General features: G+C 61.3%; 94 protein-coding genes, 1 pseudogene and 1 riboswitch (2 of these 96 cut by a window edge). Of the genes and pseudogenes, 41 read left to right on the top strand and 54 right to left on the bottom strand.

Annotated elements, in window-relative coordinates; translation table 11 throughout:
* From metE to GO014_RS01545, 6 genes are all read right to left on the bottom strand, one after another.
* On the bottom strand, window positions 1-1936 hold the 5' portion of the coding sequence (metE, locus tag GO014_RS01570; protein ID WP_157288854.1) for a 5-methyltetrahydropteroyltriglutamate--homocysteine S-methyltransferase. The gene continues 329 nt to the left of window position 1, outside the view; only the first 1936 of its 2265 coding nucleotides appear in the window; it begins with the start codon at window positions 1934-1936; its stop codon lies off the left edge, out of view.
* A gap of 218 nt (window positions 1937-2154) precedes the next feature.
* Window positions 2155-2353: riboswitch (cobalamin riboswitch) on the bottom strand.
* Window positions 2354-2610: 257 nt separating this feature from the next.
* Window positions 2611-3585: a class 1b ribonucleoside-diphosphate reductase subunit beta gene (gene nrdF, locus GO014_RS01565; protein WP_157288853.1), complete on the bottom strand. Its 975-nt coding sequence runs from the start codon at window positions 3583-3585 to the stop codon at window positions 2611-2613.
* Window positions 3586-3604: 19 nt separating this feature from the next.
* On the bottom strand, window positions 3605-5785 hold the full coding sequence (nrdE, locus tag GO014_RS01560; RefSeq protein ID WP_157288852.1) for a class 1b ribonucleoside-diphosphate reductase subunit alpha: 2181 nt from the start codon (window positions 5783-5785) through the stop codon (window positions 3605-3607).
* The gene (gene nrdI / locus GO014_RS01555) at window positions 5767-6171 is read right to left on the bottom strand and encodes a class Ib ribonucleoside-diphosphate reductase assembly flavoprotein NrdI (RefSeq protein WP_116589849.1); all 405 of its coding nucleotides are present in this window, start codon (window positions 6169-6171) and stop codon (window positions 5767-5769) included. The genes nrdE and nrdI overlap by 19 nt, the downstream gene beginning before the upstream one ends.
* A 22-nt stretch (window positions 6172-6193) precedes the next feature.
* Window positions 6194-6415 (bottom strand): glutaredoxin-like protein NrdH, encoded by a 222-nt coding sequence (gene nrdH, locus GO014_RS01550; protein WP_104891457.1) that lies wholly within the window; start codon window positions 6413-6415, stop codon window positions 6194-6196.
* A gap of 792 nt (window positions 6416-7207) precedes the next feature.
* Window positions 7208-7525, bottom strand: a complete 318-nt coding sequence (locus tag GO014_RS01545; protein WP_157288851.1) for a PilZ domain-containing protein — start codon at window positions 7523-7525, stop codon at window positions 7208-7210.
* Window positions 7526-7695: 170 nt separating this feature from the next.
* Here GO014_RS01545 and GO014_RS01540 point away from each other — a divergent pair, with 170 nt between their 5' ends.
* From GO014_RS01540 to GO014_RS18925, 4 genes are all read left to right on the top strand, one after another.
* Window positions 7696-7887, top strand: a complete 192-nt coding sequence (locus GO014_RS01540; RefSeq protein ID WP_157288850.1) for a hypothetical protein — start codon at window positions 7696-7698, stop codon at window positions 7885-7887.
* A 74-nt stretch (window positions 7888-7961) separates the two neighbouring features.
* Window positions 7962-8633, top strand: coding sequence for a response regulator transcription factor (locus GO014_RS01535; protein WP_157288849.1), 672 nt, complete (start codon window positions 7962-7964; stop codon window positions 8631-8633).
* The gene (locus GO014_RS01530) at window positions 8626-11100 is read left to right on the top strand and encodes an extracellular solute-binding protein (RefSeq protein ID WP_157288848.1); all 2475 of its coding nucleotides are present in this window, start codon (window positions 8626-8628) and stop codon (window positions 11098-11100) included. The genes GO014_RS01535 and GO014_RS01530 overlap by 8 nt, the downstream gene beginning before the upstream one ends.
* Before the next feature lie 155 nt (window positions 11101-11255).
* Window positions 11256-11429, top strand: coding sequence for a hypothetical protein (locus GO014_RS18925; protein ID WP_165836894.1), 174 nt, complete (start codon window positions 11256-11258; stop codon window positions 11427-11429).
* Between the two features lie 154 nt (window positions 11430-11583).
* Here GO014_RS18925 and GO014_RS01525 read toward each other — a convergent pair whose 3' ends face one another.
* From GO014_RS01525 to GO014_RS01475, 11 genes are all read right to left on the bottom strand, one after another.
* Complete coding sequence (locus GO014_RS01525) at window positions 11584-13131, bottom strand: tripartite tricarboxylate transporter permease (protein WP_157288847.1); 1548 nt, start codon at window positions 13129-13131, stop codon at window positions 11584-11586.
* The gene (locus GO014_RS01520) at window positions 13131-13631 is read right to left on the bottom strand and encodes a tripartite tricarboxylate transporter TctB family protein (RefSeq protein WP_157288846.1); all 501 of its coding nucleotides are present in this window, start codon (window positions 13629-13631) and stop codon (window positions 13131-13133) included. Before GO014_RS01520 ends, GO014_RS01525 begins: the two co-directional genes overlap by 1 nt.
* Window positions 13628-14572 (bottom strand): Bug family tripartite tricarboxylate transporter substrate binding protein, encoded by a 945-nt coding sequence (locus tag GO014_RS01515; protein ID WP_157288845.1) that lies wholly within the window; start codon window positions 14570-14572, stop codon window positions 13628-13630. Before GO014_RS01515 ends, GO014_RS01520 begins: the two co-directional genes overlap by 4 nt.
* Window positions 14573-14666: 94 nt before the next feature.
* Complete coding sequence (locus tag GO014_RS01510; RefSeq protein ID WP_210252403.1) at window positions 14667-16313, bottom strand: MGH1-like glycoside hydrolase domain-containing protein; 1647 nt, start codon at window positions 16311-16313, stop codon at window positions 14667-14669.
* Complete coding sequence (locus GO014_RS01505; protein WP_157288844.1) at window positions 16310-17371, bottom strand: ABC transporter ATP-binding protein; 1062 nt, start codon at window positions 17369-17371, stop codon at window positions 16310-16312. The genes GO014_RS01510 and GO014_RS01505 overlap by 4 nt, the downstream gene beginning before the upstream one ends.
* A 12-nt stretch (window positions 17372-17383) precedes the next feature.
* Entirely contained in the window at window positions 17384-18268 is an 885-nt protein-coding gene (locus tag GO014_RS01500) for a carbohydrate ABC transporter permease (RefSeq protein ID WP_425482060.1), read from the bottom strand.
* Between the two features lie 18 nt (window positions 18269-18286).
* Window positions 18287-19180 (bottom strand): ABC transporter permease subunit, encoded by an 894-nt coding sequence (locus tag GO014_RS01495; protein WP_116589812.1) that lies wholly within the window; start codon window positions 19178-19180, stop codon window positions 18287-18289.
* 141 nt (window positions 19181-19321) lie between these two features.
* Window positions 19322-20611, bottom strand: a complete 1290-nt coding sequence (locus GO014_RS01490; protein WP_157288842.1) for an ABC transporter substrate-binding protein — start codon at window positions 20609-20611, stop codon at window positions 19322-19324.
* A gap of 128 nt (window positions 20612-20739) precedes the next feature.
* Entirely contained in the window at window positions 20740-21594 is an 855-nt protein-coding gene (locus GO014_RS01485) for a phytanoyl-CoA dioxygenase family protein (protein WP_157288841.1), read from the bottom strand.
* A 392-nt stretch (window positions 21595-21986) separates the two neighbouring features.
* Entirely contained in the window at window positions 21987-22979 is a 993-nt protein-coding gene (locus GO014_RS01480; protein WP_157288840.1) for an oxidoreductase, read from the bottom strand.
* Between the two features lie 342 nt (window positions 22980-23321).
* Window positions 23322-25589 carry an NADP-dependent malic enzyme gene (locus tag GO014_RS01475; RefSeq protein WP_157288839.1) on the bottom strand — a complete coding sequence of 756 codons (2268 nt, stop codon included), beginning with the start codon at window positions 25587-25589 and terminating at the stop codon, window positions 23322-23324.
* Between the two features lie 226 nt (window positions 25590-25815).
* On the opposite strand from GO014_RS01475, the gene GO014_RS01470 reads away from it, so the two are divergent.
* From GO014_RS01470 to GO014_RS01435, 8 genes are all read left to right on the top strand, one after another.
* The gene (locus GO014_RS01470; protein ID WP_157288838.1) at window positions 25816-26745 is read left to right on the top strand and encodes an ArsR/SmtB family transcription factor; all 930 of its coding nucleotides are present in this window, start codon (window positions 25816-25818) and stop codon (window positions 26743-26745) included.
* Between the two features lie 173 nt (window positions 26746-26918).
* Entirely contained in the window at window positions 26919-28430 is a 1512-nt protein-coding gene (arfA, locus tag GO014_RS01465) for an arabinosylfuranosidase ArfA (RefSeq protein WP_343030703.1), read from the top strand.
* A 273-nt stretch (window positions 28431-28703) separates the two neighbouring features.
* Window positions 28704-30584: an ABC transporter substrate-binding protein gene (locus GO014_RS01460; protein WP_157289767.1), complete on the top strand. Its 1881-nt coding sequence runs from the start codon at window positions 28704-28706 to the stop codon at window positions 30582-30584.
* Between the two features lie 209 nt (window positions 30585-30793).
* Entirely contained in the window at window positions 30794-31798 is a 1005-nt protein-coding gene (locus GO014_RS01455; RefSeq protein ID WP_157288837.1) for an ABC transporter permease, read from the top strand.
* Between the two features lie 4 nt (window positions 31799-31802).
* The gene (locus GO014_RS01450) at window positions 31803-32660 is read left to right on the top strand and encodes an ABC transporter permease (protein ID WP_116589804.1); all 858 of its coding nucleotides are present in this window, start codon (window positions 31803-31805) and stop codon (window positions 32658-32660) included.
* 3 nt (window positions 32661-32663) lie between these two features.
* Window positions 32664-33701, top strand: coding sequence for an ABC transporter ATP-binding protein (locus GO014_RS01445; RefSeq protein WP_157288836.1), 1038 nt, complete (start codon window positions 32664-32666; stop codon window positions 33699-33701).
* A complete protein-coding gene (locus GO014_RS01440; protein WP_116589802.1) occupies window positions 33698-34612 on the top strand; it encodes an ABC transporter ATP-binding protein in 915 nt (304 codons plus the stop codon). Before GO014_RS01445 ends, GO014_RS01440 begins: the two co-directional genes overlap by 4 nt.
* Entirely contained in the window at window positions 34609-35550 is a 942-nt protein-coding gene (locus GO014_RS01435) for a family 43 glycosylhydrolase (protein WP_157288835.1), read from the top strand. The genes GO014_RS01440 and GO014_RS01435 overlap by 4 nt, the downstream gene beginning before the upstream one ends.
* 7 nt (window positions 35551-35557) lie before the next feature.
* Here GO014_RS01435 and GO014_RS19045 read toward each other — a convergent pair.
* The 4 genes and pseudogenes from GO014_RS19045 to GO014_RS01410 form a co-directional block, all read right to left on the bottom strand.
* Window positions 35558-36180 (bottom strand): annotated as a pseudogene (locus tag GO014_RS19045) (GGDEF domain-containing protein).
* 44 nt (window positions 36181-36224) lie between these two features.
* Complete coding sequence (locus GO014_RS01420; protein WP_157288832.1) at window positions 36225-36728, bottom strand: hypothetical protein; 504 nt, start codon at window positions 36726-36728, stop codon at window positions 36225-36227.
* 97 nt (window positions 36729-36825) lie between these two features.
* On the bottom strand, window positions 36826-37320 hold the full coding sequence (locus GO014_RS01415; RefSeq protein ID WP_157288831.1) for a group III truncated hemoglobin: 495 nt from the start codon (window positions 37318-37320) through the stop codon (window positions 36826-36828).
* Window positions 37307-37918, bottom strand: coding sequence for a helix-turn-helix transcriptional regulator (locus tag GO014_RS01410; RefSeq protein WP_246204346.1), 612 nt, complete (start codon window positions 37916-37918; stop codon window positions 37307-37309). The genes GO014_RS01415 and GO014_RS01410 overlap by 14 nt, the downstream gene beginning before the upstream one ends.
* A gap of 150 nt (window positions 37919-38068) precedes the next feature.
* Here GO014_RS01410 and GO014_RS01405 point away from each other — a divergent pair, with 150 nt between their 5' ends.
* The 12 genes from GO014_RS01405 to GO014_RS01350 all read left to right on the top strand — a co-directional run bounded on the left by GO014_RS01405 (window position 38069) and on the right by GO014_RS01350 (window position 55265).
* Entirely contained in the window at window positions 38069-38671 is a 603-nt protein-coding gene (locus tag GO014_RS01405; RefSeq protein WP_157288829.1) for a superoxide dismutase, read from the top strand.
* A gap of 123 nt (window positions 38672-38794) precedes the next feature.
* A complete protein-coding gene (locus tag GO014_RS01400) occupies window positions 38795-39346 on the top strand; it encodes a flavin reductase family protein (protein ID WP_246204345.1) in 552 nt (183 codons plus the stop codon).
* Between the two features lie 21 nt (window positions 39347-39367).
* Window positions 39368-39712 (top strand): DUF6894 family protein, encoded by a 345-nt coding sequence (locus tag GO014_RS01395; protein ID WP_116589796.1) that lies wholly within the window; start codon window positions 39368-39370, stop codon window positions 39710-39712.
* Window positions 39713-40134: 422 nt separating this feature from the next.
* Window positions 40135-44808 carry an NAD-glutamate dehydrogenase gene (locus GO014_RS01390; RefSeq protein ID WP_157288828.1) on the top strand — a complete coding sequence of 1558 codons (4674 nt, stop codon included), beginning with the start codon at window positions 40135-40137 and terminating at the stop codon, window positions 44806-44808.
* A gap of 87 nt (window positions 44809-44895) precedes the next feature.
* Window positions 44896-45843, top strand: coding sequence for a class 1 fructose-bisphosphatase (locus GO014_RS01385; RefSeq protein ID WP_157288827.1), 948 nt, complete (start codon window positions 44896-44898; stop codon window positions 45841-45843).
* 142 nt (window positions 45844-45985) lie between these two features.
* Window positions 45986-47251 carry an AGE family epimerase/isomerase gene (locus tag GO014_RS01380; protein WP_157288826.1) on the top strand — a complete coding sequence of 422 codons (1266 nt, stop codon included), beginning with the start codon at window positions 45986-45988 and terminating at the stop codon, window positions 47249-47251.
* A 74-nt stretch (window positions 47252-47325) separates the two neighbouring features.
* Complete coding sequence (locus GO014_RS01375; RefSeq protein ID WP_157288825.1) at window positions 47326-48111, top strand: SDR family oxidoreductase; 786 nt, start codon at window positions 47326-47328, stop codon at window positions 48109-48111.
* A 95-nt stretch (window positions 48112-48206) separates the two neighbouring features.
* Complete coding sequence (gene nadC, locus GO014_RS01370) at window positions 48207-49082, top strand: carboxylating nicotinate-nucleotide diphosphorylase (RefSeq protein WP_157288824.1); 876 nt, start codon at window positions 48207-48209, stop codon at window positions 49080-49082.
* The gene (cysQ, locus tag GO014_RS01365) at window positions 49082-49903 is read left to right on the top strand and encodes a 3'(2'),5'-bisphosphate nucleotidase CysQ (RefSeq protein WP_157288823.1); all 822 of its coding nucleotides are present in this window, start codon (window positions 49082-49084) and stop codon (window positions 49901-49903) included. Before nadC ends, cysQ begins: the two co-directional genes overlap by 1 nt.
* Window positions 49904-50086: 183 nt before the next feature.
* The gene (locus tag GO014_RS01360; RefSeq protein WP_157288822.1) at window positions 50087-50635 is read left to right on the top strand and encodes a PadR family transcriptional regulator; all 549 of its coding nucleotides are present in this window, start codon (window positions 50087-50089) and stop codon (window positions 50633-50635) included.
* A gap of 17 nt (window positions 50636-50652) precedes the next feature.
* Window positions 50653-51918 (top strand): efflux RND transporter periplasmic adaptor subunit, encoded by a 1266-nt coding sequence (locus GO014_RS01355; RefSeq protein WP_157288821.1) that lies wholly within the window; start codon window positions 50653-50655, stop codon window positions 51916-51918.
* Between the two features lie 11 nt (window positions 51919-51929).
* Complete coding sequence (locus tag GO014_RS01350) at window positions 51930-55265, top strand: efflux RND transporter permease subunit (protein ID WP_116589788.1); 3336 nt, start codon at window positions 51930-51932, stop codon at window positions 55263-55265.
* Between the two features lie 57 nt (window positions 55266-55322).
* Here the strand turns inward: GO014_RS01350 and GO014_RS01345 are convergent, their stop codons facing one another.
* From GO014_RS01345 to cysS, 9 genes are all read right to left on the bottom strand, one after another.
* Window positions 55323-55796 (bottom strand): GNAT family N-acetyltransferase, encoded by a 474-nt coding sequence (locus GO014_RS01345; protein ID WP_157288820.1) that lies wholly within the window; start codon window positions 55794-55796, stop codon window positions 55323-55325.
* A 204-nt stretch (window positions 55797-56000) separates the two neighbouring features.
* Window positions 56001-57896: an ABCB family ABC transporter ATP-binding protein/permease gene (locus tag GO014_RS01340; RefSeq protein WP_157288819.1), complete on the bottom strand. Its 1896-nt coding sequence runs from the start codon at window positions 57894-57896 to the stop codon at window positions 56001-56003.
* Window positions 57896-58216: an ArsR/SmtB family transcription factor gene (locus GO014_RS01335; protein ID WP_116589785.1), complete on the bottom strand. Its 321-nt coding sequence runs from the start codon at window positions 58214-58216 to the stop codon at window positions 57896-57898. The genes GO014_RS01340 and GO014_RS01335 overlap by 1 nt, the downstream gene beginning before the upstream one ends.
* Window positions 58217-58361: 145 nt before the next feature.
* A complete protein-coding gene (locus GO014_RS01330; RefSeq protein ID WP_157288818.1) occupies window positions 58362-60491 on the bottom strand; it encodes a LysM peptidoglycan-binding domain-containing protein in 2130 nt (709 codons plus the stop codon).
* Entirely contained in the window at window positions 60492-62135 is a 1644-nt protein-coding gene (cimA, locus tag GO014_RS01325; RefSeq protein ID WP_157288817.1) for a citramalate synthase, read from the bottom strand.
* Between the two features lie 17 nt (window positions 62136-62152).
* On the bottom strand, window positions 62153-62647 hold the full coding sequence (locus GO014_RS01320) for a GFA family protein (RefSeq protein ID WP_157288816.1): 495 nt from the start codon (window positions 62645-62647) through the stop codon (window positions 62153-62155).
* On the bottom strand, window positions 62647-63120 hold the full coding sequence (locus GO014_RS01315) for a GFA family protein (RefSeq protein WP_157288815.1): 474 nt from the start codon (window positions 63118-63120) through the stop codon (window positions 62647-62649). The genes GO014_RS01320 and GO014_RS01315 overlap by 1 nt, the downstream gene beginning before the upstream one ends.
* Window positions 63107-63490, bottom strand: coding sequence for a VOC family protein (locus GO014_RS01310; RefSeq protein WP_157288814.1), 384 nt, complete (start codon window positions 63488-63490; stop codon window positions 63107-63109). Before GO014_RS01310 ends, GO014_RS01315 begins: the two co-directional genes overlap by 14 nt.
* Before the next feature lie 66 nt (window positions 63491-63556).
* The gene (cysS, locus tag GO014_RS01305; protein WP_157289765.1) at window positions 63557-64975 is read right to left on the bottom strand and encodes a cysteine--tRNA ligase; all 1419 of its coding nucleotides are present in this window, start codon (window positions 64973-64975) and stop codon (window positions 63557-63559) included.
* 26 nt (window positions 64976-65001) lie between these two features.
* Here cysS and GO014_RS18920 point away from each other — a divergent pair, with 26 nt between their 5' ends.
* Complete coding sequence (locus GO014_RS18920; protein WP_179952905.1) at window positions 65002-65274, top strand: hypothetical protein; 273 nt, start codon at window positions 65002-65004, stop codon at window positions 65272-65274.
* A gap of 8 nt (window positions 65275-65282) precedes the next feature.
* Here GO014_RS18920 and GO014_RS01300 read toward each other — a convergent pair whose 3' ends face one another.
* Entirely contained in the window at window positions 65283-65732 is a 450-nt protein-coding gene (locus tag GO014_RS01300; RefSeq protein WP_116589778.1) for a c-type cytochrome, read from the bottom strand.
* 110 nt (window positions 65733-65842) lie between these two features.
* On the bottom strand, window positions 65843-66850 hold the full coding sequence (locus GO014_RS01295) for a fumarylacetoacetate hydrolase family protein (protein ID WP_116589777.1): 1008 nt from the start codon (window positions 66848-66850) through the stop codon (window positions 65843-65845).
* A 198-nt stretch (window positions 66851-67048) separates the two neighbouring features.
* Here GO014_RS01295 and GO014_RS01290 point away from each other — a divergent pair, with 198 nt between their 5' ends.
* Complete coding sequence (locus GO014_RS01290; RefSeq protein ID WP_157288813.1) at window positions 67049-68188, top strand: DUF2865 domain-containing protein; 1140 nt, start codon at window positions 67049-67051, stop codon at window positions 68186-68188.
* Here GO014_RS01290 and gltX read toward each other — a convergent pair.
* The 6 genes from gltX to rpiA all read right to left on the bottom strand — a co-directional run bounded on the left by gltX (window position 68133) and on the right by rpiA (window position 75462).
* A complete protein-coding gene (gltX, locus tag GO014_RS01285; protein ID WP_157288812.1) occupies window positions 68133-69461 on the bottom strand; it encodes a glutamate--tRNA ligase in 1329 nt (442 codons plus the stop codon). The genes GO014_RS01290 and gltX overlap by 56 nt on opposite strands.
* The gene (locus GO014_RS01280) at window positions 69458-71125 is read right to left on the bottom strand and encodes an NAD+ synthase (protein ID WP_343030700.1); all 1668 of its coding nucleotides are present in this window, start codon (window positions 71123-71125) and stop codon (window positions 69458-69460) included. Before GO014_RS01280 ends, gltX begins: the two co-directional genes overlap by 4 nt.
* Window positions 71126-71252: 127 nt before the next feature.
* The gene (locus GO014_RS01275; protein WP_157288810.1) at window positions 71253-72629 is read right to left on the bottom strand and encodes a class II 3-deoxy-7-phosphoheptulonate synthase; all 1377 of its coding nucleotides are present in this window, start codon (window positions 72627-72629) and stop codon (window positions 71253-71255) included.
* 78 nt (window positions 72630-72707) lie between these two features.
* Window positions 72708-74081: a glutathione-disulfide reductase gene (gor, locus tag GO014_RS01270; RefSeq protein ID WP_157288809.1), complete on the bottom strand. Its 1374-nt coding sequence runs from the start codon at window positions 74079-74081 to the stop codon at window positions 72708-72710.
* A 134-nt stretch (window positions 74082-74215) separates the two neighbouring features.
* The gene (locus GO014_RS01265; protein ID WP_179952904.1) at window positions 74216-74743 is read right to left on the bottom strand and encodes a DUF2059 domain-containing protein; all 528 of its coding nucleotides are present in this window, start codon (window positions 74741-74743) and stop codon (window positions 74216-74218) included.
* Window positions 74744-74763: 20 nt separating this feature from the next.
* Window positions 74764-75462, bottom strand: coding sequence for a ribose-5-phosphate isomerase RpiA (gene rpiA, locus GO014_RS01260; RefSeq protein WP_157288807.1), 699 nt, complete (start codon window positions 75460-75462; stop codon window positions 74764-74766).
* 255 nt (window positions 75463-75717) lie between these two features.
* Here rpiA and GO014_RS01255 point away from each other — a divergent pair, with 255 nt between their 5' ends.
* The 3 genes from GO014_RS01255 to GO014_RS01245 all read left to right on the top strand — a co-directional run bounded on the left by GO014_RS01255 (window position 75718) and on the right by GO014_RS01245 (window position 78285).
* A complete protein-coding gene (locus GO014_RS01255; protein WP_425482059.1) occupies window positions 75718-76299 on the top strand; it encodes a L,D-transpeptidase in 582 nt (193 codons plus the stop codon).
* A gap of 92 nt (window positions 76300-76391) precedes the next feature.
* On the top strand, window positions 76392-77405 hold the full coding sequence (gene moaA / locus GO014_RS01250; RefSeq protein WP_157288806.1) for a GTP 3',8-cyclase MoaA: 1014 nt from the start codon (window positions 76392-76394) through the stop codon (window positions 77403-77405).
* Complete coding sequence (locus GO014_RS01245) at window positions 77398-78285, top strand: phosphotransferase (protein WP_179952903.1); 888 nt, start codon at window positions 77398-77400, stop codon at window positions 78283-78285. Before moaA ends, GO014_RS01245 begins: the two co-directional genes overlap by 8 nt.
* On the opposite strand, the gene GO014_RS01240 is transcribed toward GO014_RS01245, so the two are convergent.
* Together GO014_RS01240 and GO014_RS01235 are read right to left on the bottom strand one after the other, a co-directional pair.
* Entirely contained in the window at window positions 78282-78683 is a 402-nt protein-coding gene (locus GO014_RS01240; RefSeq protein WP_157288804.1) for a VOC family protein, read from the bottom strand. The two genes, GO014_RS01245 and GO014_RS01240, sit on opposite strands and share 4 nt — an antisense overlap.
* Window positions 78684-78693: 10 nt before the next feature.
* Window positions 78694-79173 carry an Lrp/AsnC family transcriptional regulator gene (locus GO014_RS01235; RefSeq protein WP_104894700.1) on the bottom strand — a complete coding sequence of 160 codons (480 nt, stop codon included), beginning with the start codon at window positions 79171-79173 and terminating at the stop codon, window positions 78694-78696.
* A 316-nt stretch (window positions 79174-79489) separates the two neighbouring features.
* Here GO014_RS01235 and GO014_RS01230 point away from each other — a divergent pair, with 316 nt between their 5' ends.
* Both GO014_RS01230 and GO014_RS01225 read left to right on the top strand, forming a co-directional pair.
* A complete protein-coding gene (locus GO014_RS01230) occupies window positions 79490-81007 on the top strand; it encodes a sensor histidine kinase (RefSeq protein ID WP_157288803.1) in 1518 nt (505 codons plus the stop codon).
* Window positions 81008-81080: 73 nt separating this feature from the next.
* A complete protein-coding gene (locus tag GO014_RS01225) occupies window positions 81081-81734 on the top strand; it encodes a DUF6683 family protein (RefSeq protein WP_157288802.1) in 654 nt (217 codons plus the stop codon).
* Here GO014_RS01225 and cobT read toward each other — a convergent pair.
* The gene (cobT, locus tag GO014_RS01220) at window positions 81731-82750 is read right to left on the bottom strand and encodes a nicotinate-nucleotide--dimethylbenzimidazole phosphoribosyltransferase (protein ID WP_157288801.1); all 1020 of its coding nucleotides are present in this window, start codon (window positions 82748-82750) and stop codon (window positions 81731-81733) included. The genes GO014_RS01225 and cobT overlap by 4 nt on opposite strands.
* A 65-nt stretch (window positions 82751-82815) precedes the next feature.
* Here cobT and GO014_RS01215 point away from each other — a divergent pair, with 65 nt between their 5' ends.
* Both GO014_RS01215 and GO014_RS01210 read left to right on the top strand, forming a co-directional pair.
* On the top strand, window positions 82816-83667 hold the full coding sequence (locus tag GO014_RS01215) for an adenosylcobinamide-GDP ribazoletransferase (protein ID WP_157288800.1): 852 nt from the start codon (window positions 82816-82818) through the stop codon (window positions 83665-83667).
* 61 nt (window positions 83668-83728) lie between these two features.
* Entirely contained in the window at window positions 83729-84415 is a 687-nt protein-coding gene (locus tag GO014_RS01210) for a retropepsin-like aspartic protease family protein (RefSeq protein WP_157288799.1), read from the top strand.
* Window positions 84416-84449: 34 nt separating this feature from the next.
* On the opposite strand, the gene GO014_RS01205 is transcribed toward GO014_RS01210, so the two are convergent.
* A complete protein-coding gene (locus GO014_RS01205) occupies window positions 84450-86156 on the bottom strand; it encodes an alpha/beta hydrolase family protein (RefSeq protein WP_157288798.1) in 1707 nt (568 codons plus the stop codon).
* 113 nt (window positions 86157-86269) lie between these two features.
* On the bottom strand, window positions 86270-87304 hold the full coding sequence (gene dusA, locus GO014_RS01200; protein ID WP_157289764.1) for a tRNA dihydrouridine(20/20a) synthase DusA: 1035 nt from the start codon (window positions 87302-87304) through the stop codon (window positions 86270-86272).
* A 157-nt stretch (window positions 87305-87461) separates the two neighbouring features.
* On the opposite strand from dusA, the gene GO014_RS01195 reads away from it, so the two are divergent.
* From GO014_RS01195 to GO014_RS01185, 3 genes are all read left to right on the top strand, one after another.
* Window positions 87462-87911 (top strand): universal stress protein, encoded by a 450-nt coding sequence (locus GO014_RS01195; protein WP_157288797.1) that lies wholly within the window; start codon window positions 87462-87464, stop codon window positions 87909-87911.
* Window positions 87912-87986: 75 nt separating this feature from the next.
* The gene (locus GO014_RS01190; RefSeq protein WP_157288796.1) at window positions 87987-89360 is read left to right on the top strand and encodes an FGGY-family carbohydrate kinase; all 1374 of its coding nucleotides are present in this window, start codon (window positions 87987-87989) and stop codon (window positions 89358-89360) included.
* 30 nt (window positions 89361-89390) lie between these two features.
* Window positions 89391-90680 (top strand): NAD(P)/FAD-dependent oxidoreductase, encoded by a 1290-nt coding sequence (locus GO014_RS01185; RefSeq protein ID WP_157288795.1) that lies wholly within the window; start codon window positions 89391-89393, stop codon window positions 90678-90680.
* Here GO014_RS01185 and GO014_RS01180 read toward each other — a convergent pair.
* Both GO014_RS01180 and GO014_RS01175 read right to left on the bottom strand, forming a co-directional pair.
* A complete protein-coding gene (locus GO014_RS01180) occupies window positions 90677-91591 on the bottom strand; it encodes a DMT family transporter (protein ID WP_157288794.1) in 915 nt (304 codons plus the stop codon). The two genes, GO014_RS01185 and GO014_RS01180, sit on opposite strands and share 4 nt — an antisense overlap.
* Window positions 91592-91697: 106 nt before the next feature.
* The gene (locus tag GO014_RS01175; RefSeq protein ID WP_157288793.1) at window positions 91698-94217 is read right to left on the bottom strand and encodes a beta-mannosidase; all 2520 of its coding nucleotides are present in this window, start codon (window positions 94215-94217) and stop codon (window positions 91698-91700) included.
* 243 nt (window positions 94218-94460) lie between these two features.
* Here GO014_RS01175 and GO014_RS01170 point away from each other — a divergent pair, with 243 nt between their 5' ends.
* Both GO014_RS01170 and GO014_RS01165 read left to right on the top strand, forming a co-directional pair.
* Window positions 94461-94772, top strand: a complete 312-nt coding sequence (locus GO014_RS01170; RefSeq protein ID WP_116589755.1) for a YciI family protein — start codon at window positions 94461-94463, stop codon at window positions 94770-94772.
* 202 nt (window positions 94773-94974) lie between these two features.
* Window positions 94975-96945 (top strand): putative bifunctional diguanylate cyclase/phosphodiesterase, encoded by a 1971-nt coding sequence (locus GO014_RS01165; RefSeq protein ID WP_157288792.1) that lies wholly within the window; start codon window positions 94975-94977, stop codon window positions 96943-96945.
* 36 nt (window positions 96946-96981) lie between these two features.
* Here the strand turns inward: GO014_RS01165 and GO014_RS01160 are convergent, their stop codons facing one another.
* On the bottom strand, window positions 96982-98832 hold the full coding sequence (locus tag GO014_RS01160) for an ABC transporter ATP-binding protein (protein WP_116589753.1): 1851 nt from the start codon (window positions 98830-98832) through the stop codon (window positions 96982-96984).
* Between the two features lie 326 nt (window positions 98833-99158).
* Between GO014_RS01160 and pepN the strand changes: the two genes are divergently transcribed.
* Both pepN and GO014_RS01150 read left to right on the top strand, forming a co-directional pair.
* Entirely contained in the window at window positions 99159-101795 is a 2637-nt protein-coding gene (gene pepN, locus GO014_RS01155) for an aminopeptidase N (protein WP_157288791.1), read from the top strand.
* Between the two features lie 237 nt (window positions 101796-102032).
* Complete coding sequence (locus tag GO014_RS01150; protein WP_179952902.1) at window positions 102033-103658, top strand: sensor histidine kinase; 1626 nt, start codon at window positions 102033-102035, stop codon at window positions 103656-103658.
* Here the strand turns inward: GO014_RS01150 and GO014_RS01145 are convergent.
* From GO014_RS01145 to ccmI, 8 genes are all read right to left on the bottom strand, one after another.
* Entirely contained in the window at window positions 103655-106534 is a 2880-nt protein-coding gene (locus tag GO014_RS01145; protein ID WP_157288789.1) for a bifunctional [glutamine synthetase] adenylyltransferase/[glutamine synthetase]-adenylyl-L-tyrosine phosphorylase, read from the bottom strand. The genes GO014_RS01150 and GO014_RS01145 overlap by 4 nt on opposite strands.
* Before the next feature lie 44 nt (window positions 106535-106578).
* Window positions 106579-107994, bottom strand: coding sequence for an ATP-binding protein (locus tag GO014_RS19465; protein WP_157288788.1), 1416 nt, complete (start codon window positions 107992-107994; stop codon window positions 106579-106581).
* Window positions 107995-107997: 3 nt separating this feature from the next.
* Complete coding sequence (locus GO014_RS01135; protein ID WP_343030699.1) at window positions 107998-108669, bottom strand: response regulator transcription factor; 672 nt, start codon at window positions 108667-108669, stop codon at window positions 107998-108000.
* A gap of 60 nt (window positions 108670-108729) precedes the next feature.
* Complete coding sequence (locus GO014_RS01130; RefSeq protein WP_116589747.1) at window positions 108730-110268, bottom strand: Do family serine endopeptidase; 1539 nt, start codon at window positions 110266-110268, stop codon at window positions 108730-108732.
* Window positions 110269-110386: 118 nt separating this feature from the next.
* Window positions 110387-110854, bottom strand: a complete 468-nt coding sequence (locus GO014_RS01125; RefSeq protein WP_157288786.1) for a cytochrome c-type biogenesis protein — start codon at window positions 110852-110854, stop codon at window positions 110387-110389.
* Window positions 110854-112827, bottom strand: coding sequence for a heme lyase CcmF/NrfE family subunit (locus tag GO014_RS01120; RefSeq protein WP_343030698.1), 1974 nt, complete (start codon window positions 112825-112827; stop codon window positions 110854-110856). The genes GO014_RS01125 and GO014_RS01120 overlap by 1 nt, the downstream gene beginning before the upstream one ends.
* Entirely contained in the window at window positions 112824-113297 is a 474-nt protein-coding gene (gene ccmE, locus GO014_RS01115) for a cytochrome c maturation protein CcmE (protein WP_246204342.1), read from the bottom strand. The genes GO014_RS01120 and ccmE overlap by 4 nt, the downstream gene beginning before the upstream one ends.
* Window positions 113294-114406, bottom strand: a complete 1113-nt coding sequence (ccmI, locus tag GO014_RS01110; RefSeq protein ID WP_157288785.1) for a c-type cytochrome biogenesis protein CcmI — start codon at window positions 114404-114406, stop codon at window positions 113294-113296. Before ccmI ends, ccmE begins: the two co-directional genes overlap by 4 nt.
* 105 nt (window positions 114407-114511) lie before the next feature.
* On the opposite strand from ccmI, the gene GO014_RS01105 reads away from it, so the two are divergent.
* Window positions 114512-115343: the 5' portion of an FAD-binding oxidoreductase/lyase gene (locus tag GO014_RS01105; RefSeq protein WP_157288784.1), read on the top strand. It continues 245 nt past the right edge of the window; the window shows 832 of its 1077 coding nt (coding positions 1-832); its start codon is at window positions 114512-114514; its stop codon lies off the right edge, out of view.

The following is a 115343-nucleotide window of genomic DNA, read 5'->3' as shown; positions in this document are numbered from 1 at the left end:
TGAATTCGGCATAGCACATATGGGTGTGGATCTGCGTGTCGTCGGCCACGCCCGAGGCCGAGAGGCGGAAGCAATCCACCGCCCAGCGCAGATAGGCGTCCCAATCGGACCGGCGCAGCGGCAGGCCCTCGCGCAGGGCTGGTTCATCGATCTGGATGATGCCGATACCGGCCTGCTCGAGGTCGAGCACTTCCTGGCGAATGGCCAGGCCAATCTGGCGGCAAGTCTCGGCGCGCGGCTGGTCGACCCGCACGAAACTCCATTGCAGGATGGTGACCGGGCCAGTCAGCATCCCCTTCATGTGCCGGTCCGTGAGCGAGGCCGCAAAAGCCGACCACCGCACTGTCATCGGCGCAGGACGCGAGACATCGCCATAGATCACCGGCGGCTTGACGCAGCGCGAGCCATAGGACTGCACCCAGCCATTTCTGGTGAAAGCGAAGCCATCGAGCTGTTCGCCGAAATATTCCACCATGTCATTGCGCTCGAATTCACCATGCACCAGCACATCGAGCCCCAGCTCTTCCTGGATGCGGATGGCGCGCTCGGTTTGCTGTTCGAGAAAGGCATCATAACCAGCCCGATCGAGCTGACCTTTCTTGAACGCCGCGCGGGCCTGCCGCACCTCCTTGGTCTGCGGGAACGAACCGATGGTGGTGGTCGGATAGTCTGGCAGGTTGAAACGGGCGCGCTGCTTCTCGCGGCGGGAGGCGAAGGACGAATTGCGATCCAGGGCAATGGCCTGCGCAGCGCGGGCTTTGACCTCGGGCCGATGAATGCGCGCCGAGGCCTTGTGCGCCGCGATGGCGGCGGCGCTGGCCTCGAAAGCGGTCCGGGCAGCGCCCCTGCCCCGCTGCTGCGCCGTGGTCAGCGCCGCCACCTCCTCCAGCTTCTGCCGGGCAAAGGCCAGCCAGGATTTCAGTTCAGCGTCGAGCGCGGTTTCAGCATCGAGATCGACCGGGCTGTGCAGCAGCGAGCAGGATGGGGCAATTTCCAGGCAATCCGGGCCAATATGGTCCCATACCCTGCTGACAAGACCAAAGGCAGCGTCGAGATCGGTGCGCCAGATATTGCGACCATCGACCACGCCGACCGAGAGCGTCTTGCCGGCGGGCAAGGCCGCCAGCACGGCGTCGAGCTGACCGGGCGCGCGCACCAGATCGATATGCAGCCCCGCCACCGGGAGCCTCGCCGCCAGTTCGGTATTGTCCCGCAGGTCGCCAAAATAGGTGGTGAGCAGGATATCGGGACCGGCCTTGCCCAGCACTGCATAGGCCTTTTCGAGCGCCGCCTGCTGCCTGCTGGAAAGGTCGAGCACCAGCACCGGTTCATCGATCTGCACCCAGTCTGCGCCCTCGGCCTTGAGCTGGGCCAGCAGCTCGGCATAGACCGGCAGCAAAGCGTCGAGCAGATCGAGCGGCTCGAAACCGTCATCCTTCGCCTTGGCAAGGCTGAGGAAGGTGACCGGCCCCAGGATCACCGGCCTAGTGACAAGGCCGAGCGCCTGCGCCTCACGGAAATGGTTGAGCGGTTTGCCGGCATTGAGCGCGAACGCCTGGTCGCGGTGCAGCTCGGGTACGATGAAATGGTAATTGGTGTCGAACCACTTGGTCATCTCCATGGCCGGGGCAGCATCGGTGCCGCGGGCCATGGCGAAATAGCGTGCGTCGGGGTCGGCAATTCCAGCAAAGCGCGGCGGGATGGCGCCGACCAGCACCGAAGTGTCCAGCACATGGTCGTAGAGCGAAAAATCATTCGAGGGGATTACCGCGATGCCGGCTTCGCGCTGCAGGCTCCAGTGACGGGCCCGGAGCCCGGCGGCGGTGGCGTGCAGGGCGGCGGTGTCGCTTTCGCCCTTCCAGTAGGATTCTAGGGCCTTTTTCAGTTCGCGATTGAGGCCGATGCGGGAAAAGCCGAGATTGGCTGAGCGGGTCATGGAAAATTCCGTTTGTGACAGGCGCGCAGGTGCGCCCGTGCAAAACACGGTGCGTCCAGACGCGCGAATATGTTGGATTGCGCCCAGCACTGGCGTGAGTGCGGGCGGATCAGGGCTGGGTTGGGGTCAGAATTGACCGCTTAGCAGCGTCGCATTCGGAAATGGTGACGGATCGTCATGGTCGTGTCCTCCGGCCGATCCACCCGATCGGCTGACAATGGATAATCACGCCCATGGTAGGTCTCCTGGCTCGCGGATCGAACCGGATGCTCCCCTTCCCGGCCAGAAAGGACCAGTGGGACAACGAACACCCGTCTCCGCCAACAGTTGCGGGGGCAGCTCCGGACTTGGGGCTTTGCGCCCCGCACCGGCATTCCCTGTTATCCCCTCGCGGGGACCATGGACGAGGATCAAGATGGCGGAGGGGGACCGGGGTGTCAACAGGGATATAAAGGTTTCTTTATATCCCTGTTGCATTCAAGGACACGGCGACCCGTCGCCCCTTGTGGGAGAGGGGTGCTCTCCGCGCGCCGGATGCTGGCTGTAGGATCGCGAGCCCCCTAATCCGCTCTTCGGGCACCTACTCCCACAGGGGGAGAAGGGGGAATCTTGCGCTCTCAGACCAACAAAAAGGGGCGCCTTACGGCGCCCCCTCCAACTCAATCGCTTCGAGATCAAAAATCCCAGTCTTCGTCCTCGGTGGAGATCGCCTTGCCGATGACGTAGCTGGAGCCAGACCCCGAGAAGAAGTCGTGGTTCTCGTCGGCGTTGGGCGAGAGGGCCGAGAGGATCGCGGCGTTGACCTTGCAGGCTTCGGGCGGGAACAGGGCTTCGTAGCCCAAATTCATCAGCGCCTTGTTGGCGTTGTAGTGGAGGAATTTCTTGACGTCCTCGGAGAGCCCGACGCTGTCGTATAGGTCCTCGGTGTAGCGCGCTTCGTTGTCGTAGAGCTCGAGCAGGAAGTCGAAGGCGAAATCCTTGATCTCCTGCTTCTCGGCCTCGTTGAGACGCTCGACTTCGCGCTGGAACTTGTAGCCGATATAATAGCCGTGGACGGCCTCGTCCTTGATGATCAGGCGGATCAGATCGGCCGTATTGGTCAGCTTGGCACGGCTGGACCAATACATGGGCAGGTAGAAGCCGGAATAGAACAGGAAGCTTTCGAGGAAAACCGAAGCCACCTTCTTCTTGAGCGAGTCGCCGCTGTCATACTGCTGCATGATCAGCATGGCCTTGCGCTGCAGGAACTCGTTTTCCTCACTCCAGCGATAGGCGTCGTCGACATCCGGCGTCAGGCACAGGGTCGAGAAGATCGAGGAATAGGAGCGCGCATGCACCGCTTCCATGAAGGAGATGTTGGACAGCACCGCTTCTTCATGCGGGGTCTGCGCGTCGGCCATCAGCCGCACCGCGCCAACACCATTCTGGATGGTGTCGAGCAGGGTAAGTCCCGTGAACACGCGGATGGTCAGCTGCTGCTCTTCCGGCTTGAGGGTCCCCCAGGACGGGATGTCGTTGGACAGAGGCACCTTTTCGGGCAGCCAGAAATTGGAGGTCAGGCGGTTCCAGACCTCAAGATCCTTGTCGTCCTGGACGCGGTTCCAGTTGATGGCGCGGACCCGGGCGATCGGCTTGGCGTGCATATTCATGGGTTTGGGGGCCTTTTTCTCAGAGCGCGCAGGAGACACAGCCCTGGACCTCGGTTCCTTCAAGGGCAAGCTGGCGAAGACGGATGTAGTAGATGGTCTTGATGCCCTTCTTCCAGGCGTAGATCTGCGCCTTGTTGATATCGCGGGTGGTCGCGGTATCGCGGAAGAAGAGGGTCAGCGACAGGCCCTGGTCGACGTGCTGGGTGGCCGCCGCATAGGTGTCGATGATCTTTTCAGGACCGATCTCATAGGCATCCTGGTAATATTCCAGGTTGTCATTATCCATGAAGGCGGCCGGGTAATAGACGCGGCCGATCTTGCCTTCCTTGCGGATCTCGATCTTGGAGACGATCGGGTGGATCGAGGAGGTGGAGTGGTTGATGTAGGAGATCGAGCCGGTTGGCGGCACGGCCTGCAGGTTCTGGTTGTAAAGGCCGGTCATCATGACCTTGGCCTTCAGATCCTTCCAGTCTTCCTGGGTCGGCAGGTGAATGCCGGCCTTTTCGAACAGCTCGGCCACTTTGGGTGTCGCCGGGGTCCATTCCTTGTCGGTATATTTGTCGAAGTAGCTGCCATCTGCATATTTCGACTTGCCGAAGCCCTTGAAGGTCTCGCCGCGCTCGGTGGCGATCAGGTTCGAGGCACGAATGGCGTGATAGGTCACCGCGTAGAAGTACATATTGGTGAAGTCGACGCCTTCTTCCGAGCCGTAGAAGATGCGTTCGCGGGCCAGGAAGCCGTGCAGGTTCATCTGTCCCAGGCCGATGGCGTGGCTATCGGCATTACCCTTGGCGATGGAAGGCACCGAGCTGATATTGCTCATGTCCGACACGGCGGTCAGCGCGCGGATCGAGGTCTCGATGGTCTTGCCGAAATCCTCGGAGTCCATCGCCTTGGCGATGTTGAGCGAGCCGAGATTACAGGAAATATCCTTGCCCATGTGCTCGTAGCTCAGATCCTCATTGTAGATCGAGGCGTCGCTGACCTGCAGGATTTCCGAGCAGAGATTGGACATGGTGATGCGGCCGTCGATCGGGTTGGCCCGGTTCACCGTGTCCTCGAACATGATGTAGGGATAGCCGCTCTCGAACTGGATCTCGGCGATGATCTGGAAGAATTCGCGCGCCTTGATCTTCTTCTTCTTGATCCGCTTGTCCTCGACCATCTCGCGGTATTTCTCGGTGACCGAAATCTCGGTCATCGGCACGCCATAGACGCGCTCCACGTCATAGGGCGAGAACAGGTACATATCCTCGTTGTCGCGGGCGAGTTCGAAGGTGATGTCGGGGATCACGACGCCGAGCGAGAGCGTCTTGATGCGGATCTTTTCGTCGGCATTTTCGCGCTTGGTGTCGAGGAAGCGCATGATGTCAGGGTGGTGAGCGTGCAGATAGACCGCACCCGCGCCCTGGCGCGCGCCGAGCTGGTTGGCATAGGAGAAGCTGTCTTCAAGCAGCTTCATCACCGGCAGCACGCCCGAGGACTGGTTTTCGATCTGCTTTATGGGGGCGCCCATCTCGCGGATATTGGTCAGGCTCAGCGCCACGCCGCCGCCGCGCTTGGACAGCTGCAGCGCCGAATTGATGGCGCGGCCGATGGATTCCATATTGTCTTCGACACGCAGCAGGAAGCACGAAACCAGCTCGCCACGCTGCTTCTTGCCGGCATTGAGGAAGGTCGGGGTCGCCGGCTGGAAGCGGCCGGAGATGATCTCGTCGACCAGGCTCCTGGCCAACACTTCGTCGCCGCGCGCCAGAGCCAGCGCGACCATGCAAACGCGGTCTTCATAGCGCTCGAGATAGCGCTTACCGTCAAAGGTCTTGAGCGTGTAGCTGGTGTAATACTTGAACGCGCCCAGGAAGGTGGGGAAGCGGAATTTCTTGTCGTAGGCGTAATCGTAAAGGTCACGCACGAAGTTGAAGGAATAATGATCGAGCACGTCCTGCTCGTAATAGCCTTCCTCGACCAGATAGGTCAGCTTCTCGCGCAGATTGTGAAAGAACACCGTGTTCTGGTTCACATGCTGCAAGAAGTACTGGTGGGCAGCCTGCCGGTCCTTGTCGAACTGGATCTTGCCCTGCTCATCATAGAGATTGAGCATGGCATTGAGCGCATGATAATCCAGCGCCTGCTCGTTCTTATCCTGAGAAGGCTTACCGGCCGGCCGTTCTTCGGTGCGGTCTAATGTGAGCGTGTCCAAAACCGTTCCAGTCCCTGTCTGACGTTGGTGACATCCTCATCGGTTCCGAGCAATTCGAAGCGATAGAGGAGCGGCACGGCGCATTTTTGCGAGACGATGTTGCCCGCAAGGCAGTAGCCGGTGCCGAAATTCGTGTTTCCCGCGGCGATGACGCCGCGGATGAGATCGCGATTATTCGCGACATTGAGGAAACGGATCACCGGCTTGGGCACCGCGCCCTTGCCATCCCCGCTTCCATAGGTGGGCAGCACCAGCACGAAAGGCTCGTCCATCACCGGCGGTTCGCTTGCTGCGTCCACTGGTAACCGCACCCCGCCTACCCCCAGCCGCTCCACGAAGCGGTGGGTGTTTCCCGAGGTGCTGGAGTAATAGACGAGGCCGCTCATGTCCGGGCCCTGCTCCATGAAATCAGGCCAGATTGCCGATCATGTCGGGACGGAAGCCGGCCCAGTGCATGTCACCAGCCACGACCACGGGAACCTGGCGGTAGCCCATCTCTTCAACGCGCGCATAAGCGTCGGCGTCGGCGGAGATGTCGACCAGGGTGTAGTCGAGACCCTTGCGGTCGAGCGCACGGGTGGTGGCGGTGCACTGAACGCAGGCGGGCTTGCTATAGACGGTGATGCTCATCGTAATCCTCACAGGACTGATATTGCACGGAGGGCTTGCGCCATCCGCGGGTGGACGTTTGGGTGCAAGGCAGGCCTTCTGGCATGGACACGACCTGGCCCCTCGCAGGACTGCTCCGGCATCGCTTCAGAGATAAACGCGCGAACCATCGCTTCAGTCATTCCCAAGTCACGAGCGCGCACACGCCCGCCTGCCGTAATCCGGCTTCGTCCGGTCTGTCGTTGACGCTGTTACCAACCCCGGGCCCGCGGGAGGGCGGACCCAAGAACTTGCCCCGTGCCCCGGCCCTGCATCAGTCGTATCGCCGATGCTTGTTCCGAGGGCTTGTCCGTAGCTTGAAACCAAGCGCCGGACCGAGGATCAGGTTCGTGCGATTCACGGCCGTCGTCAACGTCAGAAAATCACAACACCTAGTGCCCCACCCCCGGTTTCAAACAAGGGATGGTATGGGTAATATGTGGATTATGGGGACAAATATCAAGCGAAACAGTGCTGTTGTGGCCTGGATTTGATCGGCGCATTACCGAGCTCAACCAGCCTCTGAAGCGCGCTAGAGTCTGGCGCTAAAGCCACGGAAAATCTCACTGTTCGGCAGGTGTGATCAGCGCTTAACCGCGCATTCACCATAGGAGAAGATCCCGATTCTCCCCGGCGCCGAAACTGTCAAGCGCAGAATTTTTGGCGCCTTGACGACAGCGTGGAGGAAATCCCCGACTATCCACAGGTGGTGATGCACCGCGCGCCCATGACCACCATATCTTGTGTGCATGTTGCCGCCTGGCGACGCCGCGGTCAGCGCGCGTTCAGGTTATCCGCCGGCTCGTGTCGCGCGGCCTGATATTCAACACCGATTTCCTTGAGCGAGCGCCAAACCACGCGGCAGGGCTGCGGCCGGTGGCCCGGCACGATCAGATCGAAGCGATCGGGAATACCGGCGACGCGAGACACTTCGAGCTTGGCGCCGGTATCGGACACATTGCGCACGATGCAGGGCAGATTGGTGAAGCCCATGGCGATGCTGGCCTGGATGTAGGTGTTCCGGCGCGGGGCAATCCGGCGTTCAAGCAATAGGGGCGAAGCCGCAGAACCGCGGAACTTGTCGAAAGGCATGGCCGAACGCTAGCCGCGCTCCGTTGCCGCCCTCTTAACGGGGCCCACGCAAGTCGATGCATCGCCCGCTTGTCCACAAGCGCCCTGCCCGGCGTAAACCATTCGAGTGCAAGTTTGCGGACAGCACGGCGGTCTCCTGTTAAGGTTTCATCAACCATAGGAGACCGGGTATGCGCGTTCCCAATGCCGGACAGGATCTGATCGAGCGCCGGATCGTGCGCGAGGGCAAGGCGATCGCCGAAACCATGTTGGCCGACTATGCCGACCCGCCCAGCTTTCAGCTCTCCGGCCTTTGGCGCCAGCTCCGCACATTAGGTGCTCGCTTCTCGGCGTTCTTGCGCGGCGCGCCGATCCGCTCCTGACCGGCGGGTATCCGCCGTAATTCCAATTTCCACCATCCCCGCCAATGCACTAGTGTCCAGCATCAGGAGGACCGATGCGCATATTGCTGGTGGAGGATAATGAGGATCTGGGCGAGGCCATTGAAAAGCGGCTGCGCTCGGCCGGGCATTCGGTCGAATGGGTGCGCGATGGCGACGATGTGCTGCCCACCGCCGAGGCGGAACCCTTCGATGCGGTCGCCCTTGATCTGATGCTGCCCAACCGCGATGGCATCAGCCTGATCGCCGAATTGCGCCGGCACAAATTCAATGCGCCCATCCTGGTTATCACCGCCCGCTCCGAAATCGACGACAAGGTCAGCCTGCTCGATCTAGGGGCCGATGATTATCTGGTCAAACCGTTCGACCTGCGCGAACTTGAAGCGCGGTTGCGCGCCCTGTTACGGCGGAGCGGTGGGCAGGCATCGAGCACGGTCTCCGTGGGCAATCTCGAACTCGACCTGGCGGGTCTTAATGCCTCGGTCGCCGGCAAGGCTCTGGAGCTGGGGCGGCGCGAGTTCCGGCTGCTGGAAATACTGGTTGCCCATGCCGGCAAGGTGGTCGCCAAGGAGCGGCTGATGAACCAGCTGTTCAATTTCGACGAGAATGTCTCGATCAATGCGCTGGAACTGCATATCTCGCGGCTGCGCAAAAAGCTGGAGGCGGCCAATATCGAGATCGGCACAGTGCGCGGCGTGGGCTACGTGGTGCGGGTGAGCGATGGATAGGACGGCGACTGCCACAAGGCAGAGACCCTTCTCGATCCGCCGCCGCATCTTCGCTCTGGCACTAGTCTTGTTGCTGGCAGCGTCGGTGGTGCTGATCGTCTTTATCCGGGACTATGCCGAGCGCGCTTCGGACCGCGCCTTCGACCGGCTGCTGGCCGCCTCGGCGCTGACCATTGCCGGCGCAGTGCAAGTCGAAAACGAGGCGGTGGTGGTGGAAATCCCCTTCGCCGCCTTTGCCATGTTCTCGGGGCAGGATCGGGTGTTCTACGCCGTAGAAGATCCCGATGCCCTTACGGTGACCGGCTATGAGGACCTGGCGGCACAGATGGGCGAGACGGTGTCTTCTGAGCCCACCTTCACTGACATCCTCTATCGCGGCGAGATCGCGCGCGTGGCCAGCGTCGGGCGCCTGATCTCCACCCCGAGTGATACCGGCTGGGTGACCATCCACGTCGCCGAAACGCAGAACCAGCGCGAGGCGCTGTCCAATGAAATCCTCTCCAATGCCGTGCTGCCGGTGCTGGCGCTGACCCTGCTGGCCATTGGCCTGGTCTGGTTCGGCATTTCCCGCATGTTCGCGCCCCTGACCGAGCTGGAGCATGAATTGCGCGCCCGTTCGCCAGACGATCTCTCTCCCATAACCGTGCCGGTACCGAGCGAAGTGGAGCATCTTGTCTCCGCGCTCAATGGCTTCATGGCCCGGTTGCAGAAGGCCATGGAGCGGGTGAGCGGGCTGGTGGCAGAAGCTGCCCATGAGGTGCGCACGCCCCTGGCCTCCCTGCGCGCCCAGGCGGAAATCGCTATGGACGAGCAGGACCCCGAGGCGCTTCGCCGGCGCGTCGGGCGCATCCACACAGGGGCCGTGCAGGCCAGCCAGTTGGTCAGCCAGCTTCTGATGGAGGCGACGATCTCCCATCGCATGGAAAACAGCGAAATCGAAACCACCACGCTCGCGTCAGTGATCGGGGATGTGCGCCAGCGCCTTGATCCCGATCAGGCACAGCGGTTGCAGATCGCATTGGGTCAGGCCGCAGAAGCCCCGTTGCGCGGTGATCGCGTGGCCTTGCGCGAAATGATGCGCAATGTGGTGGACAATGCGCTGGTCTATTCCGACGGCCCGATCGACATTGTCGGGCACATCGACAAGGGCGCGCTCAGTGTCGAGGTCAATGATCGCGGCCCTGGCATTGAGGCAGGGGAGAAATCGGAAGTGCTGGAGCGCTTCAAGCGCGGCAAGGCCAGCAATGGCAAGGTCGGGTCCGGCCTTGGCCTTTCCATCGTCGCCCGCGTGGCCCAGGCACATGGCGGCAGTCTGCGCCTGCTGGACCGGACGGGCGGCGGGTTGAGCGTGGCCATCACTCTGCCCTTGCCCCGGCGCGCCAGTAGCAGCAAAGCACTCGGCCTGGCCGCCGCGCTTTTGCTTGCGCCAGCTCTGGCACTGTCCCCGGTCCCGGCGGACGCGGCGACCACAATCTATCCCGCGCCGGACGGCAGCTCGGCCCAGACGCTCAATATTCTGGGGGTCACCGATACCCCGCTTTTCGCCCATTTCATTGCGGCCTATCAGGCCCAGCGCCGCGACGTCACGGTGGTCTACGAGGAAACCGATTCCCTGCCGCTGTTCCGGCGTTATCTGGACGGGGAAATGGAAACCGCGCCGGACCTGCTGATCAGCTCGGCCTCTGACCTGCAGCTCAAACTGGCCAATGACGGCCACGCCCTGGCCTATGATAGCCCCTATCTTGGCTCCCTGCCCGAATGGGCCCATTGGCGCAATGAAGTCTTCGGCTTTACCTTTGAGCCCGCCGTTATCATCTACAATCCCGATCTGATCGACGACGATGAGGTGCCCCGCACCCATTTGACGCTAGCCGAACTGATTGAGACGCAAACAGACCGGTTTCGCGGCAAAATCGCCACCTATGACATAGCCCTGTCAGGCGTCGGCTACCTGCTGGCCGCACAGGACCAGACCATTTCTTCGACCTTCTGGCGCCTTGCCAACGCCTTTGGCCGGGTCAATGCGCGCTTTTCGGGGTCGAGCCCAGCCATTCTCAACGGCGTTGCCGATGGGTCGCTGGCGCTCGGCTACAATGTGCTGGGCTCCTATGCCTTCGCTCGGCAAGCGGAGGGCGCGCCCATCGAAATCGTCGTGCCCGATGACTATGTCCTGGTGCTGACGCGCTCCATGCTGATCCCGAGGGATGCACCCAATGCAGAGCTGGCCAAGGGCTTTGTTGACTTCGCCCTGTCCCCGGCGGGTCAGGCCGTGGCGGCCGGACCAACGGCCCTTGGCGCCGTCGTGCCCGGCAGTGCTGGCGAGTGGACCAGCGAGACGATTGCCGCCCGTGGCCGGGGCGTTATCCAGCCCATCCCCTTGGGTCCGGGCCTGTTGGTGGCGCTCGATACGCTGCGGCGGCAACGCTTCCTCGATACCTGGCAGGAGATCGTCTCGCCCAAGCCATGACCTGCCGGCAAGACCGGGTGACGGGTTGAGAAGATGTTCCCTCAATGCATGGCTGGGGTGACCAATCGACCCCTACCGATCCGGAGGGGCAAGGTCCATCTAAAGCTCATGGAAACGACCCGGGCCGTTCCGGGTTGAACAGGAAGGATTGGAAAATGAGCACCCCGCGCAAGAACAAGTTCTTTGCGACCCTCGACACTTTTGCCACCGTGTTCGGCAGCGCTGCTGCTGTGTCGGCGGCGGTCGAAGCAGGACGGGTGCCCAAGGCCAAGCACCTGGACAATCTGGGCATTGACCCGGTCGCGTTCCGCAACATCGGCAAGGTCTAAGCTCCGCTTCTCTAGCGTCGCAGCTTGGTCAGGCGCGGGGCCCAGGCCCCTCCCTCCCGAGGCCCCAGCGCCATAGCTGCCGATATGACAAGCCCGGCTGCCAGGTCCCTCCCTGGCAGCCGGGCTTTTTCTTGCCTGCGTTTTGCAGGCAGGGTCAGTCTTCGTCGGTCGCCAGCTGTCGCAGTACACCGCCCTGACCGCGCAGGCGCAGGATCAGCGGCACGCCCACGGCGATAATGGCAGCGACATACAGCGTGATCGAGATCGGCGAGGAAATCAGCACGCCGATCTCGCCCTGGCTGATGGCCAGCGCCCGGCGCAATTGCTGTTCGGCCATTGGCCCCAGGATCAGGCCCACAACGACAGGCGCGATTGGATAGCCGAAGCGGCGCAGTAGATAGCCCAGAATGCCGAAGGCCAGCAGCAGCACCAGTTCAAACGAAATCCGCACCGGACCAAAGCCCATGGACATGGCACCATTGGCTCCGAGCGTGCCCAGCGTGGCGAAGGTCAGAATGCCCGCATAGAGCCAGTGCTTGGGAATGGTCAGCAGTTTCACCCAGAGCCCGATCAGCGGCAGGTTGAGCACCAGCAGCATGAAGTTGGCCACCAGGAGGCTCGCAATCAGCGCCCAGACCAGCGGGGCATTGTTGGCGAACAGCAAGGGGCCGGGCTGCAGCCCGAATTGCTGGAAGCCAGCGAGCATGATGGCGGCGGTGGCCGTGGTTGGCAGGCCCAGCGTCAGCAGGGGCACCAATGTACCGGCCGCCGAGGCGTTATTTGCCGCTTCCGGCCCGGCCACCCCTTCAATGGCGCCATTGCCGAATTCCTCGGGCTTCTTCGAGAATGTCTTCTCGGTGCTGTAGGAGAGGAAACTGGCCACATCGGCCCCACCCGCCGGCATGGCGCCAATGGGGAAGCCGATAAAGGTGCCGCGCAACCAGGAGGCCCAGCTGCGTTTCCAGTCCTCCAGTGTCATCCAGACCGAACCCTTGACTGCCGTCACCTCGGTATTGGCCTGGTCGCGGTCAGACGCCGTCTTGAGCGTCTCGCCAATGGCGAACAGCGCCACGGCGAGCGTTGTCACCTCGATGCCATCGAGCAGGTCCATGACATTGAAGGCAAGGCGCGTCTGGCCGGTCTGCAAATCGATGCCGATCAGGCCCAGGCCCAACCCGATGAACAGCGCCGTCAGCCCACGCAGGGCCGAGTCACCGAACGCTGCCGAAACGGTCACGAAGGCCAGGACCATCAGGGCGAAATAGTCCCAGGGCCCAAAGGACAGGGCAAATTTGACCACAAAGGGGGCGATAAATGCCAGACCAAGGGTCGCCAACAGACCAGCCACGAAGGAACCGATGGCGGCAGTGGCCAGCGCCGGGCCGCCCCTACCCTGACGGGCCATCTTGTTGCCCTCGAGCGCGGTAACGATGGAGGCGCTTTCGCCAGGCGTATTGAGCAGGATCGAGGTGGTCGAGCCACCGTACATGCCACCATAATAGATGCCGGCGAACATGATGAGCGAGCCGGCCGGGTCCAGCTTGTAGGTCACCGGCAGCAAGAGCGCCACGGTCAGCGCCGGGCCGATGCCGGGCAGCACGCCAACGGCGGTGCCCAGGGTCACGCCGATCAGCGCATAGATCAGATTGTGCACCTGCAGGGCCGAGAGCAGCCCTTGGGCGAGAAGGTCGAAAGTTTCCATCAGAAGGGGGTTCCCGTCGTCAACAGGCGCTCAAGCACGCCGGCGGGCAGCGACAATTGCAGGCCTTTGGCGAAGACGAACCAGACGGCAAAGGAGAAAGCCGTCCCGATCGCGAAGGTCTGCCAAAGCGGCCCGCGCCCGAACGCTCGGGCCGTACAGGCAAACAGGACGCCCGTGCCGATGGAGAACCCTGCCGTCGACAGCAGCAGAATCTGCCCGATCAGACCGCCGACAATCCAGAAGATCGGCGCATAGTTGTCCTTGCTGCGTTCAGGAAAGCTGCCGCGCATGGCCGAAATCACCGTGCCGATGGCCAACAGGATCAGGCCGGAGGCAATGACATAGGGAAAGACCGTGGGGCCAACGCGCTGCTGCAGAGGTGGCAGGCGCATCTGGCTGGTTTGCCAGAAGATGATGACCGCCAGGCCGGCGAGAATGGCTGCGATAATAAGCGCCGCCCCATCGGGGCGACGCTCACGGCTGGAAGAGCCAGTTGTCATTGGACCAGGCCAATGTCTTTCAGGATGGCCTCGGTGGCCGACTTGTCGGCTTCGAGCTGGGCGGCGAAGGCATCGCCGTCGAGATAGGTGTCGACCCAGCCGCGGGTTGCGAGCGCAGACTGCCAGGTGGCGGACTCCGCCATGGCCTTCACGTCTGCGGTGATAGCGGCCTTCTGCTCATCGCTGAGGCCGGGGGCGGCGGCAACCATGCGCCAGTTCTGCACGGCCACATCGACGCCCTCTTCCATCAGGGTCGGAGCATCGAAGCCGGGCACGCGGGTGTCGGTCGACACGGCCAGCAGACGCAGTTCACCGGCTTCAATCTGCGAAGCGAATTCGCTGACGCCGGAGAGGCCCACAGTGACCTGACCGCCCAGAATGGCGGCAAGGGCTTCACCACCGCCCGAATAGGCGATGTAGTTGACCTGGGTGGGGTCAACGTCGACAGCCTTGGCGATCAGGCCTGCGGTGATGTGATCGACACCACCGGCCGAACCACCAGCCCAGGCGACGGCGCCCGGATTTTCCTTGAGCTTGGCGACCAGATCGTCAACCGACTGAATGTCGGATGCGGCGGGCACCACCAGGGCCACGGCTTCACCGGTGAGGCGCGCGATGGGGGTCACGTCTTCGAGGGTCACGGGCGACATGTTGGTCAGGATGGCGCCGACCATCACATAGCCGCCCACGATCAGGGCATTGGGATTGCCATTTTCCTGGGTAGCGAACTGCGCCAGGCCAATGGTGCCGCCGGCGCCGGGAACGTTGGTGACCTGCACATTGCCCGAAATGCCTTCGGCCTGCATGGCCTCCTGCATGGTGCGTGCGGTCTGATCCCAGCCGCCACCTGGGCCAGCCGGCGCCATGATGGTGTAATCGGCAGCAAAAGCGGGTGCGGAAAGGGCGCCGGTTACCAGCGCCGCGAGAAGCAGCTTGTTCATAGTTCCTCCCTAGAACAATAGCGAACGTCGTTACGTCCGTGGGAACAGCTTATGCCTGCTCCCTGTCATCGTCCTGTCAGGAAGGCTACGCCTGCTAAGTATAGCTGGGCAAGACCATCTTGGGCCCCGTACTGCGTTCAAATCCCTGTCCTGCGGGCGTCTGGCGCTCATTGGGTTCAATCTCGAACCGACGCGACACGCCCTCCCATTCGATCTCACCGGAGACAGTTCCACTGGTGAGCCCGACAATTCCAAGCAAGGACCCGGACCGATCGGTCACGACTCGGATACCGGACGGGAAGCGTCCCAGTCGGTTGCCGTCACGATAGACCTCGCTGCTCTCTGTCGTATTGACCAATTCAAACTCAACACCATCGACGCTGCGTGCATAGGCCGTTTCCCATTGTTCGTAACGATGGGTTGCGGGCTTGGGCAGCAGGCTGGTGAACCACAGATCACCCTCCGGACGCGGGAGAATGCCAGAGAGGCGCTCGACGTAATCGAGCAGGCACAAGATCGAGGGGGAATATTTCTCGGTGAACCCGGCCGCACCGGTAAAGGGATTGAGGGTCTGCGGGAAGCGGTCAGCGGCAAACAGCGCTGACAGCGTGGGCTGCATGATCCAGCTCAACTCGACATGGTGACCGTGATGTTCAAACGCATGTGGCGTGCGGATCAGTGTAAGGAAATTGGTGGGGCCATCCCAACTATTCTGGCCGAAATTCGGATCAAAGCGCGGATCGTCCAGCGCGATCGAGGTCAGCGGAAACTTGGCAAAGAACTTGCGGCTGTTGAGCAGGTAGCGCTCCAGCGCATTGGCAAAGCCATCGGCATCGCCAATCTCGCACGCCAATACTCGCAGCAGATTGTCGGACTGGATGCGGACCATGCGCCCGTGGCGGTCGCGGTCGTAAAAATAGGCGTCGTCCGGGTCATGACATTGCGCGAACAAGGCGGTTCGGCTCGCCTCTGCCTTTTGCCGCCACTCATTGCCATCGCCGCCGAGGTGATCGGCAATCGCGCCCAGATATTCGCGCTGACAGGCGACATTGGCCGTCAGGTCGGGAGCGATGAAGGGCAGTATGGGATTGTCCGGATCGTAGCGGGTCGGGTCATTGGCAAAGGGGCTGTCCGGTACATGCCAGAAGCGAGAGGACAGGTCGTGCCCGGTATCGTAGGTCGAGAACGCCTCGACGGCGCCGGTACCCAAGGTGTCTCTGTGCCGGGCCAACCACGCATCGTAGCGCGACATGGCCCCGAACATCTCGGTCAGCCAGTCCGTATCGAGCCGGTTGAGCCGAAAATGGTTCCATACCGAGCGCGCCAATGGCGTCACGAGCTGGATCTGGTTGAAGGCAGGCCCTTGTGGGGTAACCTTATAAGGGAACAGCCCATCGTCCCGCTGGTAGCGGGCAAATGCGGAATAGGTTGCCGTCGTCACCGAGGGCAGGAAGCGGCACAGCAGTTCGGCATTTATCGTGCCGGTGCTCTCGAGCCAGCAGCCGTGATAGATGCCGCCTTCATGCAGGATCGGCGTTTCGTCTGCCGCCGGGGAGATGCAATCGAACAGTTCACGGACGGCATCGTAATAGCGATTGGTCAGCTGGTCGGCGCTCGAGACGAAACGGACTCCGGAGCGTTGCCATTCTTCGAGCAGCGCAGCATTGGCGGGTTTGGCCAGCGGGCCGGCCTTTTCGGCGACGTCCACTGCCCGCAGGCGGTCAAGAAGCTGGTGGCTCACGCAGACGCCTCAATCCGCAGGCCTTCGGCATCAAAGAAATGCGCATCGCTTGCCTTGAAGCCGAGCGAAACCTTGTCTCCGCGCTTGAACTGGGCGTTGCCGGGCGCCTGGGCGAGCAGGCTCTGGCCATCGGCCAGTGCCACATAGACGAACAGCTCGCTGCCCAGATATTCGACCAGGGTGATGGTGCCATCCACCGCGATATCGCCAGGCTGGTTGAGCCCTAGATGCTCGGGCCGGATGCCGACCGTCACTGGCCCGCTGGTTCCCAATTGCGCGGGCAAGGTCCCCAATCCGCTCAGATTGACCCCCTGCCCCGCTGCATCGCCCTTGAGCAAGTTCATCTTGGGCGAGCCGATAAAGCTGGCTACGAACAGATTGCGCGGATTGTTGTAGAGCTCGAATGGCGTGCCAACCTGCTCGAGATTGCCCTTGTTGAGCACGGCTATGCGCGTGGCCATGGTCATGGCCTCGGTCTGGTCGTGCGTCACATAGATCATGGTGGTACCCAGCCGGTTGTAGAGCCCGGCCAGTTCGACACGCATCTGCACCCGCAGTTCTGCGTCGAGGTTCGACAAGGGCTCATCGAACAGGAAAAGCTGCGGTTCGCGCACGATGGCCCGGCCAATGGCCACGCGCTGCTTCTGCCCGCCCGAGAGCTGGCGCGGCTTGCGCTCCATCAGCTCCCCGATCTGCAATATGCGGGCCGCATCGGCTACGCGGCGCTCGATTTCGTCCTTGGGCATGCGCAGATTGGACAGGCCGAAGGCCAGGTTCTTGCGCACGCTCATATGCGGATAAAGCGCATAGGACTGGAACACCATGGAGAGATTGCGCTGGCTGGCCGGCAGGTCGTTGACCACGCGATCGCCGATGGAGATCGTGCCGTCTGTGATCTCTTCGAGCCCGGCGATCATGCGCAGCAACGTGGACTTGCCGCAGCCCGAGGGGCCGACCAGCACGAGAAACTCGCCCGACTGCACTTCCAGATCGATGCCGTGGATGACCTCCATGCTGGAATAGGCCTTGCGGACTTCGGAAAGGGTAACAGATGCCATGGTGATCGCTTCTTACTTGAGGCCGCTCATCGCAATCCCTCGGATGATGAGCCGCTGGAAGATGATGAAGAACAGGAGAATGGGCAGGATGGAGAGGATCGACATGGCGAACATCGGTCCGTACTGGCTGACGCCGTCGGTGCTGATGAAGCTGCGCAGCGCCAGGGGCACCGTGTAATCCTTCATGTCGTTGAGATAGACCAGCGGCCCCAGGAAATCCTCCCAGGTCCAGATGAACGAGAAGATCGCCGCCGTCGCCATGGCCGGCAGGCTCAGGGGCATGATGATGGCCCAATAGATCTTGAAGGGCGAGCACCCGTCGATCATCGCCGCCTCGTCCAGCTCACGCGGCAACTGGCGGAAAAACTGGATCATCAGGAAGATGAAGAAGGCTTCACCAGCCAGGAATTTCGGCACGATCAGCGGCAGATAGCTGTCTACCCAGCCCAGGTTGAGGAACAGTATATATTGGGGGATGAGCACGACGTGATAGGGGATCATCAGCGTCGTCATCATCAGTGCGAACCAGATGGTCTTGCCCGAGAATTCGAGCCGCGCAAACGCATAGGCGGCAAACGAGCAGGAGATGACATTGCCCACCACCGAGAGCACGGTGACCACGGTCGAGTTCCAGAAAAAGGTCGTGAAGCTCACCGGCAGGGCGTTCCAGCCCTCGGAATAATTCTCCCACTGAAATTCGCTCGGCCATAGACCCAGATCGCCGAAGATCTGATTGTCAGGCTTGAGCGAAGCGGCAAACATCCAGATCAGCGGGTAGATCATCACCAGCGAGGTGAGGATCAGGAAGATGTGCTTGAGCACGGCGGAGCGCTTGGCGCGCTTGGCCCTTTCCTGACGATAGGCATGGGCAATGTCAGCGGTGGTCTGGGCGGGCATGGTGGATGCGCTCATGGCTCAGCCCCTCTCGTTCTCGTAGTGGACCCAGTATTTGGAGGTCCAGAAGGCAATGGCGGTGAACAGCGCGATAATCAGCAACAGCACCCAGGCCAGCGCCGAGGCATAGCCCATGCGCAGGAAGCTGAAAGCCTCGTTGTAGAGATAGACGGTGAAGAACAGCAGGCTATCGAGCGGCGCGCCCGAGCCGCCGGAAATGATGAAGGCGCCCGAGAAACTCTTGAAGGCCTCGATCATCTGCAGCACCAGATTGAAGAAGATTACTGGCGCCAGTAGCGGCACGGTGATGGCGAAGAACTTCTTCACCGGTCCGGCCGCATCGATTTCCGCCGCCTCGTAGAGCTCCTGCGGAATGGCCCGAAGCCCGGCAAGGAAGATCAGCATGGGCGATCCGAACTGCCAGATGGCCAGCACGATCAGCGTCCAGAGCGAATATTTCGGATCGGCCAGCCAATAGGGTCCCTCGGCGCCGAACAGGCGCAGGATCGAATTGATCACCCCGTCATAGTTGAACAGCTGGCGCCAGAGGATGGCCACGGCAATCGAGCCGCCCAAAATCGAGGGCAGATAAAACAGTGCTCGGTACCAGCCGATGGCGCGGATGCCCTTGTCGAGCGCCATCGCCACCCCGAGAGCAAAGATCAGCTTGAGCGGCACCGAGATGACCACGAACTGGAACGTGACCTGTAGTGCCTTCCAGAAGCGCTGGTCGTATTGAAACATATAGACATAGTGGTCGAGCCCGAGCCATTGCGGTGGGCGCACCACGTTATACTTAGTGAAGCTGAGATAGAGCGAGGCCAGGATTGGCCCGATCGCCAGCAGGAAGAAGCCCACCAGCCACGGGGACAGAAAGGCGTATCCGGCAAAGTTGCGGCGGAAGAATTTTTGCACGCGCGGCTCCAGTCTCAACTGTTCCCGTTGATCCAATATAGCGGGAGGCAACGCCTGCCGCGATAAGGACAGGCGCCGCCTCTTCCCGAGGAGATATCCGCCGCCCCACGGGAGAAAGGGCGGCGGACCGGGTATTCTGACCTATGCGCGGGCCAGGATGGCGCGGGCCTGGTTGAGGAAGTCCGATGCCACTTCGGGGATGGGACGTTCGCCAAGCAGAACGTTGACAGCCAAACGCTCGAAAGTCTGCTCGACCTCGTTCGAACCGCTGGGCGGTGGTGGCGGCAGCACGGCCGTCTTGCCCTGGATCTTGTCGAAGAACTCGACCGAGCGGGCCTCGACATCGGTCAGGTCGGGCTGCAGGGCCGCGCGCACATCGCTCTGGCTCGGAATGCCGCGTTCCAGACCCAGCACCTTGGTCATGTCGAGATCGTTGACGAAGGCGCTCATATAGGTGGTGGCGGCTTCGGGGTTGGCGCTGTCGCGCGTCAGGCAGACGAACTGGCTGGGCTGCACGATCGAGCCCGGCACCATGTCCGGCGTATTGGGATACATCGCCGCGCCCAAGGTGTCCTGCATCAGGCTCTGCACGCCCACCAACTGGTTGGACCAGAGATAGGTCATGGCCGTCTTGCCGGTGACCACGCCCATCTGGCTCAGCTCCGACACACCGGCGAGACCGGCGCTTTCCGGGCCCGGCGGGGTGCCGCCGGCACTGCGGATCTTTTCCCAGGTTGCCCAGTATTCCTCGACGATTTCCTGAGTCGGGCCATAGGAGCCGTCCTCGTTGAACAGCATGGCGCCCTTCTGCACCACGAAGTCGGAGAAATTCTGATAGTCCGCCGTGTTGTCGTCGGTACCAGCAACGCCCGTGGCCTCCTTGACGGCGGCGGCGAATTCGGCCAGCTCGTCATAGGTATAGCCATAGGGGTCGAAGTCCTCGCCCGGGACGATCCCGGCTTCCTCGAACAGCCGCGAGTTGTACATCGCCATATGGCTGTTGGCGCCGATGGAGAGCGCATAGAACTTGCCGTCCACGGTGCCGGCATCGATGGCACTCTGGTCCATCTTGGAGATATCGAGGGTCTTGCCCACATAATCGTCCAGCGGCACGACGGCGCCATTGGCGATATATTCGAACAGCACGCCATAACCCTGCTGGATCACGTCGGGCATGTTGCCGCCCGCGATCTGGGTGGTCAGCTTGGTGAAATAGTCGCCAAAACCAAGGGTTTCACCAGTGACGTTGATGTCGGGGTGCTTGCCATTGAAGATGTCGATCACTTCGAAGGTGCGGCGGTCGCGCTCCGGATTGCCCCACCAGAAGTGGCGGATCTCCGCCGTCTGCGCGAAGGCCGGGCGCCCCATGGCTGCCAGTGCCAGCACAGAGCCCGATGCCCCCAGAAAAGTTCTTCTCGATAGTTTGCTCATTGTATTTCCTCCCTTGAGCCTTCCAGTTTCAGCCAGCGCCGAGTCCTCAACCGGCCCTCGCCATTTGCATTGCTGACTTACGTACCTCCGGGTGCGGGTCAACAAACTTCGTGCCCTTCTGGCCCCACCTAAGCGTTGGCGGCCACAGGCAATTTGTGTGGCATGACGATCCGGCGCTGCTCGGGCGTCAGCCGCGCCAGCAACTCCTGGCTGGGCACCATGTCATGCCGGAAATAGCCCCAGCTCGGGCCGTAGCGATAAACTGTCATGCGGCGCTGACCCGGATTGGTGCGCCGGGCCGAGCCATGCATGATGGCGTCGACGAACATCAGCGCATCGCCAGCCTTGAGATGCACTTCCACCGCTCCGGCAATGCCATCCACCGAGGTCTGCTCATCGCGCTTGTCGAGGGCGACGGTCTGGGGATGGCGGAGATTGGATTTGTGGCTGCCTGGAATGACCATGGTCGCACCATCGCCAGGACCGATATCGTTCAGCGCAATCAACACATTGACCTGGCCGCAGTGAAACCGTCCGGCGTGAAAGCGATACTGGGTACGAATGGTGCCAACATGACCGCCCGAATGCAGGCGTAGCGCCTGCCCCGGCCCACGCACCGAAGCAAAGCATTCATCGATAAAGGCAGGGCCGTGGTGACCGTCGAAATTTTCCGGATCGTCGGCACCGATGAAGTGGACAGCCTTGGCAAACCAGGACGGATGATCGATCAATCGCTCCCAGGCAGGACCGGCCTCATAGACCTGCTGCAGGATCAGGCCCTCCTGGCGGTGAGGCCGATTGAAGAGCCGCACATGGCCGTCCCAGCCATCGCCGACAAAATCCTGATGCTGATCAAGCGTGGCGTTACAAGCCGCTAGCTCTTCGGCCGACAGCGCGGCGGGAATGACCAGATATCCGTTGAGATCGAACAGATAGCGTTCGAGTTCGGTGCATGCAGCACCAGGTGCCAACCCTGCGTCCATCCCTTGCTCCCGCCATGCCCCATCTTGGGGTCAATTCTGCGCGGTGCTGCTGGGAGGGTTCGTCCCGCCAACCGCGACCGCACGGTTGAAATCATTAGCGGGCAACTCAGAAGGTCGATACGAGCAGCTGTCCGTGGGTTAACATCGGTCAGACAGCAGACGTACCGCGTAGCTCACGCTTTACCACATACCCTGGCTGGACCCGCAGGCCCATGACGTGTCTCCGGCCGTTCCTGAGAGGTTATCCCCGCTCAGATTGCGGTCAAAATCACAATATCTTCCATACAAGTCAACCAATTTCGTCCGAGGATGAACCGAAAACGTTTACTGGCGGGAAGGCTTGTGACTTCGCCAAGCGCCGGCATGGACGATCTGGCCCGTATCGCCTGACTCTAGTCTTTGGGATTGACCAGTACCCGGCCCTTCACCTCGCCGCTCAGGATCTGCGCCGCCTTTTCTGGAAGCGCGTCGAGCCCCACCTCCTCGACATTGCCGGCATAGGCGGGAAAATCGAACAGGCCGGCCAGCCGCGCCCAGGCGTCGGTGCGCGCATCAAAAGGCTGCATGACGCTATCGATGCCCAGCAGGTTCACGCCGCGCAGCAAAAAGGGCAGCACATTGGTGTCGAGCTTGATTCCCGCCGCATTGCCCAGGCTTGCCACCGCGCCGCCATAGGCGATCTGGCGCAGGAGCTTGCCCAGCACCGCACCACCGACGCAGTCAATGGCCGCAGCGAACCGTGCCGTTTCCAGCGGCTTGTCGGGCTGCGCCATGAATTCATTGCGGTCGATGATATTGGCTGCGCCGAGATCGCGCAGCATATCGGCATGTTGCGGGCGTCCGGACAGTGCTGTCACCGAATAGCCCAGGCGCCGCAGCAGAGCCACGGCAATCGAGCCGACGCCACCAGCGGCGCCGGTGACCAGCACCTCGCCACTCGATGGAGTGAGGCCTGCCCATTCAAGCCGGTTGATGGCCAGCATCGCGGTCAATCCAGCCGTTCCCATGATCATGGCATCGCGCGCGGTCAGACTGGCCGGCAGCGGTACCAGCCAATCAGCTTTGACCCGCGCCCGTTCGGCATAGCCACCCCAATGGGCTTCTCCGACCCGCCAGCCAGTCAGCACCACCTGGTCACCGACGCGATAGCGGAAGTCGTCGCTTTCGCGCACGGTGCCGGCAAAGTCGATGCCAGCGACATGAGGATAGGTACGCACCAGACCGCCCTGCCCTGTCAGGCACAGCCCGTCCTTGTAGTTCAGCCCGGCCCATTCGATATCCACCGTGACATCGCCCTCGGGCAGGCGCGCGTCCTCGAGAGTCTGTACCGCTGACGAGACGGTCCCATCTTCAGCTTTCTCTGTCAGCAGGGCACGGAAACTCATGGGCCTTCTCCTCTACTTCTGCTCTTGGGCATGTGGCCAGAATGACGACTTATCCACGCCCCGGCAATCTCGTCTATCCTGTGCCCATCCCTGTCACACACGCGGCCCCGACGCAGGGCCGGGCGGGGAGGCCGGGAAGAGGGGCGCCTCTTTACGCGGGTAGAAGCTCGGCAGCCGGACCTGCAATAACGGTACCGCCTGAATCCGGACCCGTGGAAAATCCGTGTTTCCGTGACGAACGGCCAATGGCTCTTGCACTTGAACGTTCACCTTTCTGGGCCGCTGGCCGTTCGTTACCGTGTATCCGCAAGCCGAGAGGCCGGGCGGCGCCTTTGCTCGCCCCTACCCCGCCGCTTCCGTTGCCGCAATCGCCGTCATGTCGACAATGCCACGGCTGGTTACCGTCGGCGCCAGAATATGAGCAGGCTGGGCCGTGCCCATCAGGATGGGACCGATATGCAGCCCATTATTCATCTCCTTGAGCAGCGTCATGGAGAGGTTTGCCGCCTCAAGATTCGGGAAAATCAGGAGGTTGGCTTCGCCCTTGAGCACCGAGTCCGGAATATAGCGATCGCGCAGGCTCTCATTGATCGCCAGATCGCCCTGCATTTCACCCTCGACCATCAGCTCCGGCGCTTCCGCCTTGAGCCGGTCATAGACCGCCCGCATCTTCTCGCTGGTTTCGCCATCACGCGAGCCGAAGTTGGAATAGCTCAGCAGCGCCGCCTTGGCCTCGATGTTGAAGCGCTTGAGGTGGTCGCGGGCCTGCAGGGCAATCGACACCAGTTCGTCCTCGGTGGGGTCGATATTGGCGTAGGTATCGGCCAGGAAGAATACACCGCGATTGAGGATCAGCATGGACAGGGCCGAAAGTTGTTGCGCTCCCGGTGCCACGCCGATCACCGAATGGATGTCGCGGGCATGTTTGATGAACCGCCCCTGTAATCCGCAGATCAGCGCATCGGCCTCGCCGCGCCGAACAGCCAGCGCGCCAATGACTGTGGTGTTGGTGCGCACGATAGTCTTGGCGGTATCGGGGGTGACGCCCTTGCGCCCAACCAGGGCATGGAAGTCAGCGACATAGTCGCGATAGCGCGGATCGTCTTCGGGGTTGATGACCTCAAAATCCGTGCCGGGCCGTATCGTTAGCCCGAAACGCTCCAATCGCGATTCGATCACCGAGGGGCGGCCGATCAGGATTGGCTTGCCGATACCGTCTTCGAGGATGACCTGGGCGGCGCGCAGCACGCGTTCGTCCTCGCCATCGGCAAAGGCGATCCGCTTGCCCGAGGCCTGGGCCCGCTCGATCATCGGCTTCATCACCATGCCGGAGCGGAAGACGAAGCGGCGCAACTGATCGCGATAGGCGTCAAAATCGGCAATCGGCCTTGCCGCGACGCCAGACTCCATCGCCGCTTTCGCCACCGCCGGCGCGATGCGCAGGATCAGCCGCTGGTCGAAGGGATTGGGGATCAGATAGTCCGCGCCGAAAATGGCCGGCACACCATGGCTGGTGGATTCAAGACCCGGCTCATGGGCGAGTTTGGCGATGGCATGGGCTGCCGCAGCCTTCATCTCTTCGTTGATGATGGTGGCGCCACAATCCAGCGCCCCACGGAACAGGAACGGGAAGCAGAGGACGTTGTTGACCTGGTTGGGATAGTCCGAGCGCCCCGTGCAGACCAGCGCATCGGGCCGCGCTTCCTTTGCCAGTTCCGGCATGATCTCGGGGATGGGATTGGAGAGCGCCAGGATCAGCGGATTTGGCGCCATGCCCTTCATCATTTCGGGCTTGAGAGCCCCAGCCTTGGAGAGCCCGACAAAGATATCCGCCCCCGCCATAACGGCGCTAAGCTCGGTCTCGTCGGTGTCCTGGGCAAAGGCACCACGCCAGCGGTCAACGGAGTTGTCCCGCTTCTTGGTCACGAGGCCCTTGGAGTCGGCAATCCAGATGTTTTCCCTCTTTGCCCCGACGGCAATCAGCATGTTCATGCAGGCAATGGCAGCTGCCCCTGCCCCGGAGGTAACGATTTTTGCCTTGGCGATGTCCTTCTTGACCAGCCGCATGGCGTTAATGACGGCAGCGGCAACGATAATCGCTGTGCCGTGCTGGTCGTCATGGAACACCGGGATATTCATCCGCTCGCGCAGGGCTTCCTCGATCTCGAAGCATTCGGGGGCTTTGATGTCTTCGAGATTGATGCCACCAAAGCTGGGCTCCAATGGCGCAACAATCTCGATGAAGCGTTTGGGGTCCTGTTCATTGACCTCGATATCGATCGAGTCGATACCGGCGAACTTCTTGAACAGGACCGCCTTGCCTTCCATCACCGGCTTGGACGCAAGCGCACCGATATTGCCAAGTCCAAGCACGGCCGTGCCGTTGGAGATCACGGCAACCAGATTGCCCTTGGAGGTGTATTTGTAAGCATCGGCTGGATTGGCCGCAATTTCCTCGCAGGGGATGGCTACCCCGGGCGAATAGGCCAGCGAGAGGTCTCGTGTGTTCGCAAGCGGCTTGGTGGCCACGATTTCCAGTTTCCCTGGCTTGGGAAACTCATGAAAATACAGCGCGGCTTCGCGCAGGTTGGTGGCCTTGTCGTCGGACATCAATCTCTCCCATCTGCGGCGCGGCATGGTCGCGCACCGGGCCGCGTCCCCACGCGGCGAAACTTTTCAAGAACAGGTCTGCTGTCCCAAGGGAAGTTATGCGTTAGTCGTAGGCAAAGGCACCTGATTTTCAGGATCACATCTGGTTTTGGCGCCCATCGGGTTGATTGGTTCAGATTTCCTGATACACAATCGGGTTTTATCCATTGGGCAGCACCGTATTCGCATGAGCCGTAATTTTCTTGTCATTGACCCAGAAGAAGGCATCGACGTGCTGAAGGGCCTCGCCTCGCCTATTCGCGTCAAGATGCTGAAATTACTGCATCTCGAAGGCGCGATGAATGGCAATGAAATTGCCGAAAAGCTCGGGCTGCCGCAGTCGACCGTGTCGACAAACCTGCAAATCCTTGAGGGCGCGGGACTGATCCGCACGGAGACGCAGAAGGCGCGCAAGGGCAATCAGAAGATCTGCCATTCGACATTCGACGAAGTGCTGGTGATGTTCAAGGATGACATCGAGCCACTCCGTGCCAACACGATCGAAGTGTCCATGCCGCTGGGGCTCTACACCAGTTGCGAGGTCTCTGCGCCATGCGGGCTATGCTCCAGTGAAGGCATTATCGGGCTGCTCGACGTGCCCGATACTTTCCTCGACCCCGACCGCATGAAGGCGGGGCTGATCTGGTTTACGCGCGGCTATCTCGAATATCAGTTCCCCAACAATGCCAAGCTGGCTCAGAACACCATTGAATCGATGGAGTTCATGCTGGAATTGAGCTCGGAAGTCCCCGGCACCTCGGCGGACTGGCCAAGCGACATCACCTTGTCGGTGAACGGCACCGAGATCGGCACCTGGCTCTCAACCGGCGATTTCGGAGACAAGCGCGGCGTCTATACGCCAGATTGGTGGAAGCTCAAGGGCAGCCAGTATGGCAAGCTCAAGAGCTGGCGCGTCACCATGGACGGCACCTATGTGGACGGAATGAAGATTTCGCCGGTCTCATTGCACGACCTCGACCTGGGGAACCATCATTCGATCCGTCTGCGCATCGCGGTCAAGCCCGACGCCAAACATCCCGGTGGGATCAATATTTTTGGTCGCGGATTTGGCAATTACGATCAGGACATCACGTTGCGCCTGCAAACGGCGCCCTGATTTATCCTCGCATTCCCGGTTGCTGTTACGATCCATGCCGCGGCGCCATCCAGCCGGGGCCCGAACATGCACGCCTCAAAAATCATATTTTTGAACTTGCGCGCCCGCTACGCCATCGCTACAAACGTCTTTACTGATACAAATCAGAAAAACGGAATTAGTGGGAGGAGCCGGTGAAGGCGTCCGTCATTGCCAACAAGGACTACACGATCGCCAAAATCGATGATCGTGTCTATGGGGCTTTTCTCGAGCATCTGGGCCGCGCGGTCTATGAGGGCATCTATGAACCAGATCACCCGAGCGCCGACAAGAACGGCATGCGCGGCGATGTGATCGACCTGGTCAAGAAGCTCAACGTGCCCGTCGTGCGATACCCCGGCGGCAACTTCGTTTCCGCCTATAACTGGGAAGATGGCATCGGCCCGCGTGAGGAGCGCCCGGTCCGGCTCGATCTGGCCTGGCACACGTCGGAAAGCAATGCCGTGGGCGTGCACGAATTCGCCGATTGGTGCGACAGTGTCGGCACCGAAATGATGCTGGCCGTCAATTTGGGTTCACGGGGCGTCGACGATGCCCGCAACTTCCTGGAATATGTCAATCATCCAGGTGGCTCCTACTGGTCCGATCTGCGCATCAAGAACGGGCGCAAGGAGCCGTGGAACGTCAAGATGTGGTGCCTGGGCAACGAGATGGACGGCCCCTGGCAGGTCGGCCACAAGGATGCTGACGAGTATGGCAAGCTGGCTGCCAACACGGCGCGCGCCATGCGTATGTTCGACAAATCCCTGGAGCTGATCGTCTGCGGCTCGTCCAATTCGGACATGCCCAGCTATCCCGATTGGGAACGCATCGTGCTCGAGCACACTTATGATCATGTCGATCATATCAGCCTGCACATGTACTTCGCCAATCGCGACGACAACACGCCCAATTACCTTGGGCTTGCCGAGAAGCTGGACACTTATATCGAGACCGTTGCCGCCACCATCAAGCAGGTGAAGGCCAAGAAGAAGTCCAAGAAGGACGTCTACATCTCCTTCGACGAGTGGAACGTCTGGTACCATTCGAACCAGAAGGATCGCCAGATCCTGGAGGGCAATAACGGCTGGCCGCATGCGCCGGGGCTGCTCGAGGACATCTATAATTTCGAAGACGTGCTGATGGTGGGGTTGATCCTCAACACCTTCATCCGCCGCTCCGACGTGGTGAAGATCGCCTGTATCGCCCAGCTTGTGAACGTGATCGCGCCGATCATGACCGAAAAGGGCGGGCCTGCCTGGGCGCAGACCATCTACTACCCCTACTATTTTGCTTCGGTCTACGGCCGCGGCACGGCACTCCAACTGGTGGCAAACTCGCCAGGCTACGAGACGCCGCATGACAAGAATACGGCGTTTGTCGATGTTTCCGGCGTACACAACGAGGAAGACGGCACGCTGAGCTTCTTCCTCGTCAATCGCCACACCAGCGAGAGCATTGAAACGGAAGTGAGCTTGCAAGGCTTCGCCAATGCCTCGATCATCGATCATCAGGTCATGACCCACCCTGATCTCAAGGCCGTGAACACGGCCGGAAATCAGGAAGAGGTTGCACCGAAGAAGGGGACCGGCGCCAAGGTGAACGGCGATACGCTTTCTGTCGTCCTGCCGCCCTATTCCTATCAGATGGTGCGGGTTAAAATCTGAGGTCCAAAGCAGTCCTGGACCCTCAAGATGAACAGGTCACGCACAGGCATTTTCATGAGGCCCGCCCCAAAAGGCGGGCCTCACTGCATTTTGTATCATAGTATTGGATTTACATCATAAAAGACATTGACAGCCCCAACCCCCTAGTTAAGTATGACTTATCGCGAGGTTGAGGAGCCTCGTGGAAGGAAGCGCAACAAGGCGCTTCGCAATGGGAGGACATCGATGGATAGACGCAGTTTTCTGATCGGCACCACCGCTATCGGCGCACTCATGGTTGCAGGCAATGGCCTGGCCATGGCGCAGGAAGCGGAAGGGTCGGTACCGGATCTGGCGCAGTTCCCGCGCAATGAGACGGTCATCGTTCACAACCCCGAAGGGGTTATCCGCAATCCAGGCTGGTTCAATCTCTGGGCCAATGGCGGCGGCGGTCTTTCGACCGGCCTGCAGCAGCTCACCGCCGACACTTTCTGGTACATCGATCCCGATGCCGGCATCGAAGGCGCCAGCGAAAACGCTATCTACTACTCATTGGCCGAGGGTCCATGGGAATATAATGATGACTTCTCCGAGATGACCGTGCGCCTGCGCAAGGGCATCATGTGGAGTGACGGCGTGGAGTTCACCGCCGACGATGTGGTCTTTACCGTTGAAAAGCAGGCTGCGACGCCCGGTACAGGCTGGTACGGTGCCTTCTCCACCCAGATCGAGAGCGTGACGGCAGAGGATCCGTACACGGTCCATTTCAAGCTCAAGGCCCCCAACTCGCGCTTCCACACGACCTTCTCGGTGCGCTGGAACGCCGCCTGGATCATGCCCAAGCATGTGTTCGAAGGTGTCGAGGACATCGTGGCGTTCGAGAACAACCCGCCGGTCAGCCTTGGCCCCTACACGCTGCATTCGTACGACCCGAATGGCACCTGGTACATCTGGGAAAAGCGCGCCGACTGGGACAAGACCACCATGGCGCTGGTGGGCGAACCAAAGCCCAAATACATCATCTACCGGAACAATATTTCGACCGACAATCGCTTGATCGAAATGCGCAATGGCAATCTGGACATGATCCACGATCTGTCGCCCGAAGGAACATTCTCCATCGTGCAGCAGGATCCGGACGTGCAGGGCTGGTTCCCGGGCTTCCCCTATGCGCACCCCGATCCGACCCTGCCCATGGCCGTGTTCAACCTGCAGAACCCCAAATTCCAGGACAAGCGGGTGCGGTGGGCACTCACCCTCATGCTGGATGCGCGCGCCATGTCTATGGCGTCCTATCGCGGCGCGGCGACACTTTCGGCGATCTCCATTCCGCCGACCGGCACGCATCCGCGCGACTACCATGCGCCGCTGCAGGATTACCTTATCAACTTCGAGCTCGATACCGGTTCGCGCGTCATCAAGCCTTACGACCCCGATGTTGGCCTGCAGATCGCCGAAATGGTGCGTCCGCAGTTTGGCGACCAGGTACCAACCGATCCCGAAGCGATCCGGAATTCCTTCGGCTATGGCTGGTGGAAGACCGACGTGCAGGCGGCCGAGGAACTCCTCACTGCCGCAGGTTTCACCAAGAGCGGCAATCAGTGGATGATGCCTGACGGCTCACCCTTCACGATCAGTGTGCTCGTGCCGCAAGAAGGCGTCATCAATCGCCTCGGCGTGATGATCGCCCAGAGCTGGGCCCAGAACGGCGTCCAGGCAACGGCGGAAGTGGCCACGGACATCTGGGATCGCACCGGTGCGGGCGACTTCGAGGTGGAAATCGGCTGGGCCGTGGAAACCTATGGTGGCCATCCGGACCTGGCATTCTTCCTGGACAGCTACCACTCGTCCTTCGTGGTCGAACCCGGGGAAACCCAGCCTGGCCGCAACTGGATGCGCTGGACCGATCCGCGCCTTGACGAGATCATCAACAAGGTTCGTGGCATCGACTTCAACGACCCCAAGGCGATTGAATACGGACACGACTTCGTCAAGCTCCACCTTGAGGAGATGCCGAACATTCCGATCATGTCCTACAATGTGTTCTCCATGCAGTCGAACCGGTTCTGGACCGGCTGGCCGGATGCCGAAAACAACTATGCCAACCCGGTCACCAACTGGTCGAACTCGAAGTATATCTTCACGCAGATCAGCCCGGTTGAAGGCGCTTCATAGCGCTCCTCCCTGGGCGGCCCGGAAAGCCGGGCCGTTCGGCGGGGCGCGCCTCCGGGTGCGCCCCGTCTTGTCTCCGGCTCCGATCACCCACGGGACGTCATTCCTGCGAAAGCAGTGAGCTTCGTACTGGACCCGGCAAGACAATCGGCGGTTCGCAGAGGCGAACCTGAATGCGTGGGTCGAATTTTTAGGGCAGGCGAGGAGTCCGAATGCACGGTTATCTCTGGTTTGTGGGGAAGCGCGCGCTGCAATTGCTGGCAGTGATCTTCTTCGGTGTTTCGGCAACGTTCCTGGTGACGCATCTGTCACCGATCAACCCGGTGGAGTCGGCTCTGGGCCGGATGACCGCAAGGTCGGTTTCCAACCCGGAAGCCATTGTGGCGATGCGTGCCGCCCTGACCGAGCTCTATGGCGTCGATGAACCCATCTGGAGCCAATACATCAATTTCTGGACCCGGTTGGTGCAAGGCGACTTCGGCCCATCGCTGCTGGCCTTCCCGACGCCGGCGATGACGCTGGTGATGCGCGCCCTGCCCTGGACCGTCACCCTGCTGACCCTGGCGACACTGATTACCTTTGCCGTTGGCAACATCATGGGTGGCCTTGCCGGCTACAACCAGAACAACCGCTTCCTGAAGGCCTTCGGGCTGGTGGCAATCGGCATCCAGCCGATCCCCTATTATGTCGTCGCCTTCATCATGCTGATCGTGTTCGGGTTTATCTGGCCGATCCTGCCCATTTCCGGCGGCTTCGCAATGAATGTGACGCCGGGCTGGAACTGGCCGTACATCTCCTCGGTCATTCAGCATGCCACCCTGCCCGCACTTTCACTGGTGCTGGTCGGATTTGGTGGCTGGTTCCTTGGCATGCGCGCGCTGGTCTCCAACGTCGTCACCGAGGACTATGTGACTTATGCGGAGCTTGCCGGTGTGAAGCGCACGACGATTGTTGGCGCCTATGTGATGCGCAATGCGCTGCTGCCGCAGCTCACCGCACTGGCAATGGCGCTTGGAACCGTGTTCTCCGGAACAGTGATCACCGAGCAGGTCTTCAACTACCCCGGGCTGGGCTCCCTGCTGATCGACGCGGTCAATGCCGGGGACTATTCGCTGGTGCTGGCCGTAGCGACTGTGTCGGTGACGGCGGTCGCGGTGTCGATCTTCATCGTGGACCTGCTCTATCCCATTCTCGATCCACGCGTACGGGCGGAGTAAGACTATGTTTGCCGTATTCCGCGATCTCATCCGCTACAATATCGAGTTCACTATCGGACTGGTCCTGGTGGGCGTTGTGGTGCTGTTTGCCTGCCTGAGCTTCTTCTCGCCGGTCGATCCGTCGCTGATCTATACGACCATTCCGGACCAGCCGCCTTCTGCGCAGTTCTGGTTCGGCACCAATTCGCGTGGCCAGGATATGTTCTGGCAGCTCTCGGCAGCCTTCCGGAACAGTCTGACCTTTGGCCTCACCGTTGCGGTTCTTTCCCGCATCATCTCCATCGCCGTGGGCCTGACGGCAGGCTATCTGGGCGGATGGGTCGATCGGGCGCTGATGTTCGTCAATGACATCTTCGTGGCCATCCCGATCTTCCCGGTGCTGGTGCTGTTCTACTTCGTGCTGCGCAACAATATGGACAGCTTCACGCTCGCGCTGATCATGGCCTGCTTCGGCTGGCCGTTCGACGCCCGCCTGATCCGCTCGGTGGCGCTGGGCCTCAAGCATCGCGAATTTACCCGCCATGCCGTCTTTGCAGGGATGAGCACGCGCAAAATCCTGCTCGAAGAGCATCTGCCCTACGTGATGCCCATCGTGTTCTCCACTTTCATGAACAACATGCTGTGGTCGATCGGGCTGGAAGTGACGCTGGCAGTGCTCGGCTTCACCAATATCAACAACCCGACCATCGGCACGGCGCTGTACTGGGCCAATTCACACTCGGCCATGGTGGTGGGCGTGTGGTGGTGGATCGCCATACCGGTGATCCTGATGGTGATGACCTTTATCGGCCTGTTCCTGCTGGCCATCAGCATGAACGAATATATCGACCCGCGCAGCCGTCTGCGCCGCATGGGAGCCTGAGCCATGACGCAGGAAAACGACATCATCCTTCAGGTCGAAGGGCTCAAGGCCTATTACCAGATGAACTATTTCGGTGTGAACCGGGAGGTTCGGGCGGTCGACGACATCACCATGACCATGCGCAAGAACGAGGTCTATGGCATTGCCGGGGAGAGCTCCTCGGGCAAGACCAGCTTCATCAAGGTGCTGGCCGCCGCCATCCGCCCGCCGCTGCGGGTGGTCGAGGGCACGGTGAAGTACAATTTCAAGAATGGCCCGATCGATGTGACCACGGCCAGTCCCGAGCAAATCGAGACCGTGCGCTGGAAGCATCTGAGTTACATCATGCAGGGCTCGATGAGCGTGCTCAATCCGGTGCGCCGCATTGGCCGGACCTTCCAGGATTTCGCCCAGCGCCCGCTGGGGCTGACTGGCAAGGCCTTCGAGGATCGCGTCGTCAAGCATCTGGCGCGGCTCAATTTGCCGGCCGATGTGCTGAAGGCCTATCCGCATGAATTGTCTGGCGGCATGCGGCAGCGTGTGACCATTGGGCTGGCGACCGTGTGCCACCCCGAATTCATCATTGCCGACGAACCGACTACGGCGCTCGACGTAGTGGTGCAGAAGGAAGTGCTAAGCCTGATCCGCGACATCCAGAAGGAAATGGGTGCTTCGGTGGTATTCGTGACGCACGACATGAGCGTGCATGCCAATGTCGCGGACCGCGTGGGCATCATCTATGCCGGACGGCTGGTGGAGGAAGGGCCGACGCGCCAGATGTTCTTCACCCCCAAGCATCCCTATACAGCGCACCTGGTAGCCAGCCTGCCGCGCATCGGGGACACCCAGCAGCGCCCTGCTCTGGAGGGCCGCCCGCCCAATCTGGCCGATCCGCCGCAGGGCTGCCGGTTCCATCCGCGCTGCCCGCTGGCTGTCGACAAATGCCGCAAGGAGGTGCCGCCAATGATCGAGGTTGCTCCAGGACAGCGCAGCGCCTGCTGGCGCTGGGAGGACGTCAAACCGCTGGTCAATATTGCGGCCCCTGCAGGAGCGATGGCATGACAACACTTCTCGATGTGCAAAACGTGTCCAAGCGCTTCACCATGGGCGGCATTTTCGGTCGCAAGACCATTGATGCGGTGATGGATGCCAGCTTTTCGCTGAGTTCGGAAAATCCGGAGATCTTCACGATTATCGGGGAGTCAGGGTCGGGCAAGACGACGCTGGCGCGCATGATCCTGGGCCTGGAAGATCCCACTGAAGGGGACATCCTGTTCCGCGGCGAGCAGGTGGACCGGCATGCCGGACGCGCCGAGCGCCTGAAATTTATGAGCCATGTGCAGCCGGTCTTTCAGAATCCGTTCGAAGCGTTCAACCCGCTAAAACAGATCGAACGATATCTCGAAAGCACGGCGCGACGGTTTTTGGACACGAGCGACAAGGCCGCCATCGACAAAGCGATGGACGACTCCCTGCAAAAAGTGGGCTTAAGCCTCAAGGAAGTACGCGGGCGGTTTCCCCACGAGATGAGTGGTGGACAGTTGCAGCGCTGCGCAATTGCCCGGGCGCTGATTCCCAACCCGCCGCTGCTAATCGCCGACGAACCGGTGTCCATGGTCGACGCCTCGCTGCGCATGAGCATCGTCAATCTGCTCAAGAGCCTGCGGGATGATCTCAAGGTGTCGGTGATCTACATCACCCACGATCTGGCGACGGCATATTACATCTCGAACCGCATCATCATCATGCAACGGGGACGGATCGTCGAAATGGGCGATGCGCGCACGGTCCTGGAGAACCCCGAGCACGCCTATTCACGGCTGCTCAAGGCGTCGGTGCTCTCGACGGACGACGCCGGCGCAGGCAAACTCGGCACCGATCCGACCATGCTGGACCAAGCCAATAACAGCGTCGGGCGGGCCGGCGAGCTGGTGGCGCGGCCAGACGGGCGGCATGTGCGGGTTTATGCATGAGCGCCCCCATCTTCCGCGACCCGGTTGAGGATGGCGCAGCCGATCCGGTGGTTGTCAGGCGCGAAGGCACGGATGAATGGTGGATGTTCTACACCAATCGCCGGGCCAGCGCCGGCGAACCCGGCTTCGGCTGGATCCATGGTTCACCCATCGGCATTGCGGTCTCGCAAGATGGCGGGGCGAGCTGGGCCTATCGGGGGACGGTGAAGGGGCTGGATGCACCGGGCGATGATGGCCTCAATACGCATTGGGCGCCCGAAGTGGTGTTCGCGGAGGGGCAGTATCACATGTTCCTCAGCTATATCACCGGGGTGCCGACGCATTGGAAGGTACCGCGCACGATTACCCATTTCACCAGTCCGGACCTGGAGACATGGTCACGGGTCGGGCCGCTGAAACTATCCAGCAGCAATTGCATCGACGCCTGCGTCTTCCCCAGCCCCGATGGCCAGTGGCGGATGTGGTACAAGGATGAAGGTCAGGGATCGAGCACCTGGAGCGCGACCAGCCCTGACATGATGAATTGGGCCCTGGAAGGGCTGGTTCTGCCTGGGTCACCGGATGCGCCGCCGCATGAAGGACCCAATGTCTTCGCGCTGGGCGGCCATTACTGGCTGATCGTCGACGAATGGCGCGGACAGGCGGTGTATCGGTCCAACGATACGTTGAGGTGGACGCGACAGGGGCTCATCGCTGACGCGCCAGGCGCGGACCCGATGGACCAGCGTTATGCCCGCCATGCCGATGTGGTGGTCAATGGCGACCATGCCGCAATGTATTATTTCACCCACCCCGAATGGGATGAACGCAGCCAGACTGACGGCCCGCCCGACGTTGCGGCGCGGCGTACGGCGATCCACCAGGCCCGGTTGACCGTGGTGGATGGGGTACTGCTGTGCGAGCGGAATGTTCCCAAGGACCTGGGACTTCTGGGCTGACCCAGCGCTACCCGGCGTGCCAGGAGGCAAGCGGTTCCCCTGCCACGACCCGGTCGCGGCCGCCCGCATTGGCCAAATACAGGCGGGAATCGGCAAGCTGCATCAGCTCGCCCGTGAGGCGCATGCCATCGCCGGCGGCAACGCCAATGCTGACTGTTACCTTCATGTCCGGGGCGATCTTGTCCCGGTCGGCATTGCCGATCGCGACCCGCACGCCTTCGCAGAAGGCGGCCGCCGTGGCCAGCGGAGCCTCGGGGAAGATGAGGACAAATTCCTCGCCCCCAGGCGCGCGACATGGCCATGGGTGGCGATCTGGTCGACCATGATCCGGGCGACGCGCTGGAGCACGGCGTCACCGGCGATATGGGTGTGGCGATCATTGACCAGTTTAAAGTTGTCCAGATCGACAATTGCCACCGACAAAGGATTGCCGACCAGCCGGTCAAGGATCTGATCGAAGCTGCGGCGGTTGGCGATGCCGGTGAGCGGATCGGACAAGGCCAGGTCTGCCAATTCGGCAGTACGGGCGCGCAACCGGTCGGCCTCGGTCCGGATTTCCTCAACGCGTGCGCGGCGGCGGACCGCTTCGCCAGACTGGCGAACGAATAGATTGTGATAGAGGCGGTGCATGCTCAGGGCAGCAGCGGTGTCGCCCATGGCTTCCAATATGCGGCTCAACGCTTGGGCAGCATTGACCTGATGGTCGATCTGTCCAGTCGCCTCCGCCAGCGCCAAGACGTCCTGGCATGCTGTCTCTGCCTGGCGATATTGACCCATCGCGCAGCGGACCAGCCAAGAGTATAGAGATGGTGGGCACGCAGACTGGGGCTGGCCTCGCCCGGCAGCTTGGTCCAGCGATCGAGCAAGGCGATTGCCACATCATTGCGGCATACAGCGGACAGAAATTCAGGGCCATTGCACAGGGCAACGCGCAAGGTCCAGAGATCGCCCGCCCCCTCGGTCAGGCCTGCGGCCGCCGTGCTTTGCGCAATGGCCAAGGCCCTTTGTTCGGCCAGACGCTCGTCCTCGTCCAACTTGGCCGCCGATTCAGCCATCTTGGAATGCGCGAAGCCCAGATTGAGGGTGTAAAAGGCGGCAGCAGCAGTATTGTCGCCCACCCCGGCCAGATCCACCGCCTGTTCGAGCAGGGACAGCGCCAGCTCGGATTCCTGGCACACCGAGCGCAGATAGTTTGCGCAATACTCCGGGAAACGATGCTTTTGTTGAGTGGCGATCGAGCACCATTCAGCGTGCAGCGCGGGGGTTCAGCTCATCTCAATCCTGGTCGGGTTTCCAGACCGGGTCGGGCTCCCGCCGCAGCGGGCCCATCTGGGTAATGTCGTCGCCGCGACGCATAAAGATGTTCATGCGGAACGAATTGCCGATACGCTCGGAGCGCTCCACAAAAAGCGCGGCAATGTCGGGCGGGCAGATTTCCTCGACAGTCTGGCGGAACAGGCGCAGCCAGCGCATGAAATGAAGATCAGCGAGATCAGGGATGGCCATGTGCTTGGGCATGGGTCGACCATTGTAGCGTCCCGAGCCGAGCAGCATCGAACTCCAGAAATCGGTGATCTTGTCGAGATGCCCCGGCCATTCCGCATCGGCAATGACGCGATTGAAGATTGGACCGATAACATCGTCGCGGCGAGCGCGGTCATAGAACTCAACGACGACTTTGCGGATCATCGCCTCGTCGAGCCCCTCGGGCGTCTCCCAGCCGATGCGATGCAACTGCGTGCCCACCGGTGGCCGATCATCGGGCGGCATTGTCGATGCTCCTGATCGAATAGGTGCAGCGGCGCCCACCTGAAACAATGTGCTCCTGACGCTCGACCTCCACTTCCGGACCCAGCACGGATCGGAACACTTCGAGTTCGGCGCGACAAAAGCCCTGACAGGCCGTCGCGGCAGCGCAGATCGGGCAATGGTTCTCAACCAGTAGCATCGACCCGTCGGGCTGCTCGGTCCAGGCAGCCATGTAGCCTTCCTGGCTGCGCAGGTCGGCCAGCGCGGCGACCCTGGACTTAAGGTCTGTCGCCGATCCGACCGCCACTTCATAGGCGCTGCGTGTATCGGTCTCGCGGGCGGCAATGATGGTGTCGAGCACGTCCTGGCCGAGATGGTCCCGCACGATATCGAGCAATTGCACCGTCAACGCCGCATGCGTATCGGGAAATCGCGCCTGGGCAGCGGACGCAAGGCTCCACAACTGGGTCGGACGACCGACACCGCTGGCTGCGCTATGCGCTTCCACCAGGCCATCGTCGGCGAGGCGCTGCAATTGCTGGCGGGCCGCCTCGCTGGTGGTTCCCATGGATTTCCCCAAGGCCGCCGCCGAGAGCGCGCCGTGCATCTTGAGGGCCATGAGGACACGCTCGGCCGGGCTGCGCGGCGACCAGACGGCATTTTCCAAGCTCGAACTTGACATATCATCGGAAAGGGTTTTCAAAGCCATTGCTTGGAAATTAACCCGGCGTGCTCAAAGTTGCAAGCCGAATGCGAAAGGACCCCGAACATGACCTTCACGCTGCCCTCCCTGACCTATTCAGCCGATGCCCTTGCTGGCAATGGCATGAGCCAGGAAACCCTGGAGCTGCACCACGACAAGCACCATCAGGCCTATGTCACTGCGCTCAACGGCTTTGTCGAAAAGATGCCGGAACTGGCCGGTAAGTCGCTCGAAGAGATTGTCGCTTTCACCAAGGACAAGGCAGACTTCGCGCCAGTGTTCAACAATGCCGGCCAGCACTGGAACCACATCCATTTCTGGCAGGCACTAAGCCCTGAGGGCGGCAAACTGCCAGGCAAGCTGGAAGCCAAGATCATCGAGGATTTCGGGTCGATCGATGCGTTCAAGGATAGCTTCAAGACCGCTGCGACCACTCAGTTCGGATCGGGCTGGGCCTGGCTGGTACTTGGGACCGACGGCAAGCTCAAGACCACCAAGACCCCCAATGGTTCAAATCCGCTGGCTACCGGCGAGGGCAAAGTGTTGCTGGGCCTCGACGTCTGGGAACACTCCTACTATGTCGATTTCCGCAATCGCCGCCCGGACTATGTAAGCAACTTCCTCGACAAGCTCGCCAACTACGAGTTTGCCGAAGCCAACATGGGCTGAGGTCCCGCTGTGAGCCGCGACACTGGCGTGTGCGGCTCAAGCCCACTTATCCTCCCTCTGAGCGGGGGAGGTACAACCCGGTATTTTGCACCGGCCACATTGCACTGGTAGCCTGTTTCCACCATGACTATCCCCATGCCCGAGTTCGAATTGCCTGACACCATGGCCCTGAGGCCGCTGCGCCGGCCAGCCATCAATGACGCCGAGTTCCGCTCGGCCATGTCGGGCCTGGCTTCGAGTGTTCACGTCGTGACGGCACGTCGGGGAGACGAACGTGTGGGACGGACGGCTACCTCGGTGCTGTCCTTGTCGGCACAGCCGCCTGCGATACTGGTGTCTATCGACATTGTGAGCCGATTGGCCGATCTGATCGCCAAGACCGGCTGCTTCTCCCTGGCCATGCTGGCGACCGGTCAAGAGGCCATTGCCGATGCCTTTGCCGGGCGCGTGGAACCAGCGGACAGGTTCGGCATCGGACAATGGGGACGCTGGCCCTCGGGGCAACCCTATTTGCAAGGGGCTGTGACAGCACTGGATTGTGAAGTGATCGGGGCGATGGAAACCGGCACGCATGTGCTGTTTGCGGGGGCAATCATCGAAGCGGAAACCAGTACCGGAGCATGCCCCCTGCTCTGGCATCGGCACGGCTATCGCGCCTTGCGCGGGGTCGACTGACAGGCTCGGCAGTGCCACACTATGGCTGCGCGTCAGGGCAACCTCTACCGCTACGCGACGTTTACCCCCGGAAAACGGGAACTTATCGTGCCGAAATATTACTTTCACTACCGTACTGATGAAGCGCTGATCCGCGACGAGTCTGGCAGCGAGCACCCCGATCTGGATGCTGCAGAGCAGACTGCTGCAGAGATGGGCCGGGCCATTATTGAAAAAGTGGCAGGTGAAGGGGGCGAAATGGACGCGCCCCGCTCGATCGAAATTACCGACGCCGCCGGTCAAGACCTGCTCTATGTCGTGTTTTGGGCTGGTCCGAAGGTCGGTGATGGCCCTGCTACGCCAATCGAACCGGCGACGGTCCACTAGGCGCCGAAACAACCACCGATATTGCCACAAACAATTATGGCGGCCGATCGGCCGCCATTGCTATTTTCTCAGGTGGTCAACCGCGACTACCCGAACATGGCTCCGGCGTGAACGGTCACCAAGAAGCCGAACAGCAAGGCCGCGGCCAGACCGACATAGGAAACATAATGGGACAGTTTGGGCATGGAGGATCCTGCTTTCGAAACTGCACTAAGTCTATCAGATCGGTAGAGTTTAACAAGTGGTAAACGCATCGTTCCGATGAGATGTAGGGAAACGAATTGCCCAATTATGACGTTCCAATGAAATGCTGTGCTGAACTGCGCTCGCGAAGGAGACACTTCGAACACCAACCTTGGCGGTGCAGACACTGTCATCAGAGGTGCATAAGGTAGGGCTGCGAGTCACGGGGGAAGCTTGGGATGACGACAACGGTCAAGGCGGGATTGCTGGAGCTGGCAAAAGCAAAGTCGGCGGGCAATGACAGCCTGCAGCGTCTCCTCGTTGCGGCGATTTCTGCTGCCGACGCGGACGATCTGGAGCGCCAGGACGGCGATGCGCTGATTGCCGCGCTGACCACCAGCCATGAGCGGCTGATCGCGACTCCACAAGGCGCCACCCGAGTTGCAACCACCGCCCCTGCCGGTCCGGGCGAAGCTCTGATGCTCGACATTGTCTGCCCGGACATGCCGTTCATCGTGGACAGTGCCCTGGCCGCTTTGCGGGCCATGGGCGGCACGATCCGGATGTTTGCCCATCCTGTGCTGCACGTTGCCAATGGCGCCGTCGTGCCCCAGGGGGGCGAGAGCGTCAGCATGCTGCATATTCAAAGCGATCCAGTCGCCGACGCCGATGCGCTGGTCGAAGAAATGCAGGCAACGCTGCTAGAGGTGGCGCGCGCCGTCGCCGACTGGCAACCGATGCTGGAGCGCGTGCGGCGCGCATCCGAAGGCCTGGGGCAGCTCAAGGCCGTGCATCGCGATGAGCCTGAAAGGTTCATCGAATGGCTGATCGAGCACAATTTCACCTTTCTCGGATGCCGGGAATACCGCCTGGACGATGATGCCTTGCAGCCGGTGGCCGGCACCGGGCTGGGCATATTGCGCGACGAAGACCTGAAGGTCCTGCGCAGCGGTCCGCACTATGTGGAAAGCACGCCGCAACTGGTGGATTTCGTCGAAGGCCCCGAGCCCCTGCTCGTCACCAAGGCCAATGTCCGTGCCCGCGTGCACAGGCGCACCCATTTGGATTATGTGGGGATCAAACTATACGACGCGACAGGGGTGGCGAGTGGCGAACTGCGCGTAGTGGGCCACTATACCGCCCAAGCGCTGGCAACCCCGCACACTGACGTGCCGATCATCCGGCGCAAGATTGCCGATGTGATGCGCCAGTCTGGTGTCGATCCGCTGGGACATGCCGGCCGCACTCTGCTGGGGGCGCTGGACAGCTATCCACGGGATGAGCTGTTCCAGATAGATACCCAGCAACTCGCTGAATTCGCCGGCGCCATCGCCGGGCTTTATGACCGCCCCCGCGTGCGGGTGTTGCCGAGGATCGACCGGTTCGACAATTTCGTCTCCATTCTCGTCTATGTGCCGCGCGACCGCTATGACGGCGCGGTTCGCGCCCGGATCACCCAATATCTCGCCGATCTCTATGATGGGCGCGTTTCGGCCTACTACCCGCACTTCCCGGAGGGGGACCTGGTGCGGCTGCATGTGATCATCGGGCGCAATGGCGGCGCAACGCCCCAGCCCGACCGGCGTGCGCTGGAGACAGGCGTTGAGGCCCTGACGCATGATTTTTCCGACATGCTGATGGCGGCGGCCACAGAACAGGCGGCGGTCAGCGACTGGAAACAGGCCTTTTCCGGCGCCTATCAGAGTCGCAATGATGCCCAGGACGCATTGCGCGACATCGCCGTGTTCGAAGGCCTGGGCGATGACGGTGTGGCCATTCGCCTGGTCAGGCGTACCGGCACGGACGGGGCGCTGGGCCTCAAATTCTACCATGAAGGCACCGCCATTCCGCTGTCGGATCGGGTGCCGATGCTGGAGCATTTCGGCTTCCGGGTGATCGACGAGCGCACCTACACCATCGTGCCGCGCGATGGGGTCGAGCGCTATCTGCACGACATGGTGCTCGAATTGAACGAGGACGGCGGCATTGACGTCCTGGCGCGCGCCGGTGCGGTTGAAGCGGGGCTGCTGGCCGTATGGATGGGTCAGGCCGAGAGCGACCAGCTCAACGCGCTGGTGACCCTGGCGGATCTGGAGTGGAGCGACGCTGCCCTGCTACGCGCCTTGTCGCGCTATTTGCGTCAGGTAGGCACCTCCCATTCACAGCGATACATCGCCAGGGCCATGGTGACGCAGCGGTCGGCCGCGCAGGCGCTGGTGGCCTTGTTCGATGCACTGCACGATCCTGAGCTGATCGACCGCGAGCATGCCGCCGAGGACGCGTGCGCGGCCATTGTGGCAGCGCTCGACCAGATTACTTCGCTTGACGAAGACACGATAGTTCGGCGCTTCTGGAACCTGATCGAGGCATCAGTGCGCACCAATGCCTGGCAACGTGACGAAAACGGCGACAGGCGGGCCGCACTCGCCATCAAGTTCGACAGCCACAAGGTAGAGGGCATGGTCGAGCCCCGGCCTTATCGGGAAATCTCGGTCTATTCGCCGCGCGTGGAAGGGGTGCATCTCAGATTTGGCGCCATTGCCCGCGGCGGGCTGCGCTGGTCGGACCGGCCCGAGGATTTCCGCACCGAAGTGCTGGGCCTAGTCAAGGCGCAACAGGTCAAGAACGCAGTGATTGTGCCGGTTGGGGCGAAGGGTGGGTTCGTGCCCAAGCACCTGACGGCAGGCATGGCGCGCGAGGCCTGGCTGGAGGAAGGCCGGGACAGCTATAAGGTCTTCATCGGTGCGCTGCTGGACGTGACCGATAATCTGGTTGATGGCGTTGTGGTACCGCCGGCCGATGTGGTCCGGCGCGACGGCGACGATCCCTATCTGGTGGTCGCGGCCGACAAGGGCACGGCAAGCTTTTCAGACATTGCCAATGGCATTGCCACGGCGCGCGGTTTCTGGCTGGGCGACGCCTTCGCCTCGGGCGGCTCGGCGGGCTATGACCACAAGAAGATGGGCATTACCGCGCGTGGCGGCTGGGAGGCAGTGAAGCGCCACTTCCGCGAGATGGATTGCGATATTCAGAAAGAGCCGTTCACCGTTGTCGGCGTCGGCGACATGAGCGGCGATGTGTTCGGCAATGGCATGTTGCTCAGCCGCGAGATCCGGCTGGTCGCAGCGTTCGACCACCGGGACATTTTCATCGATCCGGATCCGGATGCTGCGGCCAGCTTTGCCGAGCGCGAGCGATTGTTCCGGCTGCCGCGGTCGAGCTGGCAGGATTACGACAAGGGGCTGATATCCGAGGGCGGCGGGGTGTTTTCGCGGTCGCTGAAATCCATCCCGCTCAGCCCCCAAATGCAGGCAATTCTCGGGCTGGAAAAGGATGCGGCGCCGCCCGCCGAGATCATCCGGGCGATTCTGATGGCCCAGGTGGACCTGCTCTGGTTCGGGGGTATCGGCACCTATATCAAGGCGAGTGACGAGGACGACGCCAAGGTGGGCGACCGTGCCAATGATGCGATCCGCGTCACGGCGGATCAGGTACGCGCCAAGGTGGTTGGCGAAGGCGCCAATCTGGGCGTGACCCAGCGCGGACGCATTGCCTATGCGCTGAGCGGCGGACGCATCAACACGGACGCCATCGACAATTCGGCCGGGGTGAATTCCTCGGACCTTGAAGTCAATATCAAGATCGCCTTGGCCTCTGTGGTGGCTTCGGGCACTCTACCGATGGCCGAGCGCAACGCTTTCCTGGCGTCGATGACCGAGGAAGTGGCAGCTCTTTGCCTGCGCAACAACTACTTGCAGACGCTGGCCATATCGCTGGCCGAGCGCGCGGGACTGGCCGAGTTGCCCGACCATCGCGTGTTGATCGAGGGGCTTGAGCAGCGTGGCCTGCTGAACCGGGCCGTCGAGTTCCTGCCCAATGATGCCACGCTGGATGCCAGGGCCGCCGAAGGTCGGGGCCTGGTTCGGCCCGAGCTTGCCGTGATCCTGGCCTACGCCAAGTTGACGCTGTTCGATGACCTGCTGGCGGGCACCGCCATCGATGAGCCTTATCTGGCCGAGGAGCTGCTCCGCTACTTCCCGGAAACCCTGCACAAGGGCTACCCCGAGCAGGTCCAGGCGCACCGGCTGAAGCGAGAAGTGATCGCCACGGTGCTGGCCAATGCCATGATCAATCGCGGCGGGCCCGCATTCGTCTCCGAACTCACGGCAGCGACCAGTGCCAGCGCCGGCGAAGTGGCCCTGGCCTATGCAGCGGTGCGCGACGCGTATGGGCTGCGCAGTCTCAACGCACAGATCGATGCGCTGGACGGTACCCTGTCCGGCTCGGTGCAATTGGCGCTCTACGCGCAGGTGGAAGCGCTGCTGCGCCAGGAGGTATTGTGGTTCCTGCGTAATGCCTCGGTCACCAGGGGGCTGTCCGAACTCGTGGAGCGGCATCGAGACGGGGTGGCGCAGCTGGCTGCTGCCGAAGGCCTGTTGCCCGAGGATCAACGCCAGGCGCTTGACGTGCGGATCAGCGGGTTGACGAAGCATGGGGTTCCCGAGGCCTTGGCGCAACGCATTGGCGCCCTGCCATTCCTCAGCCATGCCAGTGACATTGTGCTTGTGGCAGAGCGCGGCAATGTGGATGTGCTCAGGGCAGCCAAGGCCTATTTTGGCGTGGCTGGATTGTTCGACCTGTTCCGCATTATCGAGGATGGCCGCGCCATTGTTCTGGGTGACCGGTTTGACCGCATGGCGCTGGACCGGGCATTGGCCAATCTGATGCGCGCACTGCGCGACCTGGCCGCCGATGTTCTGGTCGCAGGGAGTGTCGATGACTTCGTGGCGCAGCGGTCGGTCGGGCTGGCGCGGTCTGTGGCGGCGGTCAAGGAACTGACAGAGGGCGGCATTACTGTGTCGCGTCTGAGCGTTGCAGCTGGCCTGCTGACAGATCTGGCAAGGGAAGCGTAGCGGCGCGCCTTTGCTCCTCACCCGAAAGTCTGCCTTGTATGGTTGCGCCAATTGCCGATGTTGGCATCAGCAGATGGAGACCCGAAGATGACCGACCTCGCCCAATGGCTAAGCGCGCAGACAGACGATGCCGATCTCGGCAAGGCCATATTGTCGATGGCCGCGGCAGGGGCGGAAATCGCTGCCGTGCTGCGCGAGGCTCCCATTGCCGGGCAGACCGGGCTGGCGGGATCGGACAATGTGCAGGGCGAGGCGCAAAAGGCACTCGATGTGATCTCAAACGACATTGTTTTGAATCACTTGGAAGCAAATGCGGCCATTTCGATTCTGGTGTCAGAAGAGCTGGATGAAGCCGTTGAACTATCGAGTCAGGGCCGGCTGATTGTGGCCACCGACCCCTTGGATGGATCTTCAAATCTCGACCTAAATGTTACTGTTGGAACAATTTTTTCGGTTCTGGCCAACGCGGGCGGACCGCTGCAGAAGGGGCGGGCACAATTGGCCGCCGGCTATGTTGCCTATGGGCCGGCGACGAGCCTGGTGGTGCGGATCGAGGGGCCGACCAGCATCTTTAATCTCAGTGACCGGGGCGAATGGGTGCAGACAGTGGCCGACGCCAAGGTGCCGGCCGCCTCGGGAGAGTTTGCCATCAACACGGCGCGCGAACGCTTCTGGGATGCGGCAACGACTGGTTACGTGCGCGAGAATATCGCAGGCGAAACCGGCCCCGCCGGCAAGCGCTACAACATGCGGTGGGTGGGCTCAATGGTCGCCGATGTCCATCGCATCCTGATGCGGGGCGGCGTTTTCCTCTATCCGCTCGACAGCGAGACCGTCACCAAAGGCGGGCGCCTGCGGCTGCTTTATGAGGCCAATCCGATGGCCTGGCTAGTACAAGGCGCCGGCGGGCGCTCGACGACTGGGACCCAGGATATTCTTGAGGTCGAACCCGTCGACATACATCAGCGCGTGCCCGTCATTCTGGGGTCGGCCGACGAGGTGAAGCGGGTTGAAGAGTGGTATGAGCGGGAGTAGGCGACGAAGCGCCCCTGCGTTCTGCCCCCTATGAGAATTGTGGATTGCGCACGGCACGTCTCTGGAATTGCAACGTTCTCACAGTTTCTGTAGAACCCCTGCCGAACGAGGCCGGCCATTGACCCGGCCGGGAGGAGCCAGCATGACCAACGACCCCAACCGCCTGCCCGAAACCAATTGGGGTGCCTGGCAAAGCCGACCGTTTCACCGGCAATATCTGATGACGCAGGCCAGCCGGCTGTTCGACTTTTTCGAAGCGTCGTCTATCAACACCAAGGGCGGGTTCTTCGAACTGTCCGATGATGGCCAGCCGCTTTCACCCGAAAACGGGTTGCGGCAGGTGCATGTCACGACACGCATGATCCACTGCGCCACGATCGGCAGCCTGATCGGGCGGCCCGGCTCGGACGAGATCGTCGACCACGGCATGCGCTATCTTTGGGAGAAACATCGCGACCAGCGGCATGGCGGCTATGTCTGGTCGCTGGATGACGATGGCTATGTGGATGACAGCAAGCAGGCCTATGGCCATGCCTTCGTACTGCTGGCTGGCGCGAGCGCCAAGCTGGTGGGACATCCCCTGGCCGATCAGGTGATCGCCGACGCTACCGAAGTGATCGAGAAACGCTTCTGGGACAAGAAGGTCGGCGCGGTGCGCGAAGAATTCGGCAATGACTGGCGGCAGATCAGCACTTATCGCGGCCAGAACTCGAACATGCACCTGACCGAAGCGCTGATGGCCGCCTATGAGGCCACGGGGGAGACCGAATATCTCAAGAAGGCGACCCGGATCGCCGACCTGATCATCAACCGCAATGCGGCCAGGCTCGAGTATCGGGTGGCCGAGCATTTCCACGAGGACTGGAGCCTGGACAAGGACTATCTCGGCTCGGAGATGTTCCGGCCGTCCGGCACGACGCCGGGGCACGCGCTGGAATGGTCGCGCCTCTTGTTCCAGCTCTTCGTACTGTGCCGCAAGGAGCATAGCTGGATGACCGAGTCAGCCCGTGGACTGTTCCGGCAGGCCATCGAGCTTGGTTGGGACAAGGTGCATGGTGGCTTTTTCTATACGCTGGACTGGAACAACCAGCCGATCATGCGCGAGAAGCTGTGGTGGCCGGTGGCCGAGGCGATTGGTGCGGCAGCCTATATCGGCGCCTACGACAAGGACGATTATTACCAGCTCTGGTATCGGAGACTCTGGGACTTTGCCGAGAACCATGTGATCGACCACGAGCGCGGCGGATGGCACAGCGAGTTGACTGAGCAACTGGTGCCGACCTCGCGTCTGTTTGTGGGCAAGCCCGACCTTTACCACGCCCTGCAGGCCTGCTTGATCCCGCTCTACCCGGTGACCGGCAGCCTCACGCATGGGATTATCGAGGCCGATCACCCCAAGCGGCTCTAACCGCGTTCGTCACACCCGAACTCAACCAATGCCTGTCTGCCGCGTTGCCCCCAAAGCAAAATGGAGAATGGGCAATGGCAATTTTGGACGGCAAGGTCGCACTGGTCACGGGCGCTGGCTCCGGCATCGGCAAAGCGACAGCACTCAGACTGGGGCGTGACGGGGCGACCGTCATTGCCATCAGCCGCACCCGCGATGAGGTTGAGGCCACTGCTGCCGAGATCGAGCACGCCGGGGGCAAAGCCAGGGCGGCGACCTGCGACATCACCGATGACGCCGGGATGAAGGCGCTGATTGCCGAGATCCTTGGGCATTTCGGGCGACTCGACATCGTCGTGGCCAATGCCGGCATTAATGGAGTGTGGGCGCCCATTGAAGACCTGGCGCCCGAGGAATGGGACAAGACCATTGCTGTCAATCTGCGCGGCACCTTCCTGACGATTCATCACGCCGTGCCGGCGCTGGAGGCAGCTGGCGGCGGGGCCATTGTGGTGGTCTCCTCGATCAACGGGACGCGCACTTTCACCTCCCCGGGCGCAACTGCCTACAGCGCAACCAAGGCGGGCCAATTAGCGATGGTCAAGCAGTTGGCGCTTGAATTGGGTCAGAAGAAGATCCGCATCAATGCTGTCTGCCCCGGCGCGATCGAAAGCGACATCGAGGACAGCACAGAACATCGCGAAAGCGAGGAAGCCGGGATTCCGCTGCATTTTCCCGAGGGCGATATCCCGCTGACCGAAGGTGCAAAAGGCAAACCTGGCGATGTGGCCGATGTCATCGCCTTTTTGGTTTCCGATGCGGCGCGGCACGTCACGGGCAGCCCGGTGTGGATCGATGGAGGGCAGAGTTTGCTGCGTTAGGCGGCTGAGACACAAAAGCGTACCCCTTGGCGCTGTTGTCAGCTCCCAGCCTGCGTCGTACATGACGGGCCAGCCCTTGTTATCGGTGACGCGTCATGACCGCCCTTCCCCCTCAACTGTCTCGCCTGTCGATTGAACGTGCTGTCACAGCGGCGCTGGAGGAAGATCTGGGGCTGGCGGGTGACCTGACCAGCCAGGCAACGCTGGCGCCGGACGCCTGGGCCACTGCCACGCTTTCGGCACGTGAAGCGGGTGTGATTGCGGGTCTCGAACTTGCCGCTGCGGCCTTCCGGCTGGTGGGCGACGGCGTCATCTTTTCAGCCAAGCTTGCCGATGGTGATCGCGTCGAGGTCCGCGGTACCGTCGCAGAGATTTCCGGTCCGGCACGACTTGTCATGTCAGGCGAGCGGGTGGCGCTGAATTTCCTGAACCACCTGAGCGGGATCGCAACCCAGACCCGGCGCTATGCCGACGCCGTCGCGGGAACGGGCGCCATGATCTGCGACACCCGCAAGACCACCCCCGGTCTGCGTGCCTTCGAGAAATATGCCGTGCGCTGTGGCGGCGGCGCCAATCACCGCTTTGCGCTCAATGACGCTATCCTGATCAAGGATAATCACATCGCTGTCGCCGGCAGCGTGGCTGCGGCCTACAAGGCAGCCGAAGCCTATGCCGGGCACCTGGTCGCCATCGAGATCGAAGTGACAACGCTGGCGGAACTTCAAGAAGCGCTGGAGGCCGGGGCCCGGATCATCATGCTGGACAATATGGACAATGACACCCTGCGCGAGGCCGTGGCGATCAATGGTGGCCGGGCGAAACTGGAAGCGTCGGGCGGCGTAAAGCTGGACCGGGTGCGGGCCATCGCCGAGACCGGTGTGGACTTCATCTCCACGAGCCAGATCACCATGGGTGCGACGCCGCTCGATCTGGGACTCGACGTGGTTATTCGAGCGGGACGAGAGGCATGATGTCCGAGGCCCCTGCCCTGTCATTGACCGATATTGCCGTCAATGCCGCGATCGCCGCGGCAGGGGTGATCTGCGCGGTCTATGACCGGCCGATCCATGTGGTGACCAAGGATGACGGCTCGCCGGTAACCGAGGCCGATGCAGCGGCCGAGGCGATTATAATCGAGCACTTGAAGATTACCGGCCTGCCGATGCTGGGTGAAGAGAGCGTTGCTGCGGGGATCATCCCCCAACTGGGCGAACGCTATTTCGTCGTAGATCCGCTGGATGGCACCAAGGAATTCATCAAGCGCAATGGCGAGTTTACCGTCAATATTGCGCTGGTCGAGCAGGGCCGGCCGGTGATGGGGGTCGTGCTCGCACCCGCCAGCGGCGAAATCTTCGTGGGTGACGCGGATGGTGCCTGGGCCGGCAAGATTGCAAATGGCGTTGTGGCAGGGCGCGAAGCCATCAAGGTAGGGCTGTCGCAGCGTCCCAAGATTGTCGCCAGCCGCAGCCATGGTCATGCGGCCCTTGCGCAGCTTTGCCACACACTGGACGTGGACAGCGATGTGTCGGTGGGCTCATCGCTCAAGTTCTGTCTGCTGGCGCGCGGGGATGCGCAACTCTACCCCCGATTTACCCCGACTTGCGAATGGGATACCGCCGCCGGGCAGGCCGTGCTTGAAGCAGCGGGCGGCGCTGTTCTCACACTGGATGGCGCCCCGATGCGCTACGGCAAGAGGGAGATGAAGTTCCTCAATCCCTATTTTGTCGCGGCGGCCAGCCTGGAGCTTGCGCAGACCGGGGCCAGCGAAATGCGGCGCCTCATCGAATTGTGAATGCGGTCCGGCAAGCCTGCTAGGTCCCGAAACCCTTTGGCTGGCCTTGAGCCAATCTCAGACATGCAATCAGCGGTCAACTGATCTGCACGACGTTCTCTGCCGTTTGGCTTGCAGCAGGTGCCGGAGCCATATATAGGCCGATCATATATCGGACCAGAATATGGCCAGAGGAACGCGCGCATGAACGTCAGGACTCTATGCCTCTCCATTCTCTATGACGAAGAGGCCAGCGGATACGATATTCGCCGGATGTGTACGGAAGGCAATTTCGCCTATTTCGTCGAAGCCAGCTATGGCTCGATTTATCCCGCGCTTGCCCGCCTGGAAGATGATGGCCTGGTGTCTAGCCGCACCGAGCAACAGGCCGGCAAGCCTGCGCGCAAGGTCTATTCGATCACCGAAGCAGGAAAGGCCGCTTTTGCGGCCGAACTCAGCGAGCCGCTGGGCGAAGACGTGTTCCGCAGCCCCTTCCTGCTCTTTGCGCGATTTGCGCACATCCTGCCGCGCGATCTGGTCGAGCTGCGTTGCAATGAGTTTCTCGAAAGAACGGCCGAGGATCTCAAGAAAGTGGAACAGGCACCCAAAGAGCATAGCTGCAATGCAGCAGATATGTGGGTCATCAACTACGGACGTGCAGTATTGGAGGTTGCGGAACAACATTTGCGCACCCATATGCACGAACTAATCACAATGGCGCGAGCCGAGCCACGCGAAGACGCGGCAGAATAAGGGGCGAGATAAACTTTATGCGTGCACTGTTCTCCTATGGTTTGGCCGTCGTCATCCTGCTTCTTGCCGGTGGCTGGCTGGCAACTGGAACCCTGGTTCAGGGCGGCCAGGGACCTGGCAATGGCGAGACGCCGATCATCGCCATGATCGAGGGCGAAGATCATGGTCCGATTGCGACCACCCTGGCCGATGCAGGGGTGCTGGCCGAGCACAATGGACCTGAAGTCGATCCGGCGCTGACAATCGCGCAACGAAATGAAGCGACGACCGGATCTGGCGCGCCGCTGCAAAGCGTGCGCACCCAACGGTTCACGGCTGCAGCGATGCCCATAGAGGTGCCACTGCGCGGACGCACCCAGGCCAAGGCTACTGTCACGGCCGTCGCCGAAACCTCAGGCGCTGTAGACGTCGTGCATGTCACCAAAGGGCAGCGCGTCGAGGTGGGCGATCCGCTGTGTACGCTCGACCAGGGAACACGCGTCGCGGCTGTGGCCCAGGCAGAAGCGGGGCTGGCACAGGCCGAGGCGGCCCTGGCACAGGCACAATTGAATTTTGACACCAATGTCGATCTGCGCGATCGCGGATTGGCCGCTGCCAATACTGCCAATGCGGTTGAAGTCGCGCTGGCTCAGGCCAAGGCAGGCGTAAGCCAGGCCAAAGCCGGTCTGGACAACGCCGAGGCAGAACTGGAACGAACAGAGATCGTCGCCAAGGTCGCGGGGCTGGTGCAGGATCCAGTTGCGGTAGCGGGTTCAATGCTCAATGCTGGAGCACCTTGCGCCACCATCGTGCAACTCAACCCGATCGTTTTCACCGGCATGGTGCCAGAGGCCCATATCGGTCTGGCCAAGACGGGTCTTGAAGCAACAATCACGACTGTAACCGGCCACAGCGTTTCGGGACAGGTGACCTATGTATCAGCGGTCGCAGACAATGCGACCCGTGCATTCCCCGCTGAGATCGAAATTGCCAACGATGACTTCACCATTCGCGACGGGGTAACCGCTGAGGCGATCGTGAATATCGGCACCGCGCCCGGCCATCTGCTGCCACAGTCTGTCCTGACTCTGGATGATGAAGGCGTGTTGGGTGTGCGCACGGTGGAAGACGGTGTGGTCGCTTTCTACCCGATTACCATTGTGAGCGACACGCGCGAGGGGGTGTGGGTTACCGGTCTGCCACTGGTTTCCGACGTGATTACCGTAGGCCAGGAAAACGTGAATTCCGGGCAGGCCGTTGAAGCCAGCCCGACCGATCAGTCCGCCGAAACTGCTGCCAGCTAGGGACGCAAGCCATGCTCGATTTTATCGAAAAAATCCTCAGGATGCCGCGGGTCGTCCTGACGATCATGGTCGTCGTTCTAGGCGGCGGTACATTGGCCTACCTCTCCCTGCCCAAGGAGAGTTTTCCCGCCATCGACATTCCCTATCTTTATGTCTCGATCAGCCAGTCGGGTGTTTCGCCCCGCGATGCGGAGAACCTGCTCGCCAAGCCGGCGGAAGATGAACTGGCGGGCCTGCCGGGCCTGCAGAACATCACAACCACATCGACAACCGGCCACGCCTCGGTTCTGCTTGAGTTCGACATCAATACCGACAAGGACAAGGCCCTGCAGGACACTCGTGCCCGCATGGACGCCTTGCGCGCCGCTCTGCCGGATGACGCAAACGATCCGACCGTCTCGGAAATCGACTTCATCGGTCCGGTCATGTCGGTTGCCGTCTATGGTTCGGCGCCGGAAAAGGAACTCGTCCGGCGCGCCGAGTTGTTGCAGGACGCCATCGAAGCCATTCCCGAGATCCGGGAGGCCGTGCTTTCGGGCGCACGCAAGGAGCAGCTCGAAGTTCGGGTCGACCTGCTTCGGCTTGAGGCCTATGGCTTGACCGCGAACCAGCTCTTTGACGCGCTGTCGCGCAACAATATGGTGGTGGCCGGCGGCACGCTGAATACCGGACAGGGCTCGTTCAATGTCGAAGTGCCGGGCTTGATCACCACGGCCGAAGACGTTTTCAGCCTGCCCCTCAAGACCGATGGCAATACCATCGTAACGTTCGGCGACGTGGCCACTATTACCCGTACCCTAGCCGATGCGACCGAATATACGCACGTCAACGGCTCCCCTGCCCTGATCATGGGTGTGTCCAAGAAGCCGGGCACCAACATCATCGATGTTTCCGACAAGGTACGGGCGGTGACCGCGGAGGTTGCCAAGGATTGGCCAACGGGGGTGAGCTATTCGTTCTTCCTCGACCAGGCGGAAACCACCACAGCGCTGTTCCGCTCGCTTGAAGCGGCCGTGCTGACGGCAGTCGCTTTGGTTCTGATTACCTGTGTGGCGACGCTGGGTGTACGTCCGGCCGTAATGATCGGTATGTCGATCCCGCTTTCATTCATGATGGCGTTCCTGGTTGCCCAGGGGCTGGGCATGACGATTAACATGATGGTGATGTTCGGCCTGGTGATCGCTGTGGGCGTGCTCGTCGACGATCCAGTGGTGGTGGTCGAATATGCCGAACGCAAATTGCAAGAAGGCGTACCCAAGCGTGAAGCCTTCATCATGGCGATGCGCAAGATGTTCGTACCCGTTGTGGGCGCTACGGCGACCACCCTGGGCGCCTTTGTGCCGCTGCTGTTCTGGCCCGGCATTATCGGCAAGTTCATGAGCTATTTGCCGACGATCGTGATCATCGTCATGATCGCCTCCTTCATCTCGGCGCTGATCTTTATGCCGGTGATCGGTTCGATCATCGCCTCGACACGTGTTGATGAGAAGGAAAAGGCCAAGGCCGACATCGTGATGTATCCGGACAAGTTCGACTCCAGGAAGGTGGGTGGACTGACCGGGTTCTACGTGCGCGCAATGGAGAAACTGCTGCATTGGCCGCTGCCGACTCTGGCAGTCGGCTTCGGCGTCATCGCCACAATCTTTGTGGCCTACGCGACCAATCCCACCGGATCAGAAGCCTTCCCGGCCTCCGAGCCAGAATTCGCAACGGTTGCCGTGGTTGGTCGGGGCAATTACTCGCCCGAGGAAATCCGGGACATGCTGGTGGAAGTTGAAAACGAGCTGATGCAGGTCCAGGGCATTCAGGACGTGATCATGCAGTTCGGCACGACCGGCGCCTTCGGTACCATGCCGCCCGACACAATTGGCAACTTCCAGCTACAGCTGACCAACTGGAACCATCGTGTTCCGGCCGCGGAGATCTTTGCCAATATCCGCGAGCGCGTGTCCGGCTTTGCTGGCCTGGACATCCAGTTGTTGGCGGCCGAGAGCGGGCCTCCGGCCGGCAAGGACATCAACCTGCGCGTTGAGAGTACCAATTACAACGACCTTGTGCCGGTCGTGACCGCGATCCGCAATCACCTGGCCACCTGGCCGGAGGTTGTCGACGCCGAAGACGGCCGCCCCTCCCCCGGCATTGACTGGGAGATCAAGGTGGATCGCGCCGAGGCCGGCAAGTATGGCATCGGCGTGCGCGAACTGGCTCCTTATGTGCAGTTGGTGACTTCCGGCGTGAAGCTGGGCACCTACCGGGATGCCGGGACCGGGGACGAACTCGACATTCGCGTACGCTTGCCGGAAGACGAACGGACCTTCGACGCGCTCGACTCCATGCGCATTGCGACCAGCCAGGGTCTGGTGCCGGTGTCGAACTTCATCGAACGCACCGCCGTCCCCAAGGTGGCCAATATCGAGCGACGCAACCAGGTTTACACGATGGCCGTGGCCGCAGGACTGACCAACCTGCCTGAAGGCGTCTATCCCGCCGACAAGGTGGAGGAACTGCAGACCTGGATCGCTCAGCAGGACTTCCCCGACCGTGTGAACGTTGAGTTCGGCGGCGCCGAAGAGCAAATGGGTGACGCCAATGCCTTTATCGGTCAGGCGATGATCATGGCGCTGGTTCTCATCTCCTTCATTCTGCTGCTGGAGTATAATAGCTTCTATCAGGTACTCGTGACGCTGATGACCGTTGTGATGTCTGTGGCGGGCGTGCTGCTGGGCATGCTGGTCACCGGAATGACCTTCTCGGCGATCATGACCGGGCTGGGCATCGTGGCACTGGCGGGTATCGTGGTGAAGAACGGCATTGTGCTGATCGACACCTATAACGACTACCACCGGCATCAGAATGTGGAAGCGGTCAAGGCAATGCTGCTGACCGTAAGCCAGCGCGTGCGTCCGGTGTTGTTGACCGCATTCCTGACGGCGCTGGGGGTGATCCCGATGTGGGCCAATGTCGAGTTCGACTTCATCCGCCGCGAAGTCGTGGTGGGCGGTATTGCAGGCTCGTGGTTCGTTCACCTCTCGGCGGCCCTCGTCTCAGGCCTGTTCCTGTCTACGGCCCTGACCTTGGTAATGGTGCCGGTGATGATTACCGCACCCACGGTGATGTGGAGCCAGATCCGTTGGCTCGGATCGATCTTTGCTGCAGTCGGCGCCTGGATCGCCAGCCCCTTCCGCCAGAAGGAAGAGGCGGCACCGGCAGGCTTTGACGGCATGGCCGTGGAAATCCCTGAAGATGCAGACAGTTCGAAACGCTACATCGTGTCCAAGGATGCCGGGTTGACTGAGAAGCAAGCCAATGGCGTGACTGTGGTCAGCCGAAGAGATGCAGCCGAGTAGAGACATCTTTTCAGTCTATGAGAAAGGCCCGCATCGATGCGGGCCTTTTTTGTGTTTCTATTGGGATTGGAACGCTGTCAGCGTCCAGGTGTCACCATCGAATGCGATGTCGCGGGACGTCACCAACCTGCCGCCGAGCGCCCGGGGCCAGAATTTCTGGGCCGCAACGTTGGCGTGGGGCACAGCGATATGCCAGGCGCCGGGATGCGCTTCAAGCGCCAGGTCGAGCGCCGTCCGGCCGACGCCCCTGCCCCGATAGGCGCGTAGCACGAAAAATTCCGCCATGAACCAGCACGGCTTTCGGCCAGTCAGCGGGCATTCGTCAATGACCAGCGCGAAGCCTGCTATCTCTTCGCCAGACATAATGTAATAGGGGTGGCGCCAGAAACGGTCGAGGAAGCCATATTCAAATCGCCCATCCAGCTCGACGGGAAATGGCATAAACTCCGTCATGTCGTGCAGATAGAGCTGGATCAGATTGGCGATTGCGGTTTTGTCTTCGTCACTCGCCCTGCGGATCGATACGGTCATGACGCTGCTCCCATCGAAACGCCTCTGACGACGCCGCTAGGTGCGAGCTCTGGTGGGCAATGAGCGGCGGCGCGGATCTGTGCTAGGCCCACGCAGGCTTGACGCTAAGCTATGGGACTGACGCCAACAAGATGCGCTCATTGTTCTGGGACATCGGCATAGCGATGTTCCAGGCCTGTTGTGGCCGCTGGGCTGACCTGACGGCTATTCCGCCGCTGGCGTGCCGCGCTTGACGAAGCCATCGGGGTCGTCCTGGGTGCGGGCCAGAAGTTCGGCAGCTTCACTTGCTTCGCGCTGGCGGTTCCACATCTGGGCGTAGAGCCCATCCTGTTGCAGCAAGTTGGCGTGATCACCGCGCTCGGCGATCTGTCCGTCCCGCAACACCAGGATTTCGTCGGCATTGACGACCGTGGAGAGGCGGTGAGCAATAACCACGGTGGTTCGGTTGCGCGAGACCTCGTCCAGCGCAGCCTGAATGTCCCGTTCGGTTTTGGTGTCCAGGGCAGAAGTGGCCTCATCGAGGATGAGGATCGAGGGCGACTTGAGTATGGTTCGGGCAATTGCAACGCGCTGTTTTTCGCCGCCCGAGAGTTTCAGGCCGCGCTCGCCTACGGGAGTGGCGTACCCCTTGGGCAAGGTTTCGATAAAGCCGGCCACCTGCGCCATACGCGCAGCCTCCTTGACCTCTTCTGCAGAGGCACCCGGCCGGCCATATTCGATATTGTAGCCGATGGTATCGTTGAACAGCACGGTATCCTGCGGAACCATGCCAATAGCCGAACGCAGGCTTTCCTGGGCGACCTCGCGCAGGTCCTGCCCATCGATCGTGACGCGGCCACCGGTGACGTCATAGAAGCGGAACAGCAGGCGCGAGATGGTCGACTTGCCCGCTCCGGTGGGGCCGACAATAGCGACGGTCTTGCCGGCAGGCACCTCGAAGCTCACGCCTTTCAGGATCGGGCGATCAGGATCGTAGTGGAAGCTGACATCCTCAAAGCGGATGACGGGACCAGTCACGGCAAGCGCCTTGGCGCCTGGTTTGTCCTGGATTTCGGGATCCTGGTCGAGCAGCTTGAACATCTCTTCGATATCGGTGAGGCCCTGACGGAGCTCGCGATAGACGAAGCCGATGAAGTTGAGCGGACGGTAGATCTGCATCAGGAAGGTGTTGAGCAGGACGAAATCGCCAAGAGTCAGCGTGCCATCCATGACGCCGAGAATGGACATGATGGAGATGACAAGAAAGCCACCATAGAAGATGACGGCCTGGCCGAAATTGAGAAAGCCGAGCGAGGTCCAGATGCGGATGGCCGAGCGTTCATAGCCTTCCATCGCGCCATCGAAGCGCCTGGCCTCCATGTCCTCATTGGCAAAATACTTCACCGTTTCGAAGTTGAGCAGGCTGTCGATCGCCTTGCCGTTGGCATCGGTGTCGCTCTCGTTCATGTCCCGGCGGATGGAAATGCGCCAGTTCGAGGCCTTGATGGTGAAATAGAGGTAGCCCCAGATCATCACCACCAGCACGCCGAGATAGCTGATACCGAACAGCCAGACGAAGATGATGGCGACCACCACGAACTCGACCATGGTCGGGGCGATGTTGAGCATGGCGAAACGGACCACCGTCTCGATGCCCTTGGTGCCGCGTTCGATGACGCGGGACAGGCCGCCTGTGCGCCGCTGCAGGTGGAAGCGCAGGGACAGACGGTGCATGTGATGAAAGGTTTGCAAGGCCAGCTTGCGCACGGCATGCTGGCCGACACTGGCGAACCAGACATCGCGCAATTGCTGGAAGCCGGCATCGATGATGTTGCCCAGGACATAGGCGATGACCAACACCAGCGGGATTGCCAATCCCAGGAAAATGGTCTGATCCGGCTCGGGACCATCCAGGCTGTCGATGATGCCCTTATAGGCGAAGGGTATGAGTGTGGTGGCGACCTTGCTGGCCAAGAGCGCTGCCAGCGCCATGATCACGCGCAATCTCAGATCGGGGCGATTATCCGGCCACATGTAGGACCAGAGATTGCGAACCGTAGAAAATACCGATCCTTCGTCCGCGCTGACGGACGGTTTCTTCTCAGTGCTGTCAGAAGCCATCAGGCCTGTTCCGTTTCCTTGTTGGCGGCGACGGGCGCCAGCCCCTTGAGGAGACCGCCAAAGGCCGAACCGAGTTCGGCCAGTCTGTCATGGCGGAGACAATAGCGATTGCGCGTGCCATGCGGCTTGCGCTCGATCAGGCCTGCATCAAGCAGGACCTTGATGTGCTGGGATACGGTCGACTGGGCCAGGGTCAGGCTGTCCGTCACATCGGCACAGCAGCATTGACCCTGCTGCTGGGTCGCCAGGATGCGCAGAATTTCCAGCCGTACGGGATGCCCAAGTGCGCGCATGGTATTGGCAATGTCATCATCATGCATGGCGCTGTGCTCGGCGTGTCGGGACCGCCCAGTGGGGCTGGCCCTGTCCAGTTGATCGGTGAATTGCGATGGAAGATGGGGCTTGCGGCGCAGAAAATCAATAGTCCCGTGAAAACGGCGCCTTTCGGCGCCGCTTTCTGGTGGATTACTGAACCGGCACTTCCTCGGGCAGGTCGAAGACCTGACCCGGATAGATGCGGTCCGGATCGCGAATCTGCCCAGTGTTGGCCTGGTAGATCGTTGTGTACTTGAGCCCTTCACCGTAAACGCGACGCGCGATGGTCCAAAGGTTGTCGCCACGGCGAATAATGGCCTTGCCGGAAGCGAAACGCTGCGCATCCGGATCTCCCAGTGACACGGCGACCATGGTCGGCACGGTAGGCTCGTCCGAGACCGTTTCCACAGCCGACTCAACCGGTTCGGCCAGTGCCTGCTGTAGTTCCTCCGAAGCGGGCGCATCGGCGGCAGTTGGGGTAGTCGTCGGTTGGGCCGATACAGGCTTTGTCTGATCACCTGCTGCAACTTGCACGTCTGGCGCTTCAGACGGCTGTTCAGGCTCGGCAACGACCGGCTCAGGCGTCTCGGCTGGTTGGGGAGTCCCCTCCTCTGGTACAGCCACGTCGGCTTCGATCGCAGGCACGTCGGGAGCGACAACCGCAGGCTCGACTGGCGCGTCTGCCGCCGGTGCTGGGACCGGGGGAGCGGTGGTTTCAGGCGCTGAAGCGGGTTCGCTTTCCGGTGCTGGTGCTTGAGCAACATCGATCGGCGTGTCGGCACCCGGGACATCCACGACGAAATCGACTTCGGCGCGCGCGATGACATCCGCGGAACCCGGTTGCAGCAGATCAACACGCACCCGCTGGCTGGGTGAATCAAGGACCGGACCGGCCTCGACCAGCCAGCGCCCACCTTCAACAGTCGTATCGGCAACGAAGCTGTCGTCAACATAGAGGCGAATGATCCCGCCATCGGGCCCGGCACCTGCAAAGAAGGTGCGATCGTTCTCGAGCTCTATGGCATCGATGGTCGGCGGCACCACCACAGCGGTTTGCACCGGCGCAGGTTCCTCGGCAGGCGTCTGGTCCACAACTGGCTCGTCGGTGGCGGCCACCGGGGTCTCGGCGGCGTCCACTGTGTCCTCAGTGGCAACTTCAGACTCAACCGGCGGCTCGACGACCGGTTCGGCCGGCTCAGTCGAATCCGTGGCCGCTGCGGGCTCAGCCGCGTCGGCGGCGACTGCAGCCGCTTGGGTAGCAGGCGCCTCTTGGGTCGGAAGCGACTCCCGCGTGGCGGGCGGCGGCTCGGCAGCAGATGATGCATCCGGCTCTGCCGGTTCAGGAAGAGCCGCAACGTCCATGGCGGGTTCGTCGACCGACCGATCGGCATCAGACTCTGGCGCTGGGACCGCCGGAACGCTTTCTGTCGCCGTCGATGGCTGGGACACGTCCGCCTGTTCGACAGGTGCGGCCACAGCAGTCTCGCTTTCAACCGCCGGCTCAGCGACGTCGGCAGGTTCGCCTGCTCCGGCAGTCTCAGGCGCTGCCGCAGATATCGGCGCTTCAGTGGTTGCCGGCTTCTGAGCGGGCACGGGCGCCTGGGCGATCTGGGCCGGGTCCGTCAGGCCCTGAAGCACTTCGCTGGCCTCGCCAGGCGTGCTCGCTACCACCAGAGGCTGGCTGGTCTTGTCTTCGTCGATGACGACAATGAAGGAGTCCTCGGCGGTGCCGGGCTTGCCTTCTTCGCCCAGCGTGATTTCCAAACCGCCAGGGGGCAACGGCGTGTCGGGCACAAAGACCCAGTCACCACTCGACCCCACCTCGACGGTGCCGAGCAGTTCGCCATTGGCGAAGACTTCAACACGGCTACCGGGCGTACCGCTACCGGCGATGACAACCGAGCCATCCGGCTCGGCCCGCAGCAGGCCAAACGTGGCGGCGACGACCTGATCGACGTCAGCTTCGGCCTCTAAAGCAGGTGTGACATCCAGTTCCGGTTCAGCCGGCACCGCTTCTTCGACATTGGCGACGACCTCTTCAGCGGGTGCATCGGTCTCGGCAACAGCAGGCGCAGGCGGAGCCGGGATAAGCCCGACCTCGACCATCTTGCCGCGCAGGCACTGCCCCATTCCCTCGGGGCTGTTGAAACAGGTGACAATCGATGGACCGGACAGAACGCCTAGAACAACGAGTAGAGTGACTGCCGCTGCCCCGATCGTCAGAGCCAGAGGTCGTTTCGGAGCGGTTTCGGCCAGTTTGCCCTCCCGGTAAAAATTCAATCAGCCGGCGAGCGTTCCCGCCTGGCTGGTGTTTGCCCCCAGCGTCGAATCCTGTGCCGCCTCAGTCTTCAACAGCTTGTATGTGATTGATTCATACAGAGCTTCAAACGAGGCATCAATGATATTGGGCGAAACGCCGATAGTTACCCAGCGCTCACCGCTGCCATCGCGGCTTTCGACCAGCACACGGGTGACCGCGCCCGTGCCGCCGTCCAGGATACGGACCTTGAAGTCCACCAGCTCGAGATCCTCGATTCGGGACGAATATTTGCCCAGATCCTTGCGCAGGGCCTGGTCCAGGGCGTTGACCGGGCCATTGCCTTCGGCCACCGACATCAACAATTCGCCATCCACACGGATCTTGACCACGGCCTCGGTGACAGTGACTTCCTCACCAAGGGCATTGTGGCGGCGCTCCACCATGGCGCGATAGTTCTCGACATCGAAAAAATCGGGCAAGATTCCAAGGACACGACGGGCGAGAACCGCGAAGGACGCATCGGCGCCATCGTAGGAGTATCCGCGAGATTCGCGCTCCTTGACGGTGGCCAGCAGCTTTTCCAGCTTCGGGTCGTCCTTTTGCAGCACGATATCGTGGCGCGCCAAGGCGGTGAGCAGGTTGGACTTGCCAGCCTGCTGGGACACCATGATGGACCGTTCATTGCCGACACTTTCAGGCGGCACATGCTCATAGGTAGAAAAATCCTTGAGCAGGGCCGAGGCGTGGATGCCAGCTTTGGTGGCAAAAGCCGATGCCCCGACATAGGGCGCCTGCCGCGCCGGGGCGCGATTGAGCCGATCATCGAAAGCGCGCGAAATATGCGTCAGCCTTTCGAGATGTGCGGACGAAATGCCAGTTTCGAAGCGTTCCGCGTAGAAGGGCTTGAGCGCCAGGGTCGGGATCAGGGTCACCAGATTGGCATTGCCGCAACGCTCGCCCAGGCCGTTCAGCGTACCTTGGATCTGGCAGACGCCGGCCTCCACGGCCGCCAGGGCATTGGCAACGGCCTGGCCGGTGTCGTCATGAGGATGGATGCCCAAACGGTCACCGGAGGCGATGGTCATCACGTCCGCAACGATCTCGCGCACCTCCGAGGGCATGGTGCCACCATTGGTGTCACAGAGCACCACCCAGCGCGCACCGGCCTCGAGCGCCGTCTGCACACAAGCAAGCGCATAGGTGCGATTGGCCTTGTAGCCATCAAAGAAATGTTCGAGATCGACCAGCACTTCCTTGTTGGCGCCGGAGGCAGTGCGAACAGAATCGGCGATGCCTTCGAGGTGCTCGTCGGTGCTGCAGCCAAGCGCCAGCTCGACCTGGTAATCCCAAGCCTTGGCGACATAGCAGACAGCCCCAGCCGCCGAATTGACCAGCCCCATGACGCCGGGGTCGTTGGCTGCCGAGCGCCCTGCCCGCTTGGTCATGCCGAAGGCGGTAAAGACCGCCTTGCTGGTGCGTTTCTTTTCAAAGAACGCGGTGTCGACGGGATTGGCACCGGGATAACCGCCTTCAATATAGTCCACGCCAATCTTTTCGAGCATGCCGGCAATGGCGATCTTGTCCTCAAGCGAGAACTCGATGCCGGCGGTCTGCGCGCCGTCGCGCAGGGTAGTGTCGAACAAATAGAGGCGTGTGCGGGACATAAGGGGCCTAACTGTACTTATTGTTTTACGGGCCAGACGTCAGTGTCGTGGTCGGGGTGCTGGTGTGAAGTCGCCTGAATCGCGCTCCACCAGTCTTCGCGCTCGGGGTCCTCGGTAATGCCGCCATGCTCGATGGATGGCAACGTATCGAACCAGGGGACGCGGCTTTCATTGCCGGTATTGGCGTGGGGTGGAAATTCTTCGGGGTGGTCGAGCGAGCCAATGGTGAAATTGACACGATCGCCGCTCAGGTCGTCATAGAACAACGGCGTGCCGCAGCGGACGCAGAAGCCGCGATCGACATGATAGGAACTGCGGAACCGTGCCGGTTCATCGCGGGTCCAGGTGATCGCCTCGCGCGGCGCGGCGACCAGCGCGGCAAATATATTGCCCACTGCCTTCTGGCACATACGGCAGTGACAAATGTGGGAGTTATCCATCATTTCCGTCGCATGGTAACGCACGGCGCCGCACTGGCACCCGCCACTGACCTCTTTTTTGTAGCGTTCCATCAGGTTTTCTCCCTGGGTGGCCAGTCATTGGTGTCGTGATCTGGATGCTGATTTGAATGGATGCCGGCCATGAAGTCGCGCCACTCGTCGCTGACATCATGACGTTCGGGCAGCGTGCTGAGCCCGGCAAAGAATGGCTGCCGGTCGGTCAGATTGACCTGGATTTCGGGGGCGGCGACTTTTGGGTCGTCAAAGGCACCGATGGCCAATTCGAGCCCGAAACGCGTCTCATAGGCAAGTGGGGTGCCGCATTCGCCACAAAAGGCGCGGCGGGCGGCATTGGAGCTCTGAAACCATTTCGGTTCGCCACGGGTCCAGACGGCATTATGCGCCGTAACCAGGGGGCCGAAGAAACCGCCAAAGGCCTTCTGGCACATGCGGCAATGACAAATGGACGGCCGGCCGAGACGAGTGACGCGGAAACGAACCGCGCCACACTGGCAGCCACCGGTATGGGCTTCAGCCTGGGGCATGACACACTGCTTCGATATTGTTGCCATCGGGATCAATGACAAAAGCGCCGTAATAGGTCGGATGGTAGTGCTCGCGCAGACCCGGTGCACCGTTGTCGGTTCCACCCGCGGCCAAGGCGGCTGTGTAGAAGGCGTCAACATCAGCGCGGGTCTCGGTGCGGAAGGCATAGTGGCGGCCGGGACCGGTTTCCGTTGCCTCGGTCAGCCAGAAATCCGGCCCTTCCTTGCCATAGCCGCCCACTTTGACGCCGCCGGTAAATTCCACTGGAACTTCGTTGAGCAGGGTGATGCCGAGCGGGGCGAATGCGGCGTCGTAAAAGGCCTTGGCCTTGTTCCAGTCCGCGACGAGGATTCCAACGTGATCAAGCATGGGTCCAACTCCGTTTTGAGAAGCCGCGATCTGGCGCGATTCCGCTGACAGGGCATGGCAGGAAGGTCACCGCTTGACCTCCCACTTGGTCTGACGCTGGCCGGCCTCGTCCTTGTAGTCCATCAGCGCGATGCCCTGGTCGGCAAGTTCGTTGCGGATGGCGTCGGCCTTGGCGAAGTCTTTGGCGTTCAGGGCGGCAAGGCGGGCGGCTACTTGCGTTTGAACCGCGCCAGCCTCCACATCCTCGCCGGAAAACCAATGCGTTGCCGTATCAGTGAGCAAGCCAAGCAAGGCCGCGCTTGCCTTAAGCGAGCGCATGGCTGGCACGATACCCTTGACTGCTTCGGCGCGCAGTTCATGCAAGGCCCGGACGGCTGCCGGGGTATTCAGGTCGTCATCAAGCGCGTCGACCATGCCGGCGCATAAAAGTCCGCCCTCGGCCGTCACGTCGCCCACAGCACGGTACCAGCCGTTGAGCAACGCTTCAGCTTCCTCCAACCGTCGCACCGTGAAGTCGATCGGCTCGCGGTAATGCGTCATCAGCATGGCAAGACGCAACACTTCGCCGGGCCATTTTCGGCCGCCCAAAGCTTTGGTCTCGAGGAGGTCATGGATGGTAAAGAAGTTGCCCAGGCTCTTGCTCATCTTCTGGCCTTCGACCTGCAGGAAGCCGTTGTGTATCCAGACATTGGCCATGGTGTGCGAGCCGTGGGCGCAGCGCGACTGGGCGATTTCGTTTTCGTGGTGCGGGAAAATGAGGTCGAGTCCGCCGCCGTGAATGTCGAAGGTTTCGCCCAGATAGCGCTCAGACATGGCAGAGCATTCGATATGCCAGCCAGGCCGACCGCGGCCCCAGGGGCTCTCCCAACCGGGTTCATCCTCGGACGACAGTTTCCAGAGCACGAAGTCGGCCGGATTACGTTTGTGCGTGTCCACCGCGACGCGGGCGCCAGCGAGGTTGTCTTCGAGATTGCGGCCGGACAACTGGCCGTAGTCGGGCATGGAATCCACGGCAAACAGCACTTCGCCGCCCGCCTCATAAGCGTTGCCCTTGTCCAGCAGGCGCTGGATCATCGCCTGCATTTCGGCGATGTTTTCGGTGGCGCGGGGCTGGATGGTCGGCTCGAGGCAGCCGAGCGCGGCCACGTCTTTCCCGTATTGCGCGGCGGTGGTTTCGGTGACCTTGCGGATGGCCTCGTTCAGCGGCAGGTCGGGATGGTCGCGCAGGGCGCGGGCGTTGATCTTGTCGTCGACGTCGGTGATGTTGCGCACATAGGTGACGTGCTCGACGCCATAGGTGTGGCGCAGCAGGCGAAACAGCAGATCGAAGACGATGGCGGCGCGGCCATTGCCGATATGGGCGAAGTCGTAGACCGTGGGGCCGCAGGCATAGAGACGCACATTTTTCTCGTCCATCGGCACGAAGTGGGCCTTGGTCCGGGTAAGCGTGTTGTAGAGAGAAAGCTGCGGCTTTGCCGTGGTCATCGCGAGGTCCTGTAGGCCATACGGAATTGCTCTGGCGGGAGAGCCTCTATCCGTTTTCAAACCGTCAGGATGAAGAAGACCGCTCCGCCAACGCTGGGTTAGCAGGTAATAATGCAGCAGATAATGGTGCACGCGGTGTTCATGGCGCGGAGATTGGCCGGGCGGCCAGAAGAAATCAAGTGATTTTGCGCGCCATGTTTCCAAACCGCGAAACCGGAACCATTTTGCTGGAAACGCTCCGAACCAAAAAGGGGCGGTCCGAAGACCGCCCGATCGCTCTGGAGGCGAACGAAACTTGATTCCGTTGTCAGGAACGGAATTGCTGGTGGCACTGCCCGCAGGTGCCCATCAGGGTCTGCAACGCGCCAGCATAGCCGGCCGCATCCCCGGCTTCGGCGGCGGCGCGGCCCGCTTCTGCGGCAGCCAGACCGGTATCGACAATGGCCGTAAAGGCTTCCCAGTTCTCCCAAATGGCCGGCAGGGCTTTCGTGTCTCCAACGATGGAGCCTTCGGGGAACAGCTCCGGAATGTGGCTGTAATTGTCGCGCAGGGTTGTCATTGCCGCGACCGCCTCGTCACCGGTCAGGTCGCGTGCCGTGCGCAGAATCCCACCGTCTTCGCGCATAAGAGCCTGGCGCATGGAGACGGCCTCTTCCGGCGTAGCAGGTGGGGTGAAAGCATCCTGAGCAAATACGGTGACAGCACCGATGGCCAGAAAGGCAACGGCAGCAAAGCTGGCAAGCTTGCGGTTGAGCATCAATTGGTTCCCTCAAAAAAGATGTGCATCGAACCGGGCCTCTGTTCCCGTTGTCGGCACGATTACATGGCTTTGTGACAGGCCCAACGGGCACACGTGAAAGTTATCGGTCAGCGGGCCAGCAGTTCGACCGTCTGATCGATATCGCCAAAGACCGAGATTCCATTTTGATCTATGGCGCCGATGCGCACCCTGTCGCCAGGCTTCAGAAACGGTGTGCGGGCCCTGCCGTACTTGGCTTTTTCCGCCGTACGCGCCTCGGCAATGCAGGCAAACCCGATGCCGTCGGGTTTGAGCGGCAAGGTCTGATCGTGTGGATTGGACACTGTGCCGCCGCCAATAATGGTGCCGGCTGCCAAATTGCGGGTGCGGGCCGCCTCGACGATCAGATCCGCAAAATCGAAATGCATGCCAGTGCCGGCATTTGGCCGCCCATAAAGCTTGCCGTTGACTTCGATACGAATGGGCAGGTGCAGGCGATCGTCACGCCAGTCGGCGCCAAGGCTGGCCGGGGTCATCGCAATGGGCGCAAAGGCGGTGGATGGCTTGGCGTGGAAAAAGCCAAATCCGTTCTGGAGATCATCGACAACCAGACGACGTAGCGACACGTCGTTGAGCACAGTCACCAGCCGAATCGCAGACCTGGCTTGCTCGCGGGTCGCACCCATGGGCACGGCGCCGATGATCACGCCGACTTCGCCCTCGAAATCGAGCGCCAGGTCGTCGCCGGTGATTACGATTGGCGCCGTGGCGGCCGAAAGCGAATCGGAGCCGCCCTGATAGAGCAGCGGACGGATGGATTGCAGCTCTTCGTCCTTGCTGCCCTTGAGCGACCGGACGCGCTCCAGATGGCTCATATAGGCCGAACCATCGATCCACTGATAAGCCCTGGGCAAAGGCGCATGAGCTGCCTTGGGGTCGAAGACCTGGCCGGTAATCTCGCCAGCATCAAGCTGGGCCGCAAGCGCCTTCAAGGCAGGCTCGGCGTGCGCCCATTCATCAAGGGCGGCCTGGAGGTTGGGCGCGATACGGCCAGCAGAAACGCATCTTTCAAGATCGCTGGAAACGACCACGAGCTGACCGTCGGGGCGGCCATTGCGCAGTGTGGCGAGTTTCATGCGATCTCTCCTTGAAGCTTGTGTTGCCCGGACGCGCTACCGCAGGGCAAATCATGTCGCTATAATGTTGCCACGGACGTTAAAGCATTATCCATGGCGTTAGAATCAGTTTGGCGCTTCAAGTCATTGATTTGCTGCGCGACCCACCAGGGCCCATTAGACGCAAGCGGGTTTGGCCTCCGCAAACGGGAATATGGCGTGAATTTCACTTTGTCCGGGCTTCGCCCAATTGTCCTGCTGATCCTGACGGCAATCGTCCTGGTGCTGGATGTCGAGGCAGCCCATGCGCAGGCGGCCCAGTGCCAGCAATTGCAGTCAGCGCTGGCCCAGTTCGACCGCAATGGCGACTTCCGCCAGCTCGGCAGCAACTCCAACGCGGCGCGTCAGTTGCAGCGCCAGGTGCAACAGGCAGAGAGCCGCTACATTCGTGAAGGCTGCAATGACGACGCGCGCGCCGGTCGCACGCTGAGCCGGAGCTGCCAGTTAATCGCGCGCGACGTGCTGAGCCTGCGGGATGACTATGCCCAGGTGAGCCAATCGGTAGAGACCGCCAATGCGGTGGCCCAGCAGCGCGAGGCCATCCTGCAGGAAATGGCACGCTTCGGCTGCAATTCGGGATCCAACGCGACGTTTACCCGTGAACGCCAGAATATTTTCGACCGGATCTTTGGTACGACATCAGAGGGCGATTTCACCAATGGCGATTTCATCGACGGCGGCGATTACTGGGGCTATCAGGGCTACAACACAGTGCGCACGGTATGCGTGCGCCTGAGCGATGGCTATTTCTGGCCGATCAGCTACGCCACCCTGCCCGACTATATCGGCAATGACGCGATCAGTTGCCAGCAGATGTGCCCCAACACGGCAGTCGAACTCTACTATTACAGCAATCCGGGCGAAGAGCCCGAGCAGATGCGCAGCATCAATGGCGTGCCCTATATGTCGCTGCCAACGGCCTTTGCCTATCGCAATGAGTTCGACAAGTCGGCCAGTTGCAGTGCCGCGCCCACTGCCGATGGTTCGGTGACCGTGGTGGCCGCAGCAGATGGCAGCAACCGGGCAATGCTGGACATCAATGGGCTGCGCATTCCCATGCCATTGCGGGATCCCCGAGGGGTTACACCGGTGCAGGCCTCCCCGGCGGAAGCTGTAGCGACTGTCGCCCTTGTCGATGTCCCCCTGCCCAGACCGCGTCCGGCAGGGCCGGGAGAAATTGCGCGTCAGCCGAGTGCCCCAGCCGCGCCGGAGTTGCGGATTGTCGAGCTTGGCGGCAAGAGCGTCAGGGTAGTCGGTCCAGACACACCTTACGCCCGAGCAGGACAAGCAGGGACTTGAGTTCCGGACCATCGTGACGGCCCGTCAGGGCCATGCGCAGCGGCAAGAACAGGCTCTTGCCCTTGCGCCCGGTGCTCGCCTTGAGGGCATTGGTCCACTGGCTCCAGGTGGTGTCGTCCCATGGCTCAGGGGGCAGCAGCGCCTTGGCCAAGGCCAGGAAGTCACGATCCTCGTCGGCCACGACTGGCTCAATTGGACCGGTCAGCAGCTTGGACCATTCCACGATGTCGGGGAATTTGACGAGGTTCTCACGCAGCAGGGACCACATGGCCTCGCCTTCGAGCCCCAACGCGCTGAGGCGCGGCGCGGCGATAGCATAGGGCATCGCGTGCAACAGGCGGGCATTGAGCGTATCGAGTTCGGCAGGATCGAACCGGGCGGATCCGTGCGAAATCATCGAAAAATCGAGCTTCTCGGCGATCGCATCGAGGCTGTCATAAGCCTCGACCGGCAGGCTGGTGCCGGTCAGAGTGGCAACGATGGCCACGGCCATCGGCTCGTAGCCCTCATCACGGAAATCGGCAATCGACTGGCTGCCCAGGCGCTTTGAGAAGCCCTGTCCCTGTGCATCGGTCAACAGGTTGTGGTGACCGAAGATTGGCGGCGCGGCGCCCAGGGCTTCGAAGATTTCGATCTGGGTGCCCGTGTTGGAGACATGGTCCTCGCCGCGAATAATATGGGTGATACCCAGATCAATATCGTCGACAACAGACGGCAGCGTATAGAGATAGGATCCATCCGCACGGATCAGAACCGGATCGGACATGGATGCGGTGTTGACCGTCTGCTGCCCCTTGATGAGATCATCGAACTGCACGGGGCGACCGTCGAGCTTGAAACGCCAATGCGGCGCGCGGCCTTCCGCCTCCAGCCGGGCGCGATCCTCATCCGTGAGGTTCAGTGCAGCACGATCATAGATCGGCGGCTTGCCGAGTAGACGCGCACGGGCGCGCTTGCGGTCCAGTTCTTCCTCGGTTTCGTAGCAAGGATAGAGACGACCGGCCGTGATCAGACGATCTCGGGCGGCATCATAGAGCGCTGTCCGCTCGGACTGACGCACCAACATGTCTGGCTGGATGCCGAGCCAGGACAGGTCCACCTCTATGCCATCGGCAAATTCGCGGGTGGAGCGCGCGTGGTCCGTGTCATCCATGCGCAGCACGTAGCGACCGCCATGGCGGCGGGCAAAGTACCAGTTGAGCAAGGCCGGGCGGGCATTTCCGAGATGAATGCGGCCAGTGGGAGACGGCGCCCAGCGAACAATTACACTCATCCGATGGTCCCGTCCTTATAGCCATTGGTGATGGGATATTTGCGACCCTGCCCAAAGGCGCGGGGCGTGATCTTCGGGCCCGGCGCTGACTGGCGACGCTTGTATTCCGCAATGTTGAGCAGACGTGCGATGCGCGTGACGAGGGCTGCGTCGTGGCCGCGCGCGACGACGTCGTCCAGCGCCATTTCCTCCTCGACAATGCAGGTCAGGATGTCGTCTAGCACCAGATAGGGCGGCAGGCTGTCCTGATCTGTCTGGTCGGGGCGCAGTTCTGCGCTGGGTGCCTTGTCGATGATGGATTGAGGAATGACCTCCCCCGCCCGGCCCAGGCAATCGCCCGGCAGGTGCTTGTTGCGCCAGGCGGCCAGAGCATAGACATCCATCTTGAACATGTCCTTGAGCGGATTATAGCCGCCATTCATGTCGCCATAGATGGTGGCGTAGCCCACGCCCATTTCAGACTTGTTGCCCGTGGTGAGCAGCATGGAGCCCAGCTTGTTCGAGACCGCCATTAGAATGGTGCCGCGCATGCGGGACTGAATGTTTTCCTCGGCTATGTCGATTGGCCGGTTGCCGAAAATGGGCTGCAACTCATTGAGCGCATTGTCGACCGGATCGCCAATGGCAACCACGTCATAGCGGACCCCGAGCCTGTCGGCGCAGTCCTTGGCATCACGCAGGCTGGCCTCGGAGGTGTAGCGATAGGGCAGCATGATGGCGTGGACCTTCTCCGGCCCGAAGGCATCAGCGGCCATGGCGGCGACGACAGCACTATCGATGCCGCCAGAAAGCCCCAGCACGACGTGGGAGAATCCGTTCTTTTGGACATAGTCGCGCAGGCCAAGGACGCAGGCGCGCCAGGGGGCTTCCTCGACCGATGTCAGCTCCTCGATGCGGCCGTTGGTGCAGGTCCAGCCATTTTCGCTCCGGGTCCAGTCCGAGACAATGAAATCCGGCTCGAAGGACCTGCCTTGCACGGCGAGCTTGTCGCCCGGCTCCATGGCAAAGGAGGCGCCATCAAAGACCAGTTCGTCCTGGCCACCGACCTGATTGAGATAGAGCATGGGCACGCCGTCTTCGGCAACGCGGGCGCGCACCAGGTCCTTTCGGATATGCTGCTTGTTGGTCCAGTAGGGTGAGCCGTTGGGGCAGAGCATGATTTCGGCGCCGCGCATGGCCAGATGTTCGCACACGGGCGTGTGCCAGACATCTTCGCAGATCGGAATACCCACCGAGACGCCCTTGATGGAAACGGGCAGCGGCAGCGGACCGGGCTCGAAATAGCGCTTTTCATAGAAGACGTCGCTGTTTGGCAGTTCGCGCTTGTAGCGGATGGCGGTGATGTCGCCATGTTCGGCAACGAGGACCGCATTGTGCAGGCCCGTCACGTCGAGCCAGATGGTGGGCAGAATGAGGACAACATCGGTGCCCTTCGTATCAGCCACCAGCGCGCGCGCGGTGCCGATGGCGTCCTTGATGAACTGCTCCTTGAACAGCAGATCGTCGGGAAAATAGCCGGTGAGGAATAATTCGGACAACATCAGTATGTCGGCCCTGGCGGCCTTGGCGTCGTCCAGTGCCTTGCGTGCGAGCGCAAGGTTTCCGGACAGGTCGCCCACCTTGGGATTGAGCTGGGCGAGCGCGATGCGAAGCTGGTCGGTCACTGGAAGCTGGCCTGGGTGCAAGGGACAGGACCATCCGGCATGGCGCCGGATGCGGCGCAAGGATTAGCCGCTCACCCTGGCGAGGGCAAGCGGCGCAATCGGGAAGCGGCGATGCAGGCTGAGAAGACTACTCGCCGGCCAGACGCTGCAGGCGCGGCGGCTTTTGCGCATGCACTTCCTCGGCGACCAGAAACGCCAGCTCCAGCGCCTGGCTGGCGTTGAGGCGTGGGTCGCAATAGGTATTGTAGCGATCCGAGAGCGTTGCTTCGGTGACTGCCGAGACGCCGCCGACGCACTCGGTGACGTCGTCGCCGGTCATTTCAATATGCACGCCGCCGGCGTAACTACCCATTTCACGATGCACTTCGAAAAAGTGCTTCACTTCCGCCAGCACGCGGTCGAACGGGCGGGTCTTGAAGCCGGTTGACGCCTTGATGGTGTTGCCGTGCATCGGGTCGCAGCACCAGACGACGGTGCGTCCAGCCTTCTGAACTGTTTCAATCAGGCGCGGCAGATGCTCATGCACCTTGTCGGCCCCAAAGCGGGAAATCAGTGTGATGCGACCGGCCTCGTCGGTGGGATTGAGCCGGTCGAGCAGCCGCAGCAGATCATCACTAGACAGGCTGGGGCCGCATTTGATGCCGATGGGATTGTGGATGCCAGCGAAATATTCGACATGGGCTTCGTCAGGATCACGGGTGCGATCGCCAATCCAGAGCATATGGCCCGAGGTGGCGTACCAGTCATTGGTGATCGAGTCCCGGCGAGTGAGCGATTCCTCGTAGCCGAGCAGCAGCGCCTCGTGGCTGGTGTAGAAGCTGGTCTGCTTAAGGGCCGGCGTGTTGTCGGGATTGATCCCCAGGGCAGACATGAAGGTGATTGCATCGTCAATACGGCGGGCCACTTCCTCGAAGCGCGCATCCCAGCTCGAGCCCTTCATGAAGCCCATGGTCCATTCGTGGATGCGGGTGAGCTCGGCATAGCCGCCCATTGAAAAGGCGCGCAGCAGGTTCAGCGTCGCCGCCGACTGTCGATAGGCCATCAGCAGACGGTGTGGATCGGGGACGCGCGACGCCTCGTTGAAAGCAATGTCGTTGATGATGTCGCCGCGATAGGAGGGCAGTTCAACCCCGTCGATGGTTTCGGTATCGGCCGAACGCGGCTTGGCAAACTGGCCTGCAACACGACCAACCTTGACCACAGGCTTGGACGCTCCATGAGTCAGAACGACCGCCATCTGCAGAAAAACGCGGAAGAAATCGCGGATATGATCGGCGCCGTGCTCGGCAAAGCTCTCGGCGCAATCGCCACCCTGGAGAAGGAAGGCCTCGCCACGGGCGACCGCTGCGAGACGAGACTTCAGTTCACGCGCTTCACCAGCGAAAACCAGTGGCGGGAAGGTTGCGAGCTGACGTTCAGCGTCCTGTAGGGCGGCTGGATCGGGATAGGCCGGCACCTGCCGGATCGGCTTGTCGCGCCAGGAGCTGGGGGTCCAGGTGGTCATTTTCAGTCTCGCTTCGGGCCGGGCAGGATGAGTGGGGGCGATCTAGCAAGCCAGAGCGCCCCTGCCAAGCGGAAAGGGTCAGACGCGCTTGCAGTCGCGGTAGGAATAGCTGGGTGACTTGAAAGTCACCAGCTCTTCTGCGGCCGAGGGATGCAGGGCAATGGTGCGGTCGAGATCGGCCTTGCTGGCGCCCATGCTGACGGCGATGCCGACGAGCTGGATCATTTCGGCAACTCCTGGACCCAGAAGATGAACGCCGAGCACCTTGCCCTCATCCTTTTCGGTGATGAGCTTGATGATCATGCGCTCGGTGCGGTCCGAGAGCGTGTTCTGCATGGGGCGGAAGCGTGAGACATAAACATCGATATCGCCATGGGTCGCAGCCTCGGCTTCGGTCAGACCCACGGTGCCGATTTCCGGCTCGGCAAAAACCGCAGTCGGGATGAGGGAATGATCGACCTTGAGCGGATTGCCATTAAACACGGTCTCAGCGAAGTACCAGCCTTCGCGGATCGCCACAGGAGTCAGTTGGGCGCGCCCGGTGACGTCACCGACGGCGTAGATCGAGGGTACGGAAGACTGCGAATAGTCGTCCACGGCGACCGAGCCATGCTCGGAGAGCTTTACTCCGGCGGTTTCAAGACCGAGACCTTCGATATTGGGGCGGCGGCCAGTGGCAAACATGACGGCGCCGTAGGGGGCAGAGACGCCGTCGCTGAAGGTGGCCGTCACATCATCACCTGTCTTGGCCAGCGACTTGATGGTGGTCTGATAGATCAAGCGGATACCGCGCTCGGTTAGGCCGGCTTCCAGACCACGCCGCATATCCTCATCAAAGCCTCGCAGGATGCAGTCACCACGATACATAATGGTGGTGTTGACACCCAGGCCGGCGAAGATGGTGGCGAACTCGACAGCGATATAGCCCCCACCCTCAATGAGGATCGAGTGGGGCAGCCTGGGCAGATCAAAGGCCTCGTTGGAGGTGATGCCGAATTCAGCGCCCGGAATATCGGGGACGAAGGGCCGCGCGCCGGTGGCCACCAGAAGATACCTGGCACTCAGTTCGCGCCCGTCGCGAACGAGACGGATGCCATTGGGGCCAGTCACCTCGGCACGGTCGCGGATGATTTCGACACCGGGCTTTTCCAGATTGCTGACATAGGCGTGTTCGAGCCGGGTGATTTCCTTTTCCTTGGCGGCAACGAGGGTCGGCCAATCGAAGCTGGCGTCGACCTGCCAGCCAAAGCTTGGCGCAATATCGAACTGATCGCGGAAACGCGCGGCATAGACATAGAGTTTCTTGGGCACGCAACCGCGAATGACGCAGGTTCCGCCAACACGGAACTCTTCGACAATGGCCACCCTGGCGCCATAGGTCGCAGCCATGCGCGCCGCGCGGACGCCACCGGAGCCGGCGCCAATGACGATCAGATCATAGTCGAAATCCATTTCAGTCCCCTGCTCGGTTCAGCGCATCACAGCATGCTGACCTTATATCGTCTAATGACGATGAATATAGTTCGGGCTTCGCACAAAAAAAGACCCCGCACAAGGCGGGGTCGATATCCGGCATTGCCTGAGGCTCAGAGCTCAATGCCCTGATCGCGCAGTTCGGAGCGCACCTTGGCGAAGAATTCGGTGCGCAGATTGTTGGTGTAAACCTGCAGCACGCGACGAACGTCGGCGTTCAGTTCGGAATTGGCAGTGGCCAGTTTCTGGCCAACCGGAGACTCATAGAAGGCGACGATCTCAGTCAGTTCCTCAAGGGTGAAATAGATCGCGTAAACGCGCGCGAACTGGTCGAGAAGCTCACCCTTGCGGCCGTTGTAGGTCTTGATGACCTCGCCGATGGCGTCGCTGGTCTCTTCCTGGATTTCCGGGTTCTGGGTGATGATCTGGCGCATCGTATCGATGCCCATCTCCACAATTGTGGTTTCGAACACGGCGCCGCGGTCGGTCAGGTCAATATATTTGCGTGCCATGGCAAGCTGCTCGGGCGCTACTTCCTGGGCGAGAGCCGGAGCAGCCGATCCAAAGGTACCGGCAACCAGTGCAGCCAGAGCCATCATCCTGGCACTGCGTGCCCAGTTTCCAATATTCCACAATGCCATCTTGTCTCGTCCCACGCTGGTCAGTTGCCCTTGAGAAGTGTTTCTACGCCATTCGGCGTTGCCACATAAGCCTTGCGGCACATTTTCAGGAACAGTCCATGCTGGACCACGCCCGGAATGTCCAGAAGCTCGTTTGAGAGCGCTTCTGGCTGCGAAATGCGGCCAAAAAATGCATCCAGGATGAGGTGCCCCCCATCTGTCAGGAATGGTTCACCATTGCCGGAGGTCCGCAATTTCAGCTCACCCTGGGCATGATGGTGGTTCATGATTGCCGCTATCGCATGTCGTGTCGCACCCAGGCCGAAACGGTTGACTTCGATGGGCAGCGGAAAGCGCCCAAGCGCATCGACGATCTTGGAGCTGTCGGCAATCACGATCATGGCGTCCGACGCCGCCGCCACGATCTTCTCGCGCAGCAGCGCCCCACCGCCTCCCTTGATGAGGTTGAGAGACGGATCGATTTCGTCCGCCCCATCAACAGTGAGGTCGAGGCGATCGAGGCTATCCAGATCGGACAGGGGGATGCCGCATTCCCGCGCCTGGTGGGCCGTGGCTTCAGAGGTAGGAACGCCGACAATGTCCAATCCCTGCGCTACGCGTTCTCCGAGCAGTTCCACGAAGTGCCGCGCGGTTGAACCGGTGCCAAGGCCCAGCTTCATGCCGGAGGTGATTTCGGCGACGGCCCGAGCCGCAGCCTCGCGCTTCAGCACTTCGCTCATTGGTCAGTCCTTTCGCCAATTTCGGCGGGTTTGGCAGCGGGGCACCATGACTGTCAAGCATCCGAAAGTCGGGTGTTCACGGATTGGTGACTCGGAGGTGTAACCGACTGGCAACACAATGTGGCGATGATGACGCATATGTGGCGGAAACTGGGCAGGTCCCTTTCGGCCCCGATCGAGACCAAGTAAGTAGCGCAAATAGTCGCAGACCCGAATCAGGGCAGCGTATTTGAGAGGCCAAGTGGAAGCATGAGCATCACAAGAATTGTATTGGCGTTTGGCATGGCCGTCTTGCTGGCAGTCAGCACCGTGCTGCCGTCAAGCGCGGCCCTCTGGTATAACCCGGACACCAATAAGTTCGAGGAACGCTCCGCGAGCGGCCGGACTGGCAGCAGTTCGATCCGCAAGCAGGTCGTGAATTATGAAACCAATCACAAGCCGGGCACAATTGTCATCGAGACCAGTGAGCGCCGCCTTTATTTGGTGCTCGAGGATGGCAAGGCCATGAAATATGGCATTGGCGTTGGCCGTGACGGTTTCCGCTGGTCCGGCACCCACCGCGTCACCCGCAAGGCGGAGTGGCCAGGCTGGACGCCGCCACCGGCCATGCGCAAGCGCGTTCCCGATCTGCCAGCCTATATGCCCGGCGGTCCGGACAATCCGCTCGGCGCGCGGGCGCTCTATATCGGCTCTACGCTGTATCGGGTGCATGGCACTTCCGAGCCCTGGTCCATCGGCCAGGCCGTATCCTCTGGCTGCATTCGCCTGACCAATGACGATGTGATCGATCTTTATGAACGCGTCCGCGTGGGCGCCCTGATCGTGGTCAATCACTGATCCGAACAAGATTTCCGGAAAGAGCCGCCAATTTGGCGGCTCTTTTCGTTTGGGCGCTTTGCGTTGGCGGATCAGGGGGATAAACTGAGGGCATGACCGGCTCGCCCACACCTCAGCGCCCTCTTGTCGACAGTTTCGGCCGACGCATTTCCTATCTGCGCATCTCGGTGACGGATCGTTGTGACTTCCGCTGTGTGTATTGCATGGCCGAGGACATGACCTTCCTGCCCAAGAAGGATGTGCTCAGTTTCGAGGAAGTCGAGGCCATTGCCAGCGCGTTCATTGCCCGCGGCACCACCAAGATCCGGCTGACGGGCGGCGAACCGCTGGTGCGGCGAGACATCATGGCCCTGGTGCGCAATCTGGGCGGCCGGATCGGCAATGGCCTGGATGAATTGACCATCACCACCAATGGCAGCCAGCTCCAGAAGCACGCTGAAGGCCTGTTTGGGGCCGGGGTACGCCGCCTCAATGTCTCGCTCGATACGCTCGATGAAGCCCGCTTCGCGCAGATCACCAGACGCGGACGGCTGGGCGATGTGCTGGCCGGGATCGGCGCGGCCCAGGCTGCGGGCCTGGCCATCAAGATCAACATGGTGGCAATGCGCGGCGTCAATGACGACGAAATCGAGACCATGATGGACTGGGCGCATGGCGGCGGCATGGGGCTAACGCTGATCGAAGGCATGCCGCTGGGCGAAGTCGGCATCGACCGGGTCGACACCTATCTCCCCTTGCGCGAACTGCATGACCGGCTGGCGCGGCGATACAGCTTCACCAAGCTGGATAAGCGCACGGGCGGTCCGGCGCGCTATGTTCATGTCGCCGAGACCGGCGGGACGCTGGGCTTCATCACCCCGATGAGCCACAACTTCTGTGAAAGCTGCAATCGAGTTCGGCTGACGGCCACCGGGCAGCTTTATCTTTGTCTGGGGCAGGATGATCAGGTCAATCTGCGCGACGCCTGGCGCAATGGCGGCGCTGCAGCCCTCGACGCCGCGCTGGACCACGCCATGGTCATCAAGCCCAAAGGCCATGACTTCGTGCTGGACCGGACGCGTGCAGAGCCTGCCGTGGCGCGGCATATGAGCGTGACGGGTGGCTAAACCGGAGTTTTCGGCAACAGCGCTGGACCGGTTTCTCAAGAGCGCATTTCCCCTCCATGGACCATTGCGAAAACTAACGGAAGGTGAAGAGTCGCGGGCTTTCACCTTCGATGCCGGGGAATACGTTTTTGCCGTTCGCGTCAACGCGACGATCGAAGGTTTCGAGATGGATCGGCTGATCTGTGCGGCGTTGTCCGGCAGCGCCATTCCGGTGCCGGATGTCGTGCTGATCGCCTCGCTGGAGGACGCCCGTTTTGCCTGTGTCTCCCGGCGCCTGCCCGGTGACACGCTGCAAGCGCTGCCCAAGGGCGGCGCCTTCGCGCTTGGCAGTGCCATTGCGCAGACGCTGGATCAGATTGCCGGACTCGACGAAGCAATTCTGCACCGTCTGGCAGCGTCCCCGCTGATGAGCGCGCAGGCAAGCTGGCCGGATTTCGTCGCGAAGGTCGCCCGGCTGGACTGGCAACATGCCAGCGCCGGAGCGCGCACTTCAATTGATCGCTGGACGGATCTCGTCGCTGAACGTGTAGCTGAACTTCCCCAGCGCCGGGGGCTCGTGCATGGCGATTTCGGATCAAACAATGTGCTGGTGCAGCAGGGCGTCGTCAGCGCTGTGCTGGACTGGTCCGAGGCCAGGATTGGCGACCCGCTTTATGATGTGGCCAATATTCTGTTCTGGCGGAGCTGGCTCGACTGCATGGAACAGCAATGCCGATATTTCGAGCAGCGCGAACCCTGGCGCCTGGCGGAGCGGGAAATCTTGACCTGTTACCAATTGCGGATCGGACTCGAGACCCTGCATGAGGCGTTCGCCGACGACGATGCACGGCTGATCGATTGGGCAATGCAGCGCTGCACTGAGATCGCGGCCCGGGCCTAGCGTCCCTCCGCGCGCTCAATCAGTTCCACAAGCGCTCCGTCGGGATCCCGCACGAATGCCACACGCTTGATCATCTCGGTGTTATAAGCCGCACGCGGGCGCTCGGCGATCTCCACACCAGCCGCTTCAAGCGTTTCGATCATGGCGTCCACATCGTCATACGCCAGCGTGATATGACGGAAGCCGGCTTCGGAATGGGGCACATCACGAAATGGCCCAACCTCGGTGGCCGGCGCTGCGATTTCGAGCATGCCGCCACCGGCGTCGAGGAAAGCAAGTTCCCCGCCTGCCGTGGTTTTGCGTAATTTCAGACGCAGACCGAGCAGGCCGCAATAAAAATCGATGGCACGTTCCATGTTGCTCACGGTCGTGCCGACATGTTCAAAGCCGATCAGCATAAATGGGGCCCTATTTGTCGTCGTCAGAGATGATGGCGAAATCGAGTGGCAGGGCCGTGGTGTACTTGATCTGCCCCATGGCGAACGCAGAGCTGACGTCGGTCAAATTGATCTTGCTGATCAGGCGCTTGTAGAAGGTGTCATAAGCACCGATGTCGGGCACGACGACACGCATGAGATAATCGACATCGCCGCTCATGCGATAGAATTCAACGACCTCAGGAAACTCATCGATCACGCCGGAGAATTTGCGCATCCAGGAATCGTTGTGTTCGTTGGTCTTGACCGACACGAAGACAGTGACCCCGACATTGACCTTGACCGGATCGAGTACGGCCACACGGCGCTGGATGATCCCGTCTTCCTCCATCTTCTGAATGCGGCGCCAGCAGGGGGTGGTGGAAAGCCCCACCTTCCGGCCGATCTCGGCGACCGGCATGGTGGCATCTCGTTGCAGGAGCGTGAGGATTTTCCGGTCGATCTTGTCCAATGCCATCTCGATCTCTTGAAATCAGATTTCGCGCAGCTAGTAGAATTTGACCACCAGCGCCAACAGAAGTGCCATAGCCGATGTTAAGGCGCAATATTATTGCGCGCGCTATTCGATGGAATGTCGCAAGACTATATTAACGCTTCTGCGCAGCAACAGGCCAGAGCGTTCTTGAGCCCCCTTTGCAAGTGACTGGGTGAACAGGAAATCGGCCGCACAGTTTCACGCCCTGTTAACCAAGGCGCCCCTAAGGTTCGATCCAGAGCGTCGCGGGCGCGTTTTTGTTCGCAGTATCGAGTAAACGAGTAAGTCTTCCATGTCGGTCCACGACGCCAGTGTCCGTGCACGCCCCGGACATGACGGCAAGCGTACAGCACAGAAAGCCGTGCTCGAGGCGCGTCAGCGGCTGACGTCGAGCTCTGGCACGCGCGCCGATTTCGACTTCGAACTCATGCATGACTATGCCGATTCCCGGATCGGTGCGGCGCTGCCCATGGCCGCGATCGTCAGCATTCTGGCGATTGTCGCGAGTTTCTGGGTGCCCCTGATGGTCACGACCATCTGGGCGGGCCTGGTCATTTCAAGCCTGTTGGTCGTTGTGATCACGGCGCGGCGGTTCAAGTCGGTCGAACTGCCCAAATTCAACGCCGCGCGCTGGACCACCAGCTTTGTCGCGGCCGAAAGTCTTGGCGGCTTTGCACTGTCGCTGCTGGCCCTGTTCACTCTTGTGACCGATCCTGAGGCCCTGGCGCCGGTGATGTTTGCCATGGTGCTGGTGAGCATTGCCAGCAATGCCATTGCCACCCATACCCTGCCCCCGGCCACGCTGATGAGTACGCTGCCGGTGACGACGACCGTGTCGATCTCGCTCATCGCGCTAGGTGGCACGCTCAATTACACGTTGGCGGCGGTGGCAATTTGCGGTGAGATCTTCTTTGTCTATCTTGCGCGGCAACTGCACAACTCGGAACTGGAAACCATCACCCACCAGGCCGAAAAGGACACGCTGATCTTCGAGCTGGAAGAGGCGCGCAACATGTCGGATGAAGCGCGCCGGCATGCCGAGCAGGCCAATATCGCCAAGAGCCAGTTCCTGGCCACGATGAGCCACGAGCTGCGCACGCCGCTCAACGCCATTATCGGCTTTTCCGAGGTGCTCAAATCCGAATTGCTGGGGCCGCACCAAGTGCCGCAATACAAGGAATATGCGGGTGACATTCACGCCAGCGGGCAGCATCTGCTGAACCTGATCAACGAATTGCTCGACCTCAGCCGCATCGAGGCGGGCAAGTACGAGCTCAATGAAGAAGTCGTGTCGCTGGTCGACATTGCGGATGACTGCCGCCGGATGATGGAGCTGCGCGCCAAGTCCAAGAATATCGAGCTGGTGTTCAGCGTGGGCGATAATCTGCCCCGGCTCTGGGGAGATGAGCGCGCGATCCGGCAGGTGGTGCTGAACCTGCTCTCCAACGCGATCAAGTTCACCCCGCAGCAGGGCAAGATCGTGCTCGTGGTGCAGCGCAGCGGCGATGGCGGGCAGTTGATCTCAGTGAAAGACAACGGGCCGGGCATTCCAGAAAGCGAAATCGCGACTGTCCTGTCTTCGTTCGGCCAGGGCTCACTAGCGCAGAAAACCGCTGAACAGGGTGCCGGACTGGGCCTGCCGATCGTGCAAAAGATCATGGACCTGCATCAGGGCCGGTTTGACCTCTTCTCCAAGCTTCGCTTCGGCACCGAGGTGATCGCCACCTTCCCGCGCGCCCGGGTCATGGATGCACTGGCGCCCGTGGTGGAAAAGCGAAATCGGCTGGAAATCTACTCGGAAGCCGGGTGAAAACTGCCCCGCCAATTGCTGCGTGCCGAAATTTTGCCGCGATCACACTGAGGATCGCGTGTCTGGAGGCTCGATGCTCATACGCCCATTTCTGACTGCTCTCTTGCTGCTGGCGACGCCTGTAGCGGCCAATGCTCAGCAATTGCCTCAGGCGGTCGAGAATCCTACTACAACAGCGGACGCAGCAGAGTTCGATACCAGCTACCGGCCCTCCCCCAGCATATCGGCGCGGATGCAGCGTGAGTTTCTTTCACGCATTCGGTGGTCCGCAGGGGTGGAGGTGCGAGACAATCTGGCAGAAGCATTTGCCGAACGTAGTCCAAGCGAAATATGGCAAGAACTGGTTGCGCCCGATGGGCTCACGACCAACAATGTTGCCGACGCCCTGACCGCCTATTGGGTGCTCAACTGGGTGGCGGCAAATGGCGCCTATGCAGTCGAAGTCGACAGCCGCCCGATCCAGCGGCAATTGCGCCTGGCTTTTGCCAACGACCCGAGCTTTCTTAGGCTCAGCGACCAGCAACGGCAGGAAATGGCGGAGGGCTACATCCTCAACTTCCTGGTCGAGCACGCCGCACTCAACACTGCGCTTGCGCAAAAGGACCTCGAGACGCTGTACGCGCTGGCCATGGCTGCAGCGTCCCGATTCCGCAGCCAGATGAATGTGAACTTGTTCACACTCGTCCCGGGGCCAGACGGATTTGTGGGGCGGTCAAATAGCGACTAGACAGTTTTGCCGCTGACCGAGGCGCCCTCAAAGGTTGCCATATTGTTGTGCAGGTGCAAGGCCGTCTTGGCCATGACTGCCGCAAGCGCGGCACCGCTCCCCTCGCCGAGGCGCATGCCCAGATCGAGCAGGCCGGACTGGCCCATCTTCGAGAGCACCTGTTCATGGGCGCCTTCGGCAGAAACATGGGCGAACAAGCAGTGGTTGATGGCTGCCGGATTAACCGCGTGTGCGATGGCCGCAGCGGTCGTTGCGACATAACCGTCGATGATGACCGGCACTTTCTGATGGCGTGCCGCCACCAACGCCCCGAGCATGGCGCAGATCTCGCGGCCGCCGAGGCGAGCGAGGATGGCGAGCGGATGGTCGAGTTCGGTCCTGTGCAGCGCCAATGCGCGGTCAACGACATCGGCCTTGCGCTTGAGGCCTTCATCGTCAACGCCAGTGCCCCGGCCAACCCACTCGGCGCCGGAGCCGCCATAGAGCGCGGCATAGATGGCCGCTGCGACGGTGGTATTGCCGATGCCCATTTCGCCAAGGCAGATCAGGTCCGGCTTGCCGGCCACCGCTTCCATGCCATAGGCGATCGTGGCGGCACACATCTGGTCATCCAGTGCAGGTTCTTTGGTAATGTCACCGGTGGGCAGTTCCAGCGCCAGTTCGAAGACGCGCAGATTGATTTCATGCAGCCCGCAGATCTGCGAGATCGCGGCGCCGCCATTGGTGAAATTGGCGACCATCTGCGCTGTGACTTCGCGCGGGAAAGCGGAAACGCCCTGGTCGGTCACGCCGTGATTGCCGGCGAAAATAGTGACCATCGGATTGTCGAGGCGCGGCTTGGAGCGGTGCTGCCAGCGCGCCAGGAACTCCACCAACCCTTCCAGCTGGCCCAGCGAACCAGGGGGCTTGGTCAGTTGGGCGTCGCGCTGGCGGACAGCGGCCACGGCCTGCTCATCGCCATCGGGCACGGCCACGAGCAGTTCGACGATGTCAGCAAAGGCGGGGTTGAGTGGCATGGCAGGTCCGGCGCGATATGGTAGGAAAGCGCGCGTCTTGTTGCCCATAACGGAGCGAAAAGCAATTGAGCGAGAACGGGTCCAGAACCGACGAGGTGGAACGGATCGACACCGCAAGCCGCGACGCCTATGCGCCGCAATCCCCTCGCCGCGGATTGGGTCTTATAGACGACCTGGTGATGGCACTGCGCTTCTTTTCGCGCCTGCCCACGGGTGACGCGCCGCATGAAAAGCCCGATCTTGGCCGGATCGCCATGGCCCTGCCGCTTGCCTCGGTGGTGATGGGTCTTGGTCCGATCCTGCTGCTCGCCGGGGTGTGGCTGGGCCTGCCCGCATACTTTGCCGCGGCCTTGTCGGTCGCGGCCATGGTGGTGGTTGGCGGCGGCATGATGGAGGATTCGCTCGCCGATGCCGCCGATGGGCTGTTTGGTGGATCAACGCTCGAGCGGCGGCTTGAGATACTCAAGGACAGCCGGCATGGCACCTATGGTGTGTCCGCGCTGTGCCTGTTTCTGGTGTTGCGGGTGACCGCCATTGGCAGTGTGGCAACGATCAATCCGCTGGCCGCCGCCGCGCTTTGGCTGGCCGCCAATATTGCGGGGCGATCTGGTGCTCTATGGGTGGCCGTCGCCCTACCCCCCGCCCGCGCCGATGGCGCCGCGGCCGCAGCGGGCAAGCTACCCGCATCCCGTTTCTGGATCGGGGCGGCGCTCGCTTTGATACTGGTCTTCGTGGTTGGGGCGCCGGCATCGAGCCTGCTCGGCGTGATCTTTTCGGCACTGTCTGTTGTCCTTGTCGTCCTGGCATGGACGGCGCTCTGCAAACGGCTGGTGGGTGGACAGACCGGGGACCTGATCGGTGCGGCGGCGGGATTGGGGGAAATCGCGGCCTTGGCCGTGCTGCTGATCTTCGCGTGACGCCTTGAAATCGCCGTGACCACGCCCTTAATCGGAAGGGAAATGTAAAAGGGCAAATTTGATGGGCTTTATCGGCATCGCACTGATCATTGCCGCCGGCATCGTGCTGCTGATCAGTGCCGACGTCGGAAGCATGGTGGGCCTGAACCAGATGCAGACGGCACAATTGGTGCCGCTGCTCGTGCTACTGATCATCTTCGCGGGAGGGCTGTTTACGCGCCGTCACCGGGCCTCCGAACTGGTGGGCGGCTTGCTGCTTTGGGTCGGCCTGTTTGGCGTGGCCATGGTCACCTATGCCTATCGCGACGAATTGCTGGGGGTGGCCGGTCGTGTGGCGGGAGAACTACAGCCAGGTGTTGCGCAGGTGGACAGCGAGGCCGGCACCGCGATTTTCCGACGCGGCATGGGCGGGCATTTCGAGGTCAATGCAACGATCAACGGCCACACGACCCGGATGATCTTTGATACTGGCGCCAGCGCTGTGGTACTGACTATTGCGGATGCGGAAGCGGCGGGCGTGAATGTCGAAGGGCTGCGCTACACGGTTCCGGTTTCGACGGCCAATGGTCAGGGACTGGCTGCGCGGACCCGGCTCGACAGCATCGAGGTGGGTGGCATCTTGCGGCAGAACCTGACGGCTTTCGTCACAGAGCCAGGGGCGCTGGAAACGAGCCTGCTCGGCATGACGTTTCTCGAAACGCTTAGCCGCTACAGCGTGACGCAGAATTCTCTGGAACTGGTGGATTGAAGAAGGGCGGGCCAGCAGGCCCGCCCCAAGATTGTCAGCTCACCGGGAACTGGGTGGCCTGACCCGCCACAATGTACCAAGTGACAAAGAGCGCATTGATAAACGCTCCCGGCAAATAGCTGCCCGTTCGCCGATAGGTGAAGGTCGAAAGAAAGGCGATGATGGTCATCAGTGGCAGGAACTGGATGGCGATCACCGTGTTCAGCGGTTCCTCGATGCTGAACAGATGACCGGCAAACAGCAACCAGCCATACTGGAACGCCAGGAAGACCAGAAAGCCCAGCGCCAACGCGCCAATATTGGACAGGTACTGCTTGAGGCGGCTGTCCCCGGCCACCGACAGTCCGGTATGCAGGCCGCGTAGCGCCAGCACAAAGAACAGGGTGAACGGCACCAGATAGACCAGCGCGATCTTGGCCTGAACCAGGCTGAGGGGCTTGAGTGCCACAACCCAGAAGCGGAAGTCGATCTTGAAGAGGAAATCCACTGCCAGGACAAACAGGTAGCCGATGCCGACCGTCGCCAACGCGATCAGGATGGACCCAAGGATATTGCCGCGGGCGTCGACCCTTTCCCCCCGCAGCACAAACCCGACCAGGAAGACGATGAGGCCGTTCAGCACCGCCCAGAAGGCGATCTGGCTGGTAATCGTCTGAGGGAGCAACGCCGAGGCCGGGAAAAGCTGCTCACCCCAGCCGAAGAACAGGTAGTAGGTCAGCACCGGGGCAAAGGCGCTGATCGCAAAGCCGAGCCACCACTTGGCACCACGCTCGGAATGCGCCGCCTTGACCGGGTTATTGCGCAGATGGGCGAAAGCCTGGGTTCCCAGAAGCGCCTGAAACGTGCCGGCCAACAGCACCACGAAACCGACTAGCGCGATCAGCGTGCCAATTTCCTTCCACAACCAGATCTGGTCAGAAGACGGCAAGGGCTCGGCCCCTTCCAGTGTCTCGGCGAACCAGTCGATGGAGTAGCCGATGGCTTCGGGAGAGATGTGATCGCCCGGATGGGTGGTGTTGGGCATGTGGAGAATGCGCGCCGTGCCCTGGGCGATAGCGCCATAAACCTCGCCAGGCACCACGGCCTGATCAGTACCAAAGACAGCCTGCAGCTTGGGACTGTCGGCAACGTCCTGGGCCCGATCGACATTCCACATCAGCTGCGAGAATTCGTCATACTTCGAGAAGACGACAGCAAGATTGCGGGGCCATTCCGGGGTCCCTTCCATGGCGAAGGGCGCGCCAGTGCTCGAGCCTTCGAGCACGAGTGACTTGTACGCGTCGGGCATGGTTGCCGCCGCCGCAAGCACGGTCCAGCCGCCCATGGAGTGGCCTTCAAGGCCGATATTGTCGGTATCGACGATGTCGAGACCGCGCAGATAGGCCAGCGCGCCGGGCCCGCCAAAGCCATTGGCGAAGGCCGGACCATCGGAATAGCCGTGACCGGACTGGTCGAGAGCCAGAACGACATAGCCTCGCCGAGCATACTCTATCGCAAAGCCGGATTGGGTCTCGCGGCTATTGATATAGCCGTGCACCGCCAGGATCGCGGGGGCCTTGCTTTCCGCCGTGACACCCGGAGGCACATAGAGCAGGCCACTCAGAACCTGACCGTTATTGCCGTTGAAGCGGATATCGCGAATGGATATGCCGCCCGATGTCTGAATGAAGTGCGCAAGCAATGCGCCGATGAGAATGATGACCCATCCCAGGTGGAACAGGCGAAGGTTCTTGTTCAGCATTTTACCCCCATTGGCCGTTTGGAACGTCAACCGAAGGGTGGCTTATACCGCGATCCGAAACAAAATCGAATGAAAACGAAAACCTTCCACCATAAAACGAAAGCTAGCCAGCGCTACGCCGGCACCATTGCCCGCTCTTCTACCGCAGCCAGTGCTCGGCCAAACACTTCCGGCCCCGCACCACGGCGGCAGGCGTCGACGCTAAGGATCTGTCGGAACTGGCGTGCGCCCGGCCGACCATTGGCCAGTCCCAGCATGTGGCGGGCGATGTTGTTGAGGCGGACACCGGCCTGCAACTCACTCTCCGCGTATTCCGCCATCAGCGCCACGATCCCGGCCAGGTCTGGAACCGGATGAGAGTCACCGAAGACATGGGCGTCGACTTCGGCCAGCAGCATGGGGTTGTGATAGGCGGCCCGCCCCAGCATGACGCCATCCATATGGTCGAGGTGCTCCATAGCCTGGTCGAGGGTTTCGATACCGCCATTGATCATGGTCGGCAGCGGCGCAAGCCGCTTGGCCAGCCGATGCACGCGCGGGTAGTTGAGCGGCGGGATAGTTCGATTTTCCTTGGGACTGAGCCCCTGTAGCCAGGCCTTCCGGGCGTGGACATAGAGCGCATCGACGCCCGCTTCGACCATGGCGTCGGCGAAGCGATCGAGACTCTCCTCGGTATCCTGATCATCGATACCGATCCGACACTTGACGGTTACCGGCCGGTCCGTGGCATCGCGCATGGCGCGAACGCAGGTGGCCACCAAGTCGGGCTCGGCCATGAGACACGCGCCGAAACGACCAGACTGCACCCGATCGGACGGACACCCGACATTGAGATTGATTTCGTCGTAGCCGAAGGTCGCAGCAATCGCGGACGCCTTGGCCAGTTCCGCCGGGTCGGAACCGCCAAGCTGGAGCGCCACGGGATGCTCGGTATCGTGGAAGCGCAGATGGCGTTCAGCATCGCCATGCACGATGGCGCCGGAATTGACCATTTCAGTGAAGAGCAGGCTATGGCGCGACAACAGGCGATGGAGGAAGCGGCAATGCCGATCCGTCCAGTCCATCATCGGGGCCACCGAGAAGCGGCGGGACCGATGCAGAGTGGTCGCACTATGTGAGGTTGGCTGCTGCAAAGACCGCCGCTCCATGGGTTTGATCAGATGGTGGGCCAGCAATAGGGCATCACCCCGCACCGAAATAGTGCGGAAGGCACAGCTATGCAATCTCTCGGCTGATCTGGATCAAAGCGTGACGCCATGCGTTGGTGCAGTGTGGGAACACAATCAAGCGTCAAGGGAGTTCGCCATGTATTCCAATATCGTATGCGGTGTCGACGGTTCGGACCTCGCCAACAAGGCACTACGCCATGCGCTGGCGCTGGCCGCCAAGACGGGCGGCAAGGTGACGGCGGTCACGGTGACTGAGCCATCAATCATCGTTGCGCCGGGCGCCGAGATCATGATGGTCGATACCAGTTCGATCATCGAAGACCTCGACAAGGCCAAGGAAGAAACGGCCAAGGGCATTCTGGCGGATGCGGAAAAGATCGCCAATGAAACAGGTGCTCACCTCGCCCAGATGCATGTGGCCAACAGCCACGCTGCCGAGGGCATCCTGCATGCGGCCAAGAAGGCTTCGGCCGATCTTGTGGTCATGGGCTCGCATGGCCGCCGGGGCCTTGGGCGCCTGCTGTTGGGCAGTCAGGCTGCCGAGGTGCTGGCGCATGCAGATATTCCGGTGCTGGTGGTCAAATAGTACTAACATGTCAGCGGTGGCATGGCGGCGGGAAATGGTTTAAATGCCCCGCATCTGTTCAATTCAGGTTCGGCCATGACCCAGACCACCTCCCGCCATGTGGCTGTCATCGATATCGGCAAGACCAATGCCAAGGTCGTGCTGATCGACAGTGTGACCGGCATGCAGGTTGCAGCGAAGAGTGTGCCGAATGCCATCCGTATGGATGGACCCTACCCACATGCCGATGTCGAGATGCTGTGGGATTTCATCTCCAAGTCGCTGCGGGCGCTGCATCAAGACCATGGGGTCGATGGCGTTTCCATCACCACACATGGCGCGACAGGTGCGCTGCTGGCGGGAGAGGAACTGGCCCTGCCCGTGCTCGATTACGAATTTGACGGGCCGGAGAGAGTCGCGGCCGATTATGCGGGCGTGCGTCCAGATTTCGCCGAAAGCCTGTCCCCTCGCCTGCCGAATGGGCTCAACTGGGGCGCGCAGCTTTATTGGCAATCCCGGCAGTTCGCCGAACACTTTGCCAGGGTCACGGCCATTGTGCCTTATCCGCAATATTGGGCATGGCGATTGACGGGAGTGCTGGCCAGCGAGGTGACGTCGCTGGGTTGCCATACCGATCTCTGGGCACCTGATCGTGGTGATTTTTCCGGCATGGTCGGTGCACTGGGATGGCGTAGCTTGTTTCCTGCCGTCAGGCCCGCCGCATCGGTCATCGGCACGCTGCGGGCGAACGTTGCTGCAGAAACAGGATTGCCCGCAGACACGCCTGTGACCTGTGGCATTCACGATTCCAATGCCTCCCTGGTGCCGCATCTGGGCCGGCACGAAGCGCCTTTCACCATTGTTTCGACCGGCACCTGGTCGATCTTGATGACGGTGGGCGGCGATACTGGTGCGCTCGATCCGGCCAAGGATAGCCTCGCCAATGTCGATGCCTATGGCCGACCGGTCCCTACGGCACGGTTCATGGGCGGGCGTGAGTTCGATACTTTGGTGCCGGACATCGCAGAGCCGACCGAGGCGGATCTGGCATTCGTGATTGCCAATGACGTGCAGGCACTGCCGAGTTTTGCCGCCGGGGTAGGACCGTTTGGCGACAAGACCGGGCGCTGGACCTGTGACCCGGACGGGCTAACGCCTGGTCAGCGCACGGCAGCGGCGTCGCTTTATCTGGCGCTGGTGGCGCGCGCATGCCTGACTCTCTGTGGCCTGGGCCGCAGCATTACGCTGGAAGGGCCTTTGGCGCGCAACCGGCTGTTCGGGCAGGCGCTGGCGCAGCTGAGTGGCGTGCCGGTGTATGCGTCGGGCGATTCGACGGGAACGAGCCTGGGGGCCAGCCTGTTGTTCGGTGGGGTCTTACCCGAAGCCGGGGGCAGCCATGCAGTGGTGGCTCTGCAAGTCGAGGGGCTTGAGACCTATATCGAGAATTGGCGGGAGCGCTCTCAAGGCTGAGCCGCTCGCGCCGGAGCCAAAGGAGAGCACATGCCATCCCCCAGACATAGAATCGTTATCGTCGGTGGGGGATTTGGCGGCCTCTCGGCGGCCAAGGCGCTGGGAAAGGCCGATGTCGATATTGTCCTGATTGACCGGCGCAATCACCATCTGTTCCAGCCTTTGCTCTATCAGGTCGCCACTGCGGCGCTGAGCCCGTCGGAAGTGGCCTGGCCAATCCGGCATCTGCTGCGTCGGCAGAACAATGTACGGGTGCTGATGGGTACCGTCATTGGAGTGGACACTGGGGCACAGGAGGTCCTGCTCGAGCACGGCGAACGCGAAAGCTATGACAGCCTGGTGCTGGCGACAGGCGCACAGGACTCCTATTTCGGCAATGACGAATGGAAGCGCTTCGCGCCCGGCCTCAAGACGGTGGAAGACGCCACGGCAATAAGGCGCAAGCTTTTGCTGGCCCTTGAAGCTGCAGAACGTGAACTCGATCCAGAACGGCGACGGGCTCTGCTGACCTTCGGTATCATTGGCGCGGGTCCAACGGGAGTCGAACTGGCGGGCGCAATCGTCGAACTGGGTCGTTCCAGCATCAAGGGACAATTTCACACGCTGGATCCGGAGTCGCTCAGGGTGGTGCTGATCGAGGGCGGTGACCGGGTCCTCTCGAACTTCGACAAAGAGCTTTCGGACTACACCCAAAAAGCTCTCGAAGACATGGGCGTCCAGGTGGAACTGGGCGAGATGGTCAGCTCGATTGACGCCGAAGGAGTCAGCTATGGCGAACGCCGACTGGAAACGCGCACCGTCATCTGGGCCGCTGGCGTTGCTGCAACCCCGGTTGCAGAGTGGCTGGGCATAGAGGCGGATCGCGGGGGGCAGATCAAGGTAGCGCCGGACCTGACCGTGCCTGGTCTACCAAACGTCTACGTCGTTGGTGACGTGGCCAAGGTCAGCCGCGCCGACGGCGAGCCGGTTCCGGGTGTGGCGCCGGCTGCCAAGCAGGAGGGCCGATATGTGGGGAAGGCTATCCTGGACCGGCTCGCCGGGAAAAAGGTCGAGCCATTCGTGTACAAGCACGCTGGCGATCTGGCGACCATCGGAAAAAGTTCAGCCGTGATCGATTTCGGCTTTACCAGGATCAAGGGTTGGGCCGCGTGGTGGCTCTGGGGCATTGCCCACATCTATTTCCTGGTCGAAACCCGCACCCGTATCTTCATCACGCTGAGCTGGCTGTGGATCTATCTCACAGGGCAGCGCAGCGCGCGGCTGATCACCCACGGGGAGGCGACGAGCCAGAAACCGCTTGATGAAGTGGACGAGAATTAGCGCTCGGAAACGACAACCGTTTCGGGCTTGGCCAGTCTGCGCTCCCGCAACCAGATATAAAGACCAGAGCCGATGACGATGGGCGCGCCAACGTAGAGCCAGACGTCGGGCGGCTGGTTGAAAATGACCCAGCTCGCTGCCGAGAGAAAGAAAATCTGGAAGTATGAGAACGGAGCCAGCACGGTCGCTGGAGCCAGGCTCGAGGCCACGGTGATGAGCTGGTGACCGACAAAGCCAAAGACGCCGATCGAAAAAAAGACAAACCAGCCATCGGCGCTGGTGGGGAACGACCAGAAGAACGGAACGACCGGCAAGAGAAAGACGGTGGCGAAAATACCGACATAGAACTGGCTGGTCGCGGGGCTGTCATAACTGGACACCTTGCGCGTGAGCAGCAGGTAGAAGGCGGTACTCAGGGCGGCGGCAAGCGAGAGCAGGGTTGCGGGGTGGAAGGCGTCGGTACCGGGCCGCACAATGACGAGCACACCCACGAAGCCGGCCGCAATTGCACTCCAACGGCGCCAGCCGACCTGTTCGCCCAAGAGCGGCACCGACAGGGCGCAGATCAATAGCGGAACCGTGAAAGCGATCGAGCCGGTGACGGTCAACGGCAGGAATTGCACGGCGAGGAAATTACAGCTTGTTGCGCCCAGCAATGCCAGCGCCCGAAAGAATTGCAGCCGAAGGTTGCCCGAGCGCACCATCGTCCTGCCGTGACGCGGCAAATGGATAGTGGCGACCAATACCAAGTGGATCGCGTAACGCAGGAAGACGATCTGGATGAAAGAGATGCCGATCATCCCGAGCCATTTGGCCGAGGAGTCGATGCCGGTTAACATCAAATAGGCGGCCAGAGCCAAGCCGATGCCCAGCAGACGGTGCTCTGCTGGCGGAGAATAGGGACGAGACATTTAGAGTTCCAGAGGCCGCAGAGGGTTGCGGCCGCGGGAAAGGCTGGACAAGAGCGCCGCCCAAGTCAATGACCGGGCGGCATTTTCTTGTATGGAAGCGAGGGGCCTAGAACGTCTCTGCCAGGTGCTGGACCTTCAGTGACCCGGCAAGGTCGCTGGACCTGACCGATTGCCCATGGCGCGGTAGGAACGTCAACTCTACGGGTCTGCCGGGCAACAAGGTGATAGCATTGTCCGAAAAATAGCCGGGCGCGTCGACGCTGGCGGTGGTGAAGAATGCCGGCTTGTCTGCCTCAAGCCTGAGAACGGCCTTGCCGTCGCGATCCGACCATTCGGCACGGATATCGGCCCCGACCAGTTCATAGGCCTTGTAGGGCTTGGGGAAATAATCGTTTTCGCCCAATATGTTGCCCTGCGCGTCTTTCCAGACGAAATAGAGGAACTCGTCTTCGGCCAGATCAGCGAAGGGAATATCGGCTACCGTGATGGCCGCATCCGGGCCGACCGCCGAATTCCCCGAAAAAACAACGCGGCTCTCGCCCGTTACCTTGACGGCTGTCACTTCCAGCGCGATCGAGGCCGCCTTGCCGGTGTCGTTGATGGCTCGCAAGGCGATCTGGTCAGGCAACTGCCCCTCGACCGGCGTACCGCGCGAATTGGTCTGCACCTCGGTGACCTGGGGCACCGCGACAACATTGACCAGATTGAAGAAGCGACGCGCCATATAGTGCATCAGCTTCCACTGCCCGCCATAGTCCAGGCTCGACCAGCTCGCCACCGGCCAGATATCGTTGATCTGCCAGTAAAGCGTTCCCATGCAGCGCGGCTTGGTGGAGCGCCAGTACTCGATGGCGGTCTTGATGGCGAGACCCTGCTGGATCTGAGAGAGGAACACCATCTGCTCGAAGTCGCGCGGGAAGCGGAAGTAGCGCGTCATGGTTTCCAGAATGCGTGCATTTCCGCCGGCATTGCGCTGGTGATTTTCCATGACGGGTGAAGAGGGATTGCGGTCTTTTTCCTCGGCGAAGGTTTCGACGACATTCATCGAGGTAAAGGACTGGAAGCCGAACTCGGAGGCAAAGCGCGGATTGACCGTGCGGTAGGCCTCAAAGCTCTTGGCGGAATGCCAGACGTCCCAATAGTGCAGGTCGCCGCGGGTGTCGGAATGCCAGCCATCGGAGAAGTCCATATAGCCCAGCGAAGGCGATGACGGCCAGAAGCGGCGGACCGGGTCCTCATCCTCCACGATGCGGTGCAGCATCGAGTTGAGCCGGTCGTAATTGGCGATATAGCGTTCCTTGTCCGCCTTGGTCTCGGGATACCAGTCGAGCGAACCGATGACTTCGTTGTCGCCGCACCAGAGGGCGATACAAGCATGGTGACTGAGGCGCCGCACCTGCTGGGTGATTTCTGTCTCGACGCTTTTGAGGAAGGTGCGGTCTGAGGGATAGCTCATGCAGGCGAACATGAAATCGTGCCAGATCAGGATGCCCAGTTCGTCGCACAGATCGTAGAACCAGTCCGGCTCATACTGACCCCCGCCCCAGATGCGCAACATGTTCATGTTCGCCGCCTTGGCGCTTTCGAGCAGGTCACGCACCACGGCCGGTGTTGCGCGGCTAGGAATGGCGTCGGCCGGAATCCAGTTGGCGCCCATCATGGTGACGTCGCGGCCATTGATCCGGCACTTAAAGGAATGGTCGATCTCGTCCTTTTCAACCACCCAGTTGAGATCGCGCAGACCGATCTTGCGGGTCGTCATCTCGCCCTCGAGATTGGTTGTGAGGTCGTAGAGCGGTTGCTCGCCCTGCCCTGCCGGCCACCAGATCTTCGGGTCCTTGATCGTCACATTGTGGGTGAAGACGTTCTCACCCTTTTCCACCACGAGCCTGTCGGCGATGACCTGCCCGTCGATGGTGTGTTCGAGCTCAACCTCTCCTCGAGCAAAAGCGAAAAGCCGAGTCTTTATCGATAGCTCGACCGAATTCTGGCCATGGGCCTGATCGACCTGGACACTTTCCTGCCGGGCCAGGCGCGCCTTCCTGAGGCTCATGGTGCCGTAGACACCAATGGGCATGAGACAGATGCCCCAGTCCCAACCCGCATGGCAGGCCGCCTTGCGGATGAAGTTCATATGGATGCCCTTCAGGCCGTTGGTCTGGTAGTTCTTGGTGAAGGGGATCGGAAAAGGATGGGCGTCGGCGCGCGCCTTAGCCACATCCGGCGCGATGTCGAAATCGATACGTAGCGTGTTCTCGCCAGCGAGCACCTTGCCGGTCACGTCGAGGTCGTTGCGCACGAAGCTGTTGTCGGTCCGCGCAATCTCCTCGCCGTTCAGGAAAACGGTGGCAATGCAGTCGACCTCCGCCAGCGTTAGGGTCAGGTAGCCATCGATATCGGCGTCCGTGGCAGTGAACTGGCCCTCGACACTCCAGGCCGTCTCATTGACCCACATCACCGTCTTCTCGTTCTCGCCGAAATAGGGATCCGGAATCAGGTTTGCGGCAAGCAGGGCGTGATGAACGTCGCCCGGGAGGTTCATGGTCGTTTCGATGTCGCGCGCCGGGGCGGTCAGGGTGAAAGTGCCGCCCAGATCGAGGGCGGAATTATACGTTGGGACGGCCATGAAATTATCCTCCGATTTCGGCAATGCGCCGAATTGGGTGGCCAATACCAGTCTCTGCAATCGATTTCAATGCAACGTTACAACCCCTCCCCGCATCTCTGGATGGCGGAACCGTGACCCCAATGTGCTTTCGCAAGTGTCCCAGGGGGCGTATCCTTTTTCTGCGAGATCCGAGAACAAGAGCCACGGTCGATGAGCGGCCATCGGGCCAGCCAGAGATTTCGCACTCAAGGGAGACGTCACATGAATAAGTACATGTTGGCCTATCACGGAGGCGGCATGCCAGATACACCCGAGGAGGGTGCCAAGGTCATGAAGGCCTGGAACGACTGGTATGGCTCGCTCGGCGACAGACTGGCCGACGGCGGAGGCCCCCTCGGGCGCTCAATGACCGTCGGCAGCAAAGGCGTGGAGGAAGGCGGCGGCCCAAATCCGCTGTCCGGCTATACGGTAGTCAATGCCGATAGCCACGAAGCGGCCAACGAGATCGCCAAAGGCTGTCCGATCCTGAGCGACGGCGGCACGGTCGAGGTGTGTGAAATCCTCGAAATGTAGGGGGTTTCTTCGGACATTTGCCGCACCAGTACAATCAGCCGGCAAAGGGCGGCGTTTTTGCGCCGTCCTCTGGCCTCCTGCTGGTTGGCTACCGCATCGTGGCGCCTTCCAAAATTTGTCCGGATAACCCCGCCAGCGGAAATGTTTTTACAGATAAGTTAGTATTTGTTCGCATAGGCTCGTCAGACGAAAGGCGAGCATCATGTCTGTACTCAGACGCTTCTTTGAAATTAGTCCGTCGCCGACTGACACGCCTGAACTCGCCCTTGCGCAATGGCGGGCGCTGAGCCGTCAAGTGCCGTTGATGTACATCATGCTGGTCGCCAACACGCTCATTCTGGCGTGGACGCATCTGGATGCAGCGCCAATAGAACTGACCGTCTATATTCCGGCTGCGCTGACAGCCATCTGTCTCCTCAGGACCATTACTTGGTGGCGCTCGAGAGAGCGCGTACTGGACCCGAGCAGGGTTCGTGCCAAACTCCGCGGCATCATCTGGTCCGGAGCAGCGGTGGCGCTGGGCTTTACCGCCTGGAGCTTCAGCCTGTTCCCCTATGGCGACGCATATCTCCAGTCACAGATAGCCTTCTATATGGGCATCACCACTATCGGCTGCATGTTCTGCCTGATGCATGTCCGCGTCGCAGCCCTTGTCGTAGGCATCTGCGTGTTGGGGCCCTTCACGGTCTTCTTCTCTGCGACAGGAGAAGAAACCCTGGTCGCCATTGCGATTAACATGGTTCTGGTCGTCGCGGTCCTGCTCATCATTCTGCTGAGCAACTCTCGCGACTTTGCAGACCTGGTCGACTCTCGCAGTGCCATAGCTCGACGGCAAGCAGAAACCTTGCGTCTTGGCGAGGAAAACCAGCGGCTGGCCAATATGGATACCCTCACTGGCCTGCCCAATCGGCGCAGCTTTGATCGACACCTCGCCACGGTTCTGCAAGAAGCGGAACTGGAGGGGCGGCGGATTGTGGTGGGGCGGCTCGACCTAGACGGGTTCAAGTCGATCAATCAAATCTTTGGACAATTGGCGGGTGACCGGGTTCTCGTGGAAGCGGCGCGTCGTATCGAGTCGCTGCGTCGAGCGGATTCGTTCGTGGCCAGGCTGGAAAGCAATACATTCGGACTGATCCTAGTCGAACCAATAGACCGTCAAACCCTTGTGCACGCGGGTGAGGTCCTGTGCGGGGCGATGCGCCTGTCCTTTGAACAGCCCGAAGGCGTCATCCGCCTGACCGCATCAGCGGGATTTGCCGTCTCCGAACCCGGCGACACCGGCGATCAACTGTTCGACCGCGCCGATTATGCCTTGTCAGCGGCAAAGCGGGAGCAGCGGGGCAGCTCCGTCATCTTCTCGGAGGTCCATGCAAAAGAGATCAGCAGGGTCCGCCAAATGGAGCACCTGCTGTATTCCGCCGATCTCGATGATGAAATTTATGTGGTGCTGCAACCGCAATATGATGTTTCGCTCGGTGCAACCACTGGGTTCGAGGTGCTGGCGCGCTGGCGCAGCCCGGTTCTAGGTGAAATCTCTCCAGCAGAATTCATTCCCATGGCCGAGCGCACCGGGCGGATCAGCAACGTCACTCAGAGCGTGCTTCGCAAGGCCCTGGCGATCAGCCGCACGCTACCGCCAAGCATCAGGCTTTCGGTCAATCTTTCCGCTAATGACATTGGCTCAACCACCGCGATCGAGCAAATCGTGGCGTTGTTCGAGCGTGGGCGTGGTCCGTGCCAGATCGATTTCGAGGTGACCGAAACGGCGGCGATGCGCGATCTCAAACAGGCCAATCAGTCACTGCTGACGCTGCTTGGCCTTGGAGCACGGATTGCGCTGGACGATTTTGGCACCGGGCATTCCAGCCTGACCCATGTGCAGCAATTGCCATTGCATCGGATCAAGATCGACCGCAGCTTCGTGGCAGAGGTCACGAATGACATTGCCAGCCGCGCCATCGTCAAAACGATGGTCGATCTGTGCCGCAATCTGGGCATTTCCTGTGTGTTCGAAGGGGTGGAAACCGAGGAACAGCTGCAGGCGCTTGTCGCCTTGGGCGGCACGGTCATGCAGGGCTATTTCTTCGGTCGGCCAATGGCCGTGGACGAGGTCGATGCCTATCTGCAGCGGGAACGCACCCGGCGCTCACGCGAGGACCGGGCCGCCGGTTAGAAGAAGGGCGGAGCCATTGGCTCCGCCCACCACGACCTATTGCGCCGCGACTTCAGACTGATCTACGTCGAGGAAGCCGCCGGACTGGCGGGCCCAGAGCTGGGAATAGATCCCGCCACTGTCGACCAACTCGGCATGGCTTCCCTGTTCAACGATGACACCCTTATCGAGGACAACGAGCCGGTCCATCATCGCGATGGTCGAGAGCCGGTGAGCGATGGCAATCACCGTCTTGCCTTGCATGAGCATCTGCAACTGCCCCTGAATGGCGGCTTCGACCTCGGAATCCAGCGCCGAGGTGGCCTCGTCGAGCACCAGGATAGGGGCGTTTTTGAGCAGGACGCGGGCAATGGCGATGCGCTGGCGCTGGCCGCCCGACAGTTTGACGCCACGCTCGCCGACATGGGCATCGTAACCCTTGCGGCCCTTCGGGTCGCTCAGCGTCTCGATGAATTCCGCGGCCTCCGCCTGTTCTGCGGCAGCGCGCATCATCTCTTCGGTGGCGTCTGGCCGACCGTACAGGATATTTTCGCGCACCGAACGATGCAGCAGGGAAGTATCCTGAGTCACGACGCCGATGTTGGCACGCAGGCTGTCCTGCGTGACCCCGCCAATGTCCTCCCCATCGATCAAAATGCGGCCATCGGCACGGTCGTAGAAGCGCAGCAGCAGATTAACGAGCGTGGACTTGCCGGCGCCCGAGCGGCCGACCAGGCCGATCTTCTCGCCGGGGCGGACGTGCAGGTTCAGCCCTTCGATGACACCGGATGCCTTGCCATAATGAAAGGCAACGTTCTCGAACTTGATGTCGCCCGTGACCCGCGGCAGTGCCTTGGCCTCGGGCTCGTCCTGAACGACACGCGGCAGCGAGATGGAGTTGATGCCATCCTTGACCGTGCCAATGTTCTCGAACAGCGACGACATTTCCCACATGACCCACTGGCTCATACCCTGGAAGCGCATGACCAGCCCGAGGGAGACAGCGAGCGACCCCGGAGACATCAGGCCTTGCATCCAAAGCCAGATACCCGTGGCGCCAACTGCAAAGAGCAGCAATGCATTGGACCAGAGAACCAGGATGTTAAGCACGGTGAACAGGCGCATTTGCCGGTAAACCGTGTCGAGGAAACCATCCATCGCCTCCTTGGCGTAGGCCTCTTCGCGATTGGAATGGCTGAACAACTTGACCGTGGCGATGTTGGTATAGCTGTCGACGATGCGGCCAGTCATCATCGAGCGCGCATCAGCCTGCGCCTGGGAAATCTTACCCAGGCGCGGGATGAAATAGATCATGAGCGCCACATAGCTTGCCAGCCAGATCAAGAAGGGAATGGCCAGTCGCCAGTCGGTCGAAGCCGCCAGGATCACCGCACCGGTGAAATAGACGACGACATAGACCAGCATGTCGAGCAGCTTCATCACCACTTCGCGCACGGCGAGCGAGGTTTGCATGAGCTTGGCCCCAATGCGGCCGGCAAACTCATCCTGGAAGTAGCTCATCGACTGCCGGATCAGGTAGCGATGCGCCATCCAGCGGATACGCTGGGGGAAATTGCCCAATAGGGTCTGGTGCATGGTCAGCATTGAAACCAGCATGATGGCGGGCACGATGATGACGATCATCGCCCCCATCAGCCCCAGCTTCCAACCATCGGTCTCAAGGAACGTGTTGGGATCGGCATCGGCCAGCCAGTTCACCACGTCGCCGATGAAGCCGAAAATAATGATTTCACCAATGGCGACCAACGCGGCCGACAACGCCATCAGTATCAGCCAGCGCTTGGCGCCGTTGCTGTAATGGAGACAGAACTCCAGCAATCCCTTGGGGGGCTCGGCCGGATCCCCCTTAGGATAGGGGTCCAGTCGTGATTCAAACCAGCGCAACATGTCTCAAGACCATTCGTTCAACAGCTGAATGCGTTCTGTCGGCCATAGCTGAGCGACCTCAAACGCGCTTGAGGTCAAGGCATAACTGGCCGACGGATTGCACCCGCACGGAAATTTCGGAACCATCGCTCGTGCGACCGGAAAAGGCGCAGAGGAACGACGTGCAGACGGCCGCCTAGCGCCTCCTCCTCAACAGCGTCCCAATTGACGCCACAAGAGTCATGCTATGCAGTCGAGAGCCGCATAGGATACACGAGAATGCAGAATCGGCTGTCACCGGACGGCCACACCTTATAGCCAGAACACCATGACATTTGGACCGCTTCATGCGCACTGAGAGTGAACAGACCATCTACCTTAAGGACTATGCCCCGACGCCGTACCGGATCGTGTCAGTAGAGCTTGATTTCAAGATCCTGGAAGAAAGCACCCGCGTGCGGGCGCAACTGACTATAGAACCGCGCGAGGACACCGCGCCGGGCACGCCGCTGGTGCTTGATGGAGATGAGCTCAAGCTCAACTCGATCGCGCTGGACGGTGCGCCGCTGGTACTGTCTGCCTATGCGAGCGATGCCAATTCACTCACTCTGGTGGAGCCACCGCATAAGCGTTTCGTGCTGGAAACGGAAGTCACGCTGAAGCCGGAGGCCAATACCAAGCTGATGGGGCTTTACCGCTCCAGCGGCACGTGGTGCACGCAGTGTGAGCCGGAGGGCTTCCGCCGCATAACCTATTATCTTGATCGCCCGGACGTACTCGCTCCATTCAAGGTGCGCATGAGTGCACCCAAGTCCCTAGCGCCGGTCCTGCTGGCCAATGGTAATCTGGTCGACCAGGGCGAGCTGGGCGACGGCATGCACTTTGCTGTCTGGGAAGATCCGTTCCTCAAGCCCGCCTATCTGTTTGCGCTGGTCGCGGGCGATCTGGGCTCAATCAAGGACAGCTTCACCACGATGAGCGGCCGCAAGGTCGAGCTGGGCATCTACTCCACCCATGGCAAGGAAGCCGAATGCGCCTATGCCATGGACAGCCTGATCCGCTCGATGGCCTGGGACGAGCGGCGGTTCGGCCGTGAGTACGATCTGGATGTGTTCAATATCGTCGCGGTGTCGGATTTCAACTTCGGCGCGATGGAGAACAAGGGTCTCAACATTTTCAATGACCGGTTGGTCTTTGCCAAACCCGAGACAGCGACCGATGCCAATTACCATGGCATCGAGCGGGTCATTGCGCATGAATATTTCCACAACTGGACCGGCAATCGCATCACCTGCCGCGACTGGTTCCAGCTTTGCCTGAAAGAAGGGCTGACGGTCTTCCGCGACCAGGAATTCACGAGCGACGAGCGCAGCCGACCGGTGCAGCGCATCCATGATGTGCAGAATCTGCGCACCAGCCAGTTCCCCGAAGATGGGGGTCCGCTGGCCCACCCGCCGCGACCCGACAGCTACCGCGAGATCAACAACTTCTACACGACCACGGTCTATGAGAAGGGCGCGGAGATCGTGCGCATGCTGGCCACCATTCTGGGAGAGGATGGATTCCGCAAGGCGATGGATCTCTATTTCGAGCGCCATGACGGCGATGCCACCACAATCGAGGCCTTCATCAAGGTCTTCGAGGATGCGAGCGGGCGCGACCTCAGCCAGTTCGCCACCTGGTATCTGCAGGCGGGAACGCCGAAGGTCAGCGTTACCGACAGCTATGACGCTGCCAGCCAGACCTACACATTGACCCTCAGCCAGACCATCGACCCGACACCTGGCGAACCCACCAAAAAGCCGCTTCTGATCCCGTTGCGGTTCGGGCTGATCGGCCCCAATGGCAGCCCGATGGGCTGGACTGGCGTGTCCGGCGCCGCAGTAGAAGGCGATCTGATCCTGCTCGACGGCGACAGCGTCACGTTGACATTCGAAGGCGTCGCCAACAAGCCGATCCCCTCGCTGTTCCGCGGTTTCTCGGCGCCTGTGAAAGTGAACACCAATCTCAGTCAGGACGATTTGCTGTTCCTGGCACGCCATGACAGTGACCCGTTCAATCGCTGGGATGCATTGCAGACAGTGTCGACTGCGCTGATCGCCAATGCAGCAGAGGGCAAAGCATGGTCGGAAAATGATGTGGAGGCCTTGCGCGCCGCGCTGATCGACACGCTGGACAATGCCGAGCTCGATGACGCCTTCAAAGCCCAGGCACTCGACATTCCGGCCGAGACGGTGGTGGGCCGGCATATCGGCAGGGACGTCAACCCGGATGCGGTTGCTGCTGCCCGCAAGAGCCTGCTCACCGCACTGGTTTCGCCAGTGGCCGCCAAGTTGGCCGGCGCCTATGGCGCCCTGGCAAGCAGCGATGTCTATAGCCCCGATGCGGCCCAGGCCGGGCGACGTTCGCTCCGGAATGGCCTGCTGGCTCTGCTGACAGCCGGGTCGGAGCGCGGCGCCAGCCTTGCGGCCGAACAGTTCGAAGCAGCGACCAATATGACCGACCGCTATGCAGCCATGGCCATCTCGGTGCGCAACTGGACCAGCGAGGCAAGCGCCCTGCTCGGCGAGTTCCGCACACGCTTCGCCGGTGATCCGCTGGTGTTCGACAAGTGGCTGACGGCTTCGGCCCAGGCGCCCGACGACGAAGTGATCGAGCGGATGCGCGCGACACTAACCGCACCAGACTTCCCCAAGACCAATCCGAACCGGTTGCGCTCGCTGCTGGGCAGTTTTGTGATGGCCAATCCGGTGCAGTTCACCCGCACAGATGGCGCCGGCTTCCGGTTCATCACCGAGGCGGTGGTGGAGATCGACAAGGTCAACCCGCAGGTTGCCTCGCGCATTCTCACCGGCTTCCGCGTGCTCCCAACGCTGGAAGCGCCACGCCGCGAGGCAGGCATGGCCGCCCTACAGGCGCTCAAGGACCAACACTCGCTCAGCCGCAATGTGGGCGAAATCCTTGACCGCATCATTGCGGGTTGAACAAGCTTATCTGGGAACGGCGTGGCCGTTCCCCGGCCCATCATAACACCGGCATTGATTGACCATTTTTTGGAAGAATTTTTCTTTCCAGCTAAGTGATTCAGCCGACTCTGCTTTTTCCGATCTGCTCAAATTTGCGTGTCCGGGCACACTGGACAACACAGGGCGACCTGATTCATACCTTGTTAAGGGCAAGTTTGGTTTGGGTCTAAATCCCTTTCAAGGATGGAGAATTTCATGCGGTCGTCGGGGGCATCCGGCGCCGGCGCACTTGGATTCCGCGTCGGCAAATGGAACAGGACAGGACGCCGCGACAAAGCAATTCCTGCGCCCTGGGCCTGGCGCTTTACCCGCACCAGCGCGGCGGTCGCCGCCACCGCATTTTTCGCTGCCAGCCTGTTCGTCGTCTACGACATCACCCGTACCTTCGCCGACGTCCGGCATGAACTTTCGGCCATTGGCGAAATGCTGGCCGCCGATATTGCCATGCAATCGGCCAGCGAGGCCGAGGCGGCACTTGATGCGGCGACCTTCAGGACTGGCGGACTGATCAAGGCGAGCCTTTCTTCGGACGACATGCCTGGTCTGCTCACCGAAATGGTGGAGGCCGGTCCGCATGGAATGCTGGGGCTGGAAGTCGAGCAGACCACACTTATCTCCGATCTCAGTGGGCGCGGCGCGGCGGCCTTCGCGCTTGCGGGCCTGTTCACACTGCTGTCAGCCCGGCGGCGCAAAGGGGTGCCTGCTCCCGAAGAACGCCAGAGCTACGATCAGCTTGCCGCGGCCATCCCGATGGGCCTGGCCTGCTGGACGGGGACGGGCCAGTTAATCGTTTGCAATGCGCAATATCGAGACCGACTGGACATTGACGACACCCGCCTGACCTACCACCAGGCGGTCAGCCGGCTGATCGCCGGGGGCTATATGAAACTGGTGCGGGAAGACGACAGCCTGCGCCTGCTCGAACTGCATCGTAAAGACGGCACCTGCCTGCAGATCGACGAACGCCCCCTTGGCGACGGCGCCTTCATGACGCTGGTTTCGGACATTACCGAAACCAAGCGCACCGACGCCTTGCTGCAGACCATCCGCGAGGAACAACGACAGCTCGCGCGCCGCTACCACGAAGAGAAACTCAAGGCCGAGGCGGCCAGCCGCTCAAAGACCAATTTTCTCGCACATCTCAGCCACGATATTCGCACCCCGCTCAATCATATCATCGGCTTTGCCGAGCTGATGCAGCATCAGACCTATGGTCCCCTGGGTGACGACCGATATGTGGACTATGTCGCCACGATCAAGAATTCGGGTGAGCACCTGCTGAGTTCGTTCGGTGCCATTCTCGATCTGGCCGAACTCGAAGGCGGACGCAAGGCGCTGAGGCAGGAGCCGGTGCTGCTGGACGAAGTGCTCCAAAGCGTTGTCGACCGGTTTCAGGGACAGGCGCAGCGGGCCGGAATCACCCTGCAAACTGGCCGGGAAACGGGCGCGGTCCTGCGCGGCGACCGGCTGGGGCTAATGCGCATGATCGGAAATATCATGGACAATGCCCTGCGTTTCACTCAGGCTGGCGGTCAGGTCACACTGGCGAGCTTCGCTGCCGATGACGGGGTGGTCATCGAAATCAGCGATACCGGCATCGGGATGGACGAAGATCGCCTTGCCAGTCTCAGCCAGCCTTTTGTTCTGGGAGACGCCAGTTTTACCCGTGAGGGCGTTGGTCCCGGGCTGGGCATTTCCATTGCCCGGGCGATTGCCGAATTGAGCGGGGGCAAGCTTGCCATCGACTCCAGCCCGATGATCGGGACGACGGTCGCGATTTCTCTCCCTACAGAGCCTGCCGCGGCCAATCTGGCTGCTTAAAACGCCCTGGCCTTTCCGTACCATTCCGAGGCCGCAGCCTCGACCTCGCCGCGCATCTGGGCAATATCAAGTTCGAGCCGGCCGAAGTCAGGATAGTTGGACAGATGAGCCAGCAATTCCTTGAATGTGGCGGTCCAGGCCTCTTCCTTGAAGGGACTGACCAGCGCCGAACTCATCACCTGCAAGGCCGTTGAATAGACCCCGTGGATTTCGGCCAGGCGTTGGCCCTGAGGCACCAGACCGGTTTCGCCCAGCCGAGCCAGAACCCGCGCCGTGGTTTCCTGCGGAAGATTGACCTCCGACCCGGCTACCAACTGCGCGGATTGAGCGACAAACTCAAGGTCGACGAGGCCACCGCTGACCAGTTTGAGATCGAAGGCATGGCGTGGCTTGCGTTCGCGGGCCATCAGAGCGCGCATCGAGACGACATCATCAATGGTTTTTGCGACATCGCGGGGGCGCGACATGACCTCGGCGATTTCGGCGTTGACCTTGTCACCCAATGCACCAGTTGACGCGATGACACGGGCGCGGCTTAGCGCCAAATGCTCCCAGGTCCAGGCATTGTCCTTGTGATAGGCCCGGAACCCGGCGAGGCTGGTTGCCAGTGGCCCCGAATTGCCCGAGGGGCGGAGCCGCATATCGGCCTCATACAGCACGCCTTCGGCCGTTGGAGCCGAGACAGCCGCCACCAGCCGCTGCGTCAGTCGGGCAAAATAGTGTGATGTGGAGAGCTGGCGTTCGCCATCGGATTCTGTCTCGGGCGCATCGTAAAGCAGGAAGAAGTCGAGATCGGAGGTGAAGGTCATTTCCCGGCTCGCCATCTTGCCGAACGCAAGCAATGCGACTTCGGCCCCGGCGATACGGCCGTGACGCAGGGCAAACTCGTCCTGAACTTTGGCGAAGAGGCGGTTGAGCAGGGTTTCGGCCAGCGCCGTGAACTGCTCCCCTGCCCCCTGCGCGCTCACTGTACCGGAGAGGAGACCCGCCGCGACCATGAATTTCTGCTCCTGGCCGATGATGCGGGCACGATCGATCAGCTCTTCGTAGGAGCGCGCGTCGGCGAGGAAAGCGTCCACCTTGGCCACCAGCACATCGCGATGAGTGACGTCATTGGCAAAGGCCGGGTCGATCAACCCATCCATGACGTGCGCGCGGTGGATGACGGCCTCGGCCATGCGCGGCGCCGAAGCCATGAACTGCACGAGGAGCGTTCGGAGCTGAGCATGATTGCGCAACAGCGCAAAGAGCTGGACGCCGGCCGGCAGGCGCGACAGGAAATCGTCGAAATGGGCCAGTGCCTCATCGGCATTGCCCGCGCGCCCGAGGGTCAGCAGCAGCGCGGGGAGCAGTTCGGTGAGATGCGCACGTGCGGCCGAGGTGCGCGTGGCGGCATAGCTGCCATAATGCCACTTGCGAACGGTCTGGATCACCTTTGATGCATCAGCAAAGCCCATGGACGTCAGGGTTTCGAGCGTTTCCGGATCGTCGTCACTGCCGGTGAAGACCAGATTGCCCTCGCCCGAGCCCAGCGTCTCACCCTGGGTGAACAACTCGGCATAGTAGCGGGCAACACGCTCAAGGGCTGCGCGATAGGATTTTTCGAAGGCCGCCAGATCGGCCTCGCCCATCAACCGGCCGATGACGGCAACGGCTTCGGGGTTGTCGGGCATGGCATGGGTCTGCTCGTCGCGCAGCATCTGCAGGCGGTTCTCGACGGCGCGCAAGTACCAATAGGTTTCGGTCAGCTCCTCGGCGGTCTGCGGGCTGATCCAATCGGCTTCGGCCAGCGCCGCCAGGGCCTTTGCGGTTGGCCGCACGCGCAGCGCCTTGTCGCGGCCGCCGGCGATCAATTGCTGGGTCTGGGCGAAGAACTCGATCTCGCGAATGCCGCCCCGCCCGAGCTTGACATTGTGCCCCTCGACGCGAATGTCGCCGACGTTCTTGGACACGTTGATCTGGCGCTTCATTGCCTGAATATCGGCAATGGTGGCGAAGTCGAGATGCTTGCGCCAGACATAGGGGGCCAGTTCCTTGAGGAAGGCCTCACCGACCGACTTGTCGCCGGCGCAGGGTCGCGCCTTGATCCAGGCCGCGCGCTCCCAATTCTGGCCGCGCACTTCGTAATAGGCCAAGGCCGCGTCAAACGAGATGGCCACCGGGGTCGAGCCGGGATCAGGACGAAGGCGCAGATCGGTGCGGAACACGTAGCCGCCCGCTTGCCGGTCCTCCATCAGACCGACCAGCTTCTGCACCATGCGCGAATAAATCTTGGTGGCCTCGAGCGGATCGGCGAGCACCGGCTTCTGCGGATCGAAAAAGGCGACGATGTCGATATCGGAGGAATAGTTGAGTTCCCGCCCGCCATGCTTGCCCAAGGCAAATATGGCCAGGCCGGAATTGGCGGCGCGCGCCTCTTCGGCGGAAATCGCCAGATGCCCCTTGTCGAAGGCCTGGCGCATCAGCAGGTTCAGCGCGGCGTCAAGAGCGGCATCGGCCAAATCGGACAAGGCTTCTGTGGCGCGAGCGGTGCTCCAGGCACCGCCGGTTTCGGCGACAGCCGCCAGAAGGGCAGTGCGGCCCTTGGCGCGGCGCAGTGCATGGGCGACCGCAGCTTCTTCATCCTCGCGTCCTGCGCGGCCCATTTCGCTCAGGAGAGCGTCGAAGGCGCGATCCGGTCCCGCGTCCAGGGCCTGGGCGAGCCATTCGCCATGTGTGCGCGCCAGATCGAGAAGATAGGGTGCTGCCTCAAGCAGCGGACCGAGCGCGGGCGCCGCGGCGCCAAGGGCGCTGGCTACGTTGTCGGGCAGCTCGGTCAGCAATGCCTGAAACAGGGGGGTGTCGGTGGCCGGCAGTGGGGCAAGAATTGTGCTCATTTTTGAGGCATACCCTGCCCCCGCCCCCCCGGCAAGGCGGCGCGCTAGCGCGCGGGAAACTCCAGCACAGCGCGCACGCCGGGCGCGTTGTCCTCGATACGGAACGTGCCGCCATGGAGCCTCGCTACAGCGTTGACGAGCGACAGGCCGAGGCCCGAGCCAGTTTCGGACCGGCTCTTTTCGAGCCGGACAAAGCGTTCCAGCACCCGTTTGCGCTCCCCGTCCGGAATGCCGGGGCCATTATCTGCCACCGAAATGGATACCCGGTCGGCCTGTTGGCTCAGCGAGACATCAATTCTGCCCGACTTCCCGTCTTCAGGACGCGCATATTTCATGGCGTTTTCGAGCAGGTTGACCATGGCCTGGCCGATCAGTTCCCGGTTGGCCTTGAGCCTAACGCCCTCGGCAATGCGGGTCTCGACCGCTATACCTTCGTCCTCGGCGACGGGACCGTAAAGTTCGGCAACGTCGGCGACAATCTCGCTGATATTGATTTCGGAAAGCGCTCCGGACGGCGCACCGGCCTCGACGCGGGCGATCATGAGCAAGGCGTTGAAGGTCTGGATCAGGCGGTCGCTTTCGGCGATGACATTTTCAAGCGCCTGTTCCCGCGTTTCAACGCTGGCCGTGTCGCGCAGGGCCGCTTCGGCCTGATTGCGCAGACGGGTCAGCGGTGTCTTGAGGTCATGGGCGACATTGTCGGTGACCTCCTTGAGGCCCTGCAGAAGCTGCTCGATCCGGTCGAGCATGGCGTTGAGATTGGTCGCCAGGGCGTCAAATTCGTCATTCCGCCTGGTGACCGGCACACGTTCGGAAAGATTGCCCGACATGATCTTTGTCGAGGTCTGCTGGATGGTATCGATGCGCCGCAGCACCCGGCGCGCAGTAATACCGCCTGCGATCAGCGAGAACAGCACAATACCAACGACGCCAACCATGAAGCTCTGGAGAATGATGGCCGAGTAGCCCCGCCGCTCAACGACATCCCGCCCCACCACCAGGCGCATGCCGTTGCCCAGCTCTATGGATCGGACCACCGCAATGCCCTCGCGCTGCCGGGGCGGGCGGCCTTCCTCGACCACATCGTCACCCAACGGATTGGGCCGTTCATAGTCGAAACTATAGACACCAGGATTGATCACCACCTCGGCTGGCACGTCGGCCACATTGCCGAGCAGATAGAGCCCTGCGGCATCGCCAAGGAAATAGATGCCGGGGCCCGGCTGTGAGGAGAGCCGGTTGACAGCGAAAGCCAGCGCCCGAATGCCCTGGTTGGTCTCGATGCGCTGGAACTGGCGGATTTCGCGATCAATGTCGTCGGTCTGCTGGCGCTGAATCTGCACACTCGATTGCCAACCGATAAATGCCATCAGCAGGATGGCAAAAACGATGAATATGGCAATGAATGTGGCCGTCAGCCGGACTGTGGATGTGCGCCAAACCTGGGCAAAGCGATTCACGGGCTACTCCCGGATCATATAACCGGCGCCGCGCACGGTGTGCAGAAGCGGATTGGCATGACCCTTGTCGATCTTGGAGCGCAGGCGGGACATATGCACATCGATGACATTGGTCTGGGGGTCGAAGTGGTAGTCCCAGACGTTCTCGAGCAGCATGGTGCGCGTCACCACCTTGCCGGCATTCTTCATGAGATATTCGAGCAGGCGGAATTCGCGCGGCTGGAGCAGGATACTCTCCCCATCGCGCTCGACCTTTCGGCTGAGACGATCGAGCGACAAGCCGCCAACGGTATAGCTGGTCGCTGCTTCGGCAGGGCTTGACCGGCGCGCCAGCACTTCGACGCGGGCCAGAAGCTCGGTGAAGGCATAGGGCTTGGTCAGATAGTCGTCGCCGCCGGCACGCAGGCCGGTGACGCGGTCATCGACTTCGCCAAGGGCAGACAGGATCAGCACGGGGGTCTTGTCATCTTCGGCCCGCAGGCTTTCCACGATGCTGAGGCCATCGCGGCGGGGCAGCATGCGGTCGACGATCAGCACATCGTAATCCATGCCCGAAGCCATGGCATAACCGGTTTCGCCGTCTGCGGCGTGATGTGTCACATGGCCGGCTTCATCGAGGGCCTGGACGAGATAGCTCGCCGCTTCGCGGTCGTCTTCGATGAGCAGGATCTTCACAGCTGACGCTCCGATAATTCTGGGAGATGGCCCCCGGGTAAACCCGGAGGCCAAGGTTTGTTATTCGGTATCGCCGATCGGCAGGCCGACGAAGCGGGCCTCTCCATCCCGGGCGATCTTGATCAGGACCGTGTTGAGACCCCGATCACGCACAGCCTGGACAGCCGCATCGAAATCGCCTGGCTCCGCCACGGGCTTGTTGTCCACTTCAAGGATCACATCACCGGTGGCAAAGCCGCGCTGAGCAGCAGCGCTGTCGCCGTCAACGTCCTGGATCAACAGGCCGCCCGAACCATCACCATTAGGCACCAGGGTCATGCCCAGAGCCGTAGCGGCTTGGGGAAGGGCCTCGGGTGGTGTCGGCTGTTCGGGCGTTTCGGCTGCCGTCTCATCAAGCTGCTGGAGCTGAACCGAGATGGTGGTCTCGGCGCCGTCGCGCCAGATCGTCAGTTCAACGGTGCTGTCAGGGGCCTTGCTGGCAATAGTGCGGCTGAGATCAAGCGCGTCATCGATCCGCTCACCATCGACTTCGATGATGATGTCGCCCGATTCAACGCCTGCGGCACCAGCCGGACCATCCTCGGTGGGTTCGCGAACGATGGCACCACGCGCGTCGGGCAGGCCGACACTATCGGCGATATCGCGGCTGACGTCCTGGATCGAAACACCGAGATAGCCACGGGTCACCGTGCCGTCCTCGATAAGCTGATCAACAATCAGCTTCACAGTGCGGGACGGAATAGCGAACGCAATACCGACATTGCCGCCCGTGGGGGAATAGATGGCCGTGTTCACACCAACCACTTCACCATTGACGTTGAAGGCCGGCCCTCCCGAGTTACCAGTGTTCACAGCAGCGTCGATCTGCAGGAAGTCACCATAATTGGAACCGCCGATGTCGCGGCCGGCGCCGGAGATGACACCCACGGTCACAGTGCCACCCAGGCCGAAGGGATTGCCCACCGCCACGACCCAGTCACCGACGCGGCTGGGTTCCAGATCGTTCTCGAAAGTGACGAATGGCAGGTCCTCGCCCTCAATCTTGAGTACGGCAAGGTCGGTGCGTTCGTCGGTGCCGACAATTTCGGCGACCTGTTCGGAACCGTCCTCGAAGACCACCGTGACCTTGGTTGCGTCTTCAACCACATGGTTGTTGGTGACCACATATCCGTCATCGGAAATGATGAAGCCGGAACCGGCCGCCATGAAGCGGCGCGGTGCACTCTGTCCACCCGGCGCACCTGGACCGTTGGGGCCACCGAACTGGTCGAAGAAGTCGCGGAAGGGATGGTCTTCGGGCAGATCGGGGAAATTGAACTCGAAGTTGAAATCACGGCCACCGCGCTGGACGGTGCGACCGGGGGCCTCGGCCTCGACCAGGATGGAGACCACGGCAGGCTTAACCGCCTCGACAAGATCGGCGAAGCCCTGCTGAACCTGTGCCTGAGGCACAACGATCTGCGCGGCGTTCTGCATCTGCGCATTGGCAGCCTGGCCTGTAAGGACAAAAGCGGTGGAAACGCCGCCGACGCCGACCAGAAGGGCCAGTGCCGATGCGCCCAGCCAATGGCGGGTGCGCGAAAGAATAGTCGAACGCATGGGAACGTATCTCCTTCGTTAAGCTCTCAACAGCTTGTGGCGATACGTATGCAACGGCGCGCCTTTCTATGAAGTTGCGCCAAGATTAAGCTTTGGCAATGTTGCAGGCGGGATTGTGTCAGGCCCCGGTCTTGTCGCTGCCATGTTTCAGGGCTTCGAGCGCGGTGGCCTCTTCCGCAGTCAGGCCTTCGGCAGGTATCGCGGCGTGTCGCCTGCGCGCGATGAACAGGGCAATCAGGCCGACGAGCAGCAGCAGCGGCGCGGCCACCCAAAGCAGCACTGTATGGGGCCCGAGACGCGGATTGAGCAGCACATATTCGCCATAGCGATCAACGACATACTGCTCGACCTCGGCATTGGTATCACCGGCACTCAGGCGCTCGCGCACCAGTACGCGCAGATCGCGCGCCAGGTCCGCATCGCTGTCGTCGATAGACTGGTTCTGGCAAACCAGGCAGCGCAGCCCGGCCGAAATATCGCGCGCCCGCTGCTCCAGGGCCGGGTCAGGCAGAATCTCGTCAGGCCCAAGCGCCTGAGCTGCCGATGGCAGAAACAGCAGCAGACACATCAGCGTGACACGCAGCATTACCGGGACGCCTCCAGCTTTGCCTTGCGCGCCGCCTGCGGCACACCGAACCGGACACGGCGGTCGCTCAGCGACAGGATGCCGGCGCCGGACATGACCAGCGCCCCGATCCAGATCAGCAGAATATAAGGCTTGTGCCAGACCCGGATGACATGGGTGTCTTCCAGAGGCTCACCAAGCTGCAGATAGAGCTGGGACAGGCCATAGCTCTGGATCGCCGCTTCCGTGGTTGGCGTGCCGCTCGCCACATAGGTCCGGCGTTCAGGCATCAGGACCGCGGTGCCCCCATTCGGGCCGGTCACCGTGAACACGCCGGTGTCTGCCAGGTAGTTGGCGCCTTCAAGCTGTTCGAAGCTGTCAAAGGCAATCTCATAGCCCGACAGTTCGGCGGTTTCACCGGGGTTGAGCGTGGTAACCAGCTCGGTCTCCCAGGCAGAGACTGAAACAATGCCCAGCACTGTCAGGCCCAGTCCCATATGACCAATCGCCGTCGACCAGATGCTACGGGGCAATCCCGCCAGCCGCCGCAGGCTCTCGGCCAGCGGTATGCGCCCGAGCCGGCTGCGCTCGATCAGTTCGGCAATTGCGCCGAAGGTCACCCAGAACCCTAGCAGCAGCCCGATCGGCACCAGCGAGATCGAATTGCCCGCCAGGGCCGAAATGAGAATAGCGAGGAAAACCGCCAACGCGGCAAACCCCATCAGGCGCTGCCCGGCAGCCACCAGATCAGCCCGTTTCCATGCCAGGAGCGGGCCAAAGGGCAGGACCAGCAGGAGCGGCGCCATCAGCGCACCAAAGGTGAAATTGAAGAATGGCGCGCCGACCGAGATGGTGGTTCCGGTTAGCGCGTCGAGCAGCAACGGGTAAAGCGTGCCGACCAGCACGGCTCCAACAGCGGTGGCCAGGAACAGATTGTTGAGAATGAGCGCGCCTTCGCGGCTGATCGGGGCGAACAAGCCGCCCTGACGCAGTGCCGGAGACCGGATCGCGAAGAGCAGAAAGGCGCCGCCGATGAGCACCGCCAGCATGGCCAGAATCACAAGGCCACGGGTCGGATCGCTGGCAAAGGTGTGCACCGACGTCAGAATGCCCGAGCGCACCAGGAAGGTGCCGAGCAGAGACAGCGAGAAGGTGATGATGGCCAGAAAGATCGTCCAGATCTTGAGTGCGTTGCGCTTTTCCATGACCAGAGCCGAGTGCAGCAGCGCCGTGCCGGCCAGCCAGGGCATGAAGCTGGCGTTTTCCACCGGGTCCCAGAACCACCAGCCGCCCCAGCCGAGCTCGTAATAGGCCCAGTATGAGCCCATGGCGATGCCCAGGGTCAGGAAGACCCAGCTCAGCATGGTCCAGGGACGCACCCAGCGCGCCCAGGCCTGATCGATGCGACCCGAGATCAGCGCGGCAATGGCAAAGGAAAAGCAGATCGAAAAGCCGACATAGCCCGCATAGAGCAGCGGCGGGTGAATGGCGAGACCCACATCCTGCAGCACGGGATTGAGGTCGCCGCCCTCCAATGGTGCAGGCGAGAGCCGTGCAAAGGGGTTGGAAGTAAAAAGCGTAAAGCCGGCAAAGGCTGCGGTCAGAAGGCTTTGCGTGCCGAGAACAAGATTGGTCAGATCGGACGGCAGGCTGCGGCGGAATGCGGCCGCCAAAGCGCCAAACAGCACCAGGATCAACACCCAGAGCAGCATGGAGCCTTCGTGATTGCCCCAGACGCCTGAGATCTTGAAAATCAGGGGTTTGAGCGAATGCGAATGATTGGCCGCCAATGCGAGGCTGAAATCGGACACCACGAAGGCATGTACCACCGCCAGAAAGGCCACTGAAACCAGAACGAATTGCAGGATGGCGGCCTGACCGAGCACTGCGGCCAGCCGTTCACCGCGCCGCCAGAGCAGCAGCCCGCCCATTGCCGAAACGACGGCAATGGCGAAGGCGAGAACCAGGGCGAAATGTCCAAGCTCGATGCTCACTGGACAGCCTCCTCCGGCCGCCACTCACCCTGCGCCTTGAGCGCCTCGACGACTTCCTTGGGAATGTAGTTTTCGTCGTGCTTGGCCAGTACATTGCTGGCCTGAAAGCGCCCATCCGAACCAAGGCTGCCCTCTGCAACGACCCCCTGCCCTTCGCGGAACAGATCGGGCAGGATGCCGACATACCGGGCCACGATGTCATGTCCGCCATCGGTGATGGTGAACACGTTGTCCTGTCCGTCGCGCGCCCAGCTGCCTTCCTTGACCAGTCCGCCGAGGCGGATCGCCTGACCCGGTGCGAGTTCGCGCGCGATCACATCACTGGGTGCGTAGAAGAACACGATCTGGTCACGCAAGGCCGTTAGCACCAGTGCCGTGGCGATCGCGACCACAACGGCCAGACCTCCAATAACGGCCAGGCGCTTCTGCTTGCGGGTCATGCCGCGGCGGGCGTTTGCCGGCATGGTCATTGATCATCTCCGTTCAGCGTCAGGCCAGCATCAAGAGCGAGCGTATCGAGTTCACCACGATCAAAGGCGGCGGGATAGGCGATTACAGCGGCATCATAAGCGCGCTGCGCATTGTCCCGATCATTCAACACCAGATAGGACCGGACAAGCTGGCTCCATTCTTCGACAGAACCGCCCTCAGCATATAGCCGATCGGCAAGGCCACCAACCATGCCCTGGATCATCTCGGCCTGGTCCGCGGCCGTTGTGTCGACGCCATCATTTGCCGCAACCGCCAATCCCTGCCGCGCTGCGGGCAGCCAGGATTCATTGCCCTGCGCCAAGTTGATGGCTTGCTGCCAATAGGTCTGGGCCTGGTCATAGCGACCAAGTCGCATGAACTCGGCAGCCAGATAGAGACGCGAGCGCACATGACCAGCATCCGCTGCGACGGCTTGTTCAAGCTGATCCATCGCCTCGTCGGATCCGGCACCATTCGCATCAAGTAACAGCGCTTCGGCCAGATCGGTGCGCAGGTCGGCGCTCGGGGCGGACAATGCCATCACCCGGCGATAGGCCTCCGCAGCATCGGCAAAACGGCCCATTTCTAGATAGGCCGGCGCAATGACCTGCCATCCGCGCAGATCGTCTGGCGCTTCGATCAACCGCGCCTCGATCCGCGCCACCGCATCATCAAGATCAAGGGATTGTGCAACCAGTTCCGGCCTATCGGCCAAGGGTTGGGCCGGCAGGTCGGGACGCCCCAGAAACGCGTAAAGAGCCAGGCTCAGCGCGGCGGTGATGGCCAGTCCGGACAGGAGCTGTAGCTGACCGAACGATCTGGCGGGCGCCGGATCGGGCGCAGCCTTGTCGCGCAAAATTTCGCGGGCCAGTTCGCCCTTGGCGGCCAGCGCCTGGCTGGCATCGAGCTTGCCACTGCGCTCATCGGCTTCGATGGCATCAAGTGCCAGCCGAAAATGTCTGTTCTGATCTGCCATTTCGCCGGTCGTCGCGTTGACCGTGCGACCCGCCGCCGCATAGAACAAGGCAGCGCAGGCAATGGCGGTAACGGCAATGGCAATCGACCAGAAAATCATGGGCCCCAAACGCTTGTCTGCCAGACGCGGCAAGGCATGGCCCTCTATAAGCCGAATGCGGCAAAAAACCATCAAAACAGCGCGTGAAAGCAAGGACGCATTGCCACAGGGGCCGGTGGTCGCAGGCCTATTTGCCGCATGAGCGACGCAGAATTCGACTTTGCGATCTTTGGTTCGACCCCCATGGCTCAGCTTCTGGCGGGGCTGCTGGGCGGCGAACATGGCCGGAAGGTCTTGCTCATCGGGCAGAATCGGGCAGGCTATCGGCTGCCCCGCGGCGTTGACCTTTCCGTGGGTCCAATTACACGGCCACAAAGCTGGGCCATGCTGACTGGAACTTCTGCGGAGGCCGCTCGTCTGGCAACCCGGATTGCCGGTCGAAGTGCCCTTTCTCGTGTCGACCCGATCTTCTTTGCCGAGGACCCCCGCGCCGTTGAAGCCCTCTCCCATATGCGCCACATGGCTGGGGGATTTGGCATCGCGGCCGAACCGGTTGGGCAATCCGCGCTGGGCGGCAATCGTTCGGGCATGGTCCTTCGCGACGCCATGCGGCTGAACCGCCCGCAACTGGAAACTGGGCTGGAGCGCTGGTTGACGGACTGTTCGGTGGAGCGCCTGGCGCCGCATTCGGTAGCGGTCGACAATGACGGTGCAGTGAAGATTGAAACCGACGGGGGAACAAGCCGGGCCCAGCAAGCCGTGCTGGCCGACGACGAGGCAATCGTGGCATGGCTGCCGCTGCGCCAGTGGCCGACGCTGTTCCAGCGTGTGCGTCATGCGAGCATCCTGACCACGCCGACCCGGCCGCTGGCTGCCCCCATCATGTTCGAACTGGACAAGGGGCTGTTCCTGACGCAGCAGGCAGAAGGCGGGGTTGCCGCATTTGGCCCAGGCGAGAGGTCCGCATTTTCTGAACATGTGCACGGCCTTCTGGGGCAGAACAGGCAAGTGGAACAGGCCGGACAGACGA

Origin of the sequence: Devosia marina, from assembly GCF_009758415.1 — a bacterium.
Classification (GTDB): Bacteria; Pseudomonadota; Alphaproteobacteria; order Rhizobiales; family Devosiaceae; genus Devosia; species Devosia marina.
The sequence above is the reverse complement of the archived record's forward strand: the minus strand, read 5'-3'. Positions and strand labels throughout refer to the sequence as shown.

Bases quoted from the DNA above. Each gene is read 5' to 3' on its own strand.
- GO014_RS01405 (WP_157288829.1), top strand. From the start codon at position 38,069: ATGACCTTCACGCTGCCCTCCCTGACCTATTCAGCCGATGCCCTTGCT.
- GO014_RS01455 (WP_157288837.1), top strand. From the start codon at position 30,794: ATGCACGGTTATCTCTGGTTTGTGGGGAAGCGCGCGCTGCAATTGCTG.
- GO014_RS01265 (WP_179952904.1), bottom strand. From the start codon at position 74,743: ATGGCATTGTGGAATATTGGAAACTGGGCACGCAGTGCCAGGATGATG.
- GO014_RS01295 (WP_116589777.1), bottom strand. From the start codon at position 66,850: ATGAAACTCGCCACACTGCGCAATGGCCGCCCCGACGGTCAGCTCGTG.
- nrdI (WP_116589849.1), bottom strand. From the start codon at position 6,171: ATGAGCGGCCTCGTCTATTACTCCAGCACCTCGGGAAACACCCACCGC.
- GO014_RS01395 (WP_116589796.1), top strand. From the start codon at position 39,368: ATGGCTGCGCGTCAGGGCAACCTCTACCGCTACGCGACGTTTACCCCC.
- GO014_RS01240 (WP_157288804.1), bottom strand. From the start codon at position 78,683: ATGCTGATCGGCTTTGAACATGTCGGCACGACCGTGAGCAACATGGAA.
- GO014_RS01175 (WP_157288793.1), bottom strand. From the start codon at position 94,217: ATGGCCGTCCCAACGTATAATTCCGCCCTCGATCTGGGCGGCACTTTC.
- GO014_RS01470 (WP_157288838.1), top strand. From the start codon at position 25,816: ATGAGCCGTAATTTTCTTGTCATTGACCCAGAAGAAGGCATCGACGTG.
- GO014_RS01540 (WP_157288850.1), top strand. From the start codon at position 7,696: ATGCGCGTTCCCAATGCCGGACAGGATCTGATCGAGCGCCGGATCGTG.
- dusA (WP_157289764.1), bottom strand. From the start codon at position 87,304: ATGGAGCGGCGGTCTTTGCAGCAGCCAACCTCACATAGTGCGACCACT.
- GO014_RS01450 (WP_116589804.1), top strand. From the start codon at position 31,803: ATGTTTGCCGTATTCCGCGATCTCATCCGCTACAATATCGAGTTCACT.
- GO014_RS01530 (WP_157288848.1), top strand. From the start codon at position 8,626: ATGGATAGGACGGCGACTGCCACAAGGCAGAGACCCTTCTCGATCCGC.
- pepN (WP_157288791.1), top strand. From the start codon at position 99,159: ATGCGCACTGAGAGTGAACAGACCATCTACCTTAAGGACTATGCCCCG.
- gor (WP_157288809.1), bottom strand. From the start codon at position 74,081: ATGGATTTCGACTATGATCTGATCGTCATTGGCGCCGGCTCCGGTGGC.
- GO014_RS01275 (WP_157288810.1), bottom strand. From the start codon at position 72,629: ATGACCACCTGGACCCCCAGCTCCTGGCGCGACAAGCCGATCCGGCAG.
- GO014_RS01435 (WP_157288835.1), top strand. From the start codon at position 34,609: ATGAGCGCCCCCATCTTCCGCGACCCGGTTGAGGATGGCGCAGCCGAT.
- GO014_RS01335 (WP_116589785.1), bottom strand. From the start codon at position 58,216: ATGCATGATGATGACATTGCCAATACCATGCGCGCACTTGGGCATCCC.
- GO014_RS01360 (WP_157288822.1), top strand. From the start codon at position 50,087: ATGAACGTCAGGACTCTATGCCTCTCCATTCTCTATGACGAAGAGGCC.
- ccmE (WP_246204342.1), bottom strand. From the start codon at position 113,297: ATGACCATGCCGGCAAACGCCCGCCGCGGCATGACCCGCAAGCAGAAG.
- GO014_RS01535 (WP_157288849.1), top strand. From the start codon at position 7,962: ATGCGCATATTGCTGGTGGAGGATAATGAGGATCTGGGCGAGGCCATT.
- GO014_RS01160 (WP_116589753.1), bottom strand. From the start codon at position 98,832: ATGTTGCGCTGGTTTGAATCACGACTGGACCCCTATCCTAAGGGGGAT.
- GO014_RS01145 (WP_157288789.1), bottom strand. From the start codon at position 106,534: ATGAGCACAATTCTTGCCCCACTGCCGGCCACCGACACCCCCCTGTTT.
- cysS (WP_157289765.1), bottom strand. From the start codon at position 64,975: ATGACCACGGCAAAGCCGCAGCTTTCTCTCTACAACACGCTTACCCGG.
- cimA (WP_157288817.1), bottom strand. From the start codon at position 62,135: ATGTCCCGCACACGCCTCTATTTGTTCGACACTACCCTGCGCGACGGC.
- GO014_RS01165 (WP_157288792.1), top strand. From the start codon at position 94,975: ATGTCTGTACTCAGACGCTTCTTTGAAATTAGTCCGTCGCCGACTGAC.
- GO014_RS01315 (WP_157288815.1), bottom strand. From the start codon at position 63,120: ATGCCCCAGGCTGAAGCCCATACCGGTGGCTGCCAGTGTGGCGCGGTT.
- GO014_RS01375 (WP_157288825.1), top strand. From the start codon at position 47,326: ATGGCAATTTTGGACGGCAAGGTCGCACTGGTCACGGGCGCTGGCTCC.
- GO014_RS01400 (WP_246204345.1), top strand. From the start codon at position 38,795: ATGACTATCCCCATGCCCGAGTTCGAATTGCCTGACACCATGGCCCTG.
- GO014_RS01180 (WP_157288794.1), bottom strand. From the start codon at position 91,591: ATGTCTCGTCCCTATTCTCCGCCAGCAGAGCACCGTCTGCTGGGCATC.
- moaA (WP_157288806.1), top strand. From the start codon at position 76,392: ATGACCGGCTCGCCCACACCTCAGCGCCCTCTTGTCGACAGTTTCGGC.
- GO014_RS01320 (WP_157288816.1), bottom strand. From the start codon at position 62,647: ATGGAACGCTACAAAAAAGAGGTCAGTGGCGGGTGCCAGTGCGGCGCC.
- GO014_RS01380 (WP_157288826.1), top strand. From the start codon at position 45,986: ATGACCAACGACCCCAACCGCCTGCCCGAAACCAATTGGGGTGCCTGG.
- GO014_RS01195 (WP_157288797.1), top strand. From the start codon at position 87,462: ATGTATTCCAATATCGTATGCGGTGTCGACGGTTCGGACCTCGCCAAC.
- nadC (WP_157288824.1), top strand. From the start codon at position 48,207: ATGACCGCCCTTCCCCCTCAACTGTCTCGCCTGTCGATTGAACGTGCT.
- GO014_RS01125 (WP_157288786.1), bottom strand. From the start codon at position 110,854: ATGCTGCGTGTCACGCTGATGTGTCTGCTGCTGTTTCTGCCATCGGCA.
- GO014_RS01340 (WP_157288819.1), bottom strand. From the start codon at position 57,896: ATGGCTTCTGACAGCACTGAGAAGAAACCGTCCGTCAGCGCGGACGAA.
- GO014_RS01300 (WP_116589778.1), bottom strand. From the start codon at position 65,732: ATGCTCAACCGCAAGCTTGCCAGCTTTGCTGCCGTTGCCTTTCTGGCC.
- GO014_RS01350 (WP_116589788.1), top strand. From the start codon at position 51,930: ATGCTCGATTTTATCGAAAAAATCCTCAGGATGCCGCGGGTCGTCCTG.
- nrdH (WP_104891457.1), bottom strand. From the start codon at position 6,415: ATGAGCATCACCGTCTATAGCAAGCCCGCCTGCGTTCAGTGCACCGCC.
- GO014_RS01525 (WP_157288847.1), bottom strand. From the start codon at position 13,131: ATGGAAACTTTCGACCTTCTCGCCCAAGGGCTGCTCTCGGCCCTGCAG.
- GO014_RS01385 (WP_157288827.1), top strand. From the start codon at position 44,896: ATGACCGACCTCGCCCAATGGCTAAGCGCGCAGACAGACGATGCCGAT.
- GO014_RS01490 (WP_157288842.1), bottom strand. From the start codon at position 20,611: ATGAGCAAACTATCGAGAAGAACTTTTCTGGGGGCATCGGGCTCTGTG.
- GO014_RS01170 (WP_116589755.1), top strand. From the start codon at position 94,461: ATGAATAAGTACATGTTGGCCTATCACGGAGGCGGCATGCCAGATACA.
- GO014_RS01515 (WP_157288845.1), bottom strand. From the start codon at position 14,572: ATGAACAAGCTGCTTCTCGCGGCGCTGGTAACCGGCGCCCTTTCCGCA.
- GO014_RS01190 (WP_157288796.1), top strand. From the start codon at position 87,987: ATGACCCAGACCACCTCCCGCCATGTGGCTGTCATCGATATCGGCAAG.
- gltX (WP_157288812.1), bottom strand. From the start codon at position 69,461: ATGAGTGTAATTGTTCGCTGGGCGCCGTCTCCCACTGGCCGCATTCAT.
- GO014_RS01475 (WP_157288839.1), bottom strand. From the start codon at position 25,589: ATGTCCGACGACAAGGCCACCAACCTGCGCGAAGCCGCGCTGTATTTT.
- GO014_RS01480 (WP_157288840.1), bottom strand. From the start codon at position 22,979: ATGAGTTTCCGTGCCCTGCTGACAGAGAAAGCTGAAGATGGGACCGTC.
- nrdF (WP_157288853.1), bottom strand. From the start codon at position 3,585: ATGAATATGCACGCCAAGCCGATCGCCCGGGTCCGCGCCATCAACTGG.
- GO014_RS18925 (WP_165836894.1), top strand. From the start codon at position 11,256: ATGAGCACCCCGCGCAAGAACAAGTTCTTTGCGACCCTCGACACTTTT.
- GO014_RS01410 (WP_246204346.1), bottom strand. From the start codon at position 37,918: ATGGCCCTCAAGATGCACGGCGCGCTCTCGGCGGCGGCCTTGGGGAAA.
- GO014_RS01130 (WP_116589747.1), bottom strand. From the start codon at position 110,268: ATGCGTTCGACTATTCTTTCGCGCACCCGCCATTGGCTGGGCGCATCG.
- GO014_RS01150 (WP_179952902.1), top strand. From the start codon at position 102,033: ATGCGGTCGTCGGGGGCATCCGGCGCCGGCGCACTTGGATTCCGCGTC.
- GO014_RS01445 (WP_157288836.1), top strand. From the start codon at position 32,664: ATGACGCAGGAAAACGACATCATCCTTCAGGTCGAAGGGCTCAAGGCC.
- GO014_RS01225 (WP_157288802.1), top strand. From the start codon at position 81,081: ATGCTCATACGCCCATTTCTGACTGCTCTCTTGCTGCTGGCGACGCCT.
- cysQ (WP_157288823.1), top strand. From the start codon at position 49,082: ATGTCCGAGGCCCCTGCCCTGTCATTGACCGATATTGCCGTCAATGCC.
- GO014_RS01520 (WP_157288846.1), bottom strand. From the start codon at position 13,631: ATGACAACTGGCTCTTCCAGCCGTGAGCGTCGCCCCGATGGGGCGGCG.
- GO014_RS01545 (WP_157288851.1), bottom strand. From the start codon at position 7,525: ATGCCTTTCGACAAGTTCCGCGGTTCTGCGGCTTCGCCCCTATTGCTT.
- cobT (WP_157288801.1), bottom strand. From the start codon at position 82,750: ATGCCACTCAACCCCGCCTTTGCTGACATCGTCGAACTGCTCGTGGCC.
- GO014_RS01390 (WP_157288828.1), top strand. From the start codon at position 40,135: ATGACGACAACGGTCAAGGCGGGATTGCTGGAGCTGGCAAAAGCAAAG.
- GO014_RS01485 (WP_157288841.1), bottom strand. From the start codon at position 21,594: ATGGACGCAGGGTTGGCACCTGGTGCTGCATGCACCGAACTCGAACGC.
- rpiA (WP_157288807.1), bottom strand. From the start codon at position 75,462: ATGAGCGAAGTGCTGAAGCGCGAGGCTGCGGCTCGGGCCGTCGCCGAA.
- GO014_RS01230 (WP_157288803.1), top strand. From the start codon at position 79,490: ATGTCGGTCCACGACGCCAGTGTCCGTGCACGCCCCGGACATGACGGC.
- GO014_RS01440 (WP_116589802.1), top strand. From the start codon at position 33,698: ATGACAACACTTCTCGATGTGCAAAACGTGTCCAAGCGCTTCACCATG.
- GO014_RS01205 (WP_157288798.1), bottom strand. From the start codon at position 86,156: ATGCTGAACAAGAACCTTCGCCTGTTCCACCTGGGATGGGTCATCATT.
- GO014_RS01210 (WP_157288799.1), top strand. From the start codon at position 83,729: ATGGGCTTTATCGGCATCGCACTGATCATTGCCGCCGGCATCGTGCTG.
- GO014_RS01505 (WP_157288844.1), bottom strand. From the start codon at position 17,371: ATGGCATCTGTTACCCTTTCCGAAGTCCGCAAGGCCTATTCCAGCATG.
- GO014_RS01310 (WP_157288814.1), bottom strand. From the start codon at position 63,490: ATGCTTGATCACGTTGGAATCCTCGTCGCGGACTGGAACAAGGCCAAG.
- GO014_RS01355 (WP_157288821.1), top strand. From the start codon at position 50,653: ATGCGTGCACTGTTCTCCTATGGTTTGGCCGTCGTCATCCTGCTTCTT.
- GO014_RS01345 (WP_157288820.1), bottom strand. From the start codon at position 55,796: ATGACCGTATCGATCCGCAGGGCGAGTGACGAAGACAAAACCGCAATC.
- GO014_RS01500 (WP_425482060.1), bottom strand. From the start codon at position 18,268: ATGCCCGCCCAGACCACCGCTGACATTGCCCATGCCTATCGTCAGGAA.
- GO014_RS01460 (WP_157289767.1), top strand. From the start codon at position 28,704: ATGGTTGCAGGCAATGGCCTGGCCATGGCGCAGGAAGCGGAAGGGTCG.
- GO014_RS01185 (WP_157288795.1), top strand. From the start codon at position 89,391: ATGCCATCCCCCAGACATAGAATCGTTATCGTCGGTGGGGGATTTGGC.
- GO014_RS01415 (WP_157288831.1), bottom strand. From the start codon at position 37,320: ATGCCGCCCGATGATCGGCCACCGGTGGGCACGCAGTTGCATCGCATC.